This is a genomic window from Actinoalloteichus caeruleus DSM 43889, assembly GCF_000429185.2.
Lineage (GTDB): Bacteria > Actinomycetota > Actinomycetes > Mycobacteriales > Pseudonocardiaceae > Actinoalloteichus_B > Actinoalloteichus_B caeruleus.
In genome coordinates this window covers 3,049,598-3,164,940 of record NZ_AUBJ02000001.1, presented here as the reverse complement: position 1 = coordinate 3,164,940, position 115,343 = coordinate 3,049,598, and the positions used below count along the sequence as shown (strand labels likewise).

Below are 115,343 nucleotides of genomic sequence, written 5' to 3'. Positions count from 1 at the left end.
GGCGATGAGGGGCCGCGACCACCAACCGAACGCGGCGCCGACGGCCGTGTGCGCGACGACCACCAGCACGGCGAGCAGGACGAACCGTCCGTCGGGCCCGCCGGGAACTCCCAGCAGGTGCCAGGAGGCGGTCAGGTAGGCGGCGAGCACCCCGACCAGGCCCGCGGCGGTGGCGGGCGCGACGGCGTCCACCACGACCCGGGCCGGGGTCCGGACCGGACGCCCGAACACCGCGCTGGCATCTCGGACCCGCCCCACCTCGCGGGCCGCGAGCGCGGCGGTCAGCGGGCCGAGGAGGAAGGCGGCCGAGGTGGCGGTGGCCGAGCCAGCCGCCCAGTACCGGTCCTCGGTCGCCAGCTGGGAGTTGACCCAGAGCCAGGAGAAGAGCGCGAGGGCCGGGGCGGCCAGCGGGAACAGCGAGCCGCGCCAGAGCACCGGGGTCCTAGGCATGGGTCCGCTCCTCGACCAGCGCCGAATAGGCGGAGGCCGCCTGGCGGGATGCCGGCAGCGACGGGTCGCCGTGGTCGAGGAACTCGGCCGGAGTTCCCGTGAACACGACCCGACCCCCGTTCAGCACCACCACCTGGCCGACGACCTCCACGAGGTCGACGACATCGTGGGTGGACACGACGACCGCGACCTCGGCGGGCAACCCGAGGAGGATCTCGGCGAACCGGTCCCGTTCTCGCGGGTCGAGCCCGGCGGTCGGTTCGTCCAGGAGCAGCACCCGGGACCCGTGCACCAGGCACTGGGCGAGGGTGACCCGGCGGAGCTGCCCGCCGGAGAGCCGGTTGGCCCTGTCCTGGGCGTGCGCGGCCATCCCCACCTGGTCCAGCGCGGGCAGCGCCGCCTCCCAGGCGGTGGTCCTGGACATGCCCTTCAGCCAGCCCGAGTAGGCGACCTGTTCGCGCACGCGGAGGCCCCGCACCGGGGTGGCCCGTTGCGGCAACCACCCCACCGCGCGGGCGTACCGGGCGCGGTCGCGGGGCTGGACCGGTGGAACACCGTCGCCGACGGACAGCGCGACACTGCCCGCACGTGCGCTCACGTTGCCCGCGAGGACGTTCAACAACGTCGTCTTCCCTGCGCCGTTCGGCCCAAGAACAATGGTTCGTCCGGAGCGCACGTGAATGCTCACATCGGTCAGGGTCGATTTCCTCCCGTCGTAGGAGAAGGTTATCCCGTGTGCCGTCAACATTGCCGAATATGCCTTTCCCTGAATTTCCCACAGGTTATCCACCAGGCCTCGGCGAGAATTCGGTCCGGGGAGATTCGGGGCGTCCGAGGGTTTCCGGTGACCCGACCGTCGTCCTCCGGAGGCTTCGGGTCGGCCAGCGCCATCGAGCGCGGAGAGGGCGGGGGCTCGGGGAGGGGGGCGGTGGATTCGGGAGCACGCACGCCCCGACTCGTGGCCCACTCCGCTGGCTCCGTCGTGCGCCCGCTCGCGGTCGGCGGAGGACCGCACGCCTCGGTTTCACGATCGGGAGGCCGGCGCCCGGAAACGGCACCGTGTCGGAGCCGGGAACCGGGGGCTCGGCGACGCGGGAGTGGGTCGAGGCCTGTGGTCGCGGTCGGTGCGGCGGTAGCGCGGGTTCGGGTCAGCCGGGGTGGTGGGCGATCGCGGCCCACCGGTGGCACCGGGTGGGCCAGCGCGGGAGCACGGCGACGCGGGAACGGGGGAGCCCGGTGCCCTGGGGCGGGCGGCTGGTCGGCGGCCGCCGGGGCGGGCGGCGGTGCGGCCGGGGGCGGGTCAGCGTTCCGGCACGGTGGCCAGTCGGGGCTCCGGGGCGTTCTCCTGACTGGGGACGTCGTGGTCGGCGGCCGGGGTGATCACGGACGTCTCGATGCGGGTCACGTCCGAGTGCAGCGTGGTCACCACCGCCCCCAGCAGGATTCCCACGACCGCGGAGGTGATGAGCGCCGCAGCGCTGATCACGTAGAAACGTAGACCCATGCCCGACCTCCCCAGTGAGTTCCGGTGACCGTGCGGTCGCTCTAGGTAAGACATCGTCACCCCGTCAGGCGGCGATGGCTACTCGAATCCGCGACTACCCCCGGGTGGGTCACCCGCAAACGTCCTGCTGGAAGGGCTGGTCGCCGACCGTCACCCCGCGCCGGGGGCCCGCGAGCGCATCCACCGCGCCCACGCAGGGGGAGACGCCGGCCTCCGCCGGCGGCGCCGCGTCCGCCGCGCCGGGTGCGGCGGAACCCCGTACCCACCCGGCCGCCGATCACTCCCCGAGAACACGAAAGGGGGGCATCGCGTCGGACGGGTGAACCCGGTGGTGGCACTCTGCCCATCTGGTAGGCAGCGGGTGAGACGGAACGGGCGCCTGGGGCGGATGGTGCGCCGGGTGGACGGTCGCGACGTCGTGGCAGGCGCCGCCCCGCCGCACCAGCGCGCCGACCGCCCACCCCGGGCCGCGCTCCACCCGGGTCGCCACACCAGCCCGGGAAAGGCGGCGCCCGTCACTCCCGCGTCACCACCACGTCCGCTACCGGACAGATAGGGTCCGCATTCGTGAAAGCTGTGCGTCGCTTCACCGTCCGAGCTCACCTGCCCGAGCCCCTGCGCGCCCTGGGCACCCTGGCCACGAACCTGCGCTGGACCTGGCACCCGCCGACCCAGGACCTGTTCGCCTCGATCTCCCCCCGGGCCTGGGCGACGGTGAAGGGCGACCCGCTGCGGCTGCTCGGCGAGGTGCGGGCGGAACGCCTGGAGCAGTTGGCCCGCGACGAGAACTTCCTCTCCCAGACCCGCGCCCTCGACGACGACCTGCGCCGGTACCTCACCGAGCAGCGCTGGTACCAGCGCCGCCAGGAGGAGCTGGGTGACCTGCCGGCCGCCGTCGCCTACTTCTCGATGGAGTTCGGCGTCACCGAGGCGCTGCCGAACTACTCCGGTGGGCTCGGCGTGCTCGCCGGCGACCACCTGAAGGCCTGCTCCGACCTGGGCGTCCCCCTGGTGGCCGTGGGCCTGCTCTACCGGTCCGGCTACTTCCGCCAGTCGCTGTCGCCGGACGGGTGGCAGGTCGAGCACTACCCGCTGATCGACCCCCGCGCGCTGCCCCTCGAACAGCTCACCGACGCCGAGGGCGCTCCCGTCCTGGTGCGGGTGGCGATGCCCCGGGGCCGCGTGCTGCGCGCCCGGATCTGGCAGGCGAGGGTCGGGCGGGTGCCGCTGCTGCTGCTGGACACCGACCTGCCCGAGAACGAGCCGGAGCTGCGCGGCATCACCGACCGGCTCTACGGGGGCGACCAGGACCACCGCATCCAGCAGGAGATCCTGGCCGGGATCGGCGGGATGCGGGCGGTCCGCGCCTACTGCCAGCTCACCGGCCACCCCCAACCCGAGGTGTTCCACACCAACGAGGGGCACGCCGGTTTCCTCGGCCTGGAGCGCATCCGGGAACTCACCGAACAGGAGGGTCTGGACTTCGACCAGACCCTTGCCGCCGTCCGCGCCGGAACGGTCTTCACCACCCACACCCCCGTCCCGGCCGGCATCGACCGGTACCGGGTCGACATGGTCCGCCACTACTTCGGCGACGGCGGCGACCACGACCTGCTGCCCGGTGTCAGCACCCGGCGGGTCCTCGCGCTGGGCGCCGAGGACAACCCGAACATGTTCAACATGGCCAACATGGGGCTGCGGCTCGCGCAGCGGGCCAACGGGGTGTCCCAGCTCCACGGCCGGGTCCTGCGGGACATGTTCCGGGGGCAGTGGCCCGGGTTCGACGCCGAGGAGGTGCCGATCACCTCCGTCACCAACGGTGTGCACGGCCCGACCTGGTCGGCCCGGGAGATCAACCGGCTCTTCGGGGACGCCGACTCGGCGTTGGAACACGCCAGCAGGCTGCGCGGGGTCGAACCGATCACCGACGCGTTGCTGTGGGAGATCCGCTGCACCCTGCGGGAACGGCTCGTCGCCGAGGTGCGGCGGAGGCTGCGGGACGCCTGGCTGCACCGGGGAGCGTCCGAACTGGAACTGGACTGGACCGAGTCGGTGTTCGACCCGGACGTCCTCACCATCGGCTTCGCCCGCCGCGTCCCCACCTACAAGCGGCTGACGCTGATGCTGCGCGACCCGGACCGGCTGCGGTCCATCCTGCTCGACCCGGACCGGCCGGTGCAGCTCGTGGTGGCCGGCAAGTCCCACCCCGCCGACGAGGGCGGCAAGGCGCTGATCCAACAGGTGGTGCGCTTCGCCGACGACCCCGAGGTGCGGCACCGGATCGTCTTCCTGCCCGGCTACGACATGTCCCTCGCCCGGTACCTCTACTGGGGCTGCGACGTGTGGTTGAACAACCCGCTGCGCCCGCTGGAGGCCTGCGGCACGTCCGGGATGAAGGCGGCGCTCAACGGCGGCCTGAACCTGTCCGTGCGGGACGGGTGGTGGGACGAGTTCCAGGACGGTCGCAACGGCTGGTCCATCCCCACCGCCGACGGGGTCACCGACCCCCGACGGCGGGACGACCTGGAGGCCTCCGCGCTCTACCGCTTGCTCACCGACGAGGTGACCCCGTTGTTCTACGAGCGGCGGGAGGACGGCGTGCCGACGCGGTGGATGTCGATGGTGCGCCACACCCTGACCACGCTGGGGCCCAGGGTGCAGGCCAGCCGGATGGTGCGCGAGTACGTCGAGGGCTGCTACCTGCCGGCGGCCCGGTCGGCGGGCACCATGTCGGCCGACGACTACCGGGGTGCCCGGGAGGTGGCGGGGTTCCGCTCCCGCGTGGAGGCCGCGTGGCCGGAGGTGCGGGTGCTGGACAGCGACCTGTCCTACGACGGCGAGTCCGTGCCGCTGCTGGGGGCCGAGGTGACGGTGACCAGCCGCGTCGAGCTGGCCGGGCTGACCGACGAGGACGTCATGGTGCAGGCCGTCGTGGGTCGGGTGGACGAGGACGGCGAGCTGCACGAGGTGGTCACCGCCGACATGCGCAGGACGGAGGACGGTTCCTTCCGGGGCGAGGTGGTGTTGCCGCACGCCGGGGCCACCGGCTACACGGTCCGGGTCCTGCCCCGCCACGGGCTGCTCACCGAACCGGCCGAACTGGGCCTGGTGGTGCTGGCCGGCTGACGTCCCGACGCGCGGCGCGGCCCAGCACGCGGCGGCCCAGCGCGCGGTCGGCTCGCGGGTTCACCGCCCTTCCGGGGGGCGCGGCCGCCCTCAGCGGGGCGCCCCCACGTCGAGGCGTTCCCGCACGGCCGCGACCCGGGGCCACCAGGCGGCGAGTTCCTCGGCCCGGCCGAGCGCCTCGCGGGCCCCCGCGTTGTCGCCGGCCGCCATCCGGGCCCGGGCGAGGGTGGCCAGGTCGTCCGCGCGGGACAACGGGCCCTGGCTCTGGTCGGCGGCCAGCGCGGCGAGCCGCGCCGAGGCCGCCACGTCCCCGTCGAGCAGGGCGAGCGCGGCACGGGTCCCGTTCAGCCGGTGTTCCGGGTAGCCGAGCCGCACGGCGTCCGACATGGCCCTGCGCGCCACCGGCAGCCCGGTGTCCGGTTCCACCTGGCCGACCTCCACCGCGGACACCGCGAGGCCGGCCAGCCCGGCCAGGGCGAAGGACATCCGGCGGGGGTCGTCCCCACCGCGCTGGACCATGCCCATCGTCACCGCCACCGCCTTGGCGTACCGGCCGGTGGCCTCCAGGACGCTGACCTGGCAGGCGGAGGTCGACCAGGTCCCCGGCCGCGCCCGCGCCAGCCGGTCGGCGGCCGCGGCGGCCTCGGTCAGCTGACCGGCCAGCACCGCCTCGGTGACCTCCCGGGCGAGCGGGGCCGCCTCCATCTCGGCGAGCCGGGCACCGGAGACCCGGGGCAGGCGGAACAGCAGCCACCCGGTGGAGGTGCTGCCGGCCGTGTCGCGGGGGAGCAGCGCGTGGACGATCCGCGCCACCCCGCCGAGGAGAGCCCCGGTCCACAACGGATCGGGCACACCGAGCAGCGGGAGGGCGGCGGCCGTCGCTCCGGCCAGGGCGGAGCACAGACCCGTCGCCCACAACCGGAGGCGCACCGGGAGCCGGTCCGGGCTGATCGAGACCGACAGCGAGACGGGGACGGCCCGCACCGCGACCACCCGGCGCGGCGTGCTCCACTCCCGGACCAGCCGGCCGACGCCGACACCGACGCGGGTCACCCGCCCGCCGCCGAGCGCCGCCCCGAGCAACATGCCCAGCTGGAGCGCGAGGGAGACCCCCAACAGGCCCAGCAGTGCGCCGGACCAGGCCAGCAGGACGGCGAGCACCCCGTCGGCCAGGGTCATCGGCAGCAGCGCCAGCGGAACGAGGACGGCCAGCAGGACCCCTGGGCGGCGCAGCGCGGTGAACGGTCTCACAGGACCGGCACGCTAGCCGGGCCCGCCGCCCCGGTGGTGGGTTTTCGCCCTACTCCTGGGCCGGGAGCACGACCGCCACCGCCCCCGACCCCCGGGGACGAGCGCCGCCGCGCCGACCGGGGGTGACGGTCGAGCCGTCGCACACACACGAGGTCGGTGGTCACGGGTTCTCCGGCAGGCCCGGGAAGCCACGACCTCGTCGCGGAACCGGCAGGTCGTGGGGTGGCCGCGCGCGGGGCGGAGCAGGGGGACTGGCGGAATCCCTGTGGTGCGGACCACAAGCTGGATACAGTGCCAGAGGGTGAACTGTCGGTCACACCGTAGGCACTGGGGGATTCGCGATGGTGGTTCCGGGTGGCCCCGGGAGGGGAGGACCTCTGGGGGGAGGCGGCACTTCCGGCGGATATCCCGCGCCTCCGCCGGGTGCTGGCGGGGGCGGAGGCCAGCACGACCCGAAGGTCCGGGTGGCCAGGATCGGACTCGTCGGCGCGATCGTCACCACGCTGATCACGGCGGTGGCCGGGGTGTTCACGGCGTACTTCGCCGGTCGGGAGGTCGGGGGGAACGAGGCGGCCACCGTCACGGTCACCGAGACGGCCGCCCCCGACCCACCGGCGGTCACGGACACCGGTGCCGGGGGAACGGACGCGGCCGGTGACGAGCAGGGCCGGAACACGGCGGTCGCGGCGGTGGGCGAGATCCGGTTGGTGGACCAGACCGCAGTGGACGGCGGGTACGACTTCGACATCGGGTCCGCGACGGTGCTGCGGCAGGAGTACCCGGACGCGCTGGTGCAGAGCGGACCGTGCGAGGCCGCGATCACCTACAACATCCCGGCGGACGTGGGGGAGTTCCACACCGAGGTGGCCCTCTCGGACAGTTCGCCCAACACCAGCCGCACCCTGTTGACCCAGGTGGATGACGGGCCGGTCGAACGGACGAAGGTCGTCCCGGGAGTGCTGTCCGAGGTGACCGTCGACGTCTCCGCCGGGTTCCGGATCACCCTGGCGGTCGAGGCCGACGACTGCGACTACTGGGATGGCGCCACGTTCACGGTGCTCCCGAACCCGGTCTTCCGGCCCTGAACCGGCCAACCGGCCGGAGGTGGTGCGCCGAGGACGGTTCCCGGGCGCGGTACGACCACGGGGGGGCGGTTCGCCGAGGACGCCACCGCCCCGCCGTCCCAGGGCTCCGGTGGCTCCGCGCGGGGCCCGGGGGCACGCGCGGAGGGGCCGACCGAGCCCCGCGTTCGCGCCGCACGCCCGGGTCGGGCGCGCGGCGCGGGGTGTCACGGCACGGCTGGGGAACCGCCGGGCACCACGGGCAGGCCGGCGGCCTTCCACGCGCGGAAGCCGCCCACCATGTCGGTGGCGGCCCGCAGCCCCAGTGTTCGCAGGTCGCGGGCGGCGAGGCTGGAGGCGTAGCCCTCGTTGCAGAAGACGACGACCGGGCGGTCGGCCACCACCCCCGGGAGCCGGTGCTGGCCCTCGGGGTCCAGCCGCCACTCCAGCACGATGCGTTCCACCACGACGGCCCCCGGGATCTCGCCCTCCGCCCGGCGGTTGGCCATCGGCCGGATGTCCACCAGCAACCCGCCTCCCGTGCGCAGGCGCTCGACCCGCGCCGGTTCCAACCGGTCCAGCCCGGCCCGGGCCGCCTTCAGGAACTCCTCGACGCTCAACGCCGGCTCATTTCCCGAGCACGCTGGCATGGACGGCGCGGAGGGGCGCGGGCGCGAGGACGCCGGGGGAGCGGCTCGGCTCCTCCGAGGCCGTCGACCGTCGTGCCGGCGCGGGGAGGGCCGCGATTCGGTCGGGGATGTCGGCCAGGCTCCGGTACTCGCGGGTGGGGACGAGCGGCGGTGAGTAGGCGTGGACGGTGACCGCGTCACGGGCGCCCGTGTTGCGCACCTGGTGCGCGCGCCCGGCCCCGAAGCCGAGGGCGTCCCCGACACGGCGGGTCGCGGCCCGTACCGGCCCCCTCGGGTACCGGTAGTCCTCCCGCACCTCCCCGGCGAGCACGGTGAAGGAGCCCGCCGCCCCGCCGTGGTCGTGGGGTTCGGTGCCCTGGCCCGGCATCCAGGTCAGCAGCCACACCTCCACGCCCTCGGTCAGCGCGAGCCGCGCCCACCAGCGTTGGGCCGGCACGTACCTGGCGAGGCGCAGCAGTGGGGCGGCCAGGTCGAGGGCCGTCGAGCGGGTGAGGTCGCGGAGTTCCCCCGCCGACCACCGGAGGCGGTCCGGGCGCAGGAGTCGCCGGAACGCCGGGACGTCCAACGCCTCGTGGACGTCGACCTCGCCGGGTGCGGGTGGTGTGGCGGCCGGGTGGGCCGTGCCGGTGCCGTTCGGGCTGGTGGCGTCTGGGCTGGTGGCGTCGATGACCGGGGTGGTGGCGGGGTCGGTGGGGGACGGATGCGGCCGGTTCGTGCTGGTGCCCCCCGCATTGGTCGGGGAGGGCGCGGCGGCTGTCGTGGTGGTCGGAGCGGACATGGCGGTACTCCTGGGGCTGGGCGTGGACGGGGCGCGAGGCAGACGCGACACACCGGCCGCGCTGTCCGCGCGGCAGCCGACGAACCCTGGTGCTGACCTCGGGAACGGGAGGAGGCGCGGTCCGGGGTGGACCACCCGGCGCGGGTGGGATGAGGAACCCGGACGCCCGAGCGACGAGTCGGGCGGTGGACGTCAGCCGGTGGGGCGCGTCCCCCTACACACCGCGGACGCGACCAGGAGCAGGTCGACGGGGCGGTCCCGCCACATCAGCTTGGCGCCGGTCACGCCCGCAGTCTTCCAGCGGGCGTGGACTCGGAACAGTGGTCGCGCCACGGCGCCCACCAGGCGGGAAATCTTCCCCTGAACAGGCGAATATCCGCTGGAAAGGGGGATGTTGCCTACCGGACGTCGCGCCATGCTCGCCTCGTCCTGGTCGAACGGGTGGGCAGTGCTGCGGTCGTGTCGTCGGATCGGGCGCGCGGAACCACTGCGTGTGGCGCGTATTCGTTGAGAGACCAGGCCGCGTTGCCGGAACTCGCACCCGGCGAGCGGGGGACGGGGTGCGGTCTCCGCGTCCGCGCCGGGCATCGCACTGCCGGCACGACGCCCACCGCGCTCACCCGTTCCGGTCCGAAGGCGGGTTCTGGGGATGGCGAGCGGCCCGCCGGTCGTGGTGGACGGCCCGGCGAGCACCTCGGTGTCGTGGCGGGTCGTCGCCTATCGCATCTCCCCGGACTGTTGCAAACGCGCGGTTACGCGGAAGCAGTGATGCGCGCCACGCTCACGCCGCCGTCCCAGGCCGAGTCCTGGGTACAGATCCGGCTAGCCCGACAACGTGTGTTGGAGACCGCGCGCTGCACGTTCGTCCTCGACGAAAGCGTTCTCGCGCGGCCGGCGGGACCCGCAATCATGGCTGAGCAGCTGACGCACATAGCGGAGGTAGCCGAGGCAGGTCGGGCCGCTGTGCACGTTCTGCCCTACACGGCTGGGCTGACCATCGCGCAGAACGGCGGCTGGTTCCTCATCACCCCGCGCAACGGCCGCCGCGTCGTGCACCTTGAGCACTACCGTGCTGCGGTCTTCGTCTTTGCGGAGGGCGACGTGGCGGCCTACGTCGCTGCGACGGATAACCTGATCTCCGCGTGCGCCGACCCCGCCGCCTCACTGGGGATGGTGCGGGAGTACGCAGCCCGACACGCAGCAGAGGAGCAGCCGTGATCAGCAATTGGCAGAAGTCGACGCGGTCCGGCCAGCAGACAGCCTGTGTCGAGGTGGGGTCAACGCCTGACCTGGTCGGCATCCGGGATACCAAGAACCGCGACGGCGGAACCCTCCTTGTCGACCCGTCCGCCTTCGCGGCCTTGGTCGACGCCGTCAAGGCGGACCGCCTGCGCTGACAGCCCTTACCAGCCCCCGACTCCGTGCCGGGGCTGTGTTGTGTTCCGAGGGGTTCTACTCCATCCGTGAGGATGCGGCGCAGCAGCACGATCGGCTTACGAGGTCGCGACGGCTAGTGTTGTGACTGCGAGTTTCGAGCATCTATGCGAGCGGATTCTGTCGGCGCGCTGGACCCCCCAACTCGTCGCGGGATCTGATCACAAGTCATGCGAACACTCACAGAGGAGCATCATGACCACGACCACACTGGCAGGCTGGCGGAAGTCACGCCGCAGCGACGCAAACTCCAATTGCGTTGAGATCGGCAGCGCGCCTGGCGTCGTTGGCATCCGCGACACGAAGAACCGCGCGGGTGGCACCCTCGTCGTCGACCGGCCGGTCTTCGCGGCGTTGGTCGATGCCGTCAAGGCTGATCGCCTTCGCTGACAGTCCCAGCAGCCCCCGACTCCGCGCGCAGCTCTGTCTCCCCGGCCACCCATCCGTGAGAACGTCCCCTGCATCGGGTCGGCTTGTGGGGTCGCGGCGGTAGTGCCGTGACTGCGACTCTTGATCCGTCGGCCTCGGTTGAGGTCGTCGAGAAGTGCCGTGCCAGGCACGCAGAGGAACAACGGTGTTCACGTGGCGGAAGCGATACGACACCAGGAGCACCATGAAGATCACGCCGCTGCGCGTAGACCTCATCCCACAGATCCTCGCGCTCATGGACCGCGGGGCGCCCTACGTCAGGGCGCGCACTGCCTCCGACTACTGGCTCTACGCCACCCTGTTCTCCTCCACATGCCCCACCGCCCTCATCAACGATGAACTCGTCGGAGCGGTCATCGCTTTTCGCAGCCAGGACGCCCCGAGCGAGGTCTACATCCAGGACGTCATGACCCATCCCGGCCACCGCCGAGCCGGCATCGCCCAGTCCCTGATCGGCCACGTCCGCGACCAGGCAACCGCCTGGAACTGCACACGGATCTACCTCACCTCCGAACCCGAGAACACGGCCGCACAGGCCACGTGGGAATCGATGGGCTTCTCCAACGCCGGCGGCGATCGCATCGTCAACGGGGTCCCCGTCATCGCCAACTTCAAGGGCCCCGGCAAGGACCGTGCCGTCTACCAGCTCTCGATCTGACCGGTTCAGGAGAACGTTGCTGTCAGGCTCACCACGCCGCGATCCCTCATCCGCACCGCGACCCCGACACGCCGCAGGCCGACCAGTCGTTGCGCGGAGGCAGTCCCCAACCAGCGGGTTGTACGAGGCCTCCGGTCCCCTTGGTGCCAGGGACGCGGAGGAGTAACCGTGTTCATGTGGCGGACGAGCACGCGCAGCGGCGTGCAGGCCAACTGCGTCGAGATCGGTACGGCAGCGAGCGTGGTCGTCGGCATCCGGGACACCAAGAACCGGGACGGCGGAACACTCCTCCTCCCCCGGACTGCCTTCGCCGCGTTGGTCGACGCCGTCAAGGCCGATCGTCTGCGCTGACAGTCCCAGCAGCCCCCCGACTCCGGGCCGGGGGGCTGTGCTGGTGCCCCGAGGGGTTCTCGTCCCATCCGTAGGAACACGGCGTGCGGCGCGGTCGCACGGAGAGGGCACCCCAACCCCCACATGTCGCCAGCGTGCCCGGCACCGGCGGACAACGCCGGAGCGGCACACGGGTGCGTGGGGCGGAGGAGGACCTCCGCCCCACGTGGACTACCGCCGGGTGCCGTGCCCGGAGTCGGGCTCTGAGCCGAGAGGGCCGAAGTCGAGCGGGGCACCCGCGGGCCCGACGTCCTCCGGACCACCAGGTCCGAACTCGCCCGGCCCCACGCCGGTCGGCCCGAACCCACCCGGCCCGAACCCGCCCGGCTCGAATCCGGCCGCCGGGGTGGCGCCGGGAACGGGACCCGGAGCAGTGGAGGGATGAGCGGCCGGCGGCGAGGTGTGCGGGGCGGGGGCCGCCCACCCGGCCGGCGGTGGCGCGGGAGCCGGTGACCACGAACCCGGTGGCGGCCCGCCGGCCTGGCCCGGGGGCGCGGCGGGTGCCGCCGGCTCCGCGCCGCGCCAACCGGGAGGCGCGCCGGGGATCGTTCCGGGAGGCCCGCTCGGGCGAGGCGCGCGCACCGGTGGGCCGGCGGGCACGCCGCTCCCGGGCTGGGGGATCCGCCGGGCAGGCCCCTGCCCGGGAGGGGCGGACCCGAACGACGAGCCCATCCCGCCGGCCGCGCCCCCCGCCGGGCCGGTCGACGCTGGTGCGGCGGCCGGTGCCCCGACGCCAGGCCCAGCCGCTCCCGCGCCCTGCGGGCTGACCCCAGGGGCACCGGAGCCCGCTCCCTGCGGGCTGACCGATGGGGCGTCGGAGGCGCCCTGCGGGCTGACCGACGGCGCGGACGGTTCGTACCGGTGGAAGGTGTGCGTCTCGTTGGCCCCCGCGTTCGGGGTCAGGTTCTGCACGTGCGGGACCTGGGAGGGCGCCTCACCGCCGCGCTGGAACGTGTGCGTCTCGTTGGACCCGGCGTCCGGGGTGAGGTTGGTGACCGCCGGCACCGGGGTGGACCGCGCTTCGTTGGCCGTCTGGTGCCAGCTGTTCGCCGCCGACGTGCCACCGCTCACCGCCGATCCCCCGGCACCGCTGAGGGAGTCCATGCTGAACGGGTTGTTGCCCTGGCGGACCTCGTTCAGCGCGTTGGAGGCGACCTTCTCGGCCGCGCCCCGGGCCATTCCCTCGGCCATCGCGTCGAAGCCGCCGGGCGCGGGGGTGTCGCCCTTCGGGAAGAGGGACCCGCTGGCCGAGCTGACCGCGCCGCTGACGACGCCCCCCGCCGCCGACTCGGTGATCCGGTCCGCGTCGAAGTTGCCCTGGAGGGCGTCGCCGAGCGCGGTCTTCGCACCGGCCTTGATGCCCTCGGTGATCGGCTTGCCCGCCGCGTCCAGGAGCTGGTTGGCCACCCCGTCCGTGGCGCCGCCCCCGCCGCCGGTGAGCTGCCCGGCGCCACCGCTGACGGCGTTCACGACCCCGTCGGCCGTCGCCTCGGCGGCCGCGGTCCCGGTCCGCCCCCAGTCCCACTCCTGCCGGTTGCCCTCGGCCATCTGGATCGACTGGATGACGACGTCGGGCAGCACCTTCTTCAGGTATGCCTTCGTCAGCTCCTTGACCAGCAGGATGAACAGCTGTTTGACGATCTCGCGGGTCGCCATCTGCGCGAGGGGGATACCGGCGGTGCTGCCGCCGAAGGTCCCGGCCGCCGCAGCGATCATGATCGCGATCTCGATCGCGAGGATGACCAGCTGGGCGATGATCATCATCTTGGTGTACTCGACGTTGAGCGCGCCCGCGTCGCACTTCTCCGCCAGTGCCCGGCAGATCTCCTCCAGCGTCGGCAGCCGCTCCTCGCCGCCACCGGTGTACTCCGTCCAGGCCGCGCGGATCGCCTCGGCGGTCTCGCCCTCCATCTGCGCGAGCACGGCGGTCGCGGCGGCGTCCCCGCTCGCGGCCACCTCCGCGACACCGTCGGCTGCCGTCATCCACGCCTGCGACAGCCGGCGCAGCGCCTCCTCGTCACCCTCCGGCCAGTTGGAGCCGACCACGATCGGCAGCAGCCACCGGCACTCCTCGGGGATCAGGTTGTCCCACTTGGACATGTCGAACTCCTAGGCCATCCGGTCGAAGTGGTCGGCTGATTCCTCGTCCATCTGGTCCCAGGTGTCGGCGGACGCGTCGATCTGCGTCCGCATCTCCCGGATCCCCTCGACGAGCGTCCCGAAGTACTCGACGACGGCCGGGGCGGTCGGGGCGTACTCCTGGGCGAAGGCCTGGCCGGACTCGTCGGCGCCCCAGCAGTCGCCCTCGGCGTCGATCGCGGCTCGCAGGGTGGTGAGGACGTCCTCCAGCTGCGCTGCCGTGCTTTCGAACTTCGTGTTCTCCGTCCGGATCTCGGCGGTCCGGACCTCGTACCCGCCGCTCACCAGCGGCCTCCCCGCATGACGGAGCCGCCGGTGTCGTCCTCGTCATCGTCCTCGGGCCTGCCGCGCGAGGTGAGGGGCGCGCCGCCGACGTTCGGTGGAACTCCTCCTCGGCTGGTCGAGGGGCTGGGCGCGGGGCCGCCCTCGGCCCGCTCGGCGCGCTCCGGCGGTGGTTCGGGCAGCGTCCCGGGGGTCCGCAGGGACGGGGCCCCCTCCACCAGGTCCGGCAGGTCGGGGACACCCCGGTGCAGCGGCGCGAACAGGTCGCTCACCTGCTGCCGCACCTGGTCGCCGGCCTGCTGGATCACCTCGGTCAGCGTGCGGGAGAGCTTCTCGGGTGTGCTCCTGCTGAAGGCGGTCGGGGCCAGGACGATCTGTTCCACGGTCCCGGTCGAGCCGACCCGCACCGTCACCAGCCCGTCCCGCGAGGTGACCTCCGCGTTCGCCTGGGCGGCCTGTTCCTGGACCTCCCTGATCTCCTCCTGTTTTTGGCGGAAAGTGCTCAGGAGGGAATCCATCGTCTGACGCATCGCGGAATTGCGCGCCTCCAGGTTCGCGATGTTGTTCCCGTGGTTTTCCACACGGCGTCCTTTCCGTCGTTCGTGGTGACCTGGTGGGCAGGTCGTGCCTGTTCCTGGCCCGTGACCTGCTGGTCCGGTGATCCTGTTCGTGTGCCGGAATCCAGCGCTCCGTGCGTCGAGTCGACGACGTGTCCGGTGCGGTGGCCGTTTTTTTCCGGGGTCGTGTTTCGCGGCGGTCGTTCTCGGGTGGGACGTGGTTCGTCCGACACCCGTTCCGCGTTGTTCCCATTTCTCGCGGCGCGGTCGCCCGGCTCCGTTCCGTGACCGCGACTCCGGGTGCCACCCCGTGGCGGGTGGCCGCTCTTCGTGGGGAGGGCGGGGGAGGCGTGCTGGTGCGGCGTCCCCGTCGCTGGCCGTCGCCGGCTCCTGGCGCGGGGGTGGAGCGGTCCGGTGCCGTCGGGCCCGCGCGCCTGGCCCGGCGGGGGCACCGGGGGCCGCGCCGGTGCGGCGGCGTGTCGGGGCGGCTACCTGGAGCAGTGGGGCACCCGATCGGGAAGTGCGCTGGCCCCGGCCGTCACAATGGGTGGGTGACCGACCGGGGCTTGCAGGGCGCGACGAACGTAGGGCCGCGGCAGCGCGGCGAGGACAGCGACGCCGAGGCGGTGGACGTGACCGACCTCGTGATCCGGATGGACGGGGTCGGGGTGCGGCGCAACCGCAACGACCTGCTGTCCGGGGTGGACTGGAGCGTCGAACTCGACGAGCGGTGGGTGGTCCTCGGGCCGAACGGCGCGGGCAAGACCACGCTGATCAGGCTGGCCGGGGCGGAGATGCACCCGTCCAGCGGCACGGTCCACCTGTTGGAGGAGCGGCTGGGCGGAGTGGACGTCTTCGAGCTGCGACCGAGGATCGGCGTGTGCTCGGCGGCGACCGCGCAGCGGGTTCCCGGCGAGGAGATCGTCCGGGACGTGGTCGTGAGCGCCAGCTACGCCGTCATCGGGCGGTGGCGCGAGCGGTACGACGAGCTCGACACCGGTCGGGCGGAGGAGCTGTTGGCCGCGCTCGGCGTCGGGCACCTCGCCGACCGCCCGTTCGGCACCCTCTCGGAGGGGGAGCGCAAGCGGACCCTGATCGCCAGGGCGCTGATGGCCGACCCGGAGCTGTTGCTGCTCGACGAGCCGGCGGCCGGCCTCGACCTGGGCGGCCGGGAGGACCTGGTCGCGCGGCTGAGCCAGCTCGCCCTCGACCCGGACGCCCCCGCGATGGTGCTCGTCACCCACCACGTGGAGGAGATCCCGCCCGGGTTCACCCACGCGATGCTGCTGCGGGACGGCGCGGTGGTCGCGCAGGGACTGCTCGACGAGGTCCTCACCGAGGAGAACCTGAGCGCGACCTTCGGGCAGGACCTGAGCCTCGAACGGTCCGGCGACCGGTTCTTCGCCCGCCGCCGGGGCTGAGCGAGGACGAGCCGGTGGGACGACGGCGCGCCGCCGTCCCACCCCGGTCGGCCGGTCAGCCCTCCGTCCCCTCCCAGGGGCGCGCGAACTCGGGCATCGTCGGTGTGAAGCGGTAGGCGTCGCGCTGGCCCAGCAGGTGGTCGAGGGCCGGCCGGGCCGGGGCGGCCGGTGGGGCCGTGTCGCCACCGGCTCCGGCCCCGCTGGGCACGTCGGGTTCGGGAGCGGACGTCGGGCGGTGGGCGGGGAGCGGGGCCGCCGGGGCGGGAGGACGGGCGTCCTGGACCTGGTCGTCCGCCGGCCGGGGCGGGGCGACCGGTTCCGGGGCCGGCGGTTGCGGAGCCGGTTCCGGCGGGGCCACCGGCTCCGGTTCCGAGGGTTCTCCGCCGCAGTTCCCGCTCACCAGGGTCACGTACTCCGGGAAGTACTTGTAGGTCACCGGTTCGTCGTCGAAGCGGATCGGAACCGGGACGCCGTCGTGCCGTTGTTCGAAATGCAGGTGGAACTGGCCGGCGGAGCCCACATCACCCACCTCGCCGATCGGATCGCCGGACCGCACGACGCTGCCGGTCCGCGCCATCGAGGCCGTCCGCATGTGGACGTACCGGGTGGACCACCCGTCCCCGTGGTCCAGGACCAGGTACGAGGACCCGTCGCCGTACACGCCGTTCTCGGCGACCGTCCCGGCCCTGGCGGCCACGACCTGCCGGCCGTCCGGCGGGCTGCCCTGACCGAAGTCCAGTTGCGCGTCCGGGTAGGCGTGCCCGGTGTGGGTGTAGGCCCGCCAGGTCTCCCCGCACGGGAAGGGGAGGTGGAAGAGCGGGTGGGGGGCGGACACGGCGCGTGCCCCGCCGTCGACGGCCGGTGCGGTGGGTGCCGTCGCGAGGCCGGCGACGACGGCGGCGGAGGCCGCCAGGATTCCCATCCGTCTTCTCGTGCTCCCACGGCCCGAACAGTTTTCTGGGTTCATCGATCAGTCCTTCTCAGCAGGAGGTGCCGTGCAGGAAGTCGATATGGCGCCAGTCGGCTGTGCTGGAATTCCGCGTCAACCAGTCTGCGAGCAGCGTGTTCCGCGCGCCACGCCGGAGCACGCGTGAGTGAGCGGCGGAATTCGACCGTTCGGGCCGGGGAATTGCGGTTCCGTGGGGGACGTGCGCTCGACACGGGGATAACGGGGCGGTCCGGCGGTGGGGACCGACGCCCGACGGATTCGCCGGACCGCCGATCGAGGGGGGACCGCCGAATCCCCGGGCGTCGGCCCGGAATCCCGAGTCGCCCGCCACCGCGTCCCGCGCCCGCCGGCCCCGACCGTGCCGCCCCTCCACCCGGTGGTCGCCGGGGGCCACGAACGCTCTACCGCACGGTAACCTTCGTCCCGGCGGGGGCCGGAGATCGGACGGCCCAGGGCTCGTGAGGAGGACACTGGCGTGGGTGAGTTCGTCACACTGGAGGCCACTGCCGGGGTGGGGACCATCCGGCTGCACCGCCCACCGCTCAACGCCCTGAACAGGGTGCTCCAGCGGGAGTTGCGCACCGCCGCCGAGGACGCCTCGGAACGCTCCGACGTCCGGGCCGTGGTCGTGTACGGCGGGGAGAAGGTCTTCGCCGCCGGCGCGGACATCAAGGAGATGATCGACTCCGGGTACGCGGAGGCGTTGGCTGGGCAGCGGAACCTCGCCGCCGCGCTCGACGCGGTGGCCGCCATCCCCAAGCCCACGGTCGCCGCCGTCACCGGGTACGCGCTGGGCGGCGGGCTGGAACTGGCGCTGTGCTGCGACCACCGCATCGCCGGCGACAACGTGAGGGTCGGCCTGCCCGAGGTCCTGCTCGGGGTCATCCCCGGTGGGGGCGGGACCCAGCGGCTGGCGCGCCTCGTCGGCCCGGCCCGCGCCAAGGACCTGATCTACACCGGCCGCTACGTCGACGCGACGGAGGCCAGGGAGATGGGACTGGTCGACCGGGTCGTCGGGGCCGACGAGGTCCACGCGCGGGCGGTGGAGTGGGCCGGCCAGTTCGCGACCGGGCCGGCCGTCGCCCTCGCCGCCGCCAAGGCCGCGATCGACGGTGGCCTCGACGGCGACCTCGACAGCGGGCTCCGCCTGGAGGGCCAGTTGTTCGCCGGGCTCTTCACGACGGAGGACCAGAAGACCGGAATGCGTTCCTTCGTCGAGAACGGGCCGGGCAAGGCCGTCTTCGACGGCAAGTGACCCGCCCGCGCGGGACGACCAGGGAGGTCGACGTGACCGATCAGCTCACCGGCGAACCGGACGCCCAGCAACCCCGTCCCCACCCGCACGCCAGCGCGGAGGAGGTTGACGCGGCCTGGAACGACCCGAAGCTCGCCAACGTGCTGTACCACGACTGGGAGGCGGCCAGCTACGACGACAAGTGGTCGATCTCCTACGACCAGCGCTGCATCGACTACGCGGTCTCCCGCTTCCGGGCCGTGGCCGGTGACGTCGGTCGCCCCTACCCGACGGCGCTGGAACTGGGGAGCGGCACCGGCTTCTTCCTGCTCAACCTGATGCAGGGCGGCGTCATCGAACGCGGCTCGGTCACCGACCTGTCCCCGGGGATGGTCGAGGCGGCGCTGGCCAACGCCGACCGGCTGGGGCTGGACGTCGACGGCCGGGTGGGGGACGCCGAACGCATCCCCTACCCCGACGACAGCGTCGACCTCGTCGTCGGCCACGCCGTCCTGCACCACATCCCGGACGTCCGGGCGGCCATGCGGGAGGTCCTGCGGGTGCTCCGCCCTGGCGGCCGTTTCGTGTTCGCCGGCGACCCGACCCGCATCGGCGACTTCTACGCGCGGAGGCTGGGACGGGCCACCTGGTGGCTGACCACCAACCTGACCCGGCTGCCCGCGTTGCGGGACTGGCGCCGGCCGCAGCGGGAGCTCGACGAGTCCTCCCGCGCCGCCGCGCTGGAGGCGGTCGTGGACCTCCACACCTTCGATCCCACCGAGTTGGAGCGGACCGCGCTGGCGGCGGGCGCGGTCGACGTCCGCGCCAGCACCGACGAGTTCACCGCCGCCCTCTTCGGGTGGCCGGTGCGGACCTTCGAGGCCGCCGTGCCCCCCGGCAAACTCGGGTGGGACTGGGCGATGTTCGCCTACCGGACCTGGCAGCGGCTCAGCCGCTTCGACGAACGGGTGCTCGCGAGGGTCCTGCCCCGGGAACTCTTCTACAACGTGTCCGTGACGGGGGTGAAGCCGGACCGGCCCGTCCGGTTGCGCGGGTGAGCGCCCCCCGGCGCGGCACCGCCCGCCGCCCGCCGCACCCGTTCCACCGCCGGTGGGGCACCGAACGCTGATGGGTTACACCTTCACCCTCGACGACGTGCGGTTCCTGGCCTGCGAACGGGGGCGGGCCGCGCTCGCCGCGCTCGCCGACCGCCCGCTCACGGCGGCCACCCGGCTGGCGGACGTCGCCGCGGCCAGGTCGCTGGTCGGGGACGACCGGGCCGCCGCGCTGCTCGAGACCGCCGTGCTGCGCCGCCGGGCCGCCGGGCGGCTGCGGTGGGCGGACGACTGGCTGTTCACCGAGGACGCCGTCCAACAGGCCACCGCCACCGTCGTGGCCGAACACCGCGCCCGCCGGCTCGCCGACCGCGACGTGCACGACCTGACCTGTTCGGTCGGTGCGGACCTCGTGCCCCTGGCCGCGTCGGCGCGCCGCTGCCTCGGCAGTGACCTCGACCCGGTGCGCCTGGCGATGGCCGCCCACAACGCGGCCGTGGCCGGGGTGGCACCGCTGCTCGTCAGGGCCGACGCCGTGCGCCCGGTCAGCCGGAACGCGGTGCTGCTCGCCGACCCGGCGAGGCGGGAGGCCGGTGGCCGCCGCACCTGGCGCCCCGAGGAGCTGGCACCGCCGCTCCCGGAGCTGGTCGCCGCGGCCCGGGGCCGCGACCTCGTGGTCAAGGCGGCCCCGGGGCTGGACCCCGACCTGGTGCCGTGGGCCAGGGAGGTGGAGCTCGTCTCCCTCGACGGCGGGGTGCGGGAGGCCGCCCTGTGGTCCGAGGGGCTGGCGACACCGGGCGTGCGCCGCCGCGCGAGCGTCCTCGGCGGCGACGGGAGCGCCTGGGAGCTGACCGACGCCGATCCGGACGAATGCCCCGTCCGGGAACCGGGGGAGTGGCTGGTCGACCCGGACGGCGCGGTGGTGCGGGCCGGACTGGTCCGCCACTACGCCGCCCGGCACGGCCTCGGCCAACTCGACCCCCGGATCGCCTACCTGACCGGGGACCGGCCGCCCCAGGGGGTGCGGGCGTTCCGGGTGCTGGAGCACGGCCGCTACGGCGAGCGGACCCTGCGCGCCCGGCTGCGCGAACGGGAGGTCGGGCGGTTGGAGATCCTCACCAGAGGGGTGTCCGTGGACCCCGACGCCCTGCGGAAGCGGTTGCGGCTCCGAGGCCCGGCGGAGGCGACGGCGGTGCTCACCCGGATCGGGGATACCCCGGTGGCCTTCCTGTGCGAGGCCGAACGCACCTGACGCCGCTCCCGGTCGACCGGCCCTCCTACCGTTCCCGCCGGCACTGGCAGGCCCAGGCCACCAGCCAGCCCGTCTCGGCGACGGCGTCCAGCAGGTAGACGGGGGAGATGCGACCGCGGCGCACGTAGACGAGGTCCACGGCGAGCAGGGTCGCGGCGGTGCCCACCCCGAGGATCCGCGCCTGGCGGTGGCTCTCCCGGCTCCGCCCCGTCCGCAGCTGCCCGAGTCCCGCGACGACCAGCAGCCCACCGGTGGTGTACTGCAACCAGTCGTCGACCTTCCTCGGGCCGAAGACACTCTCGAAGCTCCTGATGCTCACCAGCGGCCACAGGCCGCCGAGCAGGGTGAACGCGCCCTGGCACCGGGCGAGCCCCCGAGGGCCGATACGCATCCTGGACCCCTTTCCGCTGGTCGTGACTCGGTGGTCCCGGAGACCTCCACCCGGGGCGGCCCCGGGGGGACCCGTGTCCGGGCACGTCCGCCGGTTGGGGAGTGCCCCGGAGGAGCCGATCAAGTCCTCCGACCCGCCCCCGGTGCTCGCCCCGCCGGGCTCGTGGCCCCCTGGGGAGGTTGGGGCGGCGGAGGCCGGCGCGTATCTTCCGCTGGGTGAGCGCGCTCTGGGAGTCCCTGGTGTCGATCCGGTCGTGGTTCCGCCGCGACCCGGAGCAGGCGAGGTTCCTGACCCGGGAATCCCTCCGCTGGGTGATCCGGAACCGGGCCTTCACCCCGTGGTACCTGGTGCGCTACCTGCGGCTCCTCCGCCTCCGGGTGAGCCGACCGCAGGTCGTCCTGCGCGGCATGGTGTTCCTCGACCGGGGGGTCAGCATCGAGTGCCGCGCGGGCCACGGGCGGTTGGAGCTCGGGCGCTGGGTGCACGTCGGCGCGGGGACGGCCGTGCGGTGCCACGAGGGTTCCCTGCGGATCGGGGACAAGGCCGTCCTCGCCCAGCGGGTGACGGTGAACTGCTACCTCGACGTGGAGATCGGGGCCGCCTCGCTGGTCGCCGACGGGGTGTACGTCTGCGACTTCGACCACGTCACCACCGACCCGCACCGCCCCATCAAGGACCAGGGCATCGTGAAGACCCCGGTGCGGGTGGGGGAGGACTGCTGGCTGGGGACGAAGGCCACCGTCCTGCGGGGCAGCCGGATCGGCCGGGGGTCGGTGGTGGGGGCCAACGCGGTCGTCCGGGGCGAGCTCCCGCCCTACGCGGTCGCCGCCGGGATCCCCGCCCGGGTGGTGCGTCGCCGGGTCCCGGACGGGCCGGCAGGCGGTGGCGACGAGGCCACCGGCGGTTCGGCCGGTGGTGGCGCCGAGGGCACTGGCGGTTCGGCCGCCGGCGGGGCCGGGGCCGAGGGCGTCGCGGGGACACCGGTCGCGGGCTGACCGACCGGACCGGGCTCCCCGAGGGCGGGCCCGCCGGCTGGTGGCCGACGCCGCGCCACTCCGTCGAGGTGGGAGTCCGCGCTGGCCCCAGGCGGCGTGTGGCGGGGCGCGCCCGGCCTGCCCCGTCCCGGGCCGGTCAGGCCCGGCGCCGAACACGTTGCCCGAGGGGATCTTCGGACGTCCCAGCACGGTGGCGGGGCGCTGGCTGGCGCCCTCGTACTCGCGGGCGGTGTCCGCCGCGATGCGGTCCCAGTCGAAGTCGGTGGCCAGGCGGGCGAACGCGGCGTCCGCTCGCTGGCGCGCGGCGGCCGGGTCGTCGAGGACCTGGCGGACCGCCTCGGCCAGCCGGGGGATGTCCCCGGGTGGGAAGGAGACGCCGGTGCTCCCGTCCCGGACCACCTCGGCGAGGCCGCCGGCGGTGGAGGTGACCAGCGGCACGCGGGCGGCCGCCGCTTCGAGGGCGACGATCCCGAAGGGCTCGTACCGGCTGGGGAAGACGGCGGCGTCGGCGGTGGACAGCACGGCCGCCAGCTGTTCGTCGGGGAGGTGCCCGACGAACCGGACGGCCTCGGCCACCTCGTGCCGCTGGGAGTCGGCCACGAGCTCGGTCGCGTGCCGGCCGCTGCCCGCCACGACGAGCGTGGTGCCCGGGTGGTGGCGGCGGATCTCGGGCAGCGCGGCGATGAGGTCCTGCACGCCCTTCTCCCACTCCAGTCGTCCGAAGAAGACCAGGGTGGCCGGTCGCGCCCGCCCGGCGGCGCCCGTCGGGACCGGGGAACCGGCGCCGTCGGGTGCGGGGAGGGCGGTTCGGGTGCCGGGGCGACTCGGGTGGCGGGGGGCCGCTGGCCGCCGGTGTCGTCACGCGACGCGCCAGCACCGCCGGTCGCGGGGACCGGAGGCGGGGCAGCCGCGAGGGCCGCCGTTCCCGGCCGCCCGGTCCAGCGGTGCGAGTCGATGCCGTTGTGGAGGACCACGACCCGCTCGGCGTCCACGTCGAACAGGTGGGTGACCTCGCGGCGCATCGCGGCCGAGCAGGTGATCAGCAGGTCCGCCCTGTTCGCCAGCCACCACTCGACCGAGTGCACCTGCTGGTTCAGGCTGTGCGAGAGCCAGCCGCTGTGCCGGCCGGCCTCGGTGGCGTGCAGGGTCGCCACCAGCGGGACGTCGGCGGCGTCGGCCAGTGCGGTGGCGGCGTGCGCCACGAGCCAGTCGTGGGCGTGCACGACCCTCGGCCGCCAGTCCCGGAGCAGGCGCATGCCCTCCCGGACCATCGAGTGGCCCATCGCCAGGGTCCAGGCGACCAGGTCCCGTTCGAAGGTCAGGTGGGGTGGGTCCTCCGCGACGCGCAGCACCCGCACCCCCTCCCGCCGCTCCTCGACGGTGGGGTGGGTGGTCGCGTCGCTGCCCGCCGGATGCCGGGCGAGCACCACCACCTCGTGTCCCTGCCGGGCCAGGCGGGTGGCCAGCGCGTGCACGTGCCGCCCCAGACCGCCGACCACGACCGGGGGGTACTCCCACGACAGCATCAAGACCCGCACCCGCTGATCCTCCCACCGGCGTCCGGTCCGTCGCGGACCGCGTGGAGGGTCGTCTGGTCGGCCGACGCCCGGTCAGGGTGGTGGATCAGCCCGTCAGGCCCACCACCGACGGCGGGAACGACCTCACGGAACGGTCGGCGGCGCCCAGGTCGCGGGCGTCGAGGTGGCCGAAGGGGCCGTCGTGTCCCCGCAGCCGCTCGGCGAGGCGCGTCGCCTCGGCCCGGTCGCCGCGCTCGACGAGGTCGGCCAGCCGGTGGAAGTGCCCGGCGTGTTCGTGGGCCCGGTGGAGGGCGTAGTCGGCTGCGGAGTCGCCGGTGACCATGAAGGCCCAGTCGCTGGAGACCGCCAGCAGCGCCTCCCTGTCCAGTTGGTCCAGCACCGGGTCGCGGTAGGGGGTGCGGTGCCGGTCGCTGAGGTCGACCAGCCGCCGTTCGACCTCCCGGTTGGCGGCGGCCAGGTCGGCGACGCGGTCGCCGTTCCACACCCGCCAGTCCCGGCCGACGCCCCAGGAGCAGGGCGGCGGCTGGATGGCCGGCCCCGGTTCGTCCTCGGCCACCACCTCGCCCAGCGTGCGCACCCGCACCCCCGCCTCCGGCAGCGCCCGCAGCACCCCCTCCAACCACTGGGGGCCCTCGTGCCACCAGTGCCCGAACAGTTCGGTGTCGAACGCCGCCACCAGGGTCGCGGGCCGACCCGTGGCCTCGGCCTGGCGGAGCAGCCGGTCCCGCACCGAGGTCACGAAGTCGTCGACGTGCTCGCCGACCCGGTGGAGGGCGCGCGCCGGGTCGTAGGGGAGCTTGTCCTCCGGGGCGACGTCCCGCCCGGTGACCCTGGCCGGTTTCAGACCGGACGGGTGGTCGAAGGTGTGGAAGTCCCGGTAGTCGGCGTGCCCGGGGTATCCGTCGTCCGACCACACCCGCAGCGACAGCTCGGTGTCCCTGGCGAAGGCGACGACCTCGGAGTCCCCGAGCAGCCGCACCGGGATGTCGTCCCCCGCGAGGTCCGGCAGCGCGGCGCCCTCTACCACGAGGTGGGTGACGCCCTCGGCGGCGTAGTCGTGCTCCATGCCCGGCGCGTAACCGCACTCGGGCGCCCAGATCCCGCCCGGCGTCCCGCCCAGCCGGTGCCGGCCGTCGGCCAACCCCACCCGCAGCGCGTGACGTCGCAGCCGGCGACCCAGCAACGGTTGGAAGGGGTGGGTGGCCGGCCCGCCCAGCACCTCCAGCGCCCCGGCCGAGCGCAACCCGGCCAGGACCGGGCTGGCGCCGTGCCGCCACCGCGACTCGAAGCGGTCCAGCGCCCACGCCGAGCGCCGGTACTCGGCGGCGGCCACCTCCCGCAGCGCCGGGTCGTGGCCGCGCCAGCGGCCGGCGGCGTACTGGGCGCGGAGTTGCCAGTTCCCCAGCCAGGAGTGGAACTCGCGGAGGCAGTGCGGGTCGTCGAGCTGCGCGGCGAGCACGGGGGTGACCCCGAGCGAGAGCAGGCCGCGCCGCCCCTCCTCGGCGAGGCGCGTGACGACGTCGAGCACGGGGAGGTAGCTGGCGGCCCAGGCCTGGTGCAGCCACTCCTCGCCCACGGGCCAGCGCCCGTGGTGGGCCAGCCACGGGAGGTGGCTGTGCAGGACCAGGCAGACACTGCCGATCGGCTGCCGCGCGGTCGTACTCATCGGGTCACCGTACCGGCAGAAGATCACCGGCCCGGCCCGGTCGACCGGCGGGGTGGTGACGGCACCCGGAACGAGGCAGTGAGCACCGTCACGTCTGGTGGCGTGCCGCTCGTCACCGCGAGAAGCTACCGGTGAGTAACATGAGTGGTGTTGATGTCCACCAGGTGACGGACAGTGCCACTGTGCCAGGGGGGTGCCGACCTGGCAGGGTCATGCCAACTGATCCGCCGTGCGCGAACACCCCGTGACCCGCAGGAGGTCGATGGAGACCATGAACATCGTCGTGTTGATCAAGCAGGTGCCCGACACCTGGTCCGAGCGGAAGCTGACGGACACCGACCACACCCTCGACCGCGACGCGGCGGACGCCGTCATCGACGAGATCAACGAGCGTGCCGTCGAGGAGGCGCTGCTGCTCAAGGAGGCCCACGGCGGCAAGGTCACCGTCGTCTCCATGGGCCCCGACCGGGCGACAGATGCCATCCGCAAGGCGCTGTCGATGGGCGCCGACGAGGCCGTCCACATCAGTGACGCCGCCCTCCACGGCTCGGACACCATCCAGACGGCCAAGGTGCTCGCCTCGGCGATCCGGACGATCGAGGGCGTGGACCTCGTCGTCGCGGGCAACGAGGCCACCGACGGCCGGGCCGGCGCCATCCCCGCCATGCTCGCCGAACTCCTCGGGCTGCCGCAGCTCACCCACGCCCGCCGGGTCGAGGTCGAGGGCACCGAGGTCCGGGTGGAGCGGGAGACCGAGGACGGCATCACCCACCTCGCCGCCGAACTGCCCGCCGTGGTCAGCGTCGGCGAGAAGATCAACGAACCGCGCTACCCCTCGTTCAAGGGGATCATGGCGGCCAAGAAGAAGCCGGTGACCACCCTCGGTCTCGGCGACCTCGGCATCGACCCCTCCGAGGTCGGGCTGGCCGCCGCGTTCACCTCGGTGGTCGAGTCGGCACCCAAGCCCCCGCGCGGCGCCGGAGAGCGCGTCGAGGACCAGGGCGACGGTGGCGTGCGCATCGTCGAGTACCTGGCAGCGCAGAAGCTCGTCTGACCCAACGAGGAGAGGAAGGCAGTCATGTCCGAAGTCCTGGTCCTCGTGGACCACGTCGACGGTGCCGTGAGGAAGTCCACCCTGGAACTGCTCACCGCCGCCCGCCGGCTCGGTGAGCCCTCGGCCGTGGTGGTCGGCGCCCCCGGCACCTCGGCGAAGATCAGGGAGAGCCTGGCCGGCCACGGCGCCGCCAAGGTGTACGTCGTCGAGTCGGACACCGCCACCGACCTGCTCGTCACGCCGCAGGTCGACGCGCTCGCCCTGCTGGCCGAGCGGACCTCCCCGGCGGCGGTGCTCGTCAGCGCCACCGCCGAGGGCAAGGAGATCGCCGGCCGGGTCGCGCTGCGCACCGGATCGGGGTGGTTGGTCGACGTCGACGACATCGCGGCCGACGGCGTCGCCACCCAGTCGGTGTTCGGCGGCGCCTACGTGGTGAAGTCGAAGGTGACCACCGGCACGCCGGTCATCACCGTGCGACCCGGCGCGATCGACGCCGAGGCGGCCGAGGGGGCGGCGACCGAGGAAGCGGTCGAGGTGCCCGTGGCGGAGGCCTCCAAGCCGGTCCGGGTGACCGGACGCGAACCCGTGGTCGCCGGTGACCGCCCCGAACTCTCCGAGGCGTCGGTCGTCGTCTCGGGTGGGCGCGGTGTGGGCAGCGCCGACAGCTTCTCGGTGGTCGAGGAACTCGCCGACGCCCTCGGCGGCGCCGTCGGAGCCTCCCGGGCGGCGGTCGACTCGGGCTACTACCCCGGCCAGTTCCAGGTCGGCCAGACCGGGAAGACCGTGTCGCCCCAGCTGTACGTGGCGCTCGGCATCTCCGGGGCCATCCAGCACCGGGCCGGCATGCAGACCTCCAAGACGATCGTGGCCGTGAACAAGGACCCGGAGGCGCCGATCTTCGAGATCGCCGACTTCGGCGTGGTCGGCGACCTGTTCACCGTGGCGCCGCAGCTGTCGCAGGAGGTCGCCAAGCGGCGCGGCTGACGCCCGCCGCTCGGTGACGAGCACCCCGGTGGCCCCGGTCGGCGTCCCGCCGCCCGGGGCCACGTCGTGCGCACGCGGTCGGTGCTTCCCGCTCCCGCCCCGCTCGCCGGGGAACGGGCGCTCACGACGTGAGCCCACCCCGAGCCGGGCGAACGCCCCTCGGCTCGTCCTGCCACGGATGTCATCGAGTCCGTACTGACCGGGGACGGGTGGGCGCCTTTCGCGGCTCCGGTGTCGGTGTCGGCTGATCCGGGCGGGCGCGTAGGAGGAGGTGAGCCCAGCGGACGATTAACCTTGTAATAGGCCTAAGGGCGTCGTGGTCGCATAGCGCGCATAGTGCCGTCAGCTCTGGGTCATCAGTCTGTAGGCGGCCTGAAGTTCCCGAGCCTGCGGCATCCGGCGAGCCTCGGCCGCGCGCACGACTTCGGCAGCCCGCCAGAAGTTGGAGGGCACGACGCTGCCCGTACGCATCGCGGTCAGCGCGGAGTCGGCCGCCGAGTCGACCTCTCCAGTCTTCACCTGCACCAAAGCCAGATCCAGGTAGGCACTGGCGAGTCTCCTGGGCCATCGGCCTGACTCACCAGCTTTCGGTGTCAACTGGTCGATCACATGCTCAGCGTGTCCCGCTGCTGCCGGATCTCCCAGCCACGACAGGGTGGTCGCGGTGTAGGCGCGGCGTTTCGTTCCGTCGTACCGGTAATGGTGTTCCCGTTCGTCCGCGTCGAGCGTCGGCAGATCAGCAGCTAGGGAGTTCACGGAGTCGACGGCGTGGTAGGTACTCTCGGAATCACCGAGGCGCGCGAGCACGCGGCCCTGCTGGGCGGTGGCCTGGACATGAATCGACGAACCGACCGGAGCGAGGTACCGCGCGGCCTTCGTGAGGTCGTAGGCGCGACGTAGTTGGCCGGCAGTGAGCTGACGCCAGGCCTCGGTCTCCGCCGCCCATGCCCGGATCTCGTCATGACCAGCGTGTCTCGCCAGTGACGCTGCCGCACGGAGTCTGGCCGTGGCCGCGTCGTGTTGGTTCAGGTCGATGTGGATCGTCGCGGCCAGCAGGGAGTACCAGGCCCCGGCAACGACCAGCCGCCGGTGTGCGGACAGCGAGAGTTTGGGGCCGTCCAGCAGTTCGGACACGTACCCGAGGTGACTGGTGACCTGAGGTAGCAGCAGCGACGGAGCGGCGGACGAATAGGCGATGGCCATCTGGTCGAACCCCTCCTCCAACTGCTGGAGAGTGCTGTCGCCAACATCGGAGGCTTCGACGCGGCGGGCGAGTTCGATCGCGGCGAGCGCATCACCAGCGCCACCGTCGACCTGGTTGAGGGCCATTGCGGGTGCGGCGGTGCGTAGTGCGTCTCCCAGGACTTCGGCGAGTGCTTCCACGACATCAGGACTTGGCTGCGAGCGCCCGGATTCGTAACGACTGAGAGCGGATTGCCCGACGTGCACACGGCGTGCTAGTTCGGTCTGTGTCCAGCCTCGTTCTTGGCGCAGGCGCCGCAACATCCGTCCGAAGTCGGGCATGATTCCCTCTTCTCCCCGGAATCGTCCCCGCCGGTGCCTCCACCTGGTCGCGTGTAGCGGTCACGTTGGGCGGGGATTCGCGAACAGGCTACCCACGGGGGAGCGGAGCGAAAGAAGCTCGTCCAGGTTCCATCGCGCGGTTCATGAAGCAGGCCGGACTTCGACTCTTGCCGTTCCTGATGGCTCGGGCGGGCGTTCCGCTCGTGCTCCGTTCGTGCTCCGCCCTGGTTCACGCCCGCCGGTGCCAGTCCGCGCAGCCGGTCAGTTCGGCCGACTGCGGTAACGGGCCGGCGGGCGAGCGGAGGCCGGGTCGGGTGAGGTCACACGCTCGGCCGGCCACGGGTTGTCCCCCTCCTCGGGGGTGCGGGTTGCCTCGCCGCATCCGGCGACATCGAGGAGCGGTGTCTGCCGACCGAGAGGGTGAGGTGCCCGACAGACTCGGAAGATGAATCATCACGCCCGAGCAACGTTGTTTCCCCCAACCCAGTCGGCGGCCCCAGTCCGGTTCCGCGTCGGGCGGGGGCCGTCCCACCCTCGGTGGGTGACCCGCCTCGCCCCCGTCGGCCGTCGCGTGCCTGCCGAGCGGCCCGCGACCCCCGTTAGGCTGGGTCAACGATGGCCTACCTCGACCACGCCGCGACGACCCCGATGCGACCGGGCGCGGTGTCCACCATGAGCGCGGCGCTGCTGACCCTGGGCAACGCCTCGTCGCTGCACGCCTCCGGTCGTCGGGCCCGCCGCACCGTGGAGGAGTCCCGGGAGGCGATCGCGGACGCCCTCGGCGCCCGCCCCTCCGAGGTGATCTTCACCGGCGGTGGGACGGAGAGCGACAACCTCGCGGTCAAGGGGATCTTCCACGCGCGCCGCGCGGCGGACCCCCGCCGGCGCCGCATCCTGGCCTCCGCCGTCGAACACCACGCCGTGCTCGACGCCGTGCAGTGGTTGGCCGACCACGAGGGCGCCGACGTCACCTGGCTGCCCGTCGACCCGACCGGGCGGGTGCACGCCGAGGTCCTGGCCGAGGCCATCGCCGAGGACCCGGACGCGGTGGCCCTGGCCACCGTCATGTGGGCCAACAACGAGATCGGCACGGTCAACCCCGTCCCCGACCTCGCCAGGACCGCCGCCGCGCACGGGATCCCGCTGCACACCGACGCCGTGCAGGCGGTCGGAGCCGTCCCGGTCGACTTCACGGCCAGCGGGGCGAACGCCCTCACCCTGACCGGGCACAAGGTCGGGGGCCCCGCCGGCGTGGGCGTGCTCCTCCTCGACCGGCAGACCTCGTGTACCCCGCTGTTGCACGGAGGAGGGCAGGAACGGGACGTCCGCTCCGGGACCCTCGACGTCCCGGCGATCAGCGCCCTGGCCGTGGCGGTCCGGGAGGCGGTCGGCGAACAGCGGGAACAGGCCGCCCGGCTCGCGGCCCTGCGGGACGACCTGGTCGCCGCCGTGCGCGCCGCCGTCCCCGACGCGGTGCTCAACGGGGACGGCGACGGCCCCGCCACCGGGCCCCACCCGGGGCGGCTGCCGGGGCTGGCACACTTCACCTTCCCGGGCTGCGAGGGCGACAGCCTCCTGATGCTCCTCGACGCGAAGGGCATCGAGTGCTCCACGGGCTCGGCCTGCACGGCCGGCGTCGCCCAGGCCAGCCACGTGCTGCTCGCCGTGGGCGCCGACCCGGCCACCGCGCGGGGCTCCCTGCGCTTCTCGCTGGGGCACACCTCCACGGCCGAGGACATCGCCGCGGTGCGGGAGGCGATCGGGCCCGTGGTGGCCCGGGCGCGCAGCGCGGGCCTGGCCGGGGCGCGGCGGCGCGGCGGACGGACACTGCGAACTTCGGCGGAGGTGTGAACCTTGCGAGTCCTGGCGGCGATGAGTGGGGGAGTGGACTCGGCGGTGGCCGCGGCGAGGGCGGTCGCGGCCGGCCACGACGTGGTCGGCGTGCACCTGGCGCTCTCCGCCAAACCCGGCACCCTCCGCACCGGGGCCAGGGGGTGCTGCACCATCGAGGACTCCCGCGACGCGCGCCGCGCGGCTGACCTCCTCGGCATCCCCTTCTACGTCTGGGACTTCGCCGAGCGGTTCCGCGAGGACGTCATCGACGACTTCGTCGCCGAGTACGAGGCCGGGCGGACCCCGAACCCGTGCATGCGGTGCAACGAACGCATCAAGTTCGAGGCCCTGCTGGAGAAGGCGTTGGCCCTCGGTTTCGACGCGGTCTGCACCGGCCACTACGCCAGGATCGCGCCCACCGCCGACGGGGCGGGCGTCGAGCTGCGCCGGGCGGTGGACCCGGACAAGGACCAGTCGTACGTCCTGGCCTCCCTCCGCCCCGACCAGCTGCGGCACGCGCTGTTCCCGGTCGGGGACACGCGGAAGCCGGACATCCGCGCCGAGGCCGAACGGCAGGACCTCGCCGTGGCCAGGAAACCGGACAGCCACGACATCTGCTTCATCCCCGACGGCGACACCCGGGCGTTCCTCGACGCCCGGGTCGGCAACCGCTCGGGTGACCTCGTGGACGACGAGACGGGGGAGGTGCTGGGCCAGCACGGCGGGGTGCACGGCTTCACCGTCGGGCAGCGCAAGGGCCTGGGGCTCGACCGCCCCTCGGCCGACGGGCGCCCGCGTTACGTGCTCTCGCTCGAACCCGTGTCCGGCACCGTCCGGGTCGGCGCCTCCGAACGGCTGGCCGTGACGGAGATCGTCGCCGACGACGCGGTGTGGCCGACGGGGCGGCCGCTGGACGGGCTGGTCGAGTGCGTCGTGCAGATCCGGGCGCACGGCGGCGTCGCCCCGGCGGTGGCCGAACGGGACGGGGACCGCGTGCGGATCAGGCTGCGGGACAGCGTCCGGGGGGTGGCTCCCGGGCAGGTCGCCGTCCTGTACCGGCCGGACGCGGACGCCGGTGACCTGGTGCTGGGGGCGGGCCGCATCAGCGCCACTTCCTGAGGTCACCCCGCCGGGCGCTGGGACGGGACCCCTCGGAGCCGGCCCACCGCCCACGGCGCGGCGCGCGGACCGTCAGGCCGGGGCCCAGTCGGTGTTGGCGCCGCAGACCACCACGCACGGCAGCCGGCCGGGGACGTCCCCGTCGAGCCAGGCCGCGAAGGGAACTGCCGCCGCCGGCTCGGCGGCGATGCGGAACTCCTCCCAGAGCCGGTCCCGCGCCGCCAACAGCCGCGCGTCCTCCACGAGCGCCGACCGCAGGTTCTCGGCCGACCCGAGCACCGCGAAGGGGTGGTCCCCGACGCGGGTCGCCCCCAGCGCTGACGAGGCGACGGAGTTCACCGGGGCGTCCACCGGCTCGCCGGCCTCCAACGCGTGGCCCAGCGACGCGCAGCCGACCGGCTCCGCCGCCACCACCGTCCGCTCCGGCCCGACGGCGAGCACCGTCCCCGCCGCGAGCCCACCACCTCCGGCGGCCACCGCCACCGTGTCCACCTCGGGGAGGTCCGCCACGACCTCGGCGGCGACCGTCCCCTGGCCCACGACCACCTCCGGGTCGTCGTAGGCCGGCACGTACCGCACGCCCTCGCCGCTGGCGGCCAGCACGGCCGCCGCAGCGGCCTCCGCGTACCGGTCCCCGTGCCGGACCAGGGTCGCCCCGGTCGCCTCGATCCGCCGCGCCTTCCCGTCGGGAACGGTCGTGGGCACGTACACCTCGGCCGGCACCCCGAGCAGCCGGGCCGCCGTCGCCACGCCCAGGCCGTGGTTGCCGCCCGAGGCCGTGACCACCCGGCGCGGCCGGTCGCCCGCGAGCAGCGCGTTCAGCGCGCCTCTCAGCTTGAACGAGCCGGTCAGCTGCTGGTGCTCCAACTTCAACACCAGGGGACGCCCATCGACCTCCACCCGGAGCAACGGGGTGCGGCGCAGGTACGGGCGCATGCGGCTGGCCGCGGCCCACACCATCTCCCTGGTGGGGACCGGCCCGGACCGGGCGGGACGGGACGCGGAGGCGCGATGACCGGCGGACTGGCTGGTGCTCATCGGCACACTCTGCCAGGCGCGCCGCCGGGAAACGGCAACCGGGGGCGGGGGCCGCCCTTCCGGTGGTTCCCGCCGGATGGTAGGTAGTGCGATCGTGAACTCGGCAGCTCGCACCGCCCCCTGGCCCGCCGGCACGGCCACCGCCGTCGGGTCGATGCCCGGCACCGACCCCGTGGAGGCCGCGAGAACGGTCCTGGGGGAACTGCCCGACCTCCCCCACCTCCCGGAACTGCCGGCCAGGGGACTCGGCGCCGACCTGATCGGCCGCGCGGCCGGGCTCCTCGTCAGCATGCCCTTCGAATCGGTGCCCTCCGGCTACCGCCTCACCGGACGCCCCGGGGCGGACCACCGGCGCGCCGTCGACCTCCACCACCGGGACCTCGACGGGCTGGACCAGGCGCTCCAGGAGGCCGGGCACCGCCCGCCCCTGCTGAAGGTCCAGGTGGCGGGCCCGTGGACGCTCGCGGCCGGGCTGGAACTCCCCCGGGGCCACCGGGTCCTCACCGACCAGGGGGCACTGCGGGACCTCACCGAGTCGTTGTTGGAGGGACTGCGGGATCACCTCGGCGAGCTGCGGTCCCGCACCGGCGCCGACCTGGTCGTGCAGTTCGACGAGCCCACGCTGCCGGCGGTCCTGCGGGGGAGCCTGCCCACCCCCTCCGGGTACGGGACCGTGTCCGCCGTCTCCGAGCCGGACGCCGTCCGACTCCTCCACGAGGTGGTCGAGACGACCCGGGAGGTGACCGGCGCGCCGGTGTTCGCCCACTGCTGCGCCCGGCGTCCTCCCGTGCGCCTGTTCGCCGAGGCCGGGGTGGACGTCGTGTCCTTCGACGCGGCCTCCCTCGACGGCGCGGACACCGCGTTCTGGGACGAGCTCGGCGAGACCTGGGACGGCGGGACGAGGCTGGCCCTCGGCCTGGTCCCGGGCACCCCGCCCACCGGTCCGCTCGACCTCCGGTCCGCCGCGGCACCGGCGTTGGCCGTGGCCGACCGCCTCGGCTTCGCCCGGCCACGGCTGGCTGACCTGCTGGTCCCCGCCACCGCGTGCGGGCTGGCCGGCGCGACGCGGGACTGGGCGCGGACGGCCCTCACCCTGGTGCGGGACCTCGGACGTGCCTTCGTCGAGCCGCCGGAGAGCTGGGGCGGGTGAGGCCCGGGACGGGGACCAGGGCGCGGCGACCGGAACGGGTGACACGGCCGACGAGTTGGGCGGGCCGCACGACAGGGTGGTGCCATCGGCGCCGAGGTCGCGCACAATGGGCGCTGTGAAGAGGTTCCTCCGCCGGGTCTGGTCCTCCGAACCCGACCCAGGCGACCAACTGTCCGACGGTGATCCGTCCAGTACGGGCGCCGAACCCGAGGTGGCGGCCGCGGCCTTCTGGCGACGCTGGGAGGAACTGCTGCCGGTCCTGAGCTCCGCACTCGGTGACGGCGAACCCCACCGCGTGGAGCACGAACTCTGCTCCGCCGTCGAACTGCTGCACCCCGACCTGCACTTCTCGGTCGAGCGGGGCGTCCACGCCATCTACGCGCTGGTGATCAGCGGCCAGGGCGACCCCGCGTTGCGCACCTACACCGACGCCTGGATGGCCGCCGCGCCGCCGCAGAGCGCGATCTGGGAATACCACGACGCGGTTCCGCCGGTCCCCGACCCGACGGGTGTCACCGTCAACTTCGGCGCCCACCGCATCGAACTCGCCGACGTCCGGGTCGCTCCGCTGGTCGACGAGTCCGCGGGGCTGGTCGACGTCGCGGTGTTCCACCCCCTGATGGCCGAGCTCGCCGACGCCGCGAAGGCGGCCATGACCTTCCTCCCCCTGGACGCCACGCTCGGGGAGCGGCTGGCGGCCGACCGCCTCGGCCGGGTCGAGACCGCCGAGCGCGAGCCGCACGGAGCGATCGGGTTGCTCGAGTTCCGCGAGATGGTGCGTGAGCTGGACGAGAGCCAGCGTCGACCCACCTGATCCGCGTCACCCGCCCCGCCCCACGGCCGGCCGAACCCGGGTGGCCGGCCCGGGTGTGCCGGTGAGCTCGTCGAGAGCTCGGCCGGGCGTGCCGCCCCTCCCCGGGCCGGGACGGGCCCGACCCGAGGCCCGGCGGACCCCGCTCGCGTCGACCCGCGCGGCGGCTCGCCCCGACGTCACCCAGCCGGTGTCAGGTGCTCGTTCTAGCCTCTTCGCGTGACCAGCGAGCTGCCCCAGGAACCCGTGAACCCGGCGACGTCCAGCCCGGTCGCCGCCGACCCGGCCTCGCCGACGACCGTCGACCAGCCGGAGGTCGCCGAGCGGCAGGGCGTCGAGGACGTTCCCACCGAGGTGCGTGAGCACCACCAGCGGCTTGCCGAGGAGATCAGAGGGCACCAGTTCCGCTACTACGTCCTCGACGCGCCCACCATCGCCGACGGCGAGTTCGACCGGCTCTGGCAGGAACTGCTCCGCCTGGAGGAGGACCACCCGGGCCTGGCGACCCCGGACTCGCCGACGCAGGCCGTCGGGGGAGGGTTCTCCACGGACTTCACCGCCGTCGACCACCTCGAACGGATGATGAGCCTCGACAACGCCTTCGACGACGAGGAGCTCTCCGCCTGGTCGGACCGCGTCGGCCGCGAGGTCGGGGACCAGGCGCACTACCTGTGCGAACTGAAGATCGACGGGCTGGCCATCAACCTGCTCTACCGGGACGGCGTGCTGGTCAGGGCGTTGACCAGGGGTGACGGTCGCACCGGTGAGGACGTCACCCTCAACGTGCGCACCATGCGGGACGTCCCCGAACGGCTCAGCCCGAGCGACGAGTTCCCCGTGCCCGCCCTCGTCGAGGTCCGGGGCGAGGTCTTCTTCGCCGTGTCCGAGTTCGCGGAGCTCAACGCCCGGCTCGTCGAGGCGGGCAAGGCGCCCTTCGCCAACCCCCGCAACGCGGCGGCGGGCTCCCTCCGGCAGAAGGACCCCCGGGTCACGGCCACCCGCCCGCTGCGCATGATCAGCCACGGGATGGGCCGCCGGCAGGGTTTCGAGCCCACCCGCCAGTCCGAGGCCTACGCGGCGCTGGAGGCCTGGGGCCTGCCCACCTCGGCGAACGCGAAGGTGCTCGACACCGTGGAGCAGGTCCGCGCGGAGATCGCCTACTGGGGCGAACACCGCCACGACGCCGAGCACGAGATCGACGGCGTGGTGATCAAGGTCGACGAGGTCGCCCTCCAACGGCGCCTGGGCAGCACCTCCCGGGCGCCCCGCTGGGCGATCGCCTACAAGTACCCGCCGGAGGAGGCCACCACCAAGCTGGTGGACATCCGGGTCAACGTCGGCCGCACCGGCCGGGTGACCCCGTTCGCGCTCATGGAACCGGTGAAGGTCGCCGGGTCGACGGTCAGCCTCGCGACCCTCCACAACGGAGACGAGGTCCGCCGCAAGGGGGTGCTCATCGGGGACCGCGTGGTGATCCGCAAGGCCGGGGACGTCATCCCGGAGGTGCTCGGCCCGGTCGTCGAGGCCCGCGACGGCACGGAGCGCGAGTTCACGATGCCCACCCACTGCCCCGAGTGCGGTACGGAACTGCGGTACGAGAAGGAGGGCGATGTCGACATCCGCTGTCCCAACGCCCGCTCCTGCCCGGCGCAGCTGAGGGAACGGCTCCACCACCTCGCCGGGCGCGGGGCCTTCGACATCGAGGTGCTCGGCTACGAGGCGGCCACCGCGTTGCTGGCCTCCGGCGTCCTGGAGGACGAGGGTGAGGTGTTCGACCTCACCGCCGACACCCTGCTCCGGGTCGACCTGTTCCGCACCAAGGCCGGCGAGTTGTCCGCGAACGGGCACAAACTGCTGCGCAACCTTCAGACGGCCAAGGAGCAGCCGCTGTGGCGGGTCCTGGTCGGCCTGTCGATCCGGCACGTCGGACCCACCGCCGCGCAGGCGTTGGCGCGCGAGTTCGTCACGGTGGACCGCATCGAGCACGCCTCCGAGGAGGAACTCGCCGCCGTCGACGGCGTCGGCCCCGCGATCGCGCGTTCCGTCCGCGAGTGGTTCGCGGTCGACTGGCACCGCGAGGTCGTCGCCCGGTGGCGGCGGGCCGGGGTGCGCATGGAGGACGAGCGGGACGAGAGCGTCCCCCGCCATCTGGAGGGGCTGTCCATCGTGGTCACGGGCTCGTTGGAAACCCTGTCGCGTGACGAGGCCAAGGAGGCCATCATGGCCCGGGGCGGCCGGGCGGCGGGATCGGTGTCCAAGAAGACGGCCTTCGTGGTCGTCGGTGACTCCCCGGGGTCGAAGTACGACAAGGCGGTTCAGCTGGGCGTGCCCGTGCTGCGGGAACCCGGTTTCCGGGTGCTGCTCGACGACGGGCCGGACGCGGCAGCGGCCCTGGCCGAGCGCGCCGACGAGTCGGGGGACGCCGCCGACTGACCCGGGCCCGTACCGCCCGGGTCGTTCCCGGGCGGCTGAGGACCAGGACCGGCCGGACACGGGTCCGGCGCCGGCCGACCCCACACCTGCCGGTAGGCACGGAACGAGGACAACGATGATGCGGAGCATGGTGCACAGCGGCTTACCCGTGATCCGTCGCCCCCTGGCGACCGAACTGGCGGAGGTGGGCGAGCTCACCGTCGCCGCCTACGACGAGGAGCGGTTCCTCGTCGGCAACGAGGAGTACGCGGAGGAGCTCCGGGACACCGGCCGCCGTGACCGGGAGGCGGAACTCCTCGTCGCCGTCGTCGACGGCCGGGTGTTCGGCACCGTCACCGTCGCCGCCGCCGGCACCCCCTTCGCCGAGATGGCCCGCGACGGCGAACTCGAGTTCCGGATGCTCGCCGTGCGCCCCGAGGCGAGGGGGCGCGGGGTGGGAGCGGCCCTGACCAGGGCGGTGCTGGCCAGGGCCGGTGAACTGGGCGTGGAACGGGTGGTGTGCTGCTCCCAGGAGCGCATGACCACCGCGCACCGGGTGTACGAACGCCTCGGCTTCCGCCGCCTGCCGGCACGGGACTGGTCGGTCGACGGAATCCGGCTGCTGTCCTTCGAACACCCGCTCGGCGGGGGGAACTGAGCAGCGTTCGGGACGTCGGACGACCAGCGGGCGGCCAGCGGCCGCCCGTCTGGGTTCCGGCCGGGCTAGCGCCCGTCCACGAGGATCGTCGCGACGATGCCGGTGAGGTGGGCCAGCCGCGCCAGCTCCGAGGCCCGGAACATCGGCCCGCCGGGCCGCCCGACGAGCAGGACCCGGTCCGGCTTGCCCAGCGGGGTGGCCGCCAGCTCGGTGCCCAGCTCCCGCCAGGTCGCCGGCACCCACTCCTCCTCACCGTCCAGGATGGCGGCGTGGTCCAGTGGTAACCACGGCAGCCGCAGCGCCCTGGTCTCCGGTGCGGCGGCGCTCGCGGCGAGGCGGAACGCGCCCTCGCCGTTGTCGCCCACGATCATCGCCCACCCGGAGCGGACGATCCGTGGCACGCCCTGCACGAAGACGTCAAGACCGGTGCTGGGATCGGAGGCGATGTCCTCGACGAGTTCCAGTTCGCGGAAGGTGTCGAGCACCCCCGCGTAGGGGCGGACCGCGTCGACCTCGACGCCGTCGATGGACTCGGCGGCGGTGATCAGCACGTCCGGCAGCCGACCCGAGGGCAGTTCGACCACCAGGTCGTCGATGGCGACGCCGGAGCCGCGCTCCACCACGTCGACGCTGAGGATGTCGGCCCCCGCCTCTCCCAGAGCGGTGGCCACCGCGCCCAGCTTGCCGGGCTCGTCCGGCAGCTGTACGCGGATCAGGAAGGACACTGAATCCACAGCCTCCTGCTACTGTGCGCGGAACCTCGCCGCCCGCGCGGTGCACGGCACGTCGCCGCCGAATGGTGACAGATCAGCGCCCTGGGACGGGATCGCCGCCCGCGCTGTCGATCAAGCATCCCACTCGCCGTCAACGCGGAAAAGGCCCCCGCCGCGAATTCGTGTGAAATCGCCGTGACCCGTTGTTCGGGCGCGTGTTGGGGCGGGGCCGTCCACCCGTCCAGTCTGGCAGCTCGACGAGGACGGGTGATGGCGGGGCCGGCCGGTCAGCCCCCTTCCCGACGCTCGTGGCGGTGGACGCGGGCCGGTACGGGGTGGGACCCGCCCACCCATAGAATGGCGAGGTCATTCCCTGTCCACCATCGCGAACCACGATCAGGGGGTTCTCGTTTTGCCCGCCATTTCCCGTGACGAGGTCGCGCACCTCGCCCGGCTGGCCAGGCTGGCCGTGACCGAGGAGGAACTGGACACCTTCGCCTCCCAGCTCGGCGTGATCCTGGAGTCGGTGGCCAAGGTCGGTGAGGTGGCGGCCGGGGACATCCCCCCCACCTCGCACGCGGTGCCCCTCACCAACGTCTTCCGCGCCGACGAGGTCCGCCCGGGCCTGACGCAGCGGGAGGCGCTCGCCGCCGCCCCCGCCGTGGAGGAGAACCGTTTCCGCGTTCCGCGCATCCTCGGGGAGGAGCAGTGAGCAACCCCGTGTCCGACGAGATCACCCGGTCCACGGCCGCCGAGCTGGCCGAGCGCATCCACCGCCGCGAGGTGAGCGCCGTCGAGGTGACCCAGGCCCACCTGGACCGCATCGCGGGGGTGGACCCCGAGATCAACGCGTTCCTCCACGTCGACGGGACGGGCGCTCTCGCGGCGGCGGAAGCCGTGGACGCGGCGCTCGCCTCGGGTGAGGCGCCGGCGTCCCCGCTGGCCGGCGTCCCCCTGGCGCTGAAGGACATCCTCACCACCAAGGGAGTGCCGACCACCTGCGGCTCCCGGATGCTCGAGGGCTGGCTGCCGCCCTACGACGCGACCGTCACCCGCCGGCTGCGCGAGGCGGGCGTCGTCGTCCTCGGGAAGACGAACATGGACGAGTTCGCGATGGGCTCCTCCACCGAGAACTCCGCGTACGGCGTGACCAGGAACCCCTGGGACCGGGACCGGATCCCCGGCGGCTCCGGCGGCGGCTCCTCGGCCTCACTGGCCGCGTTCGAGGCCCCGCTGGCCATCGGGACCGACACCGGCGGCTCGATCCGCCAGCCCGGCGCGGTCACCGGCACCGTCGGCGTGAAGCCCACCTACGGGGGCGTGTCCCGCTACGGGCTGGTGGCCTTCTCGTCCTCCCTGGACCAGGCCGGCCCCTGCGCGCGGACGGTCCTGGACGCCGCGCTCCTGCACGAGGTCATCGGCGGCCACGACCCGCTGGACTCCACCTCCATCGACGCGCCCGTTCCCCCCGTGGTCGCGGCCGCCCGGCAGGGCGCCAGCGGCGACCTCACCGGCGTCCGCGTCGGCGTGGTCACCCAGTTCGCGGGGGAGGGCTACCAGCCCGGAGTGCTGCGGTCCTTCGACGCCGCCGTGCAGCTGCTCGCCGAACTCGGCGCCGAGATCGTCGAGGTCTCCTGCCCGCACTTCGACTACGCGATGGGCGCCTACTACCTGATCGCGCCCAGCGAGTGCTCGTCGAACCTCGCCCGGTTCGACGCGATGCGCTACGGCCTGCGGGTCGGCGACGACGGGGCCAGGCTCTCCGCCGAGGAGGTCATGTCGCTGACCCGGGAGGCCGGCTTCGGCCCGGAGGTCAAACGCCGCATCATGATCGGGACGCACGCGCTGTCCTCGGGCTACTACGACGCCTACTACGGGCAGGCGCAGAAGGTCCGCACCCTCATCGCGCGCGACTTCGCCGCCGCCTACGAGAAGGTCGACGTGCTGGTGTCGCCGACCACCCCGACCACCGCGTTCCGGATCGGGGAGCGGGTGGACGACCCGTTGGCCATGTACCTGGCGGACCTGTGCACCATCCCGGCGAACCTCGCCGGGAACGCCGCCATGAGCGTGCCCTCCGGGCTCTCGGACGAGGACGGGCTGCCGGTGGGCCTCCAGGTCATGGCTCCCGCGCAGGCCGACGACCGGATGTACCGGGTCAGCGCCGCCTTCGAGGTGGCGCGGGACGCCGCGCAGGGCGGGCCGCTGATCCACCGGGTCCCCGACCTGGCGGTGACCGCCTGATGGCTCCGGTTCCGGGACGGCCGTCGTGCTGACCCGGATCGAGGTCGACGGCTTCAAGTCGTTCGCCGACTTCGGGTTGGACATCCCGCCGTTCCTGGCCATCCTCGGCCAGAACGCCAGCGGGAAGTCCAACCTGTTCGACGCGATCCAGCTGTTGGGGCGGCTCGCCAGCTCCCCGTCCCTCTACGACGCCTGTACCGGGGCCAGGGGGGACCTCTCCGAGCTGTTCCGCTGGAAGGGCGACGGGACGGCCGTCAACCAGATGCGCTTCGCCGTCGAGGTGCTGCTGGAGCCCACGGTCGTCGACCCCTTCGGCCGGCAGGTGCGGGTCACGCACACCCGGCTGCGGTACGAGCTGGAGATCGAGCGCCGCACCGTCGAGGACGGCTCTCCCCGCCTGTTCGTCGTCTCCGAGGAGGCGCGACCCATCCGCCGCAAGGATGACGACTGGGTCCGGGACCAGCGGGTCAGCCGGGAGTTCCGCGACGCCAACCTCGCGTACCGGCGGACCTCGGCCCTCCTCGTCACCGAGACCAACAGCGCGGGGGACGCGGTCTTCTCCATCCGGCAGGAGGGAAACCAGGGGCGGGCCCGGCAGTTGCCGGCGCACGCGGCGGAGGCCACCGTGCTCTCCAGCATCACCTCCACGGTGGAGTTCCCCCTGCTCTATGCGCTGCGCCGCGAGATGGAGTCGTGGCGTTTCCTCCAGCTCGACCCGGTCGCCCTGCGCAGCCCCAGCACGCCGGAGCAACGGGGCGACCAGCTCGAACCAGCCGGCGGGAACCTCGCCAAGGTGCTCCGGAGGATCGAACGGGAGACCACCCTCGACCAGGGCAGCGTGCTGGACGACATCACCGTGGACCTCGCCCGGGTCGTGCGCGGGTTCAGCGGGGTGGAGGTGGAGGAGAACCCGGCGACCGGCCAGTGGGAGATCCACCTCGACACCAGCGACGAGGGCAGGGTGAGCGCGCGCATCGCCTCGGACGGCACCATGCGGGTGCTGGCCCTGCTCGCCGCGCTGCACGACCCGAAGTACCGGGGCCTGATCTGCTTCGAGGAGCCAGAGAACGGCATCTTCCCGCAGCGGTTCAGGGCGCTGGTGGAACTGCTCCGGAACCTCGTCACGCACCCGGTGGAGGCGGACGCGGGGGAGGAGCCCCTCGCGCAACTGGTGCTGTCCAGTCACTCGCCGCTGGTGCTGTTCGTGGTCGACCCCTCGGACATCATCGTCATGGACTGGGTGAGCAGGGTCGAGCCCGGCGGCGGGAGCAGCCGGGTCTCGCGGGCCCGTCCGCTGGACGAACCCTCCCGGGTGAGCAGGAGCCGGGGTGGCGTCCGGGCCGGTCAGGCCCAGCTCGACCTTGAGGTTCGCGCGGTGTCGCGGCACGAGCGGCGCGCGCTGCCCGGGATCGACCGGGAGCACGCCCGGCGGTTGCTGGAGGATGACTGAGTGCGCCCGCTCAACACGGCGATCCTCGTGGAGGGGCCCACGGACGAGACGTTCTTCCGCGTGATCGTGTTCCGCGCCCTGCGTGACATCGGGAACACCGGGACCAGCGCTGGTTTCGACCTGGCCGAACCCCTCACCTTCCGTCGGAGGCAGGACAGGCCCTGGCAGCGGTTCACCGAGCAGGTGGCCGAGCTCACTCCCCGCCCCGACCTGGTGTTCTTCCACTACGACGACAAGAACGGCGACGAACGTAAGCGGAGCTGGGTCCCGATGCTGTCGTGCTGGGAGACGGCGGGGCGCGGCGGAGGTCCCGGGCTGCCGCCGCTGGTGGAGTTGGCCCCGGTGCGGGAGATGGAGGCGTGGGCGCTCGCCGACACCGAGCTGGTCAACCGGCTCGCCCGCCGCGCGCCGAGCGCCGGTGATGTCTTCGAGGCGGACCGGCTTCGGGATGTCGAGCGGCTCAGCGACCCCAAGAAGACCCTCACCGAGGCGATGAACGCCGGGCGCGGGCGTCGTCGCAGGCGGGACGTCGAGGCGTACCTGCCGTTGCTGGCGGAGCGGGCCCGCCACACTGAGCTCAGCCGGGTTCCCTCCTACGATAGGTGGCGGCGACGTACCGCCGACAAGCTCCGCGACCTGGGCTTTCTCCGGTGAAGTCGTGAAGGGTCGACAGTCGGACCGAATGGGATGAGGAGACGCACAAGTGGCGGGTGACCGCGAGATAACCGACAAGCTGGACGACGACGAGCGGCAGAGCCTGATCAAGATCCTGTTCAACCTCGGGGGTCTGGTGTTCGGCGCGGTGGGTTCGCTGTCGGAACTGCGCAAGGCCCGGCAGGAGTCGGACCGGCTGTCGCTGGTCAACGCCGTGCTGCACCTGGCGGCGCTGGTGACCTCCGCCGGCCTGCTGTTCCGGAGCGTGCGGAGGGGCAGGAAGAAGTGAGCGCTCTCGTTGACCTGATGGACTACGACGACGTCCTGGCCACCTACGACCCGGTCCTCGGGCTCGAGGTGCACGTCGAGCTGTCCACGAACACCAAGATGTTCTGCGGCTGCCCCACCGACTTCGGTGGCGAGCCCAACACGCAGGTGTGCCCGACCTGCCTCGGCCTCCCCGGCGCGCTGCCGGTGGTCAACGGCAAGGCGGTGGAGTCGGCCATCCGCATCGGGTTGGCGTTGAACTGCCAGATCGCCGAGTGGTGCCGGTTCGCCAGGAAGAACTACTTCTACCCGGACCAGCCGAAGAACTTCCAGACCTCCCAGTACGACGAGCCGATCGCCTTCGACGGCTACCTCGACGTCGTGCTGGAGGACGGTGAGACCTTCCGGGTGGACATCGAACGGGCCCACATGGAGGAGGACACCGGCAAGTCGCTGCACGTCGGCGGTGCCACCGGTCGTATCCACGGCGCGGCGCACTCGCTGCTGGACTACAACCGGGCCGGTGTTCCGCTCATCGAGATCGTCACCAAGCCGATCGTCGGCGCCGGCGAGCGGGCCCCCGAGGTCGCCAGGGCGTACGTGAGCGCGCTGCGTGACCTGCTCCGCGCGCTCGACGTCTCCGACGTGCGCATGGACCAGGGCTCGCTGCGGTGCGACGCGAACGTCTCCCTGATGCCCAAGGGCGGCGACACCTTCGGGACCCGCACCGAGACGAAGAACGTGAACTCGCTGCGCAGCGTGGAGCGGGCGGTGCGGTTCGAGATGTCCCGGCAGGGCGCCGTGCTCTCGGGTGGCGGATCGATCGTGCAGGAGACCCGCCACTTCGACGAGTCCAGTGGCAGCACCTCGGCCGGCCGTCGCAAGGAGACCTCGGAGGACTACCGCTACTTCCCCGAACCCGACCTGGTGCCGGTGGCGCCGTCCCGGGAGTGGGTGGAGGAGCTGCGGGGCACGCTGCCCGAGCTGCCGTGGGAGCGCCGTCGGCGCATCCAACAGGAGTGGGACCTGTCCGACGCCGAGATGCGGGACCTGCTGAACGCGGGGGCCGTCGACCTCATCGCCGCGACCGTCGAGGCGGGCGCGTCCTCGGCGGAGGCCCGGTCCTGGTGGGTGTCCTACCTGCTCCAGCAGGCGAACCTGCGGGGCGAGGAGCTGGCGGCGTTGCCCATCACGCCGGTCCAGGTGGCCAGGGTCATCGAACTGGTCACCACGGGCACCCTGACCAACAAACTCGCCCGGCAGGCGGTGGACGGTGTCCTCGCCGGTGAGGGCGAGCCCGACGAGGTCGTCGCCGCCCGTGGCCTGAAGGTGGTCTCGGACGAGTCGGCGCTGCGCACCGCCGTCGAGGCGGCGTTGGCGGCCAACCCGGACGTGGCCGAGAAGATCCGGGGCGGGAAGGTCCAGGCCGCCGGGGCCATCGTCGGCGCGGTGATGAAGGCCACCAAGGGCCAGGCTGATGCCAAACGCGTTCGTGAGCTGGTCATCGAGGCCGTGTCCGCCTGAGCCGGTCGCCGGGTCGTGCCCCGACCGCCGAGATCGGTGGCCCGGGGCGCGGCCCGGTGTTCGCCCGCGCGGCGTCGGTGGACGAGCCGGCTGGTGCCGGCATCTCGGGGCCGGCCGCCACCCGAGGGCTCCGGCCGGCCGGGTGGTGCCGCCCCGGGCGAGGGGGTCGACCCCGGCCGGTGCCGGGTCCGATCAGTCCTGACCGCCCACGGCGGTCTCCGGCCGGATCGTGACCAGGACGCGGTCGTCGGACGACTCCGGTTCCCCACCCTCCTTGTTGCGGGTGCCCAGCCACATCTCGTCCTGACCGCTCCTCACCAGTGGCCCCAGTCGGCCGAAGAGGTCGACCATGTTCGGCTCGGGGGCACCGAGGAAGTCGCCCTCCGGGCCCAGTGGGAAGTTCGCCGCCGCCGAGTCCTCGGTGAGCAGGACCACCACCATGTCCTCCCAGGCCGCGCACCCGGCGACCCCGGGCCGCTCCGGCCAGTTCCACGCCGCCTCCCCGAGCGGGCCGTCGAACTCCACCCGGTGCAGCAGGTCCAGCCCGTCGGCCCGGTCCGTCACCCAGGTCTGACCGGTCTCGGGTGCGACGCAGATCCCGCGCGGGGAGCTCAGGCCGCTGGCGACGGCCAGCGATGCCGTGCCCGCCGTTCCCTCGGGCGTGTCCGTGCCCGGGGTGAAGCGCAGCAGTTTGCCGGCGGGGGAGCTGGGGTCGGTGGCTTCCGAACCCGAGGGGGCCCCGGTGGCGATGAGCAGCGCGCCAGCCGGGTCGAGGGCGAGCGCCCCACCGGTCTCCGGCCCGCCGCGTGGGATCCCGGTGAGCACCGGTCTCGGGCTGTCCCCGCGCGCGACGCGCACCACCCTGTTGTCCTCCGGGGTGCTGACGTAGGCGTAGACGAGCTCGTCCTCCAGGTAGTCCGGGGAGAGGGCGATCCCGAGCAGGCCGCCCCCGGAGGGGTCGACGTCGACGGTGGCGAACTCCTCGTACCGGTCCTTGCGCTCCGGGTCGTCCTGGATGGCGACCCGCACGATCCGGCCGGTGGTGGCCTCACCCACGAGCGCGTGCTCCCCGTCGGGGAGCACGGCGATGCCGCCGACCGGGTCGAGGCAGGTGGCGACGACCGCGACGTGGTGGTCGACGCACCCCTCCGGTGGTGGCACGGGAGTCGACTCGTCCGGCTGGTCCCGCCGCTGGCGTTCCGGGGTGGAGTCGAACGGGGTGGGCTGCACCGGGGTCGGCGTCCTCGGCTCCGACCATTCGGCGCCTCGCTGGTCCTGCTCCGAGAAGTCGGCGCAGCCGGCGGTCACCAGCAGTGCGCACAGCAGGCCCCACGTCGCCTGGCGGCGTGGACGCGGTGGTCGTGAGCTGCGGAGCATAGGTACGCAGCCTAGGCGTTGGACGGTGAGCGCGTGGTGAGCGTGCTCCCGGCGGTCGCCCGTCGAACCCGGCCGATCCTCGGAGGTGTCAGCCCGCCGCTCACTCGTTAGGGTGCTCGGGTGACTGTGACCGTGCTGGTTCCCACCGCGTTCGGCGCCGAGGTCCTCGGCCGGGTTCCCGGTGTCGTCCCCGTGCTCTTCGACCCGAAGTCCACCGAGCTGCCGGCGGAGGCCGCCGAGGCGGAGGTGTTGGTGCCCGGTTTCCTCGCGGCGGAGGGGGTGCTGGACCTCGTCGGGAGGCTACCGAGGCTCCGGTTGGTGCAGCTGTTGACGGCGGGGGTCGAGCCGCTGGCTGGTCGACTGCCCTCCGGGGTCACGCTCTCCAGCGGTCGGGGCGCCCACGGGGGGAGCACCGCGGAGTGGGCGATGGCGGTGCTGCTGGCCACCTACCGCGACCTGCCCCGGTTCCAGGACGCGCGGGCCCGGGGAGAGTGGGACTACCACCCGACGGAGACCGTGCAGGGGAAGCGGGTCCTCGTCGTGGGTGCGGGGGACCTCGGCAGGCAGTTGGAACGCCGGCTCCTCGCCTTCGACGCCAGCTGCACCTTCGTGGCGCGCACCCCACGGGCGGGAGTCCTCGGGTTGGACGCCCTGCCGGCGGAACTCCCCCGGCACGACGCGGTGGTGCTGATGGTGCCGCTGACACCCGAGACCACCGGGCTGGTCGACGCCGCGTTCCTCGCCGCGATGCCGGACGGCGCCGTGCTGGTCAACGCCGCCAGGGGCCCGGTGGTGGACACCGACGCGTTGGTCGCCGAGCTGTCCTCGGGGCGGCTGCGCGCCGCCCTGGACGTGACCGACCCCGAGCCGCTGCCGGCGGGGCACCCGTTGTGGGAGGTACCGGGGCTGGTGCTGACACCCCACGTCGGTGGCAGCGTGAGCGGGTCGCGGGAGCGGAGCTGGGCGGTGGCCGCCCGGCAGATCGAGCTCTTCGTGGCGGGTGAGGAGCCGACGAACGTCGTGCGGGGCGCCTACTGACCCCTCGCCCGGCCGGCGGAGGGGCGTCACGGGTTCATGGCGATCTGGTGGTTCTCCGCGCCACCGCCGATCACCGGTGTCTACCCTGGCCTCGTGCACTACAACGATGGCGATTCCGGTAACACCACTCCGATGCGGGCTCCCGGCGCGGCGGACCACGCGGGCGCGGATCCAGGGCCGGCCTTCGGTCTGCTCCTGCTCCGCCTGGTGGTGGGGGGAATCTTCATCGCGCACGGACTGGAGAAGTTCTTCACCTGGGCCGGCACCCCGGGGCTCGACGGCTTCGCGGACAGCCTGGCCGACATGGGCTTCACCAACACCGACGCGCTCGCCATGACGACGGCGATCACCGAGATCGTGGCCGGCGGGCTGCTGGTCATCGGTCTGCTGGCCTCACTGGCCTCGGTGCCGCTGCTCGGGCTCGCGGTGGCGTCGGTGGTGTTCACCTTCGACGAGGGCTTCTTCCTGACCCAGGCCGGGGGCTTCGAGTACAAGCTGCTGCTGGCCGCCGCCGCGGCCGCGTTGGTCTTCACGGGGCCGGGACGGTTCTCCCTGGACAGCGGGCGGCCCTACTTCCGGTTCCCGTTCCGCACGGCCCTGATCTTCCTGGTGCTCGGTGGTATCGCCACGGCCGTCGTGCTGTTCGTCTTCCGGTGACGCCGTCGGCGGCCCCGGCCGCCGTCCACCCCCACCACGAGGAACGGCCCGGTCACCCATCATGGGTGACCGGGCCGTTCCAGGTCCTCGCCCGGTGCGGGGGCTCAGAGTCGCGGGTCGCGCACGGCTCCCATCGAGGCGGGCGTCGCGAGCCGCGCGTACGCGCGCAGCGCCGTGGACACCTTCCGCTGCCGGTCCACCGGCTGCCACGGACGTTCGGACGCCTCCATCTTGGCGCGTCGTTCGGCGAGGACGGCCTCGTCCACGAGCAGGTCCAACCTGCGTTCCCGCACGTCGATCAGGACCTGGTCACCGTTCTCCACCAGGCCGATCAACCCGCCACCGGCGGCCTCCGGGGAGATGTGGCCGACGGAGATGCCCGAGGAACCACCGGAGAAGCGGCCATCGGTGATCAGGGCGCACTTCTTGCCGAGCCCGGAACCCTTGAGGAAGGCGGTCGGGTGCAGCATCTCCTGCATCCCCGGGCCGCCGGCCGGCCCCTCGTACCGGACGACCAGCACCTCTCCCGGCTGGATCTCACGGGACAGGATCGCCGACACCGCCTGTTCCTGGCTCTCGACCACCCGGGCCGGCCCCTGGAACCGCCACAGCTCCTCGTCGATCCCGGCGGTCTTGATGACGGCGCCGTCCTCGGCGAGGTTGCCGCGCAGCACGGCGAGGCCACCGTCGGCGGTGTAGGCGTGCTCGACGTCGCGGATGCAGCCGCCCTCGGCGTCGGTGTCCAGGGAGACCCACCGGTTCTCGGTGGAGAAGGCCCTGGTGGTGCGCACGCCGCCTGGTGCGGCGTGGAAGAGCTCGACGGCGCGTTCCGACGCCTCGCCGGAGCGGATGTCCCACTCGGCGAGCCAGCTCGCCAGGGTGGGCGAGTGCACCGAGCGCACGTCCCGGTGGAGCATCCCACCCCGGTCCAGCTCACCGAGGATGGCGGGGATGCCGCCCGCCCGGTGCACGTCCTCCATGTGGTAGTCGGAGTTGGGGCTGACCTTCGACAGGCAGGGCACCCGCCTGCTGATCGCCTCGATGTCGGCGAGGTCGAAGTCGACCTCGCCCTCCTGGGCGGCGGCCAGGATGTGCAGCACGGTGTTCGTCGAGCCGCCCATCGCCATGTCCAGGGCCATCGCGTTCTCGAAGGCCTTCCTGCTGGCCACCGACCTGGGCAGGACGGAGTCGTCGTCCTGCTCGTACCAGCGTCGGGAGATCTCGACCACGGTGCGACCGGCGGCCAGGAACAGCTCCCGGCGGGCCGCGTGGGTGGCCAGGGTCGACCCGTTGCCAGGCAGGGCGAGGCCCAGCGCCTCGGTGAGGCAGTTCATGGAGTTCGCGGTGAACATGCCGGAGCAGGAGCCGCAGGTCGGGCAGGCCGAGCGTTCCACCTCGGAGAGGCCGGCGTCGTCGACCTCGGAGCTCGCCGACGCCGAGATCGCCGTGATCAGGTCGGTGGGTGCCCGGGTGACACCGTCGACGGCGACGGCCTTGCCGGCCTCCATCGGACCACCGGAGACGAACACGGTGGGGATGTTCAGCCGCATCGCCGCGTTGAGCATGCCCGGCGTGATCTTGTCGCAGTTGGAGATGCAGACGAGCGCGTCGGCCTGGTGTCCCTCGACCATGTACTCGACGGCGTCGGCGATGACCTCGCGGGAGGGCAGCGAGTAGAGCATGCCGCTGTGGCCCATCGCGATGCCGTCGTCGACGGCGATGGTGTGGAACTCCCTGGCGACCCCGCCGGCCTCCCGTACGGCGCCGGCCACCAGGTCGCCCATGTCCTTGAGGTGCACGTGGCCGGGCACGAACTGGGTGTACGAGTTGGCGATGGCGACGATCGGCTTGCCGAAGTCGGTGTCGGTCATGCCGGTGGCACGCCACAGCGCACGAGCCCCCGCGGCGTTGCGGCCGTGGGTGGTGGTGCGGGAGCGGAGTTGGGGCACAGCTCCTCCCAGGAACCAGCGTCTGTCGTGGTCCGGGTCGACGTGTTCGCCGGCCCGGGAGCCCGGAGGTGGGCTCGGTGTCGAACTGTCGGACTGGGGCGGTGGCTCCCCGGGCGGGGGTGGGGCCAGGCGCGCCGCCGGGGCGGTACCCATGAGCGGACGCGGTGACCGGCGATCCCTCCGGGGGTCGCTCTTCCGCCGCGCACCGACCCGTGCCCGGGTGGTGACCCGGGGCGACCGGCCGGTCACCGACAGCCCAGTGGTGGATGGGCGGTGTCCCCGACACTACTCCGGTCGGGGCGCGGGGCGTCCTGGCCGGTCGCGCCCGGTGCGGGCTCTCAGCGTCCGGAGTCCCCGGTCCTCGAGGTCGGGGCGGTCCCGGCGGAGTCCGGGTCGGCCTCGCCCGAGCCGCCCTCGGTGGGGGAGGCCTCGGCGTCGCCGGCCGGAGCCTCGGGGGTCTCCGCGTTCTCGCCCGCCGGGGACGTGTTCGTGTCGGTGTCGGCGGCGGCGAGGGGGTCGGGAACCTGGCCGCCGCTGGCGAGGGAGAGCAGCGGGAGGTCCCGTGGCCGGACGGCCGGCAGTGGGAGTTCCGAGTCATCGGACCGGACCGCCCGCACCGTGGACTCCCCGACGATGCGCAGCGAGTTCACCTCGGACCAGGGCAGTTCGATGGTGCCCATCATCCGGAACACCGTCAGCCCGGAGGTCGTGGCGACCGTCCGCCACCGGTGCAGGGCGAAGGCCAGGGCCAGGGGGACCAGGTAGACCACCTGGAGGCCGGGTGCCCCGAAGGCGACCGGCGTCGCGCACAGCGCGAGGAATCCGATGCCGAGGTAGGCCACGGGGGAGAGGCGGAACGTCACCGGCCTCCGCTCGACGTCCGTCTCGGCTGGCTGCTTCTCGTCCACCGCGCTCATGCCCCGATACTCCCACCGGTGCCGGGCCCGGGAACGGCCTGGTCCCGACCCGCCCGGTGCTCCCGTCCCGCCCCTGCGCGACGCACACCACCGGGGGCGGTGACGACGTGCCGCGTGCGCCCGGGGGCGCACGACTGGTCCAGCAGCGGGTTCGGCCTTCCGGGGATGAGTGGGTCGCCCGGTCAGCGGAGCGTCCTCACTGCCGGTGAGGGGAGTTTGCGCAGGTCGGCGAGTCGCCTCCCGCCCGTGGTGTCCACCATTCGGGACGGTGTCCCGCAGAGTTGACGCCACTGACCGACTGTGGCAACCTACGACCCGTGCTGCGACTGATTGACGTTCTCGTACTTCCCTGGCGCGTCGACGCTTAGGGAATCGCAGCGTCGACGCGCCAACCCTCGCGTGGCCCTCCGGGGCTACCGGGGGTTTTTTGTTTGACGGCCCCGCACTCTCGAGATCAACGAGGCAGAGCACATGACCAGCGCCAACGCACGACCAGCCCCGGCTCCGGCCCCCGCCGGTCCGGCCAGGCCCAAGCCGGCGCCGCCCACCGGCGCGCCCGTGCAGGTGACGGGCGCCCAGTCGCTCGTCCGGTCCCTGGAGGAGGTGGGCTGCGAGGTCGTCTTCGGAATCCCCGGCGGCACCATCCTCCCGGCCTACGACCCGCTGCTGGACTCGCGGAAGGTGCGCCACGTGCTCGTGCGCCACGAGCAGGGCGCCGGTCACGCCGCGACCGGTTACGCGCAGGCCACCGGGCGGGTCGGGGTGTGCATGGCCACCTCGGGTCCCGGCGCCACCAACCTCGTCACGCCCCTCGCGGACGCGAACATGGACTCCGTCCCGGTCGTGGCGATCACCGGCCAGCAGACGCGCGGCCTGATCGGCACCGACGCCTTCCAGGAGGCGGACATCTGCGGGATCACGCAGCCCGTGACCAAGCACAACTTCCTGGTCACCGACCCCGCCGACATCCCCAGGACGATCGCGGAGGCGTTCCACCTCGCCTCCACGGGACGCCCGGGGCCGGTCCTCGTGGACATCCCGAAGGACGTCCTCCAGGAGACCACCTCCTTCGCGTGGCCGCCGGAGATGAAGCTGCCCGGCTACCGCCCCACCTCGCGTCCGCACGGCAAGCAGGTGCGCGAGGCGGCCAGGATGATCAGCGCCGCCCGCCGACCTGTGCTGTACGTGGGCGGTGGCGTGCTCAAGGCCGAGGCCGTCGCGCAGCTGCGCGACCTGGTCGACCTGACCGGGATCCCGGTCGTCACCACCCTGATGGCCCGGGGGGCCTTCCCGGACTCGCACCCCCTGCACCTGGGCATGCCCGGGATGCACGGCACGGTCTCGGCGGTCACCGCCATGCAGCGGGCGGACCTGTTGATCGCGCTCGGAGCCCGTTTCGACGACCGGGTCACCGGCCGGCTCTCCTCCTTCGCGCCCGAGGCGCAGGTCATCCACGCCGACATCGATCCGGCCGAGATCTCGAAGAACCGCCGTGCCGACGTGCCCATCGTCGGTGACTGCCGGGAGGTGATCGTCGACCTCCTCGACGCGCTGCGGGACGAGTTCGACCACGGCGGACGGGCGGACCTCGCCCCGTGGCGCGCCCAGGTCGCGAACTGGCAGCAGCGGTTCCCGCTCGGCTACGAGTGGCCGGCCGACGGGACCCTGTCGCCGCAGTACGTGATCGAGCGGATCGGTGCGCTCGTGGGGCCCGACGCCGTGTACACGGCCGGCGTCGGGCAGCACCAGATGTGGGCGGCGCAGTTCATCCGGTACGAGTCGCCCCGCAGCTGGATCAACTCGGGCGGCCTCGGCACGATGGGGTACGCGGTGCCGGCGGCGATGGGCGCCAAGATGGGCCGGCCGGACACCGAGGTGTGGGCGATCGACGGCGACGGTTGTTTCCAGATGACCAACCAGGAACTGGCGACCTGCGCGATCGAGGGGATCCCGATCAAGGTCGCCGTCATCAACAACGGGAACCTGGGCATGGTCCGCCAGTGGCAGAGCCTGTTCTACTCGGAGCGCTACTCCAACACCGACCTGGGCACCCACAAGCACCGCATCCCGGACTTCGTCCAGCTCGGGGAGGCACTGGGCTGCGCCGCGTTCCGCTGCGAGTCCCGGGAGGAGGTCGACGCGACGATCACCAGCGCGCTGGAGATCAACGACCGCCCCGTCGTGCTCGACTTCGTCGTCGGCAAGGACGCCCAGGTGTGGCCGATGATCGGCCCTGGCGCGGGCAACGACGAGGTCCAGGCGGCCCGGGGCATCCGGCCGGACTTCGACGAGTCGGACGTATGAGCCGGCACACGCGCCACGGTCGGACAGCCGGACGGGATTCCGAGGAACAGGAGCAGGGCAGATGAGTCGGCACACGCTCAGCGTGCTGGTGGAGAACAAGCCGGGTGTGCTGGCCAGGGTGGCCGGCCTGTTCTCCCGACGGGGCTTCAACATCGAGTCGCTCGCCGTGGGGGAGACCGAGTACCCGCACATCTCCCGGATGACGATCGTCGTCGCGGTGGACGAGTTGCCGCTCGAACAGGTCACGAAGCAGCTCAACAAGCTGGTCAACGTGATCAAGATCGTCGAACTGGATCCGGTGGCCTCGGTGCAGCGTGAACTGCTGCTGGTCAAGGTCCGCGCCGACGCCACGGTGCGCACGCAGGTCCTCGAGACCGTGCAGCTCTTCCGCGCCAAGGTCGTCGACGTCGCGCCGGAGGCCGTGACGGTGGAGGCCACCGGGACGGCGGACAAACTGGACGCGCTGCTGCGGATGCTCGAACCCTACGGCGTCCGCGAGATGGTCCGGTCGGGCATGGTCGCGCTCGGTCGGGGGGCGCGGTCCATCACCGCCTCCGCGGTGCGCTGAGCCGACCGCTCGCGCTCGTGGAAGCACACCACAGAACACCACAGAGAAGGAACCAGGAATGAGTGCCGAGATTTTCTATGACGACGCCGCCGACCTCGGGGTGCTCCAGGCCAGGAAGGTCGCCGTCATCGGCTACGGCAGCCAGGGCCACGCCCACGCGTTGAGCCTGCGCGACTCCGGCGTCGACGTCCGCATCGGCCTCGCCGAGGGCTCGAAGTCGCGGGTGAAGGCCGAGGAGGAGGGGCTCCGGGTCGTGACGACCTCGGAGGCCGCCGCCGAGGCCGACGTGATCATGATCCTGGCTCCCGACCACCTCCAGGCCGGGATCTACGAGAAGGACATCGCTCCCAACCTCAAGCCCGGCGACGCGTTGTTCTTCGGGCACGGCCTGTCCATCCGCTACGGGCTCATCACCCCCCCGGCGGACGTGGACGTGGCGATGGTCGCGCCGAAGGGCCCCGGTCACCTGGTGCGCCGGCAGTTCGTCGACGGCAAGGGCGTGCCCGCGCTCATCGCCGTGGAGCAGGACGCCACCGGCAACGCGCAGGCCCTCGCCCTCGCCTGGGCGAAGGGCGTCGGCGGCACCCGCGCCGGTGTCATCAAGACGACCTTCAAGGAGGAGACCGAGACCGACCTCTTCGGTGAGCAGGTCGTCCTCTGCGGGGGGACCACGGCGCTGATCCAGGCCGGGTTCGAGACGCTGACCGAGGCCGGTTACCAGCCGGAGATCGCCTACTTCGAGGTCCTGCACGAGCTGAAGCTCATCGTCGACCTGCTCTACGAGGGTGGCCTCTCCCGGATGCGGTACTCGATCTCCGACACCGCCGAGTACGGCGACCTGACGCGGGGTCCCCGGGTCATCTCGCCGGCGGTCAAGGAGGAGATGCGCCGCATCCTGGGGGAGATCCAGGACGGGACCTTCGCGAAGGAACTGGTCGCGGAGGAGGAGGCCGGGCGCCCGAACTTCAAGCGCCTGCGGGCCGAGGGCGAAGCTCACCCGATCGAGGAGGTCGGCAAGAAGCTGCGCGGCCTGATGTCCTGGGTGGACCGCCCGATCACCGAGACCAACTGACCCCGGTCGTGGTCATCAGCCGGCGGTCCGGACGGGTGGTCACCCCCGGACCGCCGGCACCTCGTGCGGGAGCCATCTCCTGCGGGTATACGGTTCGTCGCGCAAGGTGACAGCTCCGGTGGGCCGTCCCGAGGACGTCCTCCACCGCCAACGCAGGGAGAGTGCCCGGTGAGTCACGAGATCCAGCGCGAGGGCAACGAGGTCCCGATCTACGACGACAAGGCGCATGTCCGGGGCAAGCTGGACATCTCCAACGCGGAGTGGATCACCAGCACGGAGGACGACGACCAGAAGGGCGTGGAGATCGCCTTCGTCGAGGAGTACATCCTCATGCGCAACGGAGCCGACCCGGAGGGGCCCGTGCTCGTGTTCACCCAGGCCGAGTGGGACGCCTTCGTGGAGGGCGCCAAGGACGGCGAGTTCGACGAACCGTGATCGGCGGCCGGCCGGGTTTCCCAGGGAGTGGGAGGGCGTGGTCCGTCCCGTTTCCGGTTGGGAGTCCGGTTCTCCCCGTCGTTCGTCCCGGCATGTGGACGGGTCGTGGCCGTGGGCAGTCAGCTCCGTCACCCTTTGAGAATCCTTTCACAAGCTCGGGCTAAGCTGCCCGTGCCGCTCCACCGACGGGGTGGCCGAGGATCGCAACCCTGGAGCATGTCTGTGAGCACCCCCAGCCGTCCTGTTGCCCTGATCGCCGAGAAGCTGGCTCCTTCGGCGGTGGAAGCGCTTGGTGACGAGGTCGAGGTCCGTCACGTCGACGGGACCGACCGGCCGGCGCTGCTGTCCGCGGTGGCCGAGGCGGACGCGTTGCTCGTGCGTTCCGCGACCAAGGTCGACGCGGAGGTGCTGTCCGCGAGCACCAGGCTGAAGGTGGTGGCCAGGGCGGGCGTCGGTCTCGACAACGTCGACGTCCCCGCCGCCACCGAGCGTGGCGTCATGGTCGTCAACGCCCCGACCTCCAACATCGTCTCGGCCGCGGAGCACGCCGTGGCGCTGCTGCTCTCCGTCGCGCGCCGGATCCCGGCGGCCGATGCCAGCCTTCGTGGTGGCGCCTGGAAGCGCAGCTCCTTCTCCGGGGTGGAGCTGCGGGGCAAGACCGTCGGTGTCGTCGGCCTCGGCAAGATCGGTCAGCTCGTCGCGCAGCGGCTGGCCGCCTTCGACACCGAGCTGATCGCCTACGACCCCTACGTCTCGGCGGCCAGGGCCGCGCAGCTCGGTATCGAGCTGGTGAGCCTCGACGAGTTGCTCTCCCGCGCCGACGCGATCTCGATCCACCTGCCCAAGACCCCCGAGACCAAGGGGTTGATCGGTGCGGAGCAACTGGCCCGGACCAAGAAGGGCGTGCTGCTGGTCAACGCCGCCAGGGGCGGCCTGGTCGACGAGGACGCCCTGGCCGAGGCCGTGCGGTCCGGTCAGGTGGGTGGCGCGGGCGTCGACGTCTTCTCGACGGAGCCGATCACGCGGAGCCCCCTCTTCGAGCTGCCCCAGGTCGTGGTGACCCCGCACCTGGGCGCCTCGACCGCCGAGGCGCAGGACCGCGCCGGGACGGACGTGGCGCGCTCGGTGCTGCTCGCCCTGCGCGGCGACTTCGTGCCGGACGCGGTGAACGTGCAGACCGAGGGCGCGGTGGGGGAGGAGGTCCGGCCCTACCTGCCGCTGACCCAGAAGCTCGGGGTCGTGCTGACGGCGTTGGCCGCCGCCTCCCCCGCCTCGGTGACCGTCGAGGTGCGGGGCGAGCTCGCGGCCGAGGACGTCAGCGTCCTGCCGCTCGCGGCCCTGCGGGGCGTGTTCTCCAAGGTGGTCGAGAGCCAGGTCACCTTCGTGAACGCGCCTCGGCTCGCCGCCGAACTGGGCGTGGCCGTGGACGTGCGCAAGGAGAGCGAGAGCGCGAACCACCGCAGCCTGGTGACCCTCCGGGCCGCGCTGCCCGACGGCTCCTCCCTGAGCGTCTCGGGCACGCTGACCGGCCGGGGGCAGGTGGAGAAGCTCGTGGAGATCAACGGCCGCCACTTCGACCTCCGCGCCGAGGGCAACATCGTGTTGCTGGAGTACAGCGACCGGCCCGGCGTGATGGGCACCGTGGGCACGCTGCTCGGCGAGGCCGGGGTGAACATCGAGGCCGCGCAGATCTCGCAGACCACGGAGGGCACCGACGCCACGATGCTCCTCCGGGTGGACCGCCCCGTGACCGGCAACGTCCTGGAGCCCACCGGCGCCGCCATCGGCGCCCGCACCGTGCACGCGGTGTCCTTCGACTGAGACCGGGCCGCCTGGGCGGGGGCGGGACTGCCGTCCCGGCCGGGACTCGCGGTCGGCGAGTGGACGCGTCCCCCGCCCGGGCACCTTCTTCGGCGACGCGTGGCCCCGGCACCCAGGGCCGGTCCGTCGCCGGCGCCGCCATGCCGTCGCGGGCGGGGTTTAGTCGGACCGCGCGGCGGCGGTCACGGCCGCCCGCCCGGGACCGCCCGCGCCGGGTCGGTGTGACGAGATGGCGGGTTCCCGCTCGCCCCGCCCCGGTCAGCGCGGTGTCCTCTTCGGTCGAGCGGCCGGTGGAGGTCGTCGCCCACCACGCCAGCCCCGGCTGCGCCCGCTCCTCGGCGCGGCGCGGCGCGGTCGTCGCGCCGCCCGCCGTGAGCTGCGCGGTCGTCGCCGGCTCGGCCGACCGGGTGGCCCCCTTCGGCGCGTCCCCCGAGAGCGGCCCCACCACCGGGTGAGGGGCGGTCCGGCGCTCGACCAGTTCCGGTCGTCCTCGCTCCCACTACCGTGATCACCCGGTGGCTGGCTGTGCCACGGATTCTGCCTCAAGCCGTGACAATTCTGTTCAAATCAGTGTGGAGTATTCACCCTTTCGGCGTAGCTGAAGGGCCTGGCAATCGCGTTAAGTTCCCTCCTTGAGGCAGGACCAGGTGTCGTAGAGGGCGCGACGCCGGGCCAGTTCCCGCTGACGAGGGCGTCCGTTCGGGAACGACGTCGTGACACGTCGCGAACTGGCGATGGTCGGAGAAGGCCTCGCTAGGGGTATCCAGAGTGAGTCGTACCCGAAGAACAGGGCTGAGAGCCCGGACGGGTTCCGCCGCCGCCGGACCACGGCGGGGGGCGCGGTCCGCCGTGGCGCTCACCGCCGTCCTGGCGGTGACCGGCCTGAGTGGAACCGCGGTCGCGCAGGACTCGGTGGAGACCGACCTGCCGCTGGCCGACGGCCTCGCCGCCGCAGCCGGCGGCTCGACGGACACGCCGCTGGACAAGGTGGCGCCCGCCGTGGCCGCCGCTGCCGGCGACATCGCGGTTTTCATCGAGCTGGAGAGCCGGGCCGCCGTCGACGTCTTCGTCGAGCAGCAGCAGGCGGGGGCGGGGGACGACGCGGCGCAGGACGCCGCCGTCCGCGCCAGGACCCGCACCGAGCGCACCGCGGACATCGTGGTGGACGACCTGGCCGCCCGCGACCAGAGCGCCCAGGTGCTCTACACGACCTCGAACGCCGTCCCGGGGGTGGCGGTCACCGCCGACGCCGAGCGGGTTCGCCAGCTCGCCGAACGGGAGGACGTCCGGTCGATCCGGCAGATCACGCCGGAGGAACGCACCAACTCCACCGCCACCGCCCTCACCAACACCGTCAAGGCCTGGCAGAACACCGGGCGCTTCGGTGAGGGCATCCGGATCGGCATCATCGACGACGGCGTGGACTACACCCACGCCATGTTCGGCGGGCCGGGCACCCGCGAGGCCTACGAGGCCGTCGACCGGGACGTCGCCGACCCCGCGTACTACCCCACGGACAAGGTCGTCGGTGGTATCGACCTCGTCGGGGACGACTACGACGCGAGCAGCGCCGATCCGGCGCTGAACACGCCGAAACCGGACGACAACCCGATCTCCTGCGGCCGGCACGGCACCCACGTGGCCGGTAGCGCCGCCGGTTTCGGGGTCAACGCCGACGGGAGCACCTTCGACGGCGACTACTCCGAGCTGACTCCCGAGGCACTCGACGAGATGCGCATCGGACCGGGCACCGCGCCCGAGGCGCTGATCTACTCGATCAAGGTCTTCGGCTGCGCCGGATCGACCGCGGTCACCGCCCAGGCCCTGGACTGGGCGCTGGACCCCGACCAGGACGGCGACTTCGGCGACCGGCTGGACATCGTCAACCTCTCGCTGGGGAGCAACTACGGCGCGCCGGACGACCCCAACAGCCTGTTCGTCCGCAAGCTGAACCAGCACGGCGTCGTCACGGTCTTCTCGGCCGGCAACGGCTCCGACCTCTACGACATCGGTGGCTCGCCCGGGAACACCGCCGAGGCGATCACCGTCGCCAACACGCGTGACTCCTACGTCCTGCGGGACGGCGCGCGCGCCACGGCCCCCGAGTCGGTGGCCGGCGACTACGCGGGCCAGTACAGCCAGGACTACGCCGGTTACGCCGGCCTCGACCTGACCGCGCCGGTCGTGCCGTTGACCACCGAGTCCAACCTCGACGGCTGCCAGCCGTTCTCCGAGGCCGACGCGGCCGAGGTCGCGGGCAAGATCGCCTGGCTGGAGTGGGACGACGACGACAGCACCCGGCGCTGCGGGTCCGCCGGCCGCACGGACAACGCGGAGGCCGCCGGGGCCGCCGGGGCCATCTTCTCCTCCACCGAGGAGCACTTCTCGGCCGGCATCGCCGGTAACGCCGGGATCCCCGTCATCCAGTTCACCGGGAGCGCGACCGAGCGGCTGCGGCCGGCGCTGGAGAGCGGCGAGCTGGAGATGCGGTTCGCCGAGGAGCTGCGCACCTCGGTGAAGACCTACGACGAGGCCCTCACCGACACCCCGAGCCCCAGCACCTCGCGGGGGACACGTGGTCCGGTCGTCAAGCCGGACATCGCCGCCCCCGGTGACACCATCGCCTCCGCGCTCTCGGGCAGCGGCGACAAGCCCGCAGTCCTCAGCGGAACGTCGATGGCCGCGCCGCACACCACCGGTGTCGCCGCGATGCTCCGCGAGACCCGTCCGGACTGGACGCCCGAGGAGATCAAGGCCGCGCTGATGAACACCGCCGGCGCGGACATCACCACCGGTGGCGCGGAGGGGACCGTCTACGGGCCCAACCGTGTCGGTTCCGGGCGCATCGACGCGGCCGCCGCCCTGGACAACCAGGTCCTCGCCTACGTCGAGGACGACCCCGGCGCGGTGAGCGTGTCGTTCGGCGTGGTCGAGGTCGCCGGCCCCATCGCGCGGAGCAAGACCGTCAAGATCGAGAACAAGGGCGGCCGGGCCGAGAGCTACGACGTGTCCTACGAGGCCGCCACCGAGATCCCCGGCGTCCGCTACGAGCTGTCCCGCCGCAACGTCACGGTCCCGCCCGGGGGCCAGGTCCGGCTGGACGTGACCCTGAGGATCGACGATCCCTCGGCCCTGACCAGGACCGCCGATCCGACCATCGCCCTGGAGCAGGCCGGCGAGGCCCGCCAGTACGTCTCCGACGCCTCGGGTCGGTTGCTGCTGACGCCCAAGAGCCGCAACGGCGTCGACCTGCGGGTGCCGGTGTACGCGGCGCCGAAGCCGGTCGCCGAGATCCAGGCCTCGTCCTGGGTCCGCGTGCCCGAGGGCGCCGACCAGGGGGTGCTGAACCTGACCGGCACGGGCCTCGACCAGGGTGAGGGCAGCGAGGCCTACCGCTCGCTGGTCACCGCGCTCGAGCTCCACGGGGAGAGCCCTCGGCTCCCCGAGTGCACCGAGGAGGTCGTCGTCGGCTGCACGGTCAACGAGACCGCCAAGGGCGGTGACCTCCGGTACGTGGGCGCGACCTCCACCGCTCCGCTCGCCGTGGCCCAGGGGCGGCCGGAGTCGGCGATGCTCGCCTTCGGCATCACGACGTGGAGCAACTGGTACAACGTCGGGAGCAACACGACGCCCTTCGTGGACATCGACGTCGACGGTGACGGGGTGCCGGACTTCGAGACCTACGTGACCAAGTACACCAGCAGCGACGTGCTGGTCGCGGCGACCGTCGACCTCAACGCCCCCAACCACCCGGTGGTCGACGTCCAGCCGGTCAACACGCGGTTCGGTGACGTGGACACCAACGTCTTCGACACCAACGTGCTGGTGCTGCCGGTGTCGCTGGCGGCGTTGGGGATCGACCCCACCGCCGAGGCCGCCCCGCTGTCCTACACGGCGGGGGTCTCCGGGCGGTACGGCCAGTACGAGGCGGGGTCCACCCTGATCGACCTCATCGACGAGCCGATGGCCTTCGACCCGCTCAACCCGGGCCTGTGGGTGCAGGGTGGCGGCGACGCGGCGGTGTCCTACCACGCGAGGCCCGGAACCGCCCTGGTGGTCAACCGGGACGCGGAGGTGGCCGGGGACGCCAGCCTCCTCCTGCTGCACCAGCACAACGCGAGTGGCCAGCGGGCACAGGTCGTGACGGTCGGCAGCACCCCGCCGATCGTGTCCTGATCACCTGACCGAGTGGACGGTCCCCCAGCGGCCGCCACTCTCACCCGGCGGGGGTGCTCGGGTCCGGTCGCGGGCCCGAGCACCCTTGCTGTGTTAACTCGGAAGGGGGATTGTTGGTCGAGTGATCGCCCGCGGCGCGGGAAAGATCACCTCGAACGGGTGTCCGGTATGTGAGTGGCAATTGCCGGGCAGGTAGCCTGCGCGGTGCGAAATGGTCCCGTGAAATGGGATCGCGACCCAGGAGGTGTGTGGATGCGGCTCGCTGTGATCCCAGGCGACGGGATCGGGCCCGAGGTCGTCGCCGAGGCGTTGAAGGTGCTCGGCGAGGTTGTTCCGGATGCCGAGATCGTTCGTTACGATCTCGGGGCGGCGCGCTGGCACTCCACCGGGGAACTGCTACCCGAGTCGGTGCTCACCGAACTGCGGCAGCACGACGCGATCCTGCTCGGCGCGGTCGGCGACCCGTCGGTACCCAGTGGCATCCTCGAGCGCGGCCTGTTGCTGCGCCTCCGCTTCGAGCTCGACCACCACGTCAACCTGCGACCGGCCCGCCTGTACCCGGGCGTGCGGTCGCCGTTGGCGGATCCGTCCGACATCGACATGGTGGTGGTGCGCGAGGGGACGGAGGGACTCTACGCCGGCAACGGCGGGCTCCTGCGCAAGGACACGCCGCACGAGGTGGCCACCGAGGTGAGCATCAACACCTCCTTCGGCGTGGAGCGTGTGGTGCGGGACGCCTTCGCGCGTGCCGCTGGTCGGCCGCGCAAGCACCTCACCCTCGTGCACAAGACCAACGTCCTGACCCACGCCGGTTCGCTGTGGTCCCGGGTGGTGGAGGAGATCTCCCTCCAGCACCCCGAGGTGTCGGTCAGCTACCAGCACGTCGACTCAGTGACCATCCACATGGTGACCGACCCGAGCCGGTACGACGTCATCGTGACGGACAACCTCTTCGGGGACATCCTCACCGACCTCGCGGCGGCGGTCACCGGGGGCATCGGCCTGGCCGCGAGCGGGAACCTCGACGTCACCCGGCGCAACCCCAGCATGTTCGAGCCGGTGCACGGCAGCGCTCCGGACATCGCGGGCCAGGGCGTGGCCGACCCCACCGCCGCGGTGCTCTCGGTCGCGCTGATGCTCGACCACCTCGGCTACCGCGAGTCGGCGAAGCGCATCGAGGCCTCGGTGGCCTTCGACCTCGCCACCCGCGACCACGCGTCCCCCGGTGCCACCTACGCCATCGGTGACCGGTTGGCCGCGCTGGTCTCGTCCAACGACCGGGTCTCGCGCTCGGTCGAGCTGCCGCCGAGCGCGTGATCGGCGGGTCCGTCCCCGGCACCGCCGGGGACGGACCGCGCCCCGGCCGTGATGCCGGGGCTGGTCGTCGCCGGCCCCACGCCACGCCACCCGGCTCGTCCGACGTGACCACCATGACCGGATCGCCGCGTTCGGCACCCCGGCGGCGTCCCCGGGAATCCCCGTCGTGGCGACCAGCCCGACCGCCCGTCGTCGACCACGGCCAACCCGCTCACGCCGGCCAGCCGCGGAGCCGGGCCGACACCCGCCCGTCGAGCGAGCAGCTCCGTTCGAGGTGGCCGCCGGCCGGCGGCCCCGGTGGTTCTCGTCCCGTGGGCGCGCGGGCACCGGACGCGTTCGCCCGCCGAGAGAGGCGCCCCCGCCACCTCCGCCGGGACCGACGCGACCGCCTCCCGGATACTGGGAACTCGTGACCCCCATGTGGACCCCGAGCACTCCGTGTGACATCATGCTCCGCATGTCTCACCGCAGCGTGATCATTATTCCCCGGCGCGCCGAGTAAGTGCTTGCACAAGCACCTCGGCGCGCAGACCTCTCGCATTCCGGCGAGGGGTCTTTTGTTTTTCCCGGCCCTGACCGCAGCAGAACCCGAACCGCGATCCCTGATGAGCACGGCAGGAGTTCCCCGTGACCCGCTTCGCCCCGGCAGCAACGCCCCTCGGTGACTCGTTCCACGTCTACGACACGACGCTGCGTGACGGCGCGCAGCGCGAGGGCATCTCCTACTCGGTGAACGACAAACTGGCGGTCGCTCGCCTGCTGGACTCGCTCGGAGTGGGCTTCATCGAGGGCGGCTGGCCGGGCGCCCTCCCCAAGGACACCGAGTTCTTCGCCAGGGCGGCCTCGGGCGAACTGCCGCTGCGGCACGCGGTGCTCGTCGCCTTCGGGGCCACCCGGCGCCCCGGGGTGCCGGTCGCGGAGGACCAGCAGGTCGCCGCGTTGCTCGACGCGCGGACGCCGGTGGTCACCCTCGTGGCCAAGGCCGACCGCCGCCACATCGAACGGGCGCTGCGCACGGATGTCGCCGAGAACGAGGCGATGGTCGCCGACACGGTGCGGCACCTGGTCTCCGAGGGCCGGCGGGTCTTCGTGGACGCCGAGCACTTCTTCGACGGCTACGCCCACGACCCCGACTGCGCCCTCGGCGTGCTCACCGCCGCCGTGGAGGCCGGCGCGGACGTGGCGGTGCTCTGCGACACCAACGGCGGCTGGCTGCCCGGTCGGATCGGGGAGGCGGTGGCCGAGGTGGTGGACCGCACCGGGTTCCGGGTCGGCATCCACTGCCAGGACGACACCTCCTGCGCGGTGGCCAACTCGCTGGCCGCCGTCCGGTCCGGCGCCAGCCACGTGCAGTGCACGGCGAACGGCTACGGGGAACGCGCCGGCAACGCGGACCTCTTCGCCGTCCTCGGCAACCTCGTCACCAAGATGGACGTCCCCGCCCTGCCCCCGGGCCGGCTGGCGGAGCTGTCCAGGGTCTCGCACGCCATCGCCGAGATCGCCAACCTCGTGCCCGACACCCACCAGGCCTACGTCGGGTCCTCGGCCTTCGCCCACAAGGCGGGGCTGCACGCGAGCGCGATCAAGGTGGATCCCGAGCTGTACAACCACCTCGACCCCGAGGTGGTCGGCAACCGGATGCGGGTCCTGGTCACGGAGATGGCCGGCCGGTCCAGCATCGAACTCAAGGGACGCGAGTTCGGGCTGTCGCTGGCCGGCCGCTCCGACGCGGTGGGGCGCACCGTGCGCCGGGTCAAGGAGCTGGAGGCCAGGGGCTGGTCCTTCGAGTCGGCCGACGCCTCGCTCGAACTGCTGCTCCGGGGCGAACTGGACCGGGACCAGCACGAGGAGCTGGCCGGCGGCGCCGAGCACGCCACTGCCCCGCTGGAACAGCCGTTCCGCCTCGAGTCCTACCGGGTCGTCCTCGACCACCACTCGGACGGGACCGTGGTGGCCGAGGCGACGGTGCGCATGCACGTCGAGGGCGAGCGGGTGATCGCGACCGCCGAGGGCACCGGCCCGGTCCAGGCGCTCGACGCCGCGCTCCGCAAGGCACTCGCCGGCCGACTGCCCTGGGTGGACGAGGTGGAACTCGTGGACTACAAGGTCCGCATCCTCACCGAGGACGCGGTCGCCGAGGGGGGCGCCGGCGCCGTCACCAGGGTGTTGGTGAACTCCACCGACGGCGAGCGGGAGTGGACGACGGTCGGGGTGCACGGGAACATCGTCGAGGCCAGCTGGCTCGCGCTGTGCGACGCGCTCGTCTACCGGTCGACGCGCCAGCCGGTGGGCTAGACGTGGCGGCCGTGGGCGGCGCCGGCGCGCTGTCCTACGGTGTGCAGGTCGTGCCAGCACTTGGAACAGGAGGACGACACGTGCGTTTGGGGCGGATCGCTCATCCCGAGGGGACCGGGTTTCCCTTCGTCGCAATCCAGCGGAACGACGAAGGCGACGAGGTCGCGGCCGAGATCAGGGAGCACCCCTTCGGCACGCCCGACTTCACCGGCCGGCAGTGGCCGCTCGCCGACGTTCGCCTGCTCGCGCCCATCCTGCCGAGCAAGGTGGTGTGCATCGGGAAGAACTACGCCGAGCACGCCAGGGAGATGGGGGGCGAGCCCCCGGCCGACCCGGTGATGTTCCTCAAGCCGTCCACCTCCGTCGTCGGCCCCGCGCTGCCGATCCGGCTGCCAGCCGACTCGACGCACGTCGACTTCGAGGGCGAGCTCGCCGTCGTCATCGGGCAGCCGTGCCGTGACGTCCCCCGAGCGAAGGCGAAGGACGTCATCCTCGGCTACACCGTGGCCAACGACGTCACCGCGCGGGACCAGCAGCGGGCGGACGGGCAGTGGACGCGGGGCAAGGGGCACGACACCTTCTGCCCGCTGGGCCCGTGGATCGAGACGGAGATCGACCCCTCCGACCTCGCCGTCCGGACCGAGCTCGACGGCGAGCTGCGCCAGGACGGCCGCACCTCGCAGCTGCTGCACGACGTTCCGGCGCTCGTCGAGTGGGTGTCCCGGGTGATGACGCTGCTGCCGGGCGACGTGATCCTCACCGGAACGCCGGCCGGGGTCGGTCAGATCCGAGATGGGCAGTCGGTGTCGATCACCGTCGAGGGAATCGGAACACTGACCAACCCGGTCGTCTCCCGTTGACGGGTCTGGTGGCCGTTCGGTCCACCGCCCCGTCCCGCCGCGCGGGTGATCTGCGGGCGAACGGTGGCGCGTGTTCCGGCACGAGGCCGACGGCCACCAGGTAGGCGGGGACGGCCCGCAACAGGGGGAACCGGCGGAGCGCCCTCACCAGGAGCGGCGGGGGTGTCGAGGGGGCGCGGGGGTCGCTGTCCAGCGCGTCCTGGAGGAACCCGGCGTGCAGCGCCCGTTGCATGCCCTGGGTCACCGCCGTGGGCAACCACCGACGGCGTCGGACCCTGCGGAGGTCGGCGGTGCGCGGCCGCCCGGTCAGCAGGGGGGCGGCCAGGTACCGCGCGGCGGCCACCGCGTCCTGGACGGCGAGGTTGATGCCGACCCCGCCCACCGGCGACATGGCGTGCGCCGCGTCCCCGATGAAGAGCACGCCGGGCGCCTCCCAGGTGCGCAGCCGGTCCAGGCGGACCGACAACAGCCGCACCTCCTCCAGCGACGTCAGCGAGTCCATCCGGTCGGCGAGCCAGGGCAGCAGATCGCTCACCCGTCCTCGGAAGGCCGGCAGCCCCTCCGCGAGGACGCGGTCGTGCTCGCCCTTGCGGATGAGGAACGCGCACTGGAAGTAGTCGCCCCGGTCGATCAGGACCATCGCGCGGCCCCGCCCGAACCGACCGGTCGCTCCCTCGACGTCGCCGGGTCGTCGGGGGAGCCGGAACCACAGCACGTCGAGGGGGACACCGAAGGAACGGGCCCGGAGGCCGGCCTGCTCGCGGAGGCGGGAGTCCCGCCCGTCGCAGCCCACCACGAGCCGGGCCGCGATCTCCCGCACCCGACCGTCCGCCTCCCGCACCCGCACTCCGGTGACCTGCCGGCCCCGTCGGACCAGGCCGACGGCCTCGGTGCTCATCCGCAGCTCGAACGTGGGCTCCCGAGAGGCCGAGGCGGCCAGCATGTCGAGGAAGTCCCACTGCGGCACGAAGGCGATGTGCTTGTGCGGCCCCGGCAGCCGGCGCAGGTCCGCCAGCACGACGGGACCCGAGTCGGTCAGGAGCTGGAAGCGTTCGACCAACCGGTGGGGCACCGCCTCGAACGCGGGTCCGAGACCGAGTTCGTCCAGCAGCCGGAGGGTCGAGGCGTGCACGGTGTCGCCCCGGAAGTCGCGGAGGAAGTCGCCGTGCTTCTCCACGACGGTGACCTCCACGCCCGCCCGGGCCAGGAGCAGCCCGAGCACCATCCCCGCCGGCCCGCCGCCGATCACCACGCAGTCCGTGGTCCGCATCCGGCCCCCCGCCTCCGCCGCCCCTCGGACCTACCAGTGTCCTGAGCGGTCGCGAGGACCGTCAATTCATCGTCGGATGGGTAGCCAGCCCATCCCACCGGTCGGGGCGGGGTCGCGGGGCGGGACCGCGCGAGCGTCCGCCCGTCCCACCAGCGGAGTTGATAGCCTCACGTGTCCGTTCCGCAGGTGTGTGTTGGAGATCTCCGCTGATGCTCGATCGAGCCACCGTCGACGCGTTGTTCCCGTCCGATCTGCCCGAGCCGGAGCACTGGGAGCGGCGCTACCCGCCCCGTGCCCTCCCGGAGGGGGCCAAGGTCACCCGGATCGGTCCCTCGCCCACGGGTTTCATGCACATCGGCGGCGTGTACGTCGGCATCATCGACAGTGACGTCGCCCAGCACAGCGGGGGGACCTACCTGGTGCGGGTGGAGGACACCGACCAGTCCCGGGAGGTCGCCGGGGCGGTCGAGCAGTTCGACCGCGCCTTCGAGTACTTCGCCATCCAGCCCGACGAGGCCGGTGACTCGGGCGCCTACGGCCCCTACCACCAGTCCCAGCGCTCGGAGATCTACCTCACCTACGTGCGGGAGATGCTCCGCCGGGGCCGCGCCTACCCGTGCTTCGCCACGAAGGACGAACTCGCCGAGATCACCTCGGCCCAGCAGGCGGCGAAGCTCCCCACCGGGTACTACGGGCGGTGGGCGATCTGGCGGGACGCCGACCCGGCCGAGGTCCAGGCCAAGCTCGACGCCGGTGAGCCGTACGTGGTGCGGTTCCGCGCCGAGGCCGGCCCCCAGGACCGGGTCCACTACACCGACGCCATCCGCGGTGAGCTCGAACACGAGGCCAACAGGAACGACGCGGTCATCCTCAAGTCCTCGGACCAGCCCCTCCGGCTGCCGACCTACCACTTCGCGCACGCGGTGGACGACCACCTGATGCGGGTCAACCTCGTCATCCGCGGCGAGGAGTGGATCTCCTCGGTGCCACTGCACCTCCAGCTCTTCGAGGCCCTCGGTTTCGACCAGGTCGAGTACGCCCACATCGCTCCCCTGATGAAGCAGCAGGGGGGGAGCAGGCGGAAGCTGTCCAAGCGCAAGGACCCGGAGGCGTCTGTCGACTTCTACGTCGAGGCCGGGTACCCGTCCGAAGCGGTCCGCTACTACCTGCGCGGACTCGCCAACGGGCGCCTCGCGGAGCTGCCGCTGGAGCAGGCGCTGGCCGAGCCCATCAGGCTGGCCGAATGCGGGGTCGCCGGCCCGCTGGTGGACCTCGTCAAACTGGAGGACATCAGCGCGGACCACATCGCGACGTTGTCCGGCGAGACCATCGTCGAGGCGGTGTCGGCGTGGGCCGCCACTCACGACCCCGACCTGGTCGCGGTGCTCGACGCTGACCGGGACCTCGCGCTGCGGGCGCTCTCCGTCGAGCGGGACGGCGTGGAGAACCCGCGCAAGGACCTCCGCAAGTGGTCGGACTTCCGCCCCGTGTACGGCTTCTTCTTCCCCCAGCTGTTCGCGGTGGTGGACGACCCGGCCGACGAGCGCCTCGGCGGCCTCGACCCCGAACTGGTGCGCACGCTGGCGGCCGACTTCGCGGACGGGTACCAGCCCCTTGAGGATCCCCAGGAGTGGTTCGGGCAGATCAGGGAGCTGGCCGCCCGGCACGGCTTCGCGAGGAACGCCAAGGAGTTCAAGAAGGACCCGGACGCCTACCCCGGCTCGATCAGGGAAGCCTCCCAGCTGGTGCGGGTCGCGCTGACCGGGTCCACCAGGAGCCCGGACCTGGCCTCGGTGGCCCGTGCGCTCGGGTCGGACGAGGTGTTGCGGCGGGTCCGCGCCCTCGCCGCGTGAACCACCCCGTGACCGGCCGGAAGGCCGGTCACGGGGGGTGATTCCCTGGATCGATGCAGGTCGGGGCCAAATCACTCCGCTGGGGGGCATTCGCACGCTGCGCCAGTACCTAGTCTCACGGGGTGACATCCGCGCTTGCGACTTCCTCGGGCACTCGGCTGCACCGCGTTCGGGCGGTCTGCCTCGACATCGATGACACCCTGGTCGACTACTGCACGTCCGCGCGGACCGGTCTGGTCGAACTGCTGGGCGACGACCAGTCCTGGCCCATGTGGCAACGAACCTCGGAACGGCACCACGCCAGGTACGCCGCCGGCGAGGTGGACTTCGACACGATGCGCCGTCAGCGCACCCGCGCCTTCCTGACCGACCTGGGGCGCCAGGTCGACGAGGAGGAGGCCGCGGCATGGGAGCAGCGGCGCCTCACCGCCACGGAACGCACCTGGACCCTCTTCGACGACGCGGTGCCGTGCCTGCGCTGGTTGCGGAGCGCGGGTCTGCGGGTGGCCGCCATCACCAACGCAGCTGGGGCGTACCAGCGCCGCAAACTCGCGGCGGTGGGTCTCGGCGACGCCTTCGACCGCCTGGTGATCTCCGGTGAGCTGGGAGTGGCCAAGCCCGACCCCCTCATCTTCCACACCGCCTGCGCCGAGCTCGGGGTCCGACCGGAGGAGGCGGTGCACGTCGGGGACAAGGTGACGCTCGACGCCCTCGGGGCGCGCGACGCCGGTCTGCACGGGGTGTGGCTGGACCGGCGTTCCCTGGGCGACCCGGTGCCGTCGGGCATCTCGGTGATCTCCGGGTTGGCCGAGCTGCCCGACCTGCTGTTTCGGCTCGAAACCCCGGCCTCCTGACGGCACCTTCCCCGCTTGGGGGGACCCGGTTCTCGTTCGCTCTGGCGGGTGGTCTAATATCTTCACCAACGGCAGGGCGAGTCCCCCGGTGAGAGTCGAGAGAGTCTGACCGGAAGAAGCTCCGAACGTTTTGGTATGCTGAGGCAGGCCGGAGTTCGAAGCAATTGTCCTCCGGGCAATGGGGTATGGTGTAATCGGCAGCACGACAGGTTCTGGCCCTGTTAGTCTAGGTTCGAGTCCTGGTACCCCAGCGGAGAGAGTTCCACGCGATACCGTGTGGATCGCTCTCGGTTCTACGGCCCCGTCGTCTAGCGGCCTAGGACGCCGCCCTCTCAAGGCGGTAGCGCGGGTTCAAATCCCGTCGGGGCTACGGTGATGACCGGGGATTCCGTTTTCGGAATCCCCGGTTTTTCGTCGTTCCCCTCCGCTTCGCCGCGCGACGCACGCCGCCGGTACGACGATTTCCCGATCGCTATTCGTCGATCGGCTCGCCAGGAGAGGACGTGACGGCCCGCGGCGGCGTCGTGCGGCCGAACGCCCTCACCCGTTCCCCGCTCTCGCGGGTGTGGTCCGCCACTCGTCGCGCGGTGCGGGGCTCCGGCCGGACCGTGGGCGGACCGGCTCACTGGTCGACCTCCCCCGCCGCACCGGTGGCCCGCCGGACGTACCCCGGCCCGCGCTGCCGAGCTGGTGATCCCCGTGCGAGGACCACTCCCAATCCGGACCGGTGCCCGCGCCCCTTCCCCGGTCGCGGCGAGCCGAGGGGGCCGGTGTGGGGCGGAGGAACCGCTCTGTTAGGCTTCCACCTGGTTCGAGGCCCCGTCGTCTAGCGGCCTAGGACGCCGCCCTCTCAAGGCGGTAGCGCGGGTTCAAATCCCGTCGGGGCTACAGGACGAAGGACCCGGGACTCCGTGACGGAGCCCCGGGTTTTTCGCCGTTCGGGGAGGTCCCGCCGGTCTCCGGCGTCCGCCCTGCGCGCAACCGGGACCTCGTCCGCGCCCTTACCCGGTCGCCTCAAAGCTTCACGTGCAGGGCCTCGGCCGCCCCGAGGAGGTCGGCGGCCCACCGTGCGCCGGGTTTGCGCCCGATCCGTTCCACCGGGCCGGACACCGAGATGGCCGCGGTCACCACGCCGTTGGCGTCCCGGACGGGAGCGGAGACGCTCGCCACCCCCGCCTCGCGTTCGGCGATGCTCTGGGCCCACCCGCGACGTCTCACCTCCAGGAGCGTGCGCTCGCCGAAGACCGCGTCGACGAGGATGGCCCGCTGGGTTCCGGGGTCGGACCACGCCGCCAGGACCTTCGCTCCCGAGCCGGCGGTCATCGGTAGCCGGCTGCCGACCGGAACGGTGTCGCGGAGCCCGCTGGGCGGTTCGGCGGTCGCGATGCAGATCCGCTGCATCCCGTCGCGCCGGTACAACTGCACGCTCTCGCCGGTGATGTCCCGAAGCCTGGGAAGTACCGTGGCGGAGGCCTCGATGAGCGGGTCGCTGGTCGCCCCGGCCAGTTCCGTGAGCGCCGCTCCCGGCCGCCAGCGGCCGTCCGCTCCCCGCCGGAGGAGGCGGTGCACCTCCAGGCCCACCGCCAGGCGGTGCGCGGTGGCCCTGGGCAGGCCCGTCCTGGTGCAGAGTTCCGCGAGCCCGCACGGATCCTGGGCGACCGCCCTCAGGACGGCCACCGCCTTGTCAAGCACGCCGATGCCGCTATGCTGTCCCACGTCCCGATACTAATATCTCGTTATCTGGGATGTCCAGATGTTGGGATCACCACGTCGACATCTCGTGCTGGGAGGAGCAATGGGCCGCACGCTCGCGGAGAAGGTCTGGGACGCCCATGTGGTGCGTCGGGGGAGCGGTGACGAGCCAGACCTCCTCTACATCGACCTCCACCTGGTGCACGAGGTCACCAGCCCCCAGGCCTTCGACGGTCTTCGGCTGGCCGGTCGGCCGGTGCGCCGACCCGACCTGACCATCGCCACGGAGGACCACAACGTCCCCACGACCGGGATCGACCTGCCCATCGCGGACCCGGTGTCCCGCACCCAGGTGGACACCCTGCGCCGGAACTGCGCCGAGTTCGGGGTTCGCCTGCACCCGATGGGCGACGTCGACCAGGGGATCGTGCACGTCGTGGGGCCGCAGCTCGGGTTGACCCAGCCCGGGATGACCGTGGTGTGCGGGGACAGCCACACCTCGACCCACGGTGCGTTCGGGTCCATCGCCTTCGGTATCGGCACCTCCGAGGTGGAACACGTCCTCGCGACGCAGACGCTGCCGCTGAAGCCGTTCAGGACGATGGCGGTCAACGTGGAGGGAACGCTCCGGCCCGGAGTGACGAGCAAGGACATCATCCTCGCCGTCATCGCCAGGATCGGAACGGGCGGCGGGCAGGGCTACATCCTGGAGTACCGGGGAAGCGCCATCGAGGCGCTGTCCATGGAGGCCAGGATGACCGTCTGCAACATGTCGATCGAGGCGGGCGCGCGGGCGGGCATGATCGCCCCGGACGCCACCACCTTCGAGTACCTCAGGGGGCGGCCGCACGCGCCCACCGGAGCGGACTGGGACGCGGCGGTCGAGTACTGGAGCGGGCTGCGGACCGACCCGGACGCCGAGTTCGACGCCGAGGTGACCATCGACGCCGACGCCCTCACCCCTTTCGTCACCTGGGGCACCAATCCCGGGCAGGGCCTCCCGCTGGGCGAGCGGGTGCCAGACCCCGCCGGCATCGCGGACGAGAACGAGCGCTTCGCGGCGGAGAAGGCCCTCAGCTACATGGACCTCACGCCGGGCACCCCGCTCCGGGAGGTCGCGGTGGACACCGTCTTCCTCGGCTCCTGCACCAACGGCCGGATCGAGGACCTCCGCGCCGCCGCGGAGGTGCTGCGGGGCAGGAAGGTCGCGGGTGGGGTGCGCATGCTCGTCGTACCCGGTTCCATGCGGGTGCGGGGCCAGGCCGAGGCGGAGGGACTGCACGAGGTGTTCCTGGAGGCGGGGGCCGAGTGGCGGTCCGCCGGGTGCTCGATGTGCCTGGGGATGAACCCGGACCAGTTGGCCCCCGGCGAGCGCAGCGCCTCGACGTCCAACCGGAACTTCGAGGGCCGCCAGGGCAAGGGCGGTCGCACCCACCTGGTGTCACCCCTGGTCGCCGCCGCGACCGCGGTCCGGGGAACGCTGTCCTCGCCGGAGGACCTGCCGGCAGCCGACCTGGCCGCGGCGAGCTGAGCGCACCCGACCACTTCCCAGGAGAGGTGACCGAACATGGAAGCATTCACCACGCACACCGGGGTCGGCGTGCCGCTGCGCCGTTCCAACGTCGACACCGACCAGATCATCCCCGCCGTCTACCTGAAGCGGGTGACCCGCACCGGATTCGCTGACGGCCTCTTCGCCGCCTGGCGGTCCGACGAGGGGTTCGTCCTCAACGACCCGAGGTTCTCCGCCGGGAGCGTCCTCGTGGCGGGCCCCGACTTCGGCACGGGTTCCTCCCGGGAGCACGCCGTCTGGGCGCTGGGGGACTACGGGTTCCGGGTCGTCATCTCCAGCCGTTTCGCCGACATCTTCCGGGGCAACGCCGGAAAGCAGGGCCTGCTGGCGGCCCAGTGCGCCCAGTCGGACGTGGAACTGCTCTGGAAGCTGCTGGAGCAGGAGCCGGGGACGGAGGTGACCGTGGACCTGCGGGAGCGGACCGTCACCGCCGGGGAACTCGTGCTGCCGTTCACCATCGACGACTACACGAGGTGGCGGCTGCTGGAAGGTCTCGACGACATCGCGCTGACCCTGCGCGAGGTCGGCACGATCGACACTTTCGAGGGGAGTCGGCCCGGCTGGCTGCCGACCACCACCCCCGTCGCCGGTTCCTGAGGGCCTGGCGCCGGTTCTCGTTGTGCCGCAACGGGAACCGGCGTCCACCGGGCGTCCCGATCACGGCCGAGGCGAGGCGGAACTCCCCGCTGCCAGGGCCAACTCCCGCCCCGATGACCGCGGTTTTCCCCTGTCGCAGAATGGCGACCCCCGCGACCTCGGCTTACCGTGGCGCAGGTGCCTGTCCTGACAGGCACAGAATCGGCGCATCGCCGAGGGCGCTGTGTTTGTCTCGGGAGAGGGACTGAAGATGAACAAGGCCGAACTCATCGACGCACTCGCCGAGCGTATCGGCGACCGCAAGACCGCCACCGCGGCGGTCGACGGAGTCCTCGACCTCATCGTCCGCCGCGTGCAGAAGGGCGAGAAGGTCAACATCTCCGGTTTCGGGGTCTTCGAGAAGCGGGCCAGGGCGGCACGCACCGCCCGCAACCCCCGGACCGGGGAGGCGGTGCGCGTGAAGCGCACCAACGTTCCCGCGTTCCGGCCCGGCACCAACTTCCGGGAGGTCGTGGGCGGGCAGCGGAAACTGCCCAGGGTGCCCGCCGCCAGGGCGACCACGACCACCACGACCACCACGGGCCGGGGCCGTGGTGGGACCACCCCCACGAAGACCACGGGAACCGGCAAGACCGGGCCCGGGCGGACGAGCACCGGCCGCTCCACGGCCACGAAGTCCACCACCAGCCGGCAGACGACGGGGCGAACCGGGACGACCAGGACCAGCGGTTCGAGCCGGTCCACCACGTCGACCACGGGGCGCAAGACGAGCACCGGTACCCGGTCCAGCGTGCCCCAGCCCCGCTCGTCCTCCACGAAGAGCGGCAGCGGACGTTCCGGTTCGTCCGGCACCACCCGGAGCACGTCGACGTCGACGAGGAGCACGTCGGGCAGCCGGTCCACCTCCGGGGGCACCAAGTCCCGCACGGGGGGTTCCAGCCGGCGCACCACCTCGCGCAGCGGCGGCTGAGCGTTCGGCGCCCTCGCGGCCGGTCGGCCCGTCACCAGCCCCTCGGGTTGGAGATGTAGTCGGCCGCCACCAGCACCGGCCGCGAGGGCAGGAACGACAACACCCAGGTGCTCGCCTTGCGGCTGCGCGGGGCCGGGAGTTCCACCCCGCCGTTGGCCGCCAGCCGGGACAGCAGGCTGGGAATCGCCCCGCCCTGGCTGCACACCACCACGGTCTCCGGCAGCCCGACCAACGCCAACAGGCGGTCCTCGGCCGCAGCCGGCTCCCGAGCGAACGCCTCCTCGGTCAGCGCGGGTTCCGCGACCACCGCCGCGCCCAGCGCCCTCGCCACCGGCGACACCGTGTCGAGGCACCGCGTCATCGGTGCCGAGTGCACCCGGGTCGGCCCGAACACCGGCAACAGGTCCGCCAGCGCCTCGGCCTGTTTCCGGCCACGTCCGCTGAGCGGCCGGAACTCGTCGGCGCCCGCCCACTCCTCCCGGCTCCCCGCCCTGGCGTGCCGGACCAGCAGCACCGTCCGCAGGTCTGGTGGCGCGGCGGCGAAGCGGTCCAGCACCTGCCGGTCGGCCTCCCTGGTCAGGACGGCCCTCGCCTCGTGGACGGGAAGCCACCGCAGGTCGTCGACCTCGTCCCCCGGCCCGAAGTCCCCGCCGAGGGCGTGGGCGCTGAAGTACTCGACCACCGTGCGCCCCGCGCCGTCCGGCGAGAGGACCCGGTAGCGGACCGAGCCGAGCGACCTGCCCAGGGCGACCGCCATACCCGTCTCCTCGGCGACCTCCCGGACGGCGGTGGCCTGCCGGGTCTCGCGGGGGTTCCGCTTCCCCTTGGGCAACGACCAGTCGTCGTAGCGGGAGCGGTGCACCACGGCGACCTCCGCCCCGTGCCCGGTCGACCGCCAGCGCCACACCACCGCGCCGGCCGCCCGCACCGTTCGCGTATCCCTGCTGCTCGCCACTGCCCCCACCAGCCCGTGTGCGCCAACCCGTCCGGCGCGCTCCTCCGCGCCGACGAGAACCTACCTGGGGAGCGCGCGTCTCACCCGGTGGCCTGGTACCGGCGCAGCAGTTCGTACTGGTGGTCCCGGACCCGCTCGCCCTCGGTGGGTGAGGGGTCCCACTCCCCGTCCGGCCCCAGCACCCAGCAGCGGACGGACGGGTGCAACGCCGAACGCATGACCGAGTCGAGTTGGTCGACGAGGTCCGGGTCGGTGATGCGCACCTGGATCTCGATCCGCCGGTCCAGGTTGCGGTGCATCATGTCCGCGCTGCCGATCCAGCGCTCACCCGCGCCCACGAAGTGGTAGATGCGGGAGTGCTCCAGGAACCGGCCCAGGATGGATCGGACGTGGATCCGGTCGGACAACCCGGGGATCCCCGGCCGGAGCGCGCAGATGCCGCGCACCACGACCTCCACCGGGACGCCCGCCTGGGACGCGCGGTACAGGGCATCGATGACCTGCTCGTCCACCAGGGCGTTCACCTTGATGCGGACTCCGCTGAGCTCACCGGCCCTGGCCCGCTCGATCTCCCCGTCGATCCGTTCGATGATGCCGCGCCGGACACCGTGCGGCGCGACCAGGATGCTGCGGTAGGCGGTCTGGCTGGCGTAGCCGGTGAGGGAGTTGAACAGGTCCGTGAGGTCGGCGCCGAGGTCGGGTTCCGAGGTGAGCAGCCCGATGTCCTCGTAGGTCCTCGCCGTCTTCGGGTTGTAGTTCCCGGTGCCGATGTGGCAGTACCGGCGGATCGTGGTGCCCTCCTGCCGCACCACCAACGCCACCTTGCAGTGGGTCTTCAGGCCGACGAGCCCGTACACCACGTGCACCCCGGCCCGCTCCAACGCCCGGGCCCACCGGATGTTGGCCTGTTCGTCGAAGCGCGCCTTGATCTCGACCAGCGCCACGACCTGCTTGCCCGCCTCGGCCGCGTCGATCAGGGCGTCGACGATCGGGGAGTCGCCCGAGGTGCGGTACAGCGTCTGCTTGATCGCCAGCACCTTCGGGTCGGCCGCGGCCTGTTCGACGAAGCGCTGCACGCTCGTCGAGAACGACTCGTAGGGGTGGTGCACCAGGATGTCCCGGCGGCGCAGCATCGCGAAGACGTCCTTGGGCGTCTCACCCTCGCCGAAGGCGGGGTTGGTCGCGGGGACGAAGGGGCGGTCCTTGAGCTGAGGGAGGTCGACCCGGTGGAGCAACGACAGGCAGGACAGGTCGAGCGGCCCCGGGACCCGGACGACGTCGTTCGGGTCGACGTCCAGTTCGCGCAGCAGCAGCTCCAGGGTGTGCGGGCTCATGGCGTCGGAGACCTCCAGCCGCACCGGCGGTCCGAACCGGCGACGGGCGAGTTCCCGTTCCAGGGCCTGGAGGAGGTCCTCGTCGCGGTCCTCCTCCACCTCCAGGTCGGCGTTGCGGGTCACCCGGAACACGTGGTGCTCCATCACCTCCATGCCGGCGAAGAGCCGGTCGAGGTGAGCGGCGATCAGCTCCTCCAGCGGGAGGAAGGTGATCGCGGTCGTCTCGCCGCTGGGCTGCACCTGGATCAGCCGGGGCACGTTGTTCGGCACCTTGACCCGGGCGAAGCGGGGAGCGCCGCTGGAGGAGTCCCGGACGATGACGGCGAGGTTCAGCGACAGCCCGGAGATGTAGGGGAACGGGTGGGCGGGGTCGACCGCGAGGGGCGTCAGCACCGGGAACACCTGCTCGCCGAAGTAGATCGACATGAGGTGCTGCTCGGCCCTGCTGAGGTCGCTCCACCGGACGATGCGCAACCCGTGGGTCTCCAACGCGGGGCGGATGTCGTCGAGGAAGGCGTTGGCGTGCTGCTCGGCCAGTTCCTGCGTCCGGGCGGAGATCCTGGCGAGCTGTTCGCGGGGTGACAGCCCGTCGGAGCTGCGGACGGAGAGCCCCGTCTCGTCGCGGCGTTTCAGGCCGGCGACCCGCACCATGTAGAACTCGTCGAGGTTCTCGGCGAAGATCGCCAGGAACTTCGCGCGTTCCAGCAGCGGCTGGGAGTCGTCCTCGGCCAGCGCCAGCACTCGCGCGTTGAAGTCGAGCCAGGACAGCTCCCGGTTCAGGTAGCGGTCCTCCGGCAGCCCGGTCGAGGTCGGCTCGGTCGGGGTCGCCGCGGGGGGAGCCGGGGGGAAGGCGCGACCGGAGTGGCCGCCGTGGGAGATCGCGGCGCTCTGGGCGTCACCGGCGGGACGCGGTCGCTCCGCTCCGGCGGCGACGGGGCGTGGCGCGACCACCGCCGCCAGGTCGGCCCCCGGAGCCGGGGAACCCGATGGACCGGTCCGCTCCGACCGCCCCTCGGCGCCCGCGCCGATGTCCGTCCGCTCGTCCGCCCGATCCCGTCGACCCGTCCCACGCTCCGCTTCCACGAGTCCCCATTGTCCTCCTCAACGACCCCCAACGGGCCAGGAGATACGCGCATTGGGGTGAACATCCGGCGACGGCGGCACGGCGGGTGGGAGAACGAGGGCGACCGTGCCGTCGGCGGCGCGCCACACCGTGACGCGTTGGCCGCTCCGCGGCGCGATCCAGCCGCCCGAGGTCACCGCGACCGCCGGCACGTCCACCAGGAGTCCGTCGTCCCGCAGCACCGTCAGCGAACCGTCGTCGAGGATGTCGCACACCGTGGCCTGCTCGGCCCGCCTCGGCGGCGGTGACGGGGACCCGGTGCCGTCGGGGTGGTGGGGCGAGGTCGTCCCACCGGTGGGCGAGGTTCCCGGCGGCGGGGTGGGTGAGGTGGCCACCGCGCCACCGTAGCCAGCCCCGGTGCGCACCGCTCCGGGTGGCGGCGAGGGGCGGCCGTGGCCGCTCGCCCCGCCGTCCGGTGGGCGCCGGGCCGGTCATGCCCCCCGGCGCGCCGGCCGACGCGCGCCCACCTGGTCCGCCCGCTCGAACAGCTCCGCCGTCCTGGGGCCCAGCCCGAGGCTCGCCGCCTCACCCAGGTCGGCGGCGGTGTCCACGTCGCAGCGCAGAGTCGGCCAGCTCCCGCGCAGCTCCACCGCTCCCGCCTCCCGGTGCCGGCGGGCCGAACCGACCCCGAACCGGGGGTCCAGGGCCTCACCCCGCGCGGCCAGCAGGAAGGTCGTGCCCGTGCCTTGTCGGTCGGGGCAGAACCCCCGGCTCTGGCCGGCCGCCGCGATGGCGGCACCGAGTTCGAGCGCCGTCAGGGCCGGCAGGTCGGCCTGCAACGCGCCGATCCGGTCCGCCCCGACGTGGTTGCGCAGCCACTCCGACCCGTGCCTGAGCGCCGCGTTCAGCCCGGCGTCGTGGTGATCGGTCACGACGGAGAACCCGTCCGCCCGCACCGCCGCCGCCGTGGTCGAGTCCGCGGTCAACACGTGCACTCGCCGCACGCCCACCGCCTCCCTGGCCGCTGTCGCCGTGTCCAACGCCAACGCGATGACCAGGGAGGAGTGCAGGCGCGGGTCCCGCGCGCCGCCATCGAGCGCGCCGAGCAGCCGCGACTTGGCCGCATGCAGCATCTTGACCGGGATCAACAGGTCCACACCGCCATCCACCACACCATCCTGACCGACGTCGTGGTGTTCTGGCGAGACCCCCGCCTAACCTGTCGGACAGGCGGTGGGCACACTCGCGGCAGGCCGATGCGCGACCCACCGCCGGCCGAGGACGAGGGAGGGCTGGGTGACCACCAAGGTGACCAGGGAAAAGGGGGGGTTCTGGGTCGGGTTCGCCGCAGCCGTGTTCTACCCGGCGATCCGGTTGTTCTCCCGCAACGAATTCCGTGGTGGTGATCGTCTCCCCCGTGAGGGCGGCGCCCTGGTGGTGTTCAACCACATCTCCGAGATCGACCCGGTGTACGACGCCGTCGCCGTGCACTCCGCCGGCCGGGTTCCGCGGTTCATGGCCAAGCACAGCCTGTGGAAGGTGCCCGTGGTGGGATCGCTCCTGCGCGGTGCCGGCCAGATCCCGGTGTACCGGGGTTCCGGAAACGCCCAGCGGAGCCTGCGCGCGGCGGTCGAGGGACTGGGTGCCGGGAAGGTGGTCGTCATCTACCCGGAGGGGACCGTCGGGCGGGACCCCGAACGATGGCCGATGTACTCCAAGACCGGTGTCGCGCGGCTCGCGCTGGACACCGACGTCCCGGTGATCCCGGCCGTGAACTGGGGCACGCACGAGGTGCACGACTACCAGACCAAGAAGTTCCGCCCCTCCCCGCGCCGTCGTCGGGTGGTCGTCGAGTTCGGGGAACCCGTTGACCTCGATGCCTACCGGGGACGCCCCCGGGACGCGGCGCTGCTCCGCGAGGTGACCGACGCCGTGATGAGCGGGGTGCGCGACCTGTTGGGGTCCGTGCGGAACGAGACACCCCCGGTGGCCTTCCACCGGCCCGGCGGCCGGAGCGGCACCGACTCCGCCGCCTCCGACGGGGACGCCGCCGGGAGCGCCACCGACCCGGTGGACGGCGCGGCCGACGCGGCCACCGACGCCGAACGACGGCCGGGGAAGGACGGGGACTCCCCGGTGGAGCGGGCGTGAACGCCCCCGTCCCGCACCGCGTCGCGGTGCTCGGCGCCGGGTCCTGGGGTACCGCGTTCGCGAAGGTGCTGGCCGACGCCGGTCGGGAGGTCGTGCTGTGCGCGCGCCGCACCGAGGTCGCGGAGGCGGTCACCACCAGCCGTTCCAATCCCGACTACCTCCCCGGGGTCCCCCTGCCGGCGAACCTGACGGCCACCGCGGACCCGGAGGCCGCGCTCCGGGGCGCCGAGGCGGTGGTGCTCGCCGTGCCGAGCCAGACGCTGCGGGCCAACCTCGAGTCGTGGCGCTCCCTGCTGCCGCCGGCGGCTCCGTTGGTCAGCCTGGCCAAGGGCGTCGAACTGGGCAGCCTGAAACGCATGAGTGAGGTCATCAGCGAGGTCGCCGGGGTGGGTGGTGACCGGGTGGCCGTCGTCACGGGGCCGAACCTGGCGAAGGAGATCGCCGACGAGCAGCCCACGGCCAGCGTGGTCGCGGCCGAGGACCCGGCGTTGGCGCTCGCGCTCCAGCGCGCCAGCTCCACCGGCTACTTCCGGCCCTACACCAACAGCGACGTCGTCGGTTGCGAGCTCGGTGGCGCCTGCAAGAACGTGATCGCCCTCGCCTGCGGGATCGCCGGCGGCCTCGGCTTCGGGGAGAACACGGCGGCGACGCTGATCACCCGGGGTCTCGCCGAGATCGCCCGCCTCGGTGCCGCGCTGGGCGCCGACCCGCAGACCTTCGCGGGCCTGGCCGGCATGGGGGATCTCGTCGCGACCTGTTCCTCCCCGCTGTCGCGGAACCGCACCTTCGGGGGCCGGTTGGGCGGCGGCGCCACGCTGACCGAGGCCACCGCCGCCGGCAACGGACAGGTCGCCGAGGGTGTGAAGTCGTGCTCGTCGATCCGGGAACTCGCGATGCGCCACGGCGTCGAGATGCCCATCACCGACGCGGTGCACCGGGTCTGCCACGAGGGGCTCGCTCCTCGGGCGATGGCGTCCGCCCTGCTCGGTAGGGCGAGGAAGGCGGAGTGGTCGTGAGTTCAGGGGCAGCGGAGTGGGGCGACGGGACCCGGTGCGTGCACGCCGGGCACGAACCACCGAGGACGGGCGCGCCGTTGCGCCCCGGGCCGGTCTTCGCGGCCCCGTACCACCTGGCGGGAGCGGAGGACATGCCCGCCGTCCCCGGTGCGGTGGAGTACGGCCGGTCGGGAAACCCCAGCTGGACCGCTCTTGAGGAGTCCATCGGCTCGCTCGACGGTGGGCAGTGCGTGCTGTTCCCGTCGGGGATGGCCGCGATCAGCGCCCTGCTCCGCGCGGTCCCCCGGCCAGGGGACACGGTCGTGCTGCCAGCCGACGGGTACTACGGGACGAGGAACTTCGCCGCGGCCGACCTGGCCAGGACCGGCGTCACGGTCCGGGAGGTACCGGCCAGGGGACCCTGGTCGGACGAGGTCCTGGCCGGCGCGTGCCTGGTGCTGTTGGAGACGCCGGCGAACCCCGGTCTCGACGTGTGCGACATCGCCGCGCTGTCCGCGATGGCGCGGCGGGTCGGTGCCCTGGTCGCCGTCGACAACACGACCGCGACGCCACTGGGCCAGCGGCCGCTCGAACTGGGGGCGGACGTGGTCGTCGCCAGTGACACCAAGGCGTTGACGGGGCACAGCGACCTGCTCCTGGGGCACGTGTCGACCGCCGATCCCGAGTTGGCCGACCGGCTCCGGGCCGGGCGCGGGCGGGACGGTTCCCTGCCCGGCCCCTTCGAGGCGTGGCTCGCCCACCGCAGCCTGAGCACGCTCGACCTCCGGCTGGCCCGGCAGGCGGAGAACGCGGCGGCGCTGTGCGCGGCGCTCGAGGGACATCCGCTCGTCACGAACCTGCGGTGGCCAGGGCTTCCCGGCGACCCGTCCCACGCGGTGGCCAGGGCGCAGATGCGCCGGTTCGGCGGCGTGTTCCGCTTCGAACTGCCGGACGCCTCCTGCGTCTCCCAGCTGGTCCGGCGCAGCTCGCTGCTCGCCGAGGCGACCAGTTTCGGCGGCGTGCACTCGACGGTGGACCGACGAGCCCAGTGGGGCGACGCCGTCGCGCCGGGGTTCGTCCGGTTCTCCGCCGGCTGCGAGGATTCGGACGACCTCGTCCGGGACGTGGTGGCCGCGCTCGACGGGGTGGCGCGGGACTGACCGCCCGGCGGGCCCGGGGTCCGACCCGGCCTGCCAAGGGGCTCCGGGGCGCTGGTGGTGGGGCCGAGGCGCAGGGTGCCCCGGGTGCGCCCGCGACCCGCCGGCAGCGGTGGCGGCCGTCCTGTCCCACCTGGCGGGAGGCCGGTTCGCGCGTGCCGCTGCCGGAAGGGTGATCTTCCTGGCCTCGGGGTGGTTTGGGCTCGGTCCTCGACGGGTATGACCGCGCGAGTGACAGGGCGGACGCGCGAGAGGTGCGGGGACAGGCTGTGCGGTGGTTCCACCAGCGACGACGGGCGTGCCCGCCGGGTGGCCGGCGGTGCGATCCCGGGGGGCCGAGCGGGCGGGTCACCCGCGTCGGCCACCGATACTCCCGGTGATCAGTTTCTCGCCCGTTCGAGGTTTAGTCACCAAAGTGGAGGATTCTTGACCAGGTTGGCGTGTGCCAGGTTGACGCCCAACCCCGGTCTTGGTTTTCTTAGTCACGGCCCAGGAGCCCGCCCGGTCACGGACGGCGTCACCAGGACCCCGCCCCCGTGCGGTCGACGGGGCTTCGGGCCGCATCCGAGGAGGAACATGCACCAGCGCGGTGGTCGTGAGCGGAGAGGTCCCCTTGACCTCGGCCGTGCCGCCAGCGCGCTGTGTCGTCAGGGCTGACGTTCGTCCGCCGGCGCAGGGCCGGACCGTTTCGCCCGCCCCCGGGGCCACCGGGGATGAGACTTCCCTACCGAGCAGAGGACTTCTGTTGTTCGCCGTGCCTGCAAACACCATCGCGCCGCCCGCACAGCGGTCGGCCGCGCACCCCGTCCGCGTCGCACTCGAGACCGTCGCCAACCGCGCGCACTGGGCGCACCGCCTGCGCTACGACCCGGAACGCCGCTGGTCGGACCTGCTGGAACGCACCGACGACCAGGAGATCTGGCTGCTGTCCTGGCTCCCGGGGCAGCGGACCGAGCTGCACGACCACGGGGGCGCGGTCGGCGCGTTCACCGTGGTCAACGGTGTCCTCACCGAACGGGTGGTCCGGGAACAGCCGGGTGACAACCACCTGGAGGTGATCTCCCCGCTGGTCGCCGGCCAGTCCCGGGTGTTCGGTCCGCACTACGTGCACCAGGTCGTCAACGAGGGACCGGACCCCGCGGTGTCGGTGCACGTCTACCGGCGGGCCCGGCAGCCGATGTCGGAGTACCGCCTCGACCCGGTCGCGGGGCTCGTCCCGACCGGTCGGCGGAACTGGTGAGCACCCGCCACCACCGCCCGGCGCCGCCCGCCTGACCACCGGGACCCGGGCGGCCCGGGGTGGGAACGGCCGCCCGGCCCCTCGGCGGCGGGCGGGACCCGCCGTGGGGGGAGGAGCGGACGCCCGAGGGAGGGGTCCGGGCTGGTGGTGGCGTTCCGTTCCCCCGTGCCCGCCGTGACGCGGCCCTCAGCCCAGGGCCTGGCCGGCTCGCCGCCGGACGTGGTCGGGCACATCGCTGTCCCCGGGGAGCAGCGGACAGGGCTCGGGCTCGCCCCACCGCTGGTCCAGGGGCAGCACCCCGGCCCACCGGGTGCCGTCCGCGACGTCCTCCTCGTCGTCGCCGGGAGGAGCGGCCCGGACCTTGACCGCCGCCTCCGCCAGATCCAGCGCGAGGACCGCCGTCGCGGCCAGTTCCCGTTGCGTGGGAGGTCTGGCGTGGTCCCACGAGCCCGGAGCCAGCCGCTCGGTCACCGCGCGCAACCCCGCCAGCTTCGTGACCGGGTCGTCCACCAGCGTGGGCGTGCCGTGGATGACGGCCGACCGGTAGTTCACGGAGTGGTGGAACACCGAACGCGCGTACACCACGCCGTCGAGCAGGGTGACCGCGACGCAGGCCCGCGCGCCCTCCGCCAGGGCGCGCAGGCTCGCCGCGCCCGTGGATCCGTGCAGGTAGAGGGTGTCCCCCACCCGTCCGTAACAGGTCGGGAGCACCACCGGGCTCCCGTCGAGGACGAGTGAGAGCTGGCAGACCAGGCCGGCGTCGAGGATCGAGTACAGGGTCTCGCGGTCGGTGACGGACCGCCGCCGGCCGCGTCGTACGGTGCTGCGGGGGGTGGGGGACAGCGGCTGTGTGGTCATGGCACGAGTGTGCTGACCCCGAATGGCATTCTGGAAGGGCCACAGAACAGCGATTTGGAAAGGCCACTTCGTCGATGACGCGTGGTGAACCCGCGACCGAGATCCCGGTGAGCCTCGACCGAGGGGCGGGAACGCCGCTGGCGGTGCAGCTGGCCGACGCGCTCCGGGCGGCCGCGGTGGACGGCCTGTTGCGGGCCGGGGACCGGTTGCCGGCGACCAGGAGGCTGGCCGCCCACCTCGGGGTGAGCCGGACGGTGACCACGGCCGCCTACGAACAGTTGCACGCCGAGGGCTGGCTGACCGGGCGGCACGGTTCGGGCACCTACGTCACCACCAGCCCCCCGAGCGGCGCGGCCCAGGAGACCACCGTGGACGCCGCCGAGCCGGAAGTGGGGGAGCTGGTCGACCTCACCCCGGGAGCCCCGTGGTCGGAGGGCATCGACCGGGCCGCGTGGCGGCGGGCCTGGCGCGCGGCGGCGGAGGTCCCGCCGATGACCCGGCCCCGGCGGGCCGGGCTGCCCGAGTACCGGGCCGCCGTCGCCGAACACCTGCTGCGGCACCGGGGCCTGGCGGTCCCGAGGGCTCACGAGGTCGACAGCCCGGTGATCGCGACCGCGGGAACGACCGCCGGCCTGGTCGAGACCGTCCGCGCCGTCCTGCGGCCCGGGGACGTCGTCGCCGTCGAGGAGCCCGGGTACCAGCGGGCGGTCAGCGCGCTCCTCGCGGCGGGTCTGCGCGTCGTGCCCGCGCCGGTCGACGGGGACGGCCTGCTCGTCGACCGCGTCCCCGCCGGCGTGCGGGCCGTGTACTGCTCGCCGGCACACCAGTACCCGCTCGGGGGGCGGCTCCCGGCGGCGCGCCGGGTCGCCCTGGTCGAACGGGCGCGGCACGACGGTTTCCTGGTCATCGAGGACGACTACGACGGCGAGCTGCGCTACGACGTCGCGCCGCTGCCCCTGCTGGCCGCGCTCGCCCCGGAACACGTCGTCCACCTCGGCACCACCAGCAAGATCCTCACGCCGACGCTGGGGGTGGGGTGGATGGTGGCCCCCGGATCGGTGCGCCGGGCGGTGCTGGACGCGCGCGACCGGTCGGGCGTGGGCCCCGCCGCGGCGGGCCAACGGGTGCTGGTCGAGCTCGCCAGGCACGGAGACCTGGGCCGGCACCTGCGCCGCACGCGGCGGGAGTTCGCCCGCCGCCGCGGCGCTCTCGTGGAGGCGTTCACCTCGGCCGGCCTTCCCGTGCTCGGGGACGAGGCGGGTGCCCACCTCGTGCTCCCGCTGCCCTCGGCCGCCGAGGAACAACGGGTGATCGGTTCGGCGCGGCGCGCGGGCCTCGCCCTGGACGGGCTCGGCCGGCACCACCAGGGCCCCGCCGGGCACTACGGAATCGCCCTCGGATACGCGGCCTGCTCCCCCCGGGAACTGGCCTCGGCCATCCCCGTTCTGACCCACCTCGTCGCCAGGGCGTGGTGACGCGGAATACCGGATTGCGCCGAGTGGGTGGAGCGACCGGCCGGTAGGGTCCAGAGCCATGACGCAGCGCAAGATCCGGGTCGCGGTCGTCTTCGGCGGCCAGAGCAACGAGCACGCCATCTCCTGCGTGTCGGCGGGCAGCTTGCTCGCGCACCTGGACCGGGAACGCTTCGAGGTCGTCCCCGTCGGCATCACCCGCGAGGGTGGCTGGGTGCTGGGTGGGGACGATCCGGAGCAGCTGGCGATCCGGGACCGGGCGCTGCCCGAGGTGGACGGGACCAGCGCGTCCCTGGTCCTGCCTGGAGGAGCCGGTGGTGACCTCGTCCGACTCGACCCGGGGCGCGAGGGGGAGCTGCTCTCCGGGGTGGACGTGGTGTTCCCCGTGCTGCACGGCGCCTACGGCGAGGACGGGACCATCCAGGGGCTGCTGGAGATGGCCGGGGTCCCCTACGTCGGACCGGGTGTCTTCGCCAGCGCCGCCGCGATGGACAAGGAGTTCACCAAGAAGCTGCTGGCGGCTGCCGGGCTGTCGGTCGGGCGGTACGTCGTGCTCCGCCGCGACCAGGCGACGCTGACCGAGGACCAGCGGGCGGACCTCGGTCTCCCCGTCTTCGTGAAGCCCGCCAGGGCCGGTTCGTCGCTGGGCATCTCGCGGGTCACCGACTGGTCCGCGTTGGACGAGGCCATCGCGGAGGCCCGGCGCACCGACCCGAAGGTCATCATCGAGGCCGCGGTCCGGGGCCGTGAGGTCGAGTGCGGGGTGCTGGAGTTCCCCGACGGGGAGGTCCGTGCCTCGCTGCCGGCCGAGATCCGGATGGTGGCCGAGGGTGTCGACTGGTACGACTTCGAGGCGAAGTACCTCGACGACGTGTGCGAGTTCGACATCCCCGCCAAGCTCGACGACGCGGTCGTCGAACGGCTTCGGGACCAGGCGGTGACGGCGTTCACCGCCCTGGACTGCCAGGGACTGGCCCGTGTCGACTTCTTCGTCAGCGACGAGGGCGAGCTGATCGTCAACGAGCTCAACACCATGCCCGGTTTCACGCCGATCTCGATGTACCCGAAGATGTGGCAGCACACCGGCATCGACATCGGCACGCTCACCAACATCCTCGTGGACACCGCCCTGGCCAGGGGGACCGGCCTACGGTGAGGGTGGGCCGGCGGGCGCGTCGGACGGCCACGGCACGCTCGGCAACACCGTGATCAGGGTGCCGAGCCCCGCCTGGTGGAAGCGGCGCAGGGTGTTGGCGTCGTCGGAGATGACGTTCAGCTCCCCGCCGCGCCGCCGGAGCCGTTGGTAGGTGGACACCAGGGCGTACACGCCCGCCCGGCCCACGAAGTCGACGTTGCCCAGGTCGACCACCATGCGGGTCGCCCCGGTCCGCAGGCAGTCGGCGAGGAATCCCCAGAACATCTCGGCATTGGTCGTGTCGAGCTCGCCGACGACCTCGACGACGACCCAGCCGTACCGAAGTCCGTGGCGGAGCCGCAGATCCCAGGTGTCCCCGTCCGCCTCGTCCACCATCGGCCGCGTCGTCATACCCGCCTCCTCACACCACCGGGGCGAGATGACCGTGGCACCCCGTCCTGTGATGAGAAGTGCCCGCTCGCGCCCTTCCCGAACCGTGTCCTCACTCGGTCGGGGCGAGCCGGCGAGGGGCGCGCCCGCCGTCGGTCCCTGGCGGCTCGTGGTACCGGGACGTGCTCGACGGTCGGTGCGCCGTGTCCGGGGCACCGGGCCTCGGGACCGGGGCCACCACCCTCGGCCGAACCCGCCCCCGCGGACGTGGGGCCGCCCGGCGCTGCTCGTTCCGGGGACATCGCCTCACCCGGGTCGGGACGGTGCCGCCCCACCCACCCACCCGCGTCCGCGTGCTGGCCGGGGACCGGGTCCCGTCCTCTGCCAGCCGAGGTACCGTCCCGGGCGGTGGGGACCGTGGCGCGGTGGCCTCCTGCCGACCCGAGTCCGGTGGTGGCATCCCGGCGAGCCCGAGCCCGTCCCATTCGCCGGTGCTCCACAGCCCCGCCGGCATCCGACCCTGGCGGGGAGAGGTTGGTGTCCCGTGGCCCCCGAACTCTTTCCCCGCTCCCTGCCGGTGTTCTCCCACCTGGCTGGGCTGCCCGCCGGGCACTCCTGGCTCGCGGGGCTCCCGGATCGGGTGGACCGGCTGCGGAGGCGGTGGGGCCTGGTGCTGGGCGCCCCGCTGCGGGGCGGGACGAGTTCCTGGGTAGCGCCCGCCCGCCGCCCGGACGGCACCGAGGCGGTGCTCAAGGTGACCTGGCCGCACCCGGAGGCCTCCGCCGAACCCGACGCGTTGCGGCGTTGGGCGGGCCGGGCGGCCGTTCGGCTGCTCGACGTGGCCGGCGACGACAACGCGTTGCTCCTCGAACGGGTCCGTCCCGCCACTCCCCTCGCCGCGGCGGAGGAGATCCCTCCCGCACGCCGGCTGGAACTCGCGGCGGAGGTCGTCGCTGAGCTCTGGTCGGTGCCCGTTGGTGGAGGAGTGGCGGTACCCGGGCTGGCGGCCGTGTGCGCGGGCTGGGCCGAGGTCACCGCGGCCAGGGCTGGCACGCCGGGAGCGGACCTGGACGCCGGGCTGGTGCGCCGGGGAGTCGAACTGCTCCGGGAGCTCCCGTCCAGCGCGGATCGCGCGGTGCTCCTGCACGGCGACCTCAATCCCGGGAACCTGCTCGCCGCGCGCCGCCGGCCCTGGCTGGCGATCGACCCCAAGCCGGTGCTCGGCGACCCGGCCTACGAGCTCTGGCCGTTGGTCGAGCAGGTCGACGACCCACGTGACCGGCCGTCGGTGTTGGCCAGCCGGTTCCGACTGCTCGCCGACGTCCTGGGCTTGGATCCCGCCCGGGTGGCGGCGTGGGCGCTGGCCAGGACGGTGGAGGGTGCGTTGTGGAGCGCCGCGCACGGCGACCCGGCGGGCGGTCGGTCGGCGATGGCGGTCGCGCCGGTGCTCGCCCGGCTGGCCGGGGTCTGACCACGCTGCGGCTGGCACCGGGCGGGTCGGGGGAGTTGGAACGGCGCGTGGCGGCGCGGGACGAGCCGGCGAACCGCGCTGGCCGGTGGACGAGGACCTCCCGGACAAGCCGCCCGCCACCGGTGGCGCTCCGCCGCCCGGGGGACCGCACCCGAGGTCGGGGTCACCCCACCTCGACGTCGACCGCTTCCAGCACGGCGGAGATGGCCTCGGAGACGTCCTGGATCGGACCGCTTCCCGTGTCGTCCGGCACCGTGAGGGCCACCCCCACCGGCCGGTCCACCGCCGCCCAGGTCGTCATCCCGTCCCCCGGCATCTCCAGCCACTGGACACCCGAGACCTCCACCAGCTCGGAGGTCGGTACCAGATCGGCCGGTGCCCCCAGCCCGCACCGCACGACCACCGGGTCGTGGTCGGCGTTGCCCCAGGCCATCGCGCCGGCCGGGGCGGGATCCATCAGCTCCCGGACGGTCAGGGTCTGCCCGGCCGAGACGGTCTCCTCGGGGAGCTCGGCCAGCAGGGCGGCGCACTCGGCCGACTCGGCGTCGGGAGCGGGAACGCTGGAGAGCGGTAGCGGACCCGTCCGGCGCTGGCCCTGTCCGTCGTACTCGTCGGTGGCCTCCTCGACGGGGGGCGAGGACATCGCGATGCCGGCGGCGCCGACACCCAGCGCGACGGGCAGCGCGATGGCCACGACCACCACCGCACGGGGGAACCCACTCGACGGCTTGTCCGACATGGGATCCATGACAGCACGCCGAGTGGGTCGCGACCACGGCGGGGGAGGGTCAGAGGCGGACCACCGGGCACGTCAGCGTGCGGGTGATCCCCTGGACGTTCTGGATGTTGGCCACCACGAGCTGCCCCAGCTCGTCCACGTTCGGCGCCTCCGCCCGGACGACGACGTCGTAGGGGCCGGTCACGTCCTCGGCGGTCGTGACACCGGGGATACCGGAGATCTGCTCAGCCACCGCGGCTGCCTTGCCGACCTCGGTCTGGATGAGGATGTATGCCTTGACCACGGCGTGCCCCTTCGTGTCGTCAGTGTGCTCGGGGTAGGAACGTGAGCAGCAAGGTACCCCAGCCGCCGACGCGGTCGGGGCTTGGAGACTTTGGAGGTCCGCGTGCAGCCGGAACCGGCGCAGAACCCGGACACGGTCGCCGGGCTCGGAGAGTTCGGGTTCATCGAGCGCATCACCGGCGGTCGGCCGCAACCGTCCACCACCCTGCTCGGCCCCGGCGATGACGCCGCCGTGGTCGCCGCGCCGGACGGGCGGGTGGTGACGTCGACGGACGTCCTGGTCGAGGGGGTGCACTTCCGGCTGGACTGGTCCAGCCCCGAGCAGGTCGGGGCCAAGGCGGTCGCCGTCAACGTCGCCGACGTGGCCGCGATGGGAGCCGTTCCCACCGGGCTGCTCGTCGGGCTGGCCTGCCCGCCCACGCTCACCGCCGAGATCGCCGACCGCATGACCGAGGGCATGTGGCAGGAGGCGTCCAGGGCGGGCGTGGGTGTCGTCGGCGGTGACGTCGTCTCCGCCGGGAGCATTGTGATCTCTGTCACCGCCTTAGGGAGTCTGCAGGGCAGGGAGCCGGTCACGAGGTCGGGCGCCCGGGTCGGTGACGTGGTCGCCGTCCGAGGGCGACTCGGCTGGTCGGCCGCCGGCCTGGCCGTGCTCAGCCGAGGCTTCCGCTCGCCGGGAACGGTCGTCGGTGCGCACCGGTGCCCGCAGCCCCCCTACCAGGCAGGCCCCGAGGCGGCCCTGGCCGGCGCGACCGCGATGATCGACGTGTCCGACGGGCTCCTGGCCGACCTCGGGCACATCGCGGTCAGCTCGTCGGTCGCCATCGACGTCTGGGCGGAGCGGATGGAGGTGCACCAGCGCCTCGTCGACGTGGCCTCCGCCCTGGGGTCGGATCCCCTGCACTGGGTGCTGACCGGCGGCGAGGACCACGCGCTGGCCGCGACCTTCCCGTCGGCGGCCGCGCTGCCCCCGGGGTGGCGCGTGGTCGGCACGGTCAAGGAGGGCAGCGGGGTGACCGTGAACGGACGGGCCTACGAACGGCCCGTCGGCTGGGAGCACTGGCGCTGACCACGACCGGCGCCGGAGGTTGGACACGCCCAACCGAACGCCCGTGGTGGACGGCGTGTCGAAATACGTAGGCTGACACGCATGCAGCTTCGTCTCCTGGCCTTCGACCACCCCGACTCCCTGACGCTGACCGCCGCCGTGCAACGGGAGTACGTGGTCCGGTACGGGGAGGAGGACGTCACGCCGGTCGAACCGGCGCAGTTCGCCCCGCCCAACGGGCTGTTCGCCGTCGGGTACCTCGACGACCGACCGGTCGCCTGCGGTGGGTGGCGGCGGGTGGCCGAGGCGGAGGACGGGGTCGGGCCCGACGACGCGGAACTGAAGCGGATGTTCGTCCTCCCCGACGCCAGGGGGCGCGGTCTCGCCAGGTCGTTGCTGGTCTACCTGGAGGTGTCCGCACGCGACGCCGGCTGCCACCGGATGGTGCTGGAGACCGGAACCGAGCAGCCGGAGGCGATGGCCCTCTATCGTTCGGAAGGGTACGAGCCCATCCCGAACTTCGGCACCTACCGGGAACACCCGCTGAGTCGCTGCTTCGCCAAGTCCCTCCTCGACGTGGCCGGTCTGCCCGCCGTCGGCTGACCGCCAGCAGCGGTCGGGTCGGTCCCGGGGCCGACCGAGAAGCCAGTCCGAGGAGGACGACCGGATGACCGTGTACGCCCTGGACGACGCCGTGCCCGAGATCCACCCCACCGCCTTCGTCCACCCCGACGCGACCGTGATCGGACAGGTCCGGCTCGGCGCGCAGACCTCCGTGTGGCCGGGTGCCGTCCTGCGCGGCGACTACGGCCGGATCGAGATCGGAGACCGCAGCAACGTGCAGGACGGCACGGTGGTGCACTGCACCGAGGAACACCCGGCGCTGGTCGGGCAGGACTGCGTTCTCGGGCACAACGCCCACATCGAGGGCGCCGTGGTCGAGGAGGGTGCCCTCGTGGCCTCCGGGGCGGTGGTGCTCAACGGCTCCCAGGTCGGAGCCGGTGCCGTGGTGGGAGCGGGCGCCGTCCTGCCCTTCGGCATGGTCGTGCCGCCCCGGTCGATGGTGCTCGGCGTGCCGGCCAAGATCTGCCCGGACCGCGAGGTTCCCCCCGGGGCGTGGCGGCACGTCGTGGAGAAGTACGTCCGCAACGCCGCCCGCTACCGGGAGGGCCTCCGACGCCTCGACTGACCGACGCCCCGGCTCCGGCGGCGGGCACCCGGGCGGTGCGCGGCGCCGTCGGTCCTGATCGCTAGAGTCCCGGCCGTGGTTGGACGTCCGTTGAACGAGGTTGTCGAAGCCGGGTGGAGCGCCGCTCTCGAACCCGTCGCCGAGCAGATCGCCCGAATGGGGAACTTCCTGCGCGAGGAGGTCGCCGCCGGACGGGGCTACTTCCCGCCGGGGCCGAACGTGCTGCGCGCCTTCCAGCAGCCCTTCGACGAGGTGCGGGTGCTCATCGTCGGCCAGGACCCCTACCCGCGTCCCGGCCACGCCGTGGGCCTCAGCTTCTCGGTCGCGGAGGACACCCGCCCCCTCCCCCCGAGCCTGAACAACATCTTCAAGGAGTACGTCTCGGACCTCGGCCACCCCAAGCCGTCCCACGGAGACCTGACCCCGTGGACGCAGCAGGGCGTCCTGCTGTTGAACCGGGTGCTCACCGTGGAGGCGGGCCGGATCGGTTCCCACCGAGGCAAGGGCTGGGAGCAGGTGACCGAGCAGGCGATCCGCGCCCTGGCCGCGCGGGGTGGCCCACTGGTCGCCGTGCTGTGGGGGCGCGACGCCCGCAGCCTCGCGCCGCTGCTCGGCGACGTGCCCTGCGTGGAGTCGCCGCACCCCAGCCCGAACTCCGCCCACTACGGCTTCTTCGGATCCCGTCCCTTCAGCCGGGTCAACGCGCTGTTGGAGCAGCAGGGGGCGCAGCCGGTGGACTGGAAGCTGCCCTGACCGGGCGTTCCCGGCGCGGTCCGAGACCGGGTGCGCGGGACGGCGGTGCGGCCCGCCGGCCGGGGTCCTCGCCGGCTGCCGGCGCTCAGCGGGCGGTGTAACCGCCGTCGACGGGCAGGGTCACGCCCGTGATGAACCGGGCCTCCTCCGAGGCGAGGAACGCGACCGCCGCCGCGACGTCGGCCGGCTCCGGCGCACCCGGGAGCGGGTTCATCCCCGTCAGCTGGGCCCGCATCGCCGCCGGGTCCTCCGCGTTCTCGATGAAGTTCTCCACCAGGGCCGTGAGCACCATCGTCGGCGCGACCGCGTTCACCCGGATGTGCCGGTCCGCGTACTCGATCGCCGTCGCCCTGGTGAGGCCCACCAACCCGGCCTTGGCGACCGTGTACGCGGGGATGTTCGGGAACGCCGTCAGCCCGGCGGTCGAGGCCATGTTCACCACCGAGCCACCGCCGGAGCGCAGCAGGGCGTCCAGCCCGTACCGCAGGGTGTGGAACGCCCCGTCCGCGTTGATCGCCATCACCCGGCGCCAGTTCTCCAGCGGGTGTTCGTGCGTGATGCGTTGTTCCCCGTCGATGCCGGCGTTGTTGACGACCACGTCCACCCGCAACTCCTCGGCGAGTACGTGCTCGAACCCCTGCCGCACCGACTCCGGGTCGGACACGTCCACCCGGACGGCGGTCGCGTCACCCACGCTCCGCGCGGCCTCCCTGGCCGCGTCCAGCGCGATGTCGGCGATGACGACCCGGGCGCCCTCCGCGCCGAACCGGCTGGCGATGGCGAGTCCGAGGCCCGAGGCCCCGCCCGTGACGAACACGACCCTGTTCTCGAACCGCATGGCCTGCCCTCCGACCGGTCGGGACCGCTGCCCACCTGTGTAACAGCGAAGCGACGACGGCGCAGGGCCGGAGCCGGGGACCTGGGACCGCCTGGCCTGGGCGGGCGCTGGAGGCGGAGCGCGCCGGCCCCCACCCACCCCCGGACGCGCGGGAGCCCGGAACTCCGACGTTGGCACGTCCGAGTTCCGGGCTCCCGTCGAGCACTCGGCCTGTCAGCCGCGAACGACCTTGCCTGCCTTCAGGCAGCCGGTGCACACGTTCAGGCGCTGGCGCTGGGAGACGCCCACCTTCGCGTGCACGGTCTGGATGTTCGGGTTCCACCGACGGTTGGTACGGCGGTGCGAGTGCGAGACCGACTTGCCGAAGCCCGGCCCCTTGCCACAGACGTCGCAGACGGCAGCCACGTCAGACACTCCTTACGTTGGGTACGCGCGCTCCCGGCGGTCGTGCCGCCGGAGGCGATATGAGAACCCGGGCCGGGCCGGGCAACCACAACAGGTTAACCGCTGTCCGCGAGCGGCTCCAAACCGGGACCCCGCCGCACCAGGGCCGGGTGGCCAGCACCGAAGCTGGGGCACCCCGGGGAAACGCCCGCCGGCCGGGCGGGGGCGCGGAGGTGAGGAGCCGGCGAGGATGGTGTAAGACCGAGCCCAGTTTCCCGGTCCCCGCGACGGGCCGGGACGGTGGAAGCGGAGGAGCTCCTCGGTGCGGAACCTGGACGTGCTGTTACTCCGGAGGTGGGCGGAGGACTGTGTCGCCGCGTTGGAGCTCCACCGGGAGCGGATCGACGGCATCAACGTGTTCCCCGTCCCGGACGCCGACACCGGCACCAACCTGCTGAACACGATGCGCGCCGCCTCGGAGCGGGTCGCCCCCCTGCCCGGCGGGGCCACCCTCGGCGAGGTGGCGTCCGCCCTGGCCACCGGCGCGTTGCTCGGCGCGCGGGGCAACTCCGGCGTCATCCTGTCCCAGATGCTGCGAGGGCTCGCCGAGGCGGTTCGGGACCTCGACCTGGTCGACGCGCCTCGGATGGCGCACGCCCTGGCCGGCGTGGAGCGGGTCGCGAGGACAGCCGTGACCGAACCCGCTCCTGGCACGATGCTCACCGTGCTGGCCGGGTGCGTCGAGGCCGTGGAGACCTCCTCGGGGAACACCCTGCTCGACGTGCTCGCGGCGGCGGTGGCGGGAGCGGAACGGGCGCTGCTGGCGACCCCCGGGCAGCAGGACGCGCTCGCCGCCACCGGAGTGGTGGACGCCGGTGGCTGCGGTGTCCTGGTGATCCTCGACGCCCTGTTGGCGCTGGTCGAGGACCGGCCACCGAGCGCGGACGGCGCCAGGCGGGACGCGTTGTCCCGCGTTCCGCTGCGCACCGGCTCCGGCGACTCCACGACCCGAGGGGCCGCTCCTGACGCGGACGAGCTCGGGGATGACTACGACCACGAGGTGATGTACCTGCTGGCGGACTCCGACGAGGACCGCGTGGCCGAGCTGCGCGTGGCGCTCACCGCGATCGGGGACTGCGTGTCGGTGGCCGGGGACGGCGCGGGCCACTGGGCGGTGCACGTGCACTGCGCGGACGTCGGGGCCGCCGTCGAGCGTGGCATCGAGCTGGGTCGACCACACCGGGTGCGGGTCCGTCGTCTGGTGACGGCCTCCGGGCGGCGGCCGCCGGGGCCGGCGCGCCGACGTCGACGTCCGGCGTCACCGAGGGCAGGGCGGTGGTCGCGGTCGTGGCCGGTGAGGGCTGGCTGAGCTCTTCCGGGCGGAGGGGGCTGTCGTGGTGCCGGGGAACAGCGCGGGGCCCGAGCTGGACGCCGCACTGGATGACGCGCTGCTCGAGGCGGGCGCCCGGCACGTCGTGCTGCTGCCCAACGGCCGGGGGTTGACGGCAACCGTGGAGCAGGCGGCCGGCCGGGCCTGGGAACGGGGCCGGGAGGTGGTGGTCGTACCCACCGCCTCCCCGGTGCAGGGCCTCGCGGCGCTCGCGGTCCACGACCCCGGTCGACGTCCCGCCGATGACGCGGTCAGCATGGCCGAGGCCGCCGCCGCGACCAGGAGGGGAGAACTCATGGTGGCCAGGCGCGCCGCCCTGACCTGGGTCGGTCGCTGCGAACCGGGAGACGTGCTGGGATTGGTGGACGGCGAGGTCGTGCTCATCGCCGACGACGTCCCCTCCGCCGCCGCCCGGCTGCTGGACCGCATGTTGACCAACGGAGCGGAGATCGTGACCGCCCTGACCGGACAGGACGCGCCCCCCACGCTGCTCGGTTCGATCACCGGGCGGCTGCGGGCGGACCACCCGGAGGTGGAGTTGACCGGGTACGACGTGCGGGTCCCGGACGCGATCCTCCTGGTGGGTGTCGAATGACCCCGGCCCGCCCGACCACCACCGGCTCGGCCTCCGGTGCCGGCGCCTTCGGGCGTCCCCGGGCAGCACGGGCCCCCAGCGCCCGCCGGCCGCCGGGACGGCGTTCCGCCGCGGTCGCCGGCGCTGGTCGGACGCGGCGGCGACCACCGGGCACCTCGTCACGGTGGTGTCGGCGGGAGGTGGGACAGTGACCTCGATGGACGCCCCGCTGGAGCCCCTGCTCGGGGCCAAGACCGCCAAGGCCCTGGAGACGGCGCTGGGGATCGGCACCGTCGGTGACCTGCTCTACCACTTCCCTCGGCGGTACGCCGAGCGCGGCGAGCTGACGCGCATCGCCGGGCTGGAGACCGACGAGCACGCCACCGTCCTGGCCCAGGTCGACCGGGTCAACAGGCGCACCATGCGCTCGCGGCGCGGGACGATCCTCGAGGTCAGGATCACCGACGGGCAACGCACCCTGAACTGCACCTTCTTCAACCAGGCCTGGCGCGAACGCGAGCTGCTCCCGGGCCGGCGCGGGCTCTTCGCGGGGAAGGTCACCAGCTATCGGGGGGCGCTCCAACTCGCCAACCCCGAGTACCAGCTGATCGGGGTTCCCGAGGCCGGGGGAGCCGACGGCGACGAACAGGCGGCGGCCGAGGAGTTCGCCGCCGCGCTGATCCCCGTCTACCCGGCGGCCCAGGGGCTCCCCTCCTGGTCCATCGCCCGCTGCGTCCGCCAGGTGCTGGACGTGTGGGAGGGGAGCGAGGACGCGTTGCCCGCCGACCTCCGCCGCCGGCACCACCTGCTGGGCTTCGAGGAGGCCATCCGGCGCATCCACCGGCCCGCCGACCACCGGGAGCTGGCGGTCGCCAGGAAGCGGCTCAAGTGGGACGAGGCCCTGGCCGTCCAGCTCGCGCTGGTGGGACGTCGGCACCTCGTCGAGGAGCGGCCCGCCCCGCCGTGCCCCCCGGTCGGCGACGGCCTGCTGGCCGCCTTCGACGAGCGGCTCCCGTTCACGCTGACGGCGGGGCAGCGGGAGGTGGGTGGCGCGGTCGCCCAGGACCTCGCCGCCCGGCACCCCATGAACCGGCTGATCCAGGGCGAGGTGGGGTCGGGCAAGACGGTGGTGGCCCTGCGGGCGATGCTCCAGGCGGTGGACGCCGGTCGGCAGGCGGCGCTGCTGGCCCCGACCGAGGTGCTCGCCGCCCAACACGCCAGGTCGCTGGCGGAACTGCTCGGAGACCTGGCGTCCGAGGGCGAGCTGGGCGCCCCTGAGCACGCCACCCGGCTCACCCTGCTCACCGGTTCCCTGCCCGCCGCGAAGCGCAGGCAGGCCCTCCTGGACGCGGTGTCCGGCGCCGCCGGCATCGTCGTCGGGACCCACGCCCTCATCCAGGACCGCGTGCGGTTCGCCGACCTCGGCTTGCTGGTGGTCGACGAGCAGCACCGGTTCGGGGTGGAACAGCGTGACGCGCTGCGCAGCAGGGACGACAGCGGGACCAGCCCGCACCTGCTGGTGATGACCGCCACCCCGATCCCCCGGACGGTCGCGATGACCGTGTACGGCGACCTGGAGGTGTCCGCGTTGCGGGAACTCCCCAGCGGGCGCTCCCCGATCAGCACCTCGGTCGTGCCGGTGGCGGAGAAACCGTCCTGGCTGGACCGGGCGTGGCAGCGGGTGCGGGAGGAGGTCGCCGCCGGCCACCAGGTCTACGTCGTCTGCCCCCGCATCGGCGAGGACGGAGCGGCGGGAACGGCGGGACAGGGCGGCAGACGCGGCGGGGACGCCGAGGAGGACCTCGACGAGCTCGCCCCGCCGGACGAGGGCGGAGGCGCGCGGCGACCACCGGTCGCCGTGCTCGACGTCGCCCCCCGCCTCGCGGAGGGGCCGTTGCTGGGCCTGCGGATCGGGGTCCTGCACGGCAGGTTGCCCGCCGAGGAGAAGGACACCGCGATGCGGGCCTTCGCCGCCGGCGAGCTCGACGTGCTGGTGGCGACGACGGTCGTGGAGGTGGGCGTCAACGTCCCGAACGCCACGGTCATGGTCATCCTCGACGCCGACCGCTTCGGCGTCAGCCAGCTGCACCAGCTGCGGGGCCGCGTCGGCCGAGGCTCGGCGCCGGGACTGTGCCTGCTGGTCAGCGAGGCACCGTCCGGCACCTCGACCATGCAGCGACTGGACGCGGTCGCCTCCACCACCGACGGGTTCGAACTCGCCCGCCTGGACCTGGAACTGCGTCGGGAGGGCGACATCCTCGGCGTCTCCCAGTCCGGCCGCCGTTCGACCCTGCGGTTGCTGTCCCTGATCTCGGACGAGGACCTCATCGCCGAGGCGCGGGGCGAGGCGGAACGGCTGGTGGGGGAGGACCCGCACCTCACCCACCACCCCGGGCTGGCCCGGCTGGTCGCGGCGATGGTCGACGACGAACGGGCCGAGTATCTCCAGAAGACCTGAGCTCGCCGCACCCCGACCTCGGGTGGGCGACCGCCCCACCACCCGGGCGACGAGCCCGCCAGACCGGGCGGGACGCCGCCCGCCGACCGGGGCCCTGACCAGGGCGTCACGGGAGGTGGGACCAGCGCGGTCCCCGACCACGCGCCTCCGCCGCCACCCGGTTCCCCCGACGCGCCGGTGGCCGGGGGCGCACCACTCCGGCCGCGTCTGGCCACTGGAACGGCACTCCCGAAAAGTAGGACGAAGCGGGTAACGTCCCTGCTCGCGACACTGGCCCATCGGAGGGAGCGCGCATGTTTCGGAAGGTCCTCGTCGCCAACCGCGGGGAGATCGCGATCCGGGCATTCCGAGCCGGCTACGAGCTCGGAGCGAAGACGGTGGCCGTCTTCCCGCACGAGGACCGCAACTCCCTGCACCGGTTGAAAGCCGACGAAGCCTACGAGATCGGCGAGCCCGGCCATCCGGTGCGCGCCTACCTGTCCGTGCCGGAGATCGTGCAGGCCGCGCGCCGGGCGGGCGCCGACGCCGTCTACCCCGGCTACGGGTTCCTCTCGGAGAACCCGGAACTCGCGCGGGCCTGCGCCGAGGCGGGGATCACCTTCGTCGGCCCCACCCAGCAGGTGCTGGAGCTGACGGGGAACAAGGCGAGGGCGGTCGCGGCGGCCCGCGCCGCCGGCCTGCCGGTGCTCGCGTCGTCGGAGCCCTCCTCGCGCACCGAGGACCTCCTCCGCGCGGCGGAGGACATGACGTTCCCGGTGTTCGTCAAGGCGGTGGCGGGCGGTGGCGGGCGGGGTATGCGCCGGGTGGAACGGCCGGAGGCGCTGCGCGACGCGCTGGAGGCCGCCATGCGGGAGGCCGAGTCCGCCTTCGGTGATCCCACCGTCTTCCTGGAGCGGGCGGTGGTCAACCCGAGGCACATCGAGGTCCAGATCCTCGCCGACGCCACCGGTGAGGTCATGCACCTGTTCGAGCGGGACTGCTCGGTGCAGCGACGGCACCAGAAGGTCATCGAGATCGCGCCGGCCCCGAACCTCGACCCGGCGCTGCGGGAGCGCATCTGCGCCGACGCGGTCGCCTTCGCCAGGCAGATCGGCTACGTCAACGCCGGCACGGTGGAGTTCCTGCTCGACGAACGCGGCGAGCACGTGTTCATCGAGATGAACCCGAGGATCCAGGTCGAGCACACCGTGACCGAGGAGGTCACCGACGTCGACCTCGTCCAGTCCCAGCTCCGGATCGCCTCCGGCGAGACCCTGGCGGACCTGGGGCTCAGCCAGGAGACGGTCAGCCTGCGCGGCGCGGCCCTGCAGTGCCGGATCACGACGGAGGACCCGACCAACGGTTTCCGCCCCGACACCGGCCTGATCAGCGCCTACCGTTCGCCCGGTGGGTCGGGCATCCGCCTCGACGGGGGAACGACCTTCGCCGGCACCAACATCAGCGCCCACTTCGACTCGATGCTGGTGAAGCTCTCCTGCCGGGGACGCGACTTCCCCACGGCCGTCTCCCGGGCCCGCCGGGCCGTCGCCGAGTTCCGGATCAGGGGCGTCGCGACCAACATCCCGTTCCTCCAGGCCGTCCTCGACGACCCGGACTTCCGGGCGGGCCGGGTCACCACCTCCTTCATCGAGGAACGCCCCCACCTGCTGACCGCCCGCCACTCGGCGGACCGGGGCACCAGGCTGTTGACCTACCTCGCCGACGTCACCGTGAACCGTCCGCACGGGGAGCGGCCGTCCCTGTTGGACCCCGCGCACAAGCTGCCCGAGACCGACCTCTCCGAACCGGCCCCGCCGGGTTCCCGGCAGCGGCTGGCCGAGTTGGGGCCGGTCGGGTTCGCCCGGTGGCTGCGGTCCTCCGACGCGGTCGCGGTCACTGACACGACCTTCCGGGACGCGCACCAGTCGCTGCTGGCCACCCGGGTCCGGACCCGGGACCTGGTCGCCGTCGCTCCCCACGTGGCCAGGATGACCCCGCGGCTGCTCTCCCTGGAGGCCTGGGGCGGAGCCACCTACGACGTGGCCCTGCGGTTCCTCTCCGAGGACCCCTGGGAGCGGCTGGCCGCGCTGCGGGAGGCCGTGCCCAACGTCTGCCTCCAGATGCTGCTGCGGGGACGGAACACCGTGGGGTACACGCCGTACCCGACGGACGTGACCAACGCCTTCGTCCGGGAGGCCGCCGCCACCGGCATCGACATCTTCCGCGTGTTCGACGCGCTCAACGACGTGGGCCAGATGCGGCCGGCGATCGACGCGGTGCGGGAGACCGGTTCCGCCGTGGCCGAGGTCGCACTCTGCTACACCGGTGACCTCTCGGACCCGGGTGAGCGCCTCTACACGCTGGACTACTACCTCCGGCTCGCCGAGCAGATCGTGGCGGCGGGTGCGCACGTCCTGGCGGTCAAGGACATGGCGGGGCTGTTGCGCCCACCGGCGGCGGCGACCCTGGTCTCGGCGCTGCGACGCGAGTTCGACCTGCCGGTGCACCTGCACACCCACGACACCCCGGGCGGGCAGCTCGCCACCCTGCTGGCGGCCGTCCACGCCGGGGTCGACGCGGTGGACGGGGCCGCGGCCTCGATGGCTGGCACGACCTCCCAACCCCCGTTGTCCGCCATCGTCGCCGCGACAGACCACACCGAGCGGTCGACCGGCCTCGACCTGCGGGCGGTCTGCGACCTCGAGCCCTACTGGGAGGCCGTGCGCCGCGTCTACCAGCCGTTCGAGTCGGGGCTCCCGTCCCCGACCGGGCGGGTGTACCGGCACGAGATCCCGGGTGGGCAGCTGTCGAACCTGCGGCAACAGGCCATCGCCCTCGGGCTCGGCGACCGGTTCGAGGAGATCGAGGCCACCTACGCGGCCGCCGACCGGATCCTGGGCCACCTGGTCAAGGTCACCCCCTCCTCCAAGGTGGTCGGGGACCTCGCCCTGCACCTGGTGGGGGCGGGTGTCGACCCGGCCGAGTTCGAGGCCGACCCGCAGCGGTTCGACATCCCGGACTCGGTCGTCGGGTTCCTGCGCGGAGAGCTGGGCGATCCGCCCGGCGGGTGGCCGGAGCCCTTCCGGACCAAGGCGCTGGCGGGCCGCGCCGAGCCCCGCCCGGTGGTGGATCTCACCGAGGAGGACCGGGCCGGGTTGGGCTCGGACCCGAGGACGACGTTGAACCGGCTGCTGTTCCCCGGGCCGGCTAAGGAGTTCGCCCAGCACCGCGAGGCGTTCGGTGACACCAGCGTCCTGCGGACCAAGGACTTCCTGTACGGCCTGCGCCCGGGCGAGGAGTACTCGGTCGACCTGGAACGCGGTGTCCGGCTGTTCATCCACCTGGAGGCGATCGGCGAGGCCGACGAGCGCGGCATGCGGACCGTGATGGCCACCCTCAACGGGCAGCTGCGGCCCATCCAGGTCCGGGACCGGTCCATCGCCTCGGACGTGCCCGCCGCGGAGAAGGCGGACCGGGGGAACCCCGGTCACGTCGCGGCGCCGTTCTCCGGGGTCGTGACGGTCTCGGTCGTCGAGGGCGACACCGTCGAGGCCGGTCAGACCGTCGCGACCATCGAGGCGATGAAGATGGAGGCTGGCATCACCGCCCCGAAGGGCGGAACGGTCCGTCGGCTCGCCATCGGCGGGGTGCAGCAGGTCGAAGGGGGCGACCTGCTGATCGAGCTGTCGTGACCGGCGGCGGGGCCGGACCCGGCGCACCCGGGCCGGCCCCGGCCGGGAGCGGCGAGCCCGGCCGGCGATGATGGGCCGGTGACCAGGATCGTCGCCGGAACAGTCGGAGGTAGGCGGATCGCGGTTCCGCCCAGGGGGACCCGACCCACCTCGGAACGGGTGCGGGAGGCGCTCTTCAGCGCGCTCGCCGCTCGGATGGAACTGGAGGGAGCCCGGGTCCTCGACCTCTACGCGGGCAGTGGAGCGCTGGGGCTCGAGGCGTTGTCCCGGGGCGCCGAGCACGTGACCTTCGTGGAGGCCAACCGGCGCGCGGCGGACGTGCTCAGGCGGAACGTCGCCGACCTCGGGTTGCGGGCGAGGTCGGAGGTGGTGCTGGGCACCGTGCCGGCGGCCTTGGCCGGTCCACCTGCCGAGGGCTACGACCTGGTCCTGGCCGACCCGCCCTACGACCTCCCGCCCGGCGACCTGAACGCGACCCTGGCCGCGCTCGCGGCCGGCGGCTGGCTGGTCCCCGAGGCGCTGCTCGTCATCGAGCGCGCGGCGCGTTCGCCCGAACCGGAGTGGCCGGCCGACCACCGCGCCCTCCGCGCCGCGAAGTACGGCGACACGGTGCTGTACTGGGCCGAACGGGACGGCTGAGGGCGCCGAGGGGGTCGGGGCGCCCCCGCGTCGCCCGGCGGCCCGGGTGGCCCGTCCTCGGCGGAGGTGATGCCGATCACCCTGCGGTCGGGAACCGGGGTTTCCCCGGTTCCTGCTGCTAGCGTCCGGCCCATGAGACGTGCCGTCTGCCCAGGCTCGTACGACCCGGTGACCAACGGCCACCTGGACATCGTGGAACGGGCCGCCGGGCTGTTCGACGAGGTCCATGTCGCGGTCCTCTACAACACGAGCAAGCACCGCCTGTTCAGCGTCGAGGAGCGGATGGAGATGCTCCGCGAGGAGACCGCGCGCTGGCCGAACGTCAGGATCGACTCCTGGCCCGGCCTGCTGGTCGACTACTGCAAGGAGCACGACATCAAGGCCATCGTGAAGGGACTGCGCGCGGTCAGCGACTTCGACTACGAGCTCCAGATGGCTCAGATGAACCAGCGGCTCTCCGGGGTCGACACCCTGTTCATGCCGACGAACCCCCTCTACAGCTTCCTGGCCAGCTCGCTGGTCAAGGAGGTCGCCGCCTACGGCGGGGACGTCTCCCCGCTGGTGCCGCCGAAGGTGGACCGCCGGCTGCGGGCACGGTTCGCCGAGCGGGCGGCGCAGCGCGACTGACCACCGGTGCGCCGTGCGGGGCGACGCCGAGGCGCTGCCCCCGGAACGGCGCCGCCCCACCGCGACGGCGGTCGTGGGCGACACCGCCCACCGGGAGGTGCCGGCGACGGTCCCGACACGGCGACGACCAGGTGCCGCCCCGGCGAGCGGTCGTTCCTGGCACCCGGACCTCGGGTCAGATCAGGGGGAGCTTCAGCCCGTGGTGGCTGGCCTGGAAACCCAGCCGTTCGTAGAAGCGCAGCGCGTCCACCCGCCGGACATCCGTGGTGAGCTGGGCCAGGACGGCCCCCCGCTGCCGCGCCTGGTCGAGAGCCCATTCCAGCAGCGCCCTGCCCAACCCGCCGCCCCGCTGGTCCTCCCGCACGCGCACCGCCTCGATCTGCGCTCGCGTCGCCGCTCGCCGCGACAGCCCGCTGATGAGGGTGAGCTGGAGGGTGCCGACCACCTCGCCCCCGAGGTCGGCGACCACCAGGAGCTGCCTGGGGTCGGCGTCGATGTCCTCGAACGCGGCTCGGTAGACCGGGTCCCCCGGCGCCTCCCTCCCCGCGCCGAGTTCGTCGTCGGCCAGGAGGCCGATGATCGCCGGCAGGTCCTCGCTCCTGGCTCGGCGGAACACCGGCGGTGACGTGGCCGGGGTCCGGGCCGGTGATGACGACGACATGGCGTCCTCCTGCTCCTCATCGACGACGGGGTGCTCCGAACTCGCCTGACTGCTCCGTTCGGGGGGTAGGACGGTATCGGACACGCGCATTCCCACCACATCCCTGACATCCGCGTCCTGTCAGGGCAGACTGGACGCTGGATCACAGACTGGGTCGCTGGGGAGAAGACAGACGTGTACCGGGTGTTCGAGTCGCTCGACGAGTTGGTGACGATCGTCGAGGACGCTCGCGGTGTCCCCATGACCTCGGGATGTGTCGTCCCCCGTGGCGATGTCCTGGAGCTGCTCGACGAGGTCAGGGATGCCCTGCCGAACGAGCTCGACGACGCGCAGGACGTCCTCGACCACCGCGACCAGATCGTCAACGAGGCCACCCAGGGCGCCCAGCAGTCGGTGGAGACCGCCAGGGCCGAGGCCGAGCAGACCCTCGCCGAGGCTCGCGCCGAGGCCGACCGCCTCGTCACCGAGGCCCGGATGCGGGCGGAACGGATGCTCGCCGAGGCCCACTCCGAGTCGGACATGGTCGTCAAGGCCGGCAACCACGAGTACGAGGAGTACGTGGCCAGGGCCCGCTCGGAGGCCGACCGGATGATCCAGGCCGGCCGGGCCGCCTATGAGCAGGCGGTGTCCGAGGGGCAGGCCGAGCAGTCCCGGCTGGTCTCCCAGACCGAGGTCGTGCACGCGGCGCACGTGGAGTCGACGCAGATCGTGGACCGCGCCAACACCGAGGCGGAACGCCTGCGGTCGGAGTGCGACGCCTACGTCGACGCCAAGCTCGCCGACTTCGAGGAACTCCTCAACCGGACCCTGCGGACGGTGGGCAAGGGGCGCCAGCAGCTGCGGGCTCCCTCGCGCACCAGCTTCGACTACGGGGACTGGGACCGGGGGCCCTCCGACTGGGAGCAGAACACACCCACGGTCTCGAACTGAGCACCCCCGCCGCTCCTCGGCGCGCCCCCACGGGAGCCCGGTCCGCTCGTCTGCGGGCCCGACGGCCCCGGCCACCAGGTCGTTCGCCCGCGCCGGGACCTGGCCCTGGCACCCTCGGCGGCGGTACGCTGGACGGTCGGCAACCGACCCGACCCGACTACGTGCATGATGGCAACCACTATGTCGCAGAAACCCGTATCCCGTTCCTCCTCCGGTGGCGGCGCGCTGCCGACCGGGCCCTGGGTGATCGACACCCGTGATGTCGGTCGACGCCCTGGCATGAGCCGGCGCTACCACCGCTCCATCCCCGCGCCGGACAGCTTCTCGCTCGACATGATCGGGGTTCCGAGGGGCGAGGAGATCACCCTCGACGTGCGCGTCGACTCCGTGATGGAGGGCGTCCTCGTCGCGGGGACGGCGAGCGCGCCGCTGACCGGTGAGTGCTCGCGGTGCCTGGAGCCCATCGAGGACTCGGTCGAGGTGGAGATCACCGAACTGTTCGCCTACCCGGACAGCGCCACCGAACAGAGCACGGACCCCGACGAGGTCTCGCGGATGGTGGACGAACTCGTCGACCTGGAACCCGTCGTCCGGGACGCGCTGCTGCTTTCGCTACCATCCTCTCCGCTGTGCGCGGAGACCTGCCAGGGTCTGTGCGTGGAATGCGGTCGGAGATGGGCCGAACTCGAGCCCGGCCACCGCCATGAGACGATTGACCCTCGCTGGGCCGCTCTGCTGGAGCGGACCAGCGGCCAAGAAGACAAACCAGAGGAGAACTAGCCGTGGCCGTCCCGAAGCGCAAGATGTCGCGGTCCAACACGCGCTCCCGTCGCGCCCAGTGGAAGACCACCGCGCCGACCCTGGTCGCCTGCTCCAACCGCACCTGCCGCCAGCCGAAGCTGCCGCATGTCGTCTGCCCCGAGTGCGGCACCTACGACGGCCGTCAGGTCGCTCGTCCGGCCTGACCGCTGTCAGCCGACGAGTAGTTCGTGGGGGGAAAGGCAGACAGGGGCCGGTCGGTGGACCCAGCCCTGCTGTTGAACGCGCTCGGCGTCGAGCTCGACGCCGAGCTGTTGACGCTGGCTCTGACGCACCGGTCGTACGCCTACGAGAACGGGGGGCTGCCGCCGAACGAGCGGCTGGAGTTCCTGGGCGACGCGGTGCTCGGGTTGGTGATCACCGATCACCTCTACCGCAGGCATCCGGAGCTGCCCGAGGGGCAGCTCGCGAAGCTGCGCGCGAGCGTGGTCAACATGCAGGCCCTGGCCAGCGTGGCCCGGCAGCTGGGCGAGGGTGGGCTGGGTGCCCACCTGTTGCTCGGCCGGGGTGAGGAGCTGACCGGCGGGCGCGACAAGGCGAGCATCCTGGCCGACGGCCTGGAGGCGGTGCTGGGCGCGGTGTACCTGCAACACGGCATCGAGATCGCCAGGCAGACCGTGCACCGCATGTTCGACCAGCTCCTCGAGGAGGCGCCGCTGCGTGGCGCCGGCCTGGACTGGAAGACCAGCCTTCAGGAGCTGACCGCCGCCGCGGGTCTCGGGGTGCCCGAGTACCGCGTCGAGGAGGAAGGTCCGGACCACCGCAAGGAGTTCACGGCCACTGTTCTGGTGGCTGGGAAACCCTCCGGCAGTGGTGTGGGCCGCACGAAGAAGGAAGCCGAGCAGCGCTCGGCCGAGGCCGCGTGGCGGCTGCTCTCGGACCAGCTGCGCGGCGAGGACGAGGGCGCCGGCGCCGAGCCGACCGACGGGGACTGACCCGCTGGTCCGGCGGGGTCGCCGCCCAGGACCGGGAGACGTGTCGCGTGCCAGAGCTGCCCGAGGTGGAGGTCGTCCGGCGGGGTGTCGCCGAGCACGCGGTCGGCCGCCGGGTGTCCGAGGTCGAGGTGCTGCACCCCAGGGCGGTCCGCCGGCACCTGCCGGGGCCAGCGGACTTCGAGGGGCGGCTCACCGGGGCCGTGCTGGCCGCCGCGAGGCGGCGTGGCAAGTACCTGTGGCTGGAACTGGACGAGGCCGACTCCGTGACCGGGTCGGAGCTCGCGGGTACCGCCGTCCAGGCCGACGCGACCACGGCCATGCTGGTCCACCTCGGGATGAGCGGGCAGCTGTTGGTCAAGGACGGGGCCGCCCCGGACGAGAAGCACCTGCGTGTCCGGTTCCGTTTCGCCGATGGCGGGCCGGAACTGCGTTTCGTCGACCAGCGGACGTTCGGCGGTCTCTTCCTCGCCGAGACGGTGACCGTGGACGGCGAGTCGCTCCCGGTGCCGTTGTCCCACATCGGGCGTGACCCGATGGACCCCCGTTTCGACCTGGACGCCGCCGTGTCGGCGATCCAACGGCGTCGTACCGGGATCAAACGCGCCCTGCTCGACCAGACGCTGGTGTCGGGTGTGGGCAACATCTACGCGGACGAGGCGCTGTGGCGGGCCGGGCTGCACTGGGCGTACCCGACCTCGGTGCTGTCCGCCGCCGACTGCCGTCGGGTGTTGGACGAGGCGGCGCGGGTGATGCGGGCGGCGCTCGCCGCCGGCGGAACCTCCTTCGACGCGCTGTACGTCAACGTCAACGGTCAGTCCGGCTACTTCGACCGGACCTTGGCGGTGTACGGGCAGGAGGACCGCCCCTGCCGCCGGTGTGGGGCCGCCGTCCGCCGCGACCCGTTCATGAACCGCTCCTCCTTCTCCTGCCCGGCCTGCCAACCGGTGCCGGCCGACGCCCACTTCTGACGCGGGTCCCCAGCGAAGTTGCCGGCCTTGCGCTCTCCGGTGTCGCGCGGCGCCCGTGGTTCACCGTGCCTCGCTCGCCCCCGCGTGGACGGGGCCCCGGCTGTGACCGCGCGGTTCCCGAGGTGAGCTGAGCGCGGCCCAGCTCGGCGCTCCCTTCCCTGCCCCGCACTCCGTCGTGCTCGCGTCCCTCGTGGTGGCGCGGGAACCCGTCCGTCGATTCTCCGGCCCGAACTACTGCGCGGTGCGTGGTAGTGTCCGGAGCGGAGGTGCGGTCGTGGATACGAGTCAGCTGCTACGGGGTGTCCTTGACCTCGCGGTGCTCGCGGTGCTCCGCGAGGAGGACGGCTATGGCTACGAGGTCCTGCGTCGTCTGCGGACGGCCGGATTGACCGAGCTGGGGGACGCCTCGGTCTACGGGACGTTGCGCCGGCTCTACCAGGCCGGTCTGTTGACCTCGTACGTCGTGCCCAGCGACGAGGGGCCGCATCGGAAGTACTACAGCCTGAACACCGCCGGGCGGGCCCGGCTGAAGGAGTCGGGCGACACCTGGCGGCGGTTCGCCGGGATCATGGCGCGACTGGTCGAGGAGGAATGAGCGTGCCAGCGAGGACACAGCTACCGGCCGCGGCGGTCGACTACCGGGATCGGGTCGCGGCCGGATTGCGCGGCTTGGGGGAGCCCGAACGCGAGGAGGTCCTGGAGGACGTCGAGCTCAACCTGGCCGAGGTCGTGGCGGAACTGGGCCCGGACGTGGACGCCGAGCGCCTGGAGTCCCGGATGGGGCCACCCGAGCGCTACGCGCGGGAGTTGCTCGCCGCCGGCGGGTACTCCGCCGCCGGCCAGGACGCCCCACGGCGGAGGCTGCCGGTGTCCGCTGGGCTCGCGCTGGTGACCTGCGGGATCGCCGCGACCGTGCTGGTCCTGTTCCTCACCGATGTCCTCTCCATCCACGACATCCCCTTCTTCCTCGACAGGTACACCCTCCGCCAGTGGACCGCCATCTTCCTCGTCGTGGTCCTGCTGGCGGGGCTGGGGATCGCGGCCGGTCGCCTCGTCGTCGCGTACCGTGCCCGCGCGGCGGCCAGGGGGCCGGACGAGTCGCGGCGGGGGCCGTCCCCGGCGTCGCTCGCCCTGTTGTCCGGAGCCCTCGCCACCCTGGTGTTCGTCGGTGCCGGGGTCGCGGGACCGACCGAACCGGAACTGATGGGCGTCCTGACCGCGGTGGGCGCCCTGCTGGGGGCGCTCCCGGTTCGCTGGCTGGCCAGGCAGGAACCCGAGGTGCCCTCGGCCCGTGACACCCCCGCCGCCCGGCGGGGAGCGCTCCTGCTCGCCGCCGCGGCCTCCTCCTCCTTCTCCCCCGTGGCCGCCTTCGCCGTGAGGCTGCAGCCGGGGTGGTGGCTGATCCGTGCGGTGCTCCTGGGCTGGGCGGGAGCGGTACTGACCGGGTCCGGTGTGCTCGGCGTCCTGGTCGCGACCGCGCTGCTGTTGCCGCTCTCGGTCGTGCTGGGCGAACGGTCGAAGCGCGACCGGCGGCTGTGCTGGGTGGCGGCTCCGCTGAACGGGCTGGCGGTCGGGCTGTTCTGCGGCCTGCTGGCCGTGGCGGTGAACCCGTCGCCGAGCACGCCGATCCAGCACGCCAGCCACCAGCAGAGCGCCGGGTGGGTTCTCCCGGAGTCGGGCAACATCCTGCCCTTCGACCGGAACGGTGAGCTGCTCGACGAGGTGTACCTGTTCGACGGGAGCGGGAACCCGATCGAGCTCGCCAGGGAGTACTGCACCAGGTACGGGTGGTCGGAGCGGTCGTGGGACAACCTCTTCCCCCGTCCCGAGGTGGAGATCCTGCTCCACGGGGAGTGCGTGGAACGGCCCGTCGACCGGCCCGCCGCCATCATCCCCGACGTGCCCCACGCGCCCGCGAACTCCGAGGTGAGCGGGGCCGACGACGACCGGGAGGAACAGGGCGCCGGGGCGACCGGCGGGCCGGGGGCGTCGGAGGACGCTCCCTCCGCCGACGAGGACGGGGACGAACCGGTGGGAACCAGCGACGAGGGGACCGCGGTGGACGGCGACCCCGAGGACGGCCCCCTGGCCACCGACGACCCGGTTGAGGAGGACGGGGGGTCGGGGAGTGGTGCGCGGCCCGAGGACGACGAGGGCTCCGGGCGAGACGCACGACCCGAGGACGACCGCCGGTCGCCGTCCTCCGGGGAGCCCGGGACGGGGGACGTCGAGGCGCCCTGACCTCCGGCGGGTGGTCCGTTCGGTCCCCTTCTCCCGGCTGACGCCAGGCGCACCGCGAGCGGGCCCCCGAGGGACGTGCCGGTGGACGCTCGCCTGTCCGTCCACCGGGACCAGTGACATCGTCACCAGGATCCCCACCCGCCCGTTGGGGTGACTCGCGCTGCGGACTCCCTCCTCCACCCCCTCCATAGAGGGGACGGGGCGGAGAAGGGAGTCCGGGCGATGGGGGACGTGGCCTACCTCCTGATCCTCGGAGCGGTGCAGGTGGCGTTGTTCGCCGCCCTCCGGGGGTTGGACCGGCTGTGAGCGGGATCGCAGCCGGGACCCCGGCCAACGTCGTGGGTGGGCTGCTCGCGCTGGCGCTCATCGCCTACCTGGTCCGGGTGCTCCTGCGACCAGACCGCTTCCGATGAACCCCGCGACCGCCGGTCTGCTCCAGATCGCGCTGCTGCTGGTGGCGTTGGCGCTGTCCTACCGGCCCCTCGGCTCCTACCTGGCCCGGGTGTACGACAGCCCGGTGCACAACCGGGCGGAGCGGGTCGTGTACCGGATCTGCGGTGTCGACCCCGAGGCCCAGCAGCGGTGGACCGGGTACGCAACCGGGGTGCTGTGCCTGTTCGGCGTCTCGGCATTCCTCCTCTACGCCCTCCAGCGGGCGCAGGGCGTCCTGCCTGGAGGGCAGGGACGTCCGGCGGTACCACCCGACACGGCCTTCACCACGGCGATCGGCTACGCCACCAACACCGACTGGCAGTCCCAGCCTCCCGAGGTCACCACCGGGAACACCCTGCTGCTCGCGGGGCTGACGGTGCAGAACTTCCTGTCCGCCGCCGTCGGGGTGGCTGTCGCCGTGGCCCTCGTTCGCGGGTTGGCGCGGGAACGTACCGACCGGATCGGCAACGTCTGGGTCGACGTCACCCGGGGCGTCGTGCGGGTCTTCCTCCCTCTGGCGTTCCTCGGGGCGGTCGTGCTCCTGGTCGGCGGCGTCGTGATGAGCTTCGCCGGGCCGGTGGTGGTGACCGCGCTGGACGGCGCCCAACACAGGGTGCCACTGGCACCCGTGGCGGCGATCGAGTCGGTCAAGCTGCTCGGCAGCAACGGGGGCGGCCTCTACGGAGCCAACTCGGCCCACCCTTTCGAGAACCCTTCGGCGTTGACCAACCTCGTGCAGGTCTACCTCATGCTGCTCGTCCCGGTCGCGCTGCTGCGCACCTTCGGCGTGATGGTCGGGGACCACCGGCAGAGCCGGCCGCTGGTGTCCGTGGTGGCGGTCGTGGCCGCCGCGGTGCTCTGCCTGGTCTGGGCGGTCGAGTCCCGCGTACCGCGGGGCGCCGCCCAGGTGGCCGGGGCCGCTCTGGAGGGGAGGGAGAGCCGTTTCGGCGTCTTCGGGAGCGCCCTGTTCGCGGTCGCGGCCACCGGGACCTCCACCGGGGCCGAGAACGCGGCGCACAACACCTTCGGCGGCCTGGCCGTCGCCGGGCTGCTGGTGAACATGGTGCTCGGCGAGATCGCGCCGGGTGGCGTCGGCAACGGCCTCCACGCGCTGCTCGTGGTGGCCCTGCTCGCGGTGTTCCTCGCCAGCCTGATGGTCGGGCGCACGCCCGAGTACCTGGGGAAGAAGATCGGCAGGGTGGAGCTGAGCGCGGTCTCGGTCGCCGTCCTGACCATGCCACTGCTGGTCCTCACCGGCACCGCCGCCGCCCTCGCGCTCCCCACCACGCGGGACGCCCTCGCGGAGGACGGGCCGGCGGGTGTCACCGCCGTCCTCTACACCTACGCCTCGGCCGCCAACAACAACGGCGGCGCCTTCGGCGGTCTGGACGTCGGGGGCGGCTACGTCCAGGTGACGGTCGGACTCGTCATGGCGTTCGGCCGGTTCCTGCCCGCACTGGCCGTGCTCCGCCTCGCCGGCGCCTTCGCGGAACAGGGCCGGAGCCCGGTCACCGCTGGAACCCTTCCCACCACGGGCCCGCTCTTCGGGGCACTCCTCGCCGGAGTCGCGGTCCTCGTCGCGGCGCTCACCTTCCTGCCGGCGCTCGCGCTCGGCCCGCTGGCCGGGGCGCTGGGATGAACACCGACGTGCGCCCGCACACCCCGCCGGGTACCGCCATCACCGCCGGTCAGGTCCTCGGAGCGGTCCCCGACGCGGTGCGGCGGCTCGACCCCAGGTCGGCGGTGCGTCGCCCGGTGATGTTCGTGGTCTGGGTGGCCTCGGTGCTGGTCACGGTCCTCGTCGCACTCGCCCCCAACGTCTTCGGGGTGCTCGTCACCGCCTGGCTGTGGCTCACGGTGTTTTTCGCCAACCTCGCCGAGGCGGTCGCCGAGCGTCGGGGTCGTGCCCAGGCGGATGCGATGCGGCGTTCCCGCACCGAGACCGTCGCCCGGCGGGTCTCCCCGGACGTGGAGGAAGTCCCGCCCGCCGGTTCCGGTGATCGCGTTCCCGCCGGGGACCTGGTCCCGGGCGACCTGGTCGTCGTGGGCCCCGGCGAGGTCGTCCCCGGTGACGGCGAGATCCTCAGCGGTCTGGCCTCAGTGGACGAATCGGCCATCACCGGCGAGTCCACCCCGGTGGTGCGGGAGGCGGGTGGCGACCGGTCCTCGGTCACCGGCGGCACCACCGTGCTCTCCGACAGCCTGCTGGTACGTATCACGGCGGCTCCCGGCCAGTCCGTGGTGGACCGGATGATTCGCCTGGTCGAGGGAGCCCGCCGCCAACCAACCCCGAACGAGGTGGCGATCACCGTCCTGCTGGCCACCCTGTCCGTGCTGCTGGTGGCCGCGGTCACCGCGCTCCAGCCGATCGCGGCCTACTCGGGTGCCCGCCAGCCGGTGCTCGTCCTGGTCGCCCTCGCGGTGTGCCTGCTCCCCACCACGGTGGGAGCGCTGCTGCCCGCCGTCGGGATCGCCGGGATGAACCGGCTCGTGCGGCGGAACGTGCTGGCGACCTCGGGGAGGGCGGTGGAGGCCGCCGGCGATGTGGCGACGCTGCTGCTCGACAAGACCGGAACCATCACCTTCGGCAACCGCATGGCTACCGAACTGGTCCCGGTCGACGGCGTCGGGGTGGAGCGGCTCGCGGCCGCGGCTCGTCTCGCGAGCCTCGCCGACCCCACCCCCGAGGGGCGCAGCGTCGTGGAGCTGTGCGCCCGGGAGCACGGGTTGAGCGCGGACACCACCTCCGACGAGCGGGCGGCCGTCCGGGTGCCCTTCACCGCCAGGACCAGGATGAGCGGCCTCGACCTGCCCTCCGGTGCGGTGGACCAACCGGTCCTCATCCGCAAGGGCGCCGCCGCCGAGGTCGTCCAGTGGGTGCGGGACCGCGGCGGGCACCCGCCGGCCGGCCTCCCGGGGATCGTGGACGCCGTGGCCAGGCAGGGGGGCACGCCCCTGGTGTGCGCACGAGCCGAGGGGGGACACGCCGAGATCCTCGGAGTCGTGCGGCTCGCGGACGTCGTCAAACCGCACATGCCGGCGCGGTTCGCCGAACTGCGGCGCATGGGGGTTCGCACCGTGATGATCACCGGGGACAACCCGGTCACGGCGGCGGCCATCGCCGAGCAGGCCGGCGTGGACGACCACCTCGCCGAAGCCACCCCGGAGGACAAGATGCGGTTGATCCGGGAGGAGCGGCGTGGCGGACGGCTGGTGGCGATGGCCGGCGACGGCACCAACGACGCACCGGCACTGGCCGCCGCCGATGTGGGGCTGGCGATGAACAGCGGCACCACCGCCGCGAAGGAGGCCGGGAACCTCGTCGACCTCGACTCCGACCCCAGCAAGCTGATCGCCGTGATCGGCGTGGGCAAGCAGCTGCTGATCACCCGGGGGGCGTTGACGACCTTCAGCATCGCCAACGACCTCGCCAAGTACTTCGCGATCCTCCCCGCCATGTTCACCGCCGTGCACCCCGGGCTGGGGGCGCTCAACGTCATGGGGTTGGCCTCCGCGAACTCGGCCGTGCTGTCGGCTGTCGTCTTCAACGCCCTCGTGATCGTCGCTCTCATCCCCCTGGCCCTGCACGGCGTGCGGTACCGGCCGCTCGGTGCCGCCACCCTCCTGCGTAGGAACCTGCTCCTGTTCGGCGTGGGCGGGTTGGTCGCTCCCTTCCTCGGCATCTGGGCGCTCGACCTGGCCGTCAGGCACCTCCCAGGGCTGGGGTGAACACCGTGCCCGCCTGGCTACCGCGTCCGGCAGTGGCGGCCCTGCGGCTGCTGCTCGTGCTCACCGCGCTGACCGGCCTGTGCTACCCGGCGGCGGTGTGGGCGGTCAGCCGCTTGCCTCCGCTGCGCGCCGCCGCGGAGGGCTCCCCCACCGTGACCGACGACGGGACAGTGGTGGGTTCCGCGCTGCTCGGGGTCGACCCGGTCGACCCGCTCGCAGCCGAACCGACCGCCGACCGGTACTTCCACACGCGGCCCGCCGGCAACGCCGCCACGCCCCTGGGCCCAGGAGGACCCGACGGCTCGGGGGCGACGCCCTACTCGATCACCGCGCCGGAACTCGTCTCGCTCGTCGAGGAACGCCGCCGACTCGTCGCGGACCGCGAGGGGGTCCCCGTCGAGGAGGTGCCCGCCGACGCCGTGACGGCCTCCGCCTCGGGGCTCGACCCCCACGTCTCGCCCGAGTACGCCACCCTCCAGGTCCCCCGGGTCGCCAGGACGAACGGGCTACCCGAAGCCCGAGTCCACGAGCTGGTGGCCCAGCACACCCGGGGCCGCCGGCTGGGCTTCCTCGGGGAGCCGACGGTGAACGTCCCGCTGTTGAACCTGGCCGTCCAGCTGGCCGCGGACCAGGGCGGACGACGGGGCGGCCACGACGAGGTCGGGGGCCGCTGACCAGCGGCGAACACCCCAGGAGGGAGCAGACTGGACACGTGGACGGACGGCGGAACGGCGACACCCGTCGAGGGGAGCTCCGCATCTACCTCGGCGCGGCGCCGGGCGTGGGCAAGACGACGGCCATGCTCGCCGAGGGACACCGGCGGCGGGACCAGGGGGTGGACGTCGTCGTCGGCCTGGCGGTGACGCACGACCGCCCGGCGGTGCGGCGCCTCGCCGCCGGCCTCGAGGCACTCCCGGTCCGGCTGCCCCGAGGGCCGGAACAGGGATTCGCGGAACTCGACGTGGCCGCGGTCCTGCGGCGCCGGCCGGAACTCGTCCTGGTCGACGAACTCGCGCACACCAACGAGCCGGGGAGCCCCCACCCCAAGCGGTGGCAGGACGTCGAGACCCTGTTGTCCGAGGGCATCGACGTGCTCTCCACCGTCAACATCCAACACCTGGAGAGCGTCAACGACGTCGTCCAGACCATCACCGGGGTCCGGCAGCGGGAGACCGTGCCAGACTCGGTCGTGCGCCAGGCCGAGCAGATCGAACTGGTCGACCTCACCCCCGAGGCACTGCGGCGGCGCATGGCCCAGGGCGACATCTACCCGGCGAGCAGGGTGGATGCGGCGCTCTCCCACTTCTTCCGGCCCGGGAACCTCGGGGCGTTGCGGGAACTGGCCCTGCTGTGGTTGGCCGACCAGGTCGACGTCGCGCTGCTCCGCTACCGCTCCGACCAGCACATCACCGACACCTGGGAGGCACGGGAACGAGTTGTCGCCGCCGTCAGCGGCGGGCCCGAGAGCGAGACGCTGATCCGGCGCGGCCGCCGGGTCGCCAGCCGGGCCGGCGCGGACCTGCTCGTCGTCCACGTGCTGCGGGGGGACGGTCTCGTCCATCCGCCGATGGAACG

At 73.0% G+C, this 115,343-nt stretch carries 103 protein-coding genes, 3 tRNA genes and 2 pseudogenes (2 of these 108 running past the window's edge); 76 read left to right on the top strand and 32 right to left on the bottom strand.

The window, feature by feature from the left end; all coding sequences use genetic code 11:
- The 3 genes from G443_RS12020 to G443_RS12010 all read right to left on the bottom strand — a co-directional run.
- Positions 1-450, bottom strand: partial view of a DUF7224 domain-containing protein gene (locus G443_RS12020; RefSeq protein ID WP_155886009.1) — the 5' portion only. 801 nt of this gene lie to the left of the window's left edge; the window shows 450 of its 1,251 coding nt (coding positions 1-450); its start codon is at positions 448-450; its stop codon lies beyond the left edge, outside the window.
- Positions 443-1,198: an ATP-binding cassette domain-containing protein gene (locus tag G443_RS12015; RefSeq protein WP_035291270.1), complete on the bottom strand. Its 756-nt coding sequence runs from the start codon at positions 1,196-1,198 to the stop codon at positions 443-445. The genes G443_RS12020 and G443_RS12015 overlap by 8 nt, the downstream gene beginning before the upstream one ends.
- Before the next feature lie 552 nt (positions 1,199-1,750).
- On the bottom strand, positions 1,751-1,954 hold the full coding sequence (locus G443_RS12010) for a hypothetical protein (protein WP_026417182.1): 204 nt from the start codon (positions 1,952-1,954) through the stop codon (positions 1,751-1,753).
- 567 nt (positions 1,955-2,521) lie between these two features.
- Here G443_RS12010 and glgP point away from each other — a divergent pair.
- Entirely contained in the window at positions 2,522-5,080 is a 2,559-nt protein-coding gene (gene glgP / locus G443_RS12005) for an alpha-glucan family phosphorylase (RefSeq protein WP_026417181.1), read from the top strand.
- A gap of 90 nt (positions 5,081-5,170) precedes the next feature.
- Here the strand turns inward: glgP and G443_RS12000 are convergent, their stop codons facing one another.
- The gene (locus G443_RS12000) at positions 5,171-6,331 is read right to left on the bottom strand and encodes a hypothetical protein (protein ID WP_051313267.1); all 1,161 of its coding nucleotides are present in this window, start codon (positions 6,329-6,331) and stop codon (positions 5,171-5,173) included.
- Between the two features lie 464 nt (positions 6,332-6,795).
- Between G443_RS12000 and G443_RS11995 the strand changes: the two genes are divergently transcribed.
- The gene (locus G443_RS11995) at positions 6,796-7,416 is read left to right on the top strand and encodes a hypothetical protein (RefSeq protein WP_016700191.1); all 621 of its coding nucleotides are present in this window, start codon (positions 6,796-6,798) and stop codon (positions 7,414-7,416) included.
- A 203-nt stretch (positions 7,417-7,619) separates the two neighbouring features.
- Here G443_RS11995 and G443_RS11990 read toward each other — a convergent pair whose 3' ends face one another.
- Both G443_RS11990 and G443_RS11985 read right to left on the bottom strand, forming a co-directional pair.
- Complete coding sequence (locus tag G443_RS11990; protein WP_026417180.1) at positions 7,620-8,012, bottom strand: rhodanese-like domain-containing protein; 393 nt, start codon at positions 8,010-8,012, stop codon at positions 7,620-7,622.
- Between the two features lie 7 nt (positions 8,013-8,019).
- Entirely contained in the window at positions 8,020-8,820 is an 801-nt protein-coding gene (locus tag G443_RS11985) for a cysteine dioxygenase (RefSeq protein WP_081715191.1), read from the bottom strand.
- Between the two features lie 306 nt (positions 8,821-9,126).
- Here G443_RS11985 and G443_RS25020 point away from each other — a divergent pair, with 306 nt between their 5' ends.
- From G443_RS25020 to G443_RS11960, 5 genes are all read left to right on the top strand, one after another.
- Positions 9,127-10,038, top strand: coding sequence for a DUF5753 domain-containing protein (locus G443_RS25020; RefSeq protein WP_308208850.1), 912 nt, complete (start codon positions 9,127-9,129; stop codon positions 10,036-10,038).
- Positions 10,035-10,217: a DUF397 domain-containing protein gene (locus G443_RS11975; protein WP_026417179.1), complete on the top strand. Its 183-nt coding sequence runs from the start codon at positions 10,035-10,037 to the stop codon at positions 10,215-10,217. The genes G443_RS25020 and G443_RS11975 overlap by 4 nt, the downstream gene beginning before the upstream one ends.
- Before the next feature lie 232 nt (positions 10,218-10,449).
- Positions 10,450-10,644: a DUF397 domain-containing protein gene (locus G443_RS11970; protein WP_035291266.1), complete on the top strand. Its 195-nt coding sequence runs from the start codon at positions 10,450-10,452 to the stop codon at positions 10,642-10,644.
- A 274-nt stretch (positions 10,645-10,918) separates the two neighbouring features.
- Positions 10,919-11,341 carry a GNAT family N-acetyltransferase gene (locus tag G443_RS11965; protein WP_245588662.1) on the top strand — a complete coding sequence of 141 codons (423 nt, stop codon included), beginning with the start codon at positions 10,919-10,921 and terminating at the stop codon, positions 11,339-11,341.
- A gap of 174 nt (positions 11,342-11,515) precedes the next feature.
- Positions 11,516-11,692: a DUF397 domain-containing protein gene (locus G443_RS11960; protein WP_085944817.1), complete on the top strand. Its 177-nt coding sequence runs from the start codon at positions 11,516-11,518 to the stop codon at positions 11,690-11,692.
- A gap of 210 nt (positions 11,693-11,902) precedes the next feature.
- Here G443_RS11960 and G443_RS11955 read toward each other — a convergent pair whose 3' ends face one another.
- Genes G443_RS11955 through G443_RS11945 form a run of 3 tightly spaced genes read right to left on the bottom strand, consistent with a single transcriptional unit; the run spans position 11,903 to position 14,733 of the window.
- Positions 11,903-13,831 carry a WXG100-like domain-containing protein gene (locus G443_RS11955; protein WP_051313263.1) on the bottom strand — a complete coding sequence of 643 codons (1,929 nt, stop codon included), beginning with the start codon at positions 13,829-13,831 and terminating at the stop codon, positions 11,903-11,905.
- A 9-nt stretch (positions 13,832-13,840) separates the two neighbouring features.
- Entirely contained in the window at positions 13,841-14,155 is a 315-nt protein-coding gene (locus G443_RS11950) for a WXG100 family type VII secretion target (RefSeq protein ID WP_035273165.1), read from the bottom strand.
- Positions 14,152-14,733 carry a YbaB/EbfC family nucleoid-associated protein gene (locus G443_RS11945; RefSeq protein ID WP_016699946.1) on the bottom strand — a complete coding sequence of 194 codons (582 nt, stop codon included), beginning with the start codon at positions 14,731-14,733 and terminating at the stop codon, positions 14,152-14,154. Before G443_RS11945 ends, G443_RS11950 begins: the two co-directional genes overlap by 4 nt.
- A gap of 629 nt (positions 14,734-15,362) precedes the next feature.
- On the opposite strand from G443_RS11945, the gene G443_RS11940 reads away from it, so the two are divergent.
- A complete protein-coding gene (locus G443_RS11940) occupies positions 15,363-16,130 on the top strand; it encodes an ABC transporter ATP-binding protein (RefSeq protein WP_051313430.1) in 768 nt (255 codons plus the stop codon).
- Positions 16,131-16,185: 55 nt separating this feature from the next.
- On the opposite strand, the gene G443_RS25015 is transcribed toward G443_RS11940, so the two are convergent.
- A complete protein-coding gene (locus G443_RS25015) occupies positions 16,186-17,052 on the bottom strand; it encodes a murein hydrolase activator EnvC family protein (protein WP_026417178.1) in 867 nt (288 codons plus the stop codon).
- A 502-nt stretch (positions 17,053-17,554) separates the two neighbouring features.
- On the opposite strand from G443_RS25015, the gene G443_RS11925 reads away from it, so the two are divergent.
- The 3 genes from G443_RS11925 (at position 17,555) to G443_RS11915 (ending at position 20,620) form a co-directional block, all read left to right on the top strand.
- On the top strand, positions 17,555-18,334 hold the full coding sequence (locus tag G443_RS11925; protein WP_026417177.1) for an enoyl-CoA hydratase/isomerase family protein: 780 nt from the start codon (positions 17,555-17,557) through the stop codon (positions 18,332-18,334).
- 32 nt (positions 18,335-18,366) lie between these two features.
- Positions 18,367-19,371, top strand: a complete 1,005-nt coding sequence (locus G443_RS11920) for a class I SAM-dependent methyltransferase (protein WP_051313427.1) — start codon at positions 18,367-18,369, stop codon at positions 19,369-19,371.
- A gap of 70 nt (positions 19,372-19,441) precedes the next feature.
- Positions 19,442-20,620 (top strand): THUMP-like domain-containing protein, encoded by a 1,179-nt coding sequence (locus tag G443_RS11915; RefSeq protein WP_026417176.1) that lies wholly within the window; start codon positions 19,442-19,444, stop codon positions 20,618-20,620.
- A 25-nt stretch (positions 20,621-20,645) separates the two neighbouring features.
- Here the strand turns inward: G443_RS11915 and G443_RS11910 are convergent, their stop codons facing one another.
- Positions 20,646-21,011 carry a hypothetical protein gene (locus G443_RS11910; protein ID WP_026417175.1) on the bottom strand — a complete coding sequence of 122 codons (366 nt, stop codon included), beginning with the start codon at positions 21,009-21,011 and terminating at the stop codon, positions 20,646-20,648.
- A gap of 215 nt (positions 21,012-21,226) precedes the next feature.
- Here G443_RS11910 and G443_RS11905 point away from each other — a divergent pair, with 215 nt between their 5' ends.
- Positions 21,227-22,006, top strand: coding sequence for an acyltransferase (locus G443_RS11905; RefSeq protein ID WP_026417174.1), 780 nt, complete (start codon positions 21,227-21,229; stop codon positions 22,004-22,006).
- Between the two features lie 150 nt (positions 22,007-22,156).
- Here G443_RS11905 and G443_RS11900 read toward each other — a convergent pair.
- Both G443_RS11900 and G443_RS11895 read right to left on the bottom strand, forming a co-directional pair.
- Positions 22,157-23,544: pseudogene (locus G443_RS11900) on the bottom strand (glycosyltransferase family 4 protein); the annotation flags it as partial.
- Positions 23,545-23,629: 85 nt separating this feature from the next.
- The gene (locus G443_RS11895) at positions 23,630-25,210 is read right to left on the bottom strand and encodes a 1,4-alpha-glucan branching protein domain-containing protein (RefSeq protein WP_051313425.1); all 1,581 of its coding nucleotides are present in this window, start codon (positions 25,208-25,210) and stop codon (positions 23,630-23,632) included.
- A 271-nt stretch (positions 25,211-25,481) separates the two neighbouring features.
- On the opposite strand from G443_RS11895, the gene G443_RS11890 reads away from it, so the two are divergent.
- Positions 25,482-26,264: an electron transfer flavoprotein subunit beta/FixA family protein gene (locus G443_RS11890; protein WP_026417172.1), complete on the top strand. Its 783-nt coding sequence runs from the start codon at positions 25,482-25,484 to the stop codon at positions 26,262-26,264.
- 24 nt (positions 26,265-26,288) lie between these two features.
- On the top strand, positions 26,289-27,248 hold the full coding sequence (locus G443_RS11885) for an electron transfer flavoprotein subunit alpha/FixB family protein (RefSeq protein ID WP_026417171.1): 960 nt from the start codon (positions 26,289-26,291) through the stop codon (positions 27,246-27,248).
- A gap of 342 nt (positions 27,249-27,590) precedes the next feature.
- On the opposite strand, the gene G443_RS11880 is transcribed toward G443_RS11885, so the two are convergent.
- On the bottom strand, positions 27,591-28,754 hold the full coding sequence (locus tag G443_RS11880; protein WP_245588687.1) for a helix-turn-helix domain-containing protein: 1,164 nt from the start codon (positions 28,752-28,754) through the stop codon (positions 27,591-27,593).
- 633 nt (positions 28,755-29,387) lie between these two features.
- Here G443_RS11880 and G443_RS11875 point away from each other — a divergent pair.
- Positions 29,388-30,623, top strand: a complete 1,236-nt coding sequence (locus tag G443_RS11875; RefSeq protein ID WP_026417169.1) for a cysteine desulfurase family protein — start codon at positions 29,388-29,390, stop codon at positions 30,621-30,623.
- Between the two features lie 3 nt (positions 30,624-30,626).
- Entirely contained in the window at positions 30,627-31,724 is a 1,098-nt protein-coding gene (gene mnmA, locus G443_RS11870) for a tRNA 2-thiouridine(34) synthase MnmA (RefSeq protein WP_026417168.1), read from the top strand.
- A 72-nt stretch (positions 31,725-31,796) separates the two neighbouring features.
- Here mnmA and G443_RS11865 read toward each other — a convergent pair whose 3' ends face one another.
- Positions 31,797-32,684, bottom strand: coding sequence for a serine/threonine dehydratase (locus G443_RS11865; RefSeq protein WP_026417167.1), 888 nt, complete (start codon positions 32,682-32,684; stop codon positions 31,797-31,799).
- 154 nt (positions 32,685-32,838) lie between these two features.
- On the opposite strand from G443_RS11865, the gene G443_RS11860 reads away from it, so the two are divergent.
- From G443_RS11860 to G443_RS11845, 4 genes are all read left to right on the top strand, one after another.
- The gene (locus tag G443_RS11860) at positions 32,839-33,912 is read left to right on the top strand and encodes a methionine synthase (RefSeq protein ID WP_081715188.1); all 1,074 of its coding nucleotides are present in this window, start codon (positions 32,839-32,841) and stop codon (positions 33,910-33,912) included.
- A 106-nt stretch (positions 33,913-34,018) separates the two neighbouring features.
- A complete protein-coding gene (locus tag G443_RS11855) occupies positions 34,019-34,726 on the top strand; it encodes a hypothetical protein (protein ID WP_035291263.1) in 708 nt (235 codons plus the stop codon).
- A 351-nt stretch (positions 34,727-35,077) separates the two neighbouring features.
- Positions 35,078-37,156 (top strand): NAD-dependent DNA ligase LigA, encoded by a 2,079-nt coding sequence (ligA, locus tag G443_RS11850; RefSeq protein WP_051313420.1) that lies wholly within the window; start codon positions 35,078-35,080, stop codon positions 37,154-37,156.
- A 115-nt stretch (positions 37,157-37,271) separates the two neighbouring features.
- Positions 37,272-37,793, top strand: coding sequence for a GNAT family N-acetyltransferase (locus G443_RS11845; protein WP_026417164.1), 522 nt, complete (start codon positions 37,272-37,274; stop codon positions 37,791-37,793).
- Between the two features lie 65 nt (positions 37,794-37,858).
- Here the strand turns inward: G443_RS11845 and G443_RS11840 are convergent, their stop codons facing one another.
- Positions 37,859-38,518 (bottom strand): ACT domain-containing protein, encoded by a 660-nt coding sequence (locus G443_RS11840; protein WP_026417163.1) that lies wholly within the window; start codon positions 38,516-38,518, stop codon positions 37,859-37,861.
- A 400-nt stretch (positions 38,519-38,918) separates the two neighbouring features.
- On the opposite strand from G443_RS11840, the gene gatC reads away from it, so the two are divergent.
- The 6 genes from gatC to gatB are packed head-to-tail and all read left to right on the top strand — an operon-like array spanning position 38,919 to position 44,645.
- A complete protein-coding gene (gene gatC / locus G443_RS11835; RefSeq protein WP_026417162.1) occupies positions 38,919-39,218 on the top strand; it encodes an Asp-tRNA(Asn)/Glu-tRNA(Gln) amidotransferase subunit GatC in 300 nt (99 codons plus the stop codon).
- Positions 39,215-40,750, top strand: a complete 1,536-nt coding sequence (gene gatA, locus G443_RS11830; RefSeq protein WP_026417161.1) for an Asp-tRNA(Asn)/Glu-tRNA(Gln) amidotransferase subunit GatA — start codon at positions 39,215-39,217, stop codon at positions 40,748-40,750. The genes gatC and gatA overlap by 4 nt, the downstream gene beginning before the upstream one ends.
- 25 nt (positions 40,751-40,775) lie before the next feature.
- Positions 40,776-42,200, top strand: coding sequence for an AAA family ATPase (locus tag G443_RS11825; protein WP_026417160.1), 1,425 nt, complete (start codon positions 40,776-40,778; stop codon positions 42,198-42,200).
- On the top strand, positions 42,201-42,854 hold the full coding sequence (locus G443_RS11820) for a DUF4276 family protein (RefSeq protein ID WP_026417159.1): 654 nt from the start codon (positions 42,201-42,203) through the stop codon (positions 42,852-42,854). It begins immediately after the preceding gene.
- A gap of 49 nt (positions 42,855-42,903) precedes the next feature.
- A complete protein-coding gene (locus G443_RS11815) occupies positions 42,904-43,143 on the top strand; it encodes a hypothetical protein (RefSeq protein ID WP_030104022.1) in 240 nt (79 codons plus the stop codon).
- Positions 43,140-44,645, top strand: a complete 1,506-nt coding sequence (gene gatB, locus G443_RS11810; protein ID WP_026417158.1) for an Asp-tRNA(Asn)/Glu-tRNA(Gln) amidotransferase subunit GatB — start codon at positions 43,140-43,142, stop codon at positions 44,643-44,645. The genes G443_RS11815 and gatB overlap by 4 nt, the downstream gene beginning before the upstream one ends.
- Before the next feature lie 192 nt (positions 44,646-44,837).
- Here gatB and G443_RS11805 read toward each other — a convergent pair whose 3' ends face one another.
- Complete coding sequence (locus G443_RS11805) at positions 44,838-46,022, bottom strand: PQQ-dependent sugar dehydrogenase (protein WP_035273159.1); 1,185 nt, start codon at positions 46,020-46,022, stop codon at positions 44,838-44,840.
- A 126-nt stretch (positions 46,023-46,148) separates the two neighbouring features.
- Between G443_RS11805 and G443_RS11800 the strand changes: the two genes are divergently transcribed.
- Both G443_RS11800 and G443_RS11795 read left to right on the top strand, forming a co-directional pair.
- The gene (locus G443_RS11800; protein WP_081715187.1) at positions 46,149-47,060 is read left to right on the top strand and encodes a 2-hydroxyacid dehydrogenase; all 912 of its coding nucleotides are present in this window, start codon (positions 46,149-46,151) and stop codon (positions 47,058-47,060) included.
- 93 nt (positions 47,061-47,153) lie between these two features.
- Positions 47,154-47,717 carry a DoxX family protein gene (locus tag G443_RS11795; RefSeq protein ID WP_162147262.1) on the top strand — a complete coding sequence of 188 codons (564 nt, stop codon included), beginning with the start codon at positions 47,154-47,156 and terminating at the stop codon, positions 47,715-47,717.
- A 104-nt stretch (positions 47,718-47,821) separates the two neighbouring features.
- On the opposite strand, the gene ilvD is transcribed toward G443_RS11795, so the two are convergent.
- The gene (gene ilvD / locus G443_RS11790) at positions 47,822-49,666 is read right to left on the bottom strand and encodes a dihydroxy-acid dehydratase (RefSeq protein ID WP_026417155.1); all 1,845 of its coding nucleotides are present in this window, start codon (positions 49,664-49,666) and stop codon (positions 47,822-47,824) included.
- Between the two features lie 338 nt (positions 49,667-50,004).
- A complete protein-coding gene (locus G443_RS11785; protein WP_035291260.1) occupies positions 50,005-50,583 on the bottom strand; it encodes a PH domain-containing protein in 579 nt (192 codons plus the stop codon).
- Positions 50,584-51,141: 558 nt separating this feature from the next.
- On the opposite strand from G443_RS11785, the gene G443_RS11780 reads away from it, so the two are divergent.
- The 10 genes from G443_RS11780 (at position 51,142) to G443_RS11735 (ending at position 65,431) form a co-directional block, all read left to right on the top strand.
- Positions 51,142-52,887: an acetolactate synthase large subunit gene (locus G443_RS11780; protein WP_051313418.1), complete on the top strand. Its 1,746-nt coding sequence runs from the start codon at positions 51,142-51,144 to the stop codon at positions 52,885-52,887.
- Positions 52,888-52,948: 61 nt separating this feature from the next.
- The gene (gene ilvN / locus G443_RS11775) at positions 52,949-53,455 is read left to right on the top strand and encodes an acetolactate synthase small subunit (protein WP_016697868.1); all 507 of its coding nucleotides are present in this window, start codon (positions 52,949-52,951) and stop codon (positions 53,453-53,455) included.
- Between the two features lie 58 nt (positions 53,456-53,513).
- Complete coding sequence (gene ilvC, locus G443_RS11770) at positions 53,514-54,527, top strand: ketol-acid reductoisomerase (RefSeq protein WP_026417153.1); 1,014 nt, start codon at positions 53,514-53,516, stop codon at positions 54,525-54,527.
- Positions 54,528-54,695: 168 nt separating this feature from the next.
- On the top strand, positions 54,696-54,962 hold the full coding sequence (locus tag G443_RS11765; protein ID WP_081715185.1) for a DUF397 domain-containing protein: 267 nt from the start codon (positions 54,696-54,698) through the stop codon (positions 54,960-54,962).
- A 216-nt stretch (positions 54,963-55,178) separates the two neighbouring features.
- Positions 55,179-56,783 carry a phosphoglycerate dehydrogenase gene (gene serA, locus G443_RS11760; RefSeq protein WP_272500033.1) on the top strand — a complete coding sequence of 535 codons (1,605 nt, stop codon included), beginning with the start codon at positions 55,179-55,181 and terminating at the stop codon, positions 56,781-56,783.
- A 266-nt stretch (positions 56,784-57,049) separates the two neighbouring features.
- A complete protein-coding gene (locus G443_RS11755) occupies positions 57,050-57,238 on the top strand; it encodes a hypothetical protein (RefSeq protein WP_253860203.1) in 189 nt (62 codons plus the stop codon).
- A 418-nt stretch (positions 57,239-57,656) separates the two neighbouring features.
- Complete coding sequence (locus G443_RS11750) at positions 57,657-60,959, top strand: S8 family serine peptidase (protein ID WP_051313416.1); 3,303 nt, start codon at positions 57,657-57,659, stop codon at positions 60,957-60,959.
- Between the two features lie 252 nt (positions 60,960-61,211).
- Positions 61,212-62,276, top strand: a complete 1,065-nt coding sequence (locus G443_RS11745; RefSeq protein WP_026417148.1) for a 3-isopropylmalate dehydrogenase — start codon at positions 61,212-61,214, stop codon at positions 62,274-62,276.
- A gap of 627 nt (positions 62,277-62,903) precedes the next feature.
- Complete coding sequence (cimA, locus tag G443_RS11740; protein ID WP_026417147.1) at positions 62,904-64,571, top strand: citramalate synthase; 1,668 nt, start codon at positions 62,904-62,906, stop codon at positions 64,569-64,571.
- 80 nt (positions 64,572-64,651) lie between these two features.
- On the top strand, positions 64,652-65,431 hold the full coding sequence (locus G443_RS11735; protein ID WP_026417146.1) for a fumarylacetoacetate hydrolase family protein: 780 nt from the start codon (positions 64,652-64,654) through the stop codon (positions 65,429-65,431).
- Here G443_RS11735 and G443_RS11730 read toward each other — a convergent pair.
- Positions 65,382-66,701, bottom strand: coding sequence for an FAD-dependent oxidoreductase (locus G443_RS11730; protein ID WP_026417145.1), 1,320 nt, complete (start codon positions 66,699-66,701; stop codon positions 65,382-65,384). The genes G443_RS11735 and G443_RS11730 overlap by 50 nt on opposite strands.
- Before the next feature lie 209 nt (positions 66,702-66,910).
- Here G443_RS11730 and G443_RS11725 point away from each other — a divergent pair, with 209 nt between their 5' ends.
- The 5 genes from G443_RS11725 (at position 66,911) to G443_RS11705 (ending at position 70,296) form a co-directional block, all read left to right on the top strand.
- The gene (locus G443_RS11725) at positions 66,911-68,554 is read left to right on the top strand and encodes a glutamate--tRNA ligase (RefSeq protein ID WP_026417144.1); all 1,644 of its coding nucleotides are present in this window, start codon (positions 66,911-66,913) and stop codon (positions 68,552-68,554) included.
- 122 nt (positions 68,555-68,676) lie between these two features.
- The gene (locus tag G443_RS11720) at positions 68,677-69,408 is read left to right on the top strand and encodes an HAD family hydrolase (RefSeq protein WP_081715183.1); all 732 of its coding nucleotides are present in this window, start codon (positions 68,677-68,679) and stop codon (positions 69,406-69,408) included.
- Positions 69,409-69,587: 179 nt separating this feature from the next.
- A tRNA-Gln gene (locus G443_RS11715) sits at positions 69,588-69,659 on the top strand.
- Positions 69,660-69,705: 46 nt separating this feature from the next.
- Positions 69,706-69,778: transfer RNA gene (locus G443_RS11710), tRNA-Glu, on the top strand.
- A 445-nt stretch (positions 69,779-70,223) separates the two neighbouring features.
- A tRNA-Glu gene (locus G443_RS11705) sits at positions 70,224-70,296 on the top strand.
- Positions 70,297-70,422: 126 nt separating this feature from the next.
- Here G443_RS11705 and G443_RS11700 read toward each other — a convergent pair.
- Positions 70,423-71,124, bottom strand: a complete 702-nt coding sequence (locus G443_RS11700; RefSeq protein WP_051313255.1) for an IclR family transcriptional regulator — start codon at positions 71,122-71,124, stop codon at positions 70,423-70,425.
- A 79-nt stretch (positions 71,125-71,203) separates the two neighbouring features.
- Here G443_RS11700 and leuC point away from each other — a divergent pair, with 79 nt between their 5' ends.
- The 3 genes from leuC (at position 71,204) to G443_RS11685 (ending at position 74,240) form a co-directional block, all read left to right on the top strand.
- Positions 71,204-72,631, top strand: a complete 1,428-nt coding sequence (gene leuC, locus G443_RS11695; protein WP_026417141.1) for a 3-isopropylmalate dehydratase large subunit — start codon at positions 71,204-71,206, stop codon at positions 72,629-72,631.
- A 36-nt stretch (positions 72,632-72,667) separates the two neighbouring features.
- On the top strand, positions 72,668-73,270 hold the full coding sequence (gene leuD, locus G443_RS11690; RefSeq protein ID WP_026417140.1) for a 3-isopropylmalate dehydratase small subunit: 603 nt from the start codon (positions 72,668-72,670) through the stop codon (positions 73,268-73,270).
- A 250-nt stretch (positions 73,271-73,520) separates the two neighbouring features.
- Entirely contained in the window at positions 73,521-74,240 is a 720-nt protein-coding gene (locus tag G443_RS11685) for an HU family DNA-binding protein (RefSeq protein ID WP_026417139.1), read from the top strand.
- A gap of 31 nt (positions 74,241-74,271) precedes the next feature.
- On the opposite strand, the gene G443_RS11680 is transcribed toward G443_RS11685, so the two are convergent.
- The 4 genes from G443_RS11680 to cofC all read right to left on the bottom strand — a co-directional run bounded on the left by G443_RS11680 (position 74,272) and on the right by cofC (position 78,764).
- Complete coding sequence (locus G443_RS11680) at positions 74,272-75,195, bottom strand: NUDIX hydrolase (RefSeq protein ID WP_035291258.1); 924 nt, start codon at positions 75,193-75,195, stop codon at positions 74,272-74,274.
- 80 nt (positions 75,196-75,275) lie between these two features.
- Complete coding sequence (locus G443_RS11675) at positions 75,276-77,612, bottom strand: RNA degradosome polyphosphate kinase (RefSeq protein WP_372492971.1); 2,337 nt, start codon at positions 77,610-77,612, stop codon at positions 75,276-75,278.
- Positions 77,613-77,630: 18 nt separating this feature from the next.
- A complete protein-coding gene (locus tag G443_RS11670; RefSeq protein ID WP_155886008.1) occupies positions 77,631-77,987 on the bottom strand; it encodes a hypothetical protein in 357 nt (118 codons plus the stop codon).
- 96 nt (positions 77,988-78,083) lie between these two features.
- Complete coding sequence (cofC, locus tag G443_RS11665) at positions 78,084-78,764, bottom strand: 2-phospho-L-lactate guanylyltransferase (RefSeq protein WP_081715182.1); 681 nt, start codon at positions 78,762-78,764, stop codon at positions 78,084-78,086.
- A gap of 124 nt (positions 78,765-78,888) precedes the next feature.
- Here cofC and G443_RS11660 point away from each other — a divergent pair, with 124 nt between their 5' ends.
- The 4 genes from G443_RS11660 (at position 78,889) to G443_RS11645 (ending at position 83,135) form a co-directional block, all read left to right on the top strand.
- Positions 78,889-79,743, top strand: a complete 855-nt coding sequence (locus tag G443_RS11660; RefSeq protein ID WP_026417135.1) for a lysophospholipid acyltransferase family protein — start codon at positions 78,889-78,891, stop codon at positions 79,741-79,743.
- Positions 79,740-80,759, top strand: coding sequence for an NAD(P)H-dependent glycerol-3-phosphate dehydrogenase (locus tag G443_RS11655; RefSeq protein WP_026417134.1), 1,020 nt, complete (start codon positions 79,740-79,742; stop codon positions 80,757-80,759). Before G443_RS11660 ends, G443_RS11655 begins: the two co-directional genes overlap by 4 nt.
- Entirely contained in the window at positions 80,750-81,898 is a 1,149-nt protein-coding gene (locus tag G443_RS11650; RefSeq protein WP_026417133.1) for a cystathionine gamma-lyase, read from the top strand. Before G443_RS11655 ends, G443_RS11650 begins: the two co-directional genes overlap by 10 nt.
- Before the next feature lie 742 nt (positions 81,899-82,640).
- Positions 82,641-83,135 (top strand): cysteine dioxygenase, encoded by a 495-nt coding sequence (locus G443_RS11645; RefSeq protein WP_026417132.1) that lies wholly within the window; start codon positions 82,641-82,643, stop codon positions 83,133-83,135.
- A gap of 186 nt (positions 83,136-83,321) precedes the next feature.
- Here the strand turns inward: G443_RS11645 and G443_RS11640 are convergent, their stop codons facing one another.
- Entirely contained in the window at positions 83,322-83,993 is a 672-nt protein-coding gene (locus G443_RS11640; protein WP_026417131.1) for a pyridoxamine 5'-phosphate oxidase family protein, read from the bottom strand.
- Between the two features lie 74 nt (positions 83,994-84,067).
- Between G443_RS11640 and pdxR the strand changes: the two genes are divergently transcribed.
- The gene (gene pdxR / locus G443_RS11635) at positions 84,068-85,468 is read left to right on the top strand and encodes a MocR-like pyridoxine biosynthesis transcription factor PdxR (RefSeq protein WP_026417130.1); all 1,401 of its coding nucleotides are present in this window, start codon (positions 84,068-84,070) and stop codon (positions 85,466-85,468) included.
- Between the two features lie 58 nt (positions 85,469-85,526).
- Positions 85,527-86,621 carry a D-alanine--D-alanine ligase family protein gene (locus G443_RS11630; RefSeq protein WP_026417129.1) on the top strand — a complete coding sequence of 365 codons (1,095 nt, stop codon included), beginning with the start codon at positions 85,527-85,529 and terminating at the stop codon, positions 86,619-86,621.
- Here the strand turns inward: G443_RS11630 and G443_RS11625 are convergent.
- Positions 86,613-87,011, bottom strand: coding sequence for an STAS domain-containing protein (locus tag G443_RS11625; RefSeq protein ID WP_026417128.1), 399 nt, complete (start codon positions 87,009-87,011; stop codon positions 86,613-86,615). The two genes, G443_RS11630 and G443_RS11625, sit on opposite strands and share 9 nt — an antisense overlap.
- A 523-nt stretch (positions 87,012-87,534) precedes the next feature.
- On the opposite strand from G443_RS11625, the gene G443_RS11620 reads away from it, so the two are divergent.
- Positions 87,535-88,461, top strand: coding sequence for an aminoglycoside phosphotransferase family protein (locus tag G443_RS11620; RefSeq protein WP_035291256.1), 927 nt, complete (start codon positions 87,535-87,537; stop codon positions 88,459-88,461).
- A gap of 163 nt (positions 88,462-88,624) precedes the next feature.
- Here G443_RS11620 and G443_RS11615 read toward each other — a convergent pair whose 3' ends face one another.
- Positions 88,625-89,200: a DUF3515 domain-containing protein gene (locus G443_RS11615; protein WP_026417126.1), complete on the bottom strand. Its 576-nt coding sequence runs from the start codon at positions 89,198-89,200 to the stop codon at positions 88,625-88,627.
- A 49-nt stretch (positions 89,201-89,249) separates the two neighbouring features.
- The gene (locus G443_RS11610) at positions 89,250-89,483 is read right to left on the bottom strand and encodes an Lrp/AsnC family transcriptional regulator (RefSeq protein ID WP_026417125.1); all 234 of its coding nucleotides are present in this window, start codon (positions 89,481-89,483) and stop codon (positions 89,250-89,252) included.
- 102 nt (positions 89,484-89,585) lie between these two features.
- Between G443_RS11610 and G443_RS11605 the strand changes: the two genes are divergently transcribed.
- From G443_RS11605 to G443_RS11590, 4 genes are all read left to right on the top strand, one after another.
- The gene (locus G443_RS11605) at positions 89,586-90,551 is read left to right on the top strand and encodes a thiamine-phosphate kinase (RefSeq protein WP_026417124.1); all 966 of its coding nucleotides are present in this window, start codon (positions 89,586-89,588) and stop codon (positions 90,549-90,551) included.
- An 81-nt stretch (positions 90,552-90,632) separates the two neighbouring features.
- Positions 90,633-91,133: a GNAT family N-acetyltransferase gene (locus G443_RS11600; protein ID WP_026417123.1), complete on the top strand. Its 501-nt coding sequence runs from the start codon at positions 90,633-90,635 to the stop codon at positions 91,131-91,133.
- Between the two features lie 64 nt (positions 91,134-91,197).
- A complete protein-coding gene (locus tag G443_RS11595) occupies positions 91,198-91,719 on the top strand; it encodes a gamma carbonic anhydrase family protein (protein WP_026417122.1) in 522 nt (173 codons plus the stop codon).
- 75 nt (positions 91,720-91,794) lie between these two features.
- Complete coding sequence (locus G443_RS11590; protein WP_081715181.1) at positions 91,795-92,472, top strand: uracil-DNA glycosylase; 678 nt, start codon at positions 91,795-91,797, stop codon at positions 92,470-92,472.
- An 85-nt stretch (positions 92,473-92,557) separates the two neighbouring features.
- Here G443_RS11590 and G443_RS11585 read toward each other — a convergent pair whose 3' ends face one another.
- Both G443_RS11585 and rpmB read right to left on the bottom strand, forming a co-directional pair.
- Positions 92,558-93,310 carry an SDR family NAD(P)-dependent oxidoreductase gene (locus G443_RS11585; protein WP_026417119.1) on the bottom strand — a complete coding sequence of 251 codons (753 nt, stop codon included), beginning with the start codon at positions 93,308-93,310 and terminating at the stop codon, positions 92,558-92,560.
- Positions 93,311-93,523: 213 nt separating this feature from the next.
- Positions 93,524-93,715, bottom strand: a complete 192-nt coding sequence (gene rpmB, locus G443_RS11580; RefSeq protein ID WP_016698642.1) for a 50S ribosomal protein L28 — start codon at positions 93,713-93,715, stop codon at positions 93,524-93,526.
- Between the two features lie 301 nt (positions 93,716-94,016).
- On the opposite strand from rpmB, the gene G443_RS11575 reads away from it, so the two are divergent.
- From G443_RS11575 to coaD, 6 genes are all read left to right on the top strand, one after another.
- Positions 94,017-95,063, top strand: coding sequence for a DAK2 domain-containing protein (locus G443_RS11575; protein WP_253860202.1), 1,047 nt, complete (start codon positions 94,017-94,019; stop codon positions 95,061-95,063).
- A 28-nt stretch (positions 95,064-95,091) separates the two neighbouring features.
- Complete coding sequence (locus G443_RS11570; RefSeq protein ID WP_253860201.1) at positions 95,092-95,679, top strand: hypothetical protein; 588 nt, start codon at positions 95,092-95,094, stop codon at positions 95,677-95,679.
- Positions 95,680-95,866: 187 nt separating this feature from the next.
- Positions 95,867-98,116, top strand: a complete 2,250-nt coding sequence (gene recG, locus G443_RS11565; protein ID WP_026417117.1) for an ATP-dependent DNA helicase RecG — start codon at positions 95,867-95,869, stop codon at positions 98,114-98,116.
- Positions 98,117-98,409: 293 nt separating this feature from the next.
- Entirely contained in the window at positions 98,410-101,787 is a 3,378-nt protein-coding gene (locus G443_RS11560; protein WP_026417116.1) for a pyruvate carboxylase, read from the top strand.
- A 78-nt stretch (positions 101,788-101,865) separates the two neighbouring features.
- Positions 101,866-102,426 carry a 16S rRNA (guanine(966)-N(2))-methyltransferase RsmD gene (gene rsmD / locus G443_RS11555; protein ID WP_026417115.1) on the top strand — a complete coding sequence of 187 codons (561 nt, stop codon included), beginning with the start codon at positions 101,866-101,868 and terminating at the stop codon, positions 102,424-102,426.
- A 132-nt stretch (positions 102,427-102,558) separates the two neighbouring features.
- Positions 102,559-103,053: a pantetheine-phosphate adenylyltransferase gene (gene coaD, locus G443_RS11550; RefSeq protein WP_026417114.1), complete on the top strand. Its 495-nt coding sequence runs from the start codon at positions 102,559-102,561 to the stop codon at positions 103,051-103,053.
- A 175-nt stretch (positions 103,054-103,228) separates the two neighbouring features.
- On the opposite strand, the gene G443_RS11545 is transcribed toward coaD, so the two are convergent.
- Positions 103,229-103,714, bottom strand: a complete 486-nt coding sequence (locus tag G443_RS11545; protein ID WP_051313412.1) for a GNAT family N-acetyltransferase — start codon at positions 103,712-103,714, stop codon at positions 103,229-103,231.
- A gap of 174 nt (positions 103,715-103,888) precedes the next feature.
- On the opposite strand from G443_RS11545, the gene G443_RS11540 reads away from it, so the two are divergent.
- The 13 genes and pseudogenes from G443_RS11540 to G443_RS11480 all read left to right on the top strand — a co-directional run.
- On the top strand, positions 103,889-104,644 hold the full coding sequence (locus G443_RS11540; protein WP_026417112.1) for a DivIVA domain-containing protein: 756 nt from the start codon (positions 103,889-103,891) through the stop codon (positions 104,642-104,644).
- Between the two features lie 180 nt (positions 104,645-104,824).
- The gene (locus tag G443_RS11535) at positions 104,825-105,424 is read left to right on the top strand and encodes a YceD family protein (RefSeq protein WP_035273127.1); all 600 of its coding nucleotides are present in this window, start codon (positions 104,825-104,827) and stop codon (positions 105,422-105,424) included.
- Between the two features lie 2 nt (positions 105,425-105,426).
- On the top strand, positions 105,427-105,609 hold the full coding sequence (rpmF, locus tag G443_RS11530; protein ID WP_016698863.1) for a 50S ribosomal protein L32: 183 nt from the start codon (positions 105,427-105,429) through the stop codon (positions 105,607-105,609).
- A gap of 24 nt (positions 105,610-105,633) precedes the next feature.
- On the top strand, positions 105,634-106,398 hold the full coding sequence (gene rnc / locus G443_RS11525) for a ribonuclease III (protein WP_026417110.1): 765 nt from the start codon (positions 105,634-105,636) through the stop codon (positions 106,396-106,398).
- Between the two features lie 47 nt (positions 106,399-106,445).
- Positions 106,446-107,366 carry a bifunctional DNA-formamidopyrimidine glycosylase/DNA-(apurinic or apyrimidinic site) lyase gene (mutM, locus tag G443_RS11520; protein ID WP_026417109.1) on the top strand — a complete coding sequence of 307 codons (921 nt, stop codon included), beginning with the start codon at positions 106,446-106,448 and terminating at the stop codon, positions 107,364-107,366.
- Positions 107,367-107,640: 274 nt separating this feature from the next.
- Entirely contained in the window at positions 107,641-107,961 is a 321-nt protein-coding gene (locus tag G443_RS11515) for a PadR family transcriptional regulator (protein ID WP_026417108.1), read from the top strand.
- Positions 107,962-107,963: 2 nt separating this feature from the next.
- Positions 107,964-109,607: an HAAS signaling domain-containing protein gene (locus tag G443_RS11510; RefSeq protein WP_035291254.1), complete on the top strand. Its 1,644-nt coding sequence runs from the start codon at positions 107,964-107,966 to the stop codon at positions 109,605-109,607.
- 150 nt (positions 109,608-109,757) lie between these two features.
- Complete coding sequence (locus tag G443_RS11505) at positions 109,758-109,913, top strand: hypothetical protein (protein WP_155886007.1); 156 nt, start codon at positions 109,758-109,760, stop codon at positions 109,911-109,913.
- Positions 109,910-110,020: a K(+)-transporting ATPase subunit F gene (gene kdpF / locus G443_RS11500; protein ID WP_026417106.1), complete on the top strand. Its 111-nt coding sequence runs from the start codon at positions 109,910-109,912 to the stop codon at positions 110,018-110,020. The genes G443_RS11505 and kdpF overlap by 4 nt, the downstream gene beginning before the upstream one ends.
- Complete coding sequence (gene kdpA / locus G443_RS11495; protein WP_026417105.1) at positions 110,017-111,678, top strand: potassium-transporting ATPase subunit KdpA; 1,662 nt, start codon at positions 110,017-110,019, stop codon at positions 111,676-111,678. Before kdpF ends, kdpA begins: the two co-directional genes overlap by 4 nt.
- On the top strand, positions 111,675-113,768 hold the full coding sequence (kdpB, locus tag G443_RS11490; RefSeq protein WP_026417104.1) for a potassium-transporting ATPase subunit KdpB: 2,094 nt from the start codon (positions 111,675-111,677) through the stop codon (positions 113,766-113,768). The genes kdpA and kdpB overlap by 4 nt, the downstream gene beginning before the upstream one ends.
- 5 nt (positions 113,769-113,773) lie before the next feature.
- Positions 113,774-114,442 (top strand): potassium-transporting ATPase subunit C, encoded by a 669-nt coding sequence (locus G443_RS11485; protein ID WP_026417103.1) that lies wholly within the window; start codon positions 113,774-113,776, stop codon positions 114,440-114,442.
- A gap of 125 nt (positions 114,443-114,567) precedes the next feature.
- A pseudogene (locus tag G443_RS11480) lies at positions 114,568-115,343 on the top strand (universal stress protein) (its annotated part continues 160 nt past the right edge of the window); the annotation flags it as partial.

Excerpts from the sequence above, each read along its gene's own strand:
- G443_RS11730 (WP_026417145.1), bottom strand. The coding sequence starts at position 66,701 with ATGCGGACCACGGACTGCGTGGTGATCGGCGGCGGGCCGGCGGGGATG.
- G443_RS11910 (WP_026417175.1), bottom strand. The coding sequence starts at position 21,011 with ATGCGTATCGGCCCTCGGGGGCTCGCCCGGTGCCAGGGCGCGTTCACC.
- G443_RS11640 (WP_026417131.1), bottom strand. The coding sequence starts at position 83,993 with ATGACCACACAGCCGCTGTCCCCCACCCCCCGCAGCACCGTACGACGC.
- G443_RS11970 (WP_035291266.1), top strand. The coding sequence starts at position 10,450 with ATGACCACGACCACACTGGCAGGCTGGCGGAAGTCACGCCGCAGCGAC.
- G443_RS11535 (WP_035273127.1), top strand. The coding sequence starts at position 104,825 with ATGTCGCAGAAACCCGTATCCCGTTCCTCCTCCGGTGGCGGCGCGCTG.
- G443_RS11875 (WP_026417169.1), top strand. The coding sequence starts at position 29,388 with ATGGCCTACCTCGACCACGCCGCGACGACCCCGATGCGACCGGGCGCG.
- G443_RS11725 (WP_026417144.1), top strand. The coding sequence starts at position 66,911 with ATGCTCGATCGAGCCACCGTCGACGCGTTGTTCCCGTCCGATCTGCCC.
- G443_RS11785 (WP_035291260.1), bottom strand. The coding sequence starts at position 50,583 with ATGAGCGCGGTGGACGAGAAGCAGCCAGCCGAGACGGACGTCGAGCGG.
- G443_RS11745 (WP_026417148.1), top strand. The coding sequence starts at position 61,212 with ATGCGGCTCGCTGTGATCCCAGGCGACGGGATCGGGCCCGAGGTCGTC.
- G443_RS12015 (WP_035291270.1), bottom strand. The coding sequence starts at position 1,198 with ATGTTGACGGCACACGGGATAACCTTCTCCTACGACGGGAGGAAATCG.
- G443_RS12010 (WP_026417182.1), bottom strand. The coding sequence starts at position 1,954 with ATGGGTCTACGTTTCTACGTGATCAGCGCTGCGGCGCTCATCACCTCC.
- G443_RS11805 (WP_035273159.1), bottom strand. The coding sequence starts at position 46,022 with ATGCTCCGCAGCTCACGACCACCGCGTCCACGCCGCCAGGCGACGTGG.
- G443_RS11625 (WP_026417128.1), bottom strand. The coding sequence starts at position 87,011 with ATGACGACGCGGCCGATGGTGGACGAGGCGGACGGGGACACCTGGGAT.
- G443_RS11965 (WP_245588662.1), top strand. The coding sequence starts at position 10,919 with ATGGACCGCGGGGCGCCCTACGTCAGGGCGCGCACTGCCTCCGACTAC.
- G443_RS11860 (WP_081715188.1), top strand. The coding sequence starts at position 32,839 with ATGGTAGGTAGTGCGATCGTGAACTCGGCAGCTCGCACCGCCCCCTGG.
- leuC (WP_026417141.1), top strand. The coding sequence starts at position 71,204 with ATGGGCCGCACGCTCGCGGAGAAGGTCTGGGACGCCCATGTGGTGCGT.
- G443_RS11880 (WP_245588687.1), bottom strand. The coding sequence starts at position 28,754 with ATGTTGCGGCGCCTGCGCCAAGAACGAGGCTGGACACAGACCGAACTA.
- G443_RS11985 (WP_081715191.1), bottom strand. The coding sequence starts at position 8,820 with ATGTCCGCTCCGACCACCACGACAGCCGCCGCGCCCTCCCCGACCAAT.
- G443_RS11915 (WP_026417176.1), top strand. The coding sequence starts at position 19,442 with ATGGGTTACACCTTCACCCTCGACGACGTGCGGTTCCTGGCCTGCGAA.
- G443_RS11895 (WP_051313425.1), bottom strand. The coding sequence starts at position 25,210 with ATGAGTACGACCGCGCGGCAGCCGATCGGCAGTGTCTGCCTGGTCCTG.
- G443_RS11585 (WP_026417119.1), bottom strand. The coding sequence starts at position 93,310 with ATGCGGTTCGAGAACAGGGTCGTGTTCGTCACGGGCGGGGCCTCGGGC.
- G443_RS11960 (WP_085944817.1), top strand. The coding sequence starts at position 11,516 with ATGTGGCGGACGAGCACGCGCAGCGGCGTGCAGGCCAACTGCGTCGAG.
- leuD (WP_026417140.1), top strand. The coding sequence starts at position 72,668 with ATGGAAGCATTCACCACGCACACCGGGGTCGGCGTGCCGCTGCGCCGT.
- G443_RS11630 (WP_026417129.1), top strand. The coding sequence starts at position 85,527 with ATGACGCAGCGCAAGATCCGGGTCGCGGTCGTCTTCGGCGGCCAGAGC.
- G443_RS11890 (WP_026417172.1), top strand. The coding sequence starts at position 25,482 with ATGAACATCGTCGTGTTGATCAAGCAGGTGCCCGACACCTGGTCCGAG.
- G443_RS11600 (WP_026417123.1), top strand. The coding sequence starts at position 90,633 with ATGCAGCTTCGTCTCCTGGCCTTCGACCACCCCGACTCCCTGACGCTG.
- G443_RS11845 (WP_026417164.1), top strand. The coding sequence starts at position 37,272 with ATGATGCGGAGCATGGTGCACAGCGGCTTACCCGTGATCCGTCGCCCC.
- pdxR (WP_026417130.1), top strand. The coding sequence starts at position 84,068 with ATGACGCGTGGTGAACCCGCGACCGAGATCCCGGTGAGCCTCGACCGA.
- ilvC (WP_026417153.1), top strand. The coding sequence starts at position 53,514 with ATGAGTGCCGAGATTTTCTATGACGACGCCGCCGACCTCGGGGTGCTC.
- coaD (WP_026417114.1), top strand. The coding sequence starts at position 102,559 with ATGAGACGTGCCGTCTGCCCAGGCTCGTACGACCCGGTGACCAACGGC.
- G443_RS11545 (WP_051313412.1), bottom strand. The coding sequence starts at position 103,714 with ATGTCGTCGTCATCACCGGCCCGGACCCCGGCCACGTCACCGCCGGTG.
- G443_RS11615 (WP_026417126.1), bottom strand. The coding sequence starts at position 89,200 with ATGTCGGACAAGCCGTCGAGTGGGTTCCCCCGTGCGGTGGTGGTCGTG.
- G443_RS11855 (WP_035291263.1), top strand. The coding sequence starts at position 34,019 with ATGGGCGCTGTGAAGAGGTTCCTCCGCCGGGTCTGGTCCTCCGAACCC.
- G443_RS25015 (WP_026417178.1), bottom strand. The coding sequence starts at position 17,052 with ATGGGAATCCTGGCGGCCTCCGCCGCCGTCGTCGCCGGCCTCGCGACG.
- G443_RS11865 (WP_026417167.1), bottom strand. The coding sequence starts at position 32,684 with ATGGTGTGGGCCGCGGCCAGCCGCATGCGCCCGTACCTGCGCCGCACC.
- kdpB (WP_026417104.1), top strand. The coding sequence starts at position 111,675 with ATGAACACCGACGTGCGCCCGCACACCCCGCCGGGTACCGCCATCACC.
- serA (WP_272500033.1), top strand. The coding sequence starts at position 55,179 with ATGTCTGTGAGCACCCCCAGCCGTCCTGTTGCCCTGATCGCCGAGAAG.
- G443_RS11595 (WP_026417122.1), top strand. The coding sequence starts at position 91,198 with ATGACCGTGTACGCCCTGGACGACGCCGTGCCCGAGATCCACCCCACC.
- G443_RS11685 (WP_026417139.1), top strand. The coding sequence starts at position 73,521 with ATGAACAAGGCCGAACTCATCGACGCACTCGCCGAGCGTATCGGCGAC.
- G443_RS11940 (WP_051313430.1), top strand. The coding sequence starts at position 15,363 with ATGGACGGGGTCGGGGTGCGGCGCAACCGCAACGACCTGCTGTCCGGG.
- G443_RS11885 (WP_026417171.1), top strand. The coding sequence starts at position 26,289 with ATGTCCGAAGTCCTGGTCCTCGTGGACCACGTCGACGGTGCCGTGAGG.
- ilvN (WP_016697868.1), top strand. The coding sequence starts at position 52,949 with ATGAGTCGGCACACGCTCAGCGTGCTGGTGGAGAACAAGCCGGGTGTG.
- G443_RS11560 (WP_026417116.1), top strand. The coding sequence starts at position 98,410 with ATGTTTCGGAAGGTCCTCGTCGCCAACCGCGGGGAGATCGCGATCCGG.
- kdpA (WP_026417105.1), top strand. The coding sequence starts at position 110,017 with ATGAACCCCGCGACCGCCGGTCTGCTCCAGATCGCGCTGCTGCTGGTG.
- G443_RS11955 (WP_051313263.1), bottom strand. The coding sequence starts at position 13,831 with ATGTCCAAGTGGGACAACCTGATCCCCGAGGAGTGCCGGTGGCTGCTG.